Below are 111528 nucleotides of genomic sequence, written 5' to 3' on the forward strand. Positions count from 1 at the left end.
CACCAGCGCTGAAGCGCCCACGGCGTCGCGGTCGGCGCCGAACTCCTCGAGGCCGGGCCGGACCGGCGGATGCCGGCGGCACGGCTCTGTCGGGCCCTCTCGGTAGACTGACCCGGTGCCCGTGAACCCCGAATTGGTCGGCCGAGTCTTCCCGCCGACCGTGCCGTACCTCGTCGGTCGCGAGAAGGTGCGCGAGTTCGCCCGCGCCGTCTTCGCCGACGCCCCGCAGCATTCCGACCCGGACGCCGCGCGCGCCCTCGGCTACGACGACGTCGTGGCCCCGCCGACCTTCGCGATGGTGGTGCAGGACCTCACGCTGCAGCAGCTGCTGGGCGACCCCGATTCGGGCATCGAGCTCTCGCGCCTCGTCCACGCGGAGCAGCGCTTCCGCTACACGCGCCCGATCGTCGCCGGCGACGAGCTCGTCGCGACGCTGTCGGTCACCGGCATCCGGTCGATGGGCGGCAACGCGATGATCACGAGCGAAGCGGATATCGTGGATGCCACCGGCGCCCACGTCGTCACGACGACGAGCGTCCTGCTCGCGGGGGAGGCCGGCGCATGAGCGCATTCACCGTGGGCGAGGTCGTCGCCGAACGCTCCGTGCACCTGACCCGTGAGTCGCTCGTGCGCTACGCGGGGGCGTCGGGAGACTTCAACCCGATCCACTACCGCGACGATGTCGCGGCGGCCGTGGGGCTCCCGGGCGTCCTCGCGCACGGGATGCTCACGATGGGCATCGCCGTCGGCACGCTGGCCGAGGCCCTGGGCGACAGCGGACGCATCGCGGAGTACGGCGTGCGCTTCACGCGCCCCGTCGTCGTCGACCCCGAGACCGGGGCCGATCTGCACGTGAGCGCGAAGGTGGGCGCGGTCGACGACGACATCGCCCGCATCGACCTGACCGTGACGTTCGCCGAGACGACCGTGCTCGGCAAGGCCCAGGTGCGGGTGCGGCTGCGCTGATGCCCCAGGTCGCTCCGGTCCCGTTGGCGCAGCTCACCACGCTGCGCACCGGCGGTGAACCCGCTCGTCTCATCGAGGCGACGACGGTCGACGAACTCGTCGCCGCCCTCCGCGAGGCGTGGGCCGCCGGCGAGCCGTGGTTCGTGCTCGGCGGAGGATCCAACCTCTTCGTCGGCGACGAACCGTTCGAGGGCACCGTGATCCGCGTGCGCACCTCCGGTATCGACGAACTCCCCGGCTCCCGGCCCGACACCGTCCGCTTGCGGGTGCAGGCCGGACACGATTGGGACGCCCTCGTCGCCGAGACGGTCGAGCGCGGGTACGCCGGTGTCGAGGCGATGTCCGGCATCCCGGGCACCGTCGGCGCCGCTCCCGTGCAGAACGTCGGCGCCTACGGGCAGGAGATCGTGCAGACGCTCGTCGAGGTCGAGCTGATCGACGAGTCCACGGGTGACGTGTCGACGGTCCCGGCATCCGAGCTCGGTCTGGGCTTCCGTACCTCGGTGCTCAAGCACCACTACGGCTCGGTGCCTGAGCGGCCCGCCGTCATCCTGTCGGTCACGCTCGAGCTCGAGCGCGTCGGCACCGACGAGCGGCCGATCGCGGGCGATCAGCTGCGCGGCGCCCTCGGACTCGAGGCCGACCAGGCCGTATCGTTGCGGTGGATCCGCGACCACGTCCTCGCCACGCGTGCGCGCAAGGGAATGGTCCTCGACGCCGAAGACCCCGACACCTGGAGCGCCGGCTCGTTCTTCCAGAACGCGATCGTCTCGGAGGCGTTCGCGCGCACCCTTCCGGACGCGTGCCCGAAGTGGCCGATGGGCCCCGCCCTCGACCCAGTGACGGTGATCCCGCTCGCCGCGTTCGACGGCATCCTGCCTCCGCCGCCGGTCGAGAACCGCCAGGTGAAGGTGAGCGCCGCGTGGTTGATCGAGAACGCGGGGCTTTCGCGCGGGTTCCGGTTCCCGCGCTCGCGCGCCGGCCTCTCGACGAAGCACACGCTGGCCCTCACCAACCGCGGCGAGGCGACCGCGGCCGAGATCGCCCAGCTCGCGCGCTTCGTGCAGAGCCGCGTCGCCGCCGAGTTCGGTCTCGTCTTGCAGCCCGAGCCCGTCCTGGTGAACGTCGAGCTGTAGCCCCCGGTCCGGCTCTCGTTCCGCGCCGTCCCACCCTCCGGGTGAGGGGTCAGACCCCTCACCGCGAGGGTGGGAGCGCGAGAGCGCGAGGAGCTCAGGCGAACAGGCGCTGGAGGCGCTGGACGCCCTCGAGAAGCTGGTCGTCGCCGAGGGCGTACGACAGGCGCAGGTAGCCGCTCGGACCGAACGCCTCGCCCGGCACCACGGCGACCTCGGCCTGCTCGAGGATGAGGTCGGCGAGCTCGAGCGAGGTCGTCGGGGTCACGCCGCCCCACGAGCGGTTCAGCAGGCCCTGGACGTCGGGGTACACGTAGAACGCGCCGAGCGGGTTGGGCACCTGCACGCCGTCGATCTTCGACAGTTCCGACACGATCAGCTGACGGCGACGGTCGAAGGCGAGACGGAACTGCTCGGCCTCGTCCTGCGGGCCGTTGAGGGCCTCGGCGGCGGCGATCTGGGCGATGTTGTTGACGTTGCTCGACAGGTGCGACTGCAGGTTGCCGGCGAGCTTCATGGCATCCGCGGGTCCCACCATCCAGCCCACGCGCCACCCGGTCATGGCGTAGGTCTTCGCGACACCGTTGACGAGGATCGTCTGCTCGGCGAGCTCGGGCACGGCCTCGACGATCGAGACGGCACGCACGCCCTCGTAGGTGAGGTTCTGGTAGATCTCGTCGGTGATGACCCAGATGCCGTGCTCGAGGGCCCAGCGGCCGATCTCGGCGGTCTCTTCGGCGGTGTAGACCGAGCCGGTCGGGTTCGAGGGCGAGACGAACACCAGCACGGTGGTCTTGTCGGTGCGCGCGGCCTCGAGCTGGGCGACGGTGACCTTGTAGTCCTGGTCGGCACCGGCGAACACCTCGACGGGCGTGCCGTCGGCGAGCGCGATGGCCTCCGGGTACGTCGTCCAGTACGGCGCGGGCAGCAGCACCTCGTCGCCGGGGTTCACCACGGTCTGGAACGCCTGGTACACCGACTGCTTGCCGCCGTTGGTGACGATGACCTGCGACGGTGAGACCTCGAGGCCCGAGTCGCGCAGCGTCTTCGCGGCGATGGCCTCGCGCAGCACGGGGAGGCCGGCGGCGGGGGTGTAGCGGTAGTTCTTCGGGTCCTGCAGCGCCTTCGCCGCGGCATCCACGATGAACGACGGCGTGGCGAAGTCGGGCTCGCCGGCCGCGTACGAGATGACGGGGCGACCGGCGGCCTGGAGGGCCTTGGCCTTGGCGTCGACCTTGAGGGTCGCGGACTCGGCGATGGCGGACAGCTTGCGGGAGAGCGGGGCGCGGGAAGTCACGGTTCCGAGCCTAGTGTTCCCGCGCTTTCGCGCCGAGGGTCATGACGGCCAGGGCGCGAGGATCAGCAGCGCCGGAACGAGCATCAGGATGCCGAGCCCCAGCGCCACGACGGACCACGCCCGGCGACCGGATCGACGCGCGGCGACGACGAGACCGACGACCGCCAGGAGGACGACGACGATCCCACCGACGAAGAGCAGCGGCAGCAGGATGATTCCCATCCACCAGATCGCGTTCATCTCGGGGATGAGGCCCACGACGAAGACGAAGAGCGTCGGGACGAGGAGGACGGCGGAGAGGATCACCGCGACGAGTCCGAGCACGTCGAAGGGTCGGCGGGTCGTGACGGGCGGGGGCGTCATGCGGTCAGGCTACCGTCGGTCGGAACACGAAACATGGGTCGATTAGCGTGGCGGGGTGACAGCTCAGACCGCCACGCCCCTGCGCTCCCGTCGACGGGGATTCGCCTCCCTCATGCGGCTGGGGATCGCGACCCTCATCGTGGGCGTGACCACCGGTCTCGCCGTACTGCTGCTCGTGTGGATCGTGCACAGCCTCGAGCATCTCGTGTGGGGTCACGAGGAGGGGCCGTTCCTCGACGGCCTCGCGTATCCCGAGACCTGGTGGCTTCCGATCGTCACAGTGGGCGGGGCGGGAGTCGTGGCCGCCCTCGGCTGGTACCTGCTGCGCCGCTTCGGTCGCCGGATCGCCACCGTCGAGCAGGGCGTCGACGGAGCCCGGATGCCGTGGTGGGAGACGCTCGCCGACACCGTCATCCAGGTGGGGTCGGTGGCGATGGGCGCGTCCATCGGCAAGGAGGTCGCTCCGCGCGAGCTGTCGGCGATGGCGGGCTCGAAGGTCGTGAAGTGGTTCGGCCTCGACGCGCGGTGGTGTCGCATCCTCATCGCCTCGGCCGCGGGGGCGGGTCTCGCCGCCGTCTACAACGTGCCCCTCGCCGGCGCCCTCTTCGCCGTGGAGATCCTGCTCGCGCAATTCAGCGTGGGTGCAGCGGTGGTGGCGCTGACCGTCAGCACCATCGCCACCCTCGTCGCGCGTCCGCTCGTGGGGGACGGTTCGCTCTATTCGATCGGCTCGGTCGAGGTGAACGCGTCGCTCATCGTCGCCGCGATCCTCATCGGCCCGCTCATGGGGTGGGGAGCGACGAGTTTCGCCATGGTGACGAAGAAGCTCGCTCGTTTCCGTCCCGAGGGGTGGAAGCTGCTGGTGGCTCTGCCGCTGACGTTCACGGCCGTCGGCGCCGTCGGAGCGGCCTTCCCGCTCATCCTCGGCAATGGCCGCGCGCTGGCGACCGCGGGTTTCGACCTCTCGCAGCCCGCCCTGCTGCTCATCGCGCTCGCCGTGCTGAAGTACGTCGCGACCGCGATGTCGCTGGGGTCGGGCGCGATTGGGGGAACGCTACAGCCCTCGGTCGCCATCGGTGCCGCTCTCGGAGCCGCGGCGGCGGCCGGGTGGGCGTTCGTCTGGCCCGGGGCCGACGGAACGGCTCTCGCGATCGTCGCGGCGTCGGCGTTCCTGGCATCCAACATGCGGGCTCCGTTCACCGCGATCGCCCTCATCATCGAGTTCACCAACACCGGCTTCGACCTGCTGCTGCCGATCTTCCTCGCCGTCGCCGGGTCGCTCGCGGCGTCGAAGCTCACCTCGCGCGAGAGTTTGAGGCCCTTCGCCCCGATCGACCCGGCGCGTCCCTGACGCCCCCGGCACCGCACGAACGCTGCCGGAGGCGTGACCGAGGGGCCGAGGCTTCCGGCCCCGGCCCCTCGGCATCCGGTCAGTCCAGGTATCTCGCGTACGCGGGCAGGGTCAGGAAGGCCGGGAACTCCTCGCGCAGGGCGACCTCCTGGAACACCGCGGCGGCGTCGTCGAACCGGTCGGCGGTCGAGCGCGGCGCCTCGGCGAGCACGTCCCGCACGAGCGACTCGACGTAGTCGCGGGTGATCGGCGTGCCCTCGGCGGTGGCGTGGTCCTGGTGGATCCACTGCCAGATCTGCGAACGCGAGATCTCGGCGGTGGCGGCGTCCTCCATGAGGTCGTCGATCGCGACCGCGCCCAGGCCCCGCAGCCAGGCCTCGATGTACCGGATCGTCACCGACACATTGCCCCGCACGCCCGCGGCGGTCACGGGTCGTCCGATGCGCACGTCGAGCAGATCGGCCGGTGCGACCGACACCTCGTCGCGGGTGCGCCCGAGCTGGTTCGGCGCGTCACCCAGCACGGCGTCGAACTCGGCCCGCGCCACCGGGATGAGGTCGGGGTGGGCCACCCACGTGCCGTCGAAGCCGTCTCCGGCCTCGCGGCGCTTGTCGGCGGCGACCTTGTCGAACGCCGCCTGGGTCACCTCGGGCTTGCGGCGGTTGGGGATGAAGGCGCTCATGCCGCCGATCGCGTACGCGCCCCGCTTGTGGCAGGTCTGCACGAGCAGCTCGGTGTAGGCCCGCATGAACGGCACCGTCATCGTGACCTCGCTGCGGTCGGGGAGCACGAAACGCGCTCCGCGGCCCCGGTAGGTCTTGATGATCGAGAAGATGTAGTCCCAGCGACCCGCATTCAGGCCCGCGCAGTGGTCGCGCAGAGCGAAGAGGATCTCCTCCATCTCGAACGCCGCGGGCAGCGTCTCGATGAGCACCGTCGCCCGGATCGTGCCGTGCGCGAGGCCCAGACGCTCCTCGGTGAACGAGAACACGTCGTCCCACAGCCGCGCCTCTTCGGCCGACTCGATCTTCGGCAGGTAGAAGTAGGGCCCGCGACCCGCGGCGATCAGCGCGTGCGCGTTGTGGAACACGTACAGTCCGTAGTCCACGAGCGAACCGGATGCCGGCAGCTCGCGGCCGGCACGATCGATGAACGTCACGTGCTTCTCGGGCAGGTGCCAGCCGCGGGGGCGCATCACGATCGTCGGGGTGCGCTCGGCGGTGACCTCGTAGCGCTTGCCCTCGGGGCTCGTGAACGAGAGCTGCCCGCGGATCGCGTCGAACAGCGAGAGCTGACCGCCGATGACGTTGCGCCAGGTGGGGCTCGTGGCATCCTCCTGGTCGGCCAGCCATACGCGTGCCCCGGAGTTGAGCGCGTTGATGGTCATCTTCGGGTCGGTGGGCCCGGTGATCTCGACGCGGCGGTCTTCGAGGCCCGGTCCCGCGCCCGCCACGCGCCACGACGGGTCGTCGCGGATGTGCGCGGTGTCGGCGCGGAAGTGCGGGTCGTCACCCGTGCCGATCTCGAAACGCCGACGCAGGCGCGCGGCCAGCCGGTCGTGCCGGCGCCGGGCGAAGCGGTCGTGCAGCTCGGTGACGAAGGCGAGGGCGGCGGGGGTGAGGATCTCGGCGTCCCGTCCTTCGAGGGAGCGCTCGAGGCGCAGGTGCGGGATGGATGCCGGCGGGCTCGGCATCCGGGATCCTTCGGTGGTCGTGCGGGCACCGGTCGTCGTGGTCGGCGAGGTCGCGGTGGTGGGCGGGGGAGAGGTGATGAGGGTCATGGTCGTGGCTTTCTGCCTATGTCGCTCGCTCGCTCCCTCGCTCCCGCCGTCCGCCGCCCGCCGCAGGGTGCGGGACGTGTGTGTCCTGCTGAGTGTCCAAGACACCCGGACGGTTTTCGCCGGGTCCGGGTGTTCCGGACACTCAAGTGGGGGTTGGGGGCGCGGGTGGGACGGGGGGAGGAGCAGAGAGGGCGAGCGGGGACGGGGAGGGGGACGGGGAGGGGGAGGGTCAGTGGAACTGGGCCGTCTCGGTGGAGCCGGCCAGGGCGAGGGTCGCGCTGTCGGGGTTGAGCGCGGTCGAGACGACGTCGAAGTAGCCGGTGCCCGCTTCGCGCTGGTGGCGCGTGGCGGTGTACCCGTTGGCTTCGGCGGCGAACTCGGCCTCCTGCAGCTCGACGTACGCGCTCATGGCGCGCTCGGCGTAGCCGCGGGCGAGGTCGAACATCGAGTGGTTCACGGCGTGGAATCCGGCCAGCGTGATGAACTGGAAGGCGTAGCCGAGAGCGGCCAGGTCGGCTTGGAACATGGCGATCTGCTCGTCGTCGAGGTGGCGCTTCCAGTTGAAGCTCGGCGAGCAGTTGTAGGCGAGCTTCTTGCCCGGGTAGCGGGCGTGGATCGCCTCGGCGAAGGCGCGGGCGAGCTCGATGTCGGGCTCGCCGGTCTCCACCCACAGCAGATCGGCGTAGGGGGCGAAGGCGAGGCCGCGCGCGATGACCGAGTCCAGTCCCGGCCGCACGCGGTAGAAGCCCTCGGTCGTTCGCTCGCCGGTGAGGAACTCGGCATCCCGCGGATCGACGTCGCTGGTGAGCAGGTCGGCGGCGAGGGCATCGGTGCGGGCGATGATCACCGTCGGCACGCCCGCGACGTCGGCCGCGAGACGCGCGGCGTTGAGGGTGCGGATGTGCTGCTGGATCGGCACGAGCACCTTGCCGCCGAGGTGGCCGCACTTCTTCTCGCTCGCGAGCTGGTCCTCCCAGTGGATGCCGGCCGCCCCCGCCGCGATCAGCGACAGCGCGAGCTCGTACGCGTTGAGGGGACCGCCGAAGCCCGCTTCGGCGTCGGCGACGATCGGGGCGAGCCAGTCCTGCGTGATCTCGCCCTCGGCCCGCTCGATCTGGTCCTGACGCAGCAGCGCGTTGTTGATGCGGCGGACGACCGCGGGCACGCTGTTGGCGGGGTAGAGGCTCTGGTCGGGGTAGGTCTGGCCCGCGAGGTTGCCGTCGGCGGCGACCTGCCACCCGCTGAGATAGATGGCCTTGAGCCCCGCGCGCACCTGCTGCACGGCCTGGCCGCCGGTGTAGGCGCCGAGGGCCCGGACGTAGTCCTCGGTGTGGAGGAGGTTCCAGAGGTTCTCGGCCCCGCGGCGGGCGAGCGTCGACTCCTCCCGGACGCTGCCACGGAGGCGGACGACGTCTTCGGCGGTGTACGTGCGCTCGATGCCGTCCCAGCGGGGGTCGTCCTCCCACGAGGTGCGGATCTCATCGGCGGTCTCGGTCTGGTCGCCGGGGCGCAGGGGCTGCGGGGCGGGGGTGGCCTGGATCGTCATGTCGTCCTCCTTCGGGTGTCGGGGCGTCGGTGCCCCGTGGAGACCACTGTCCGCGAAGAACAACCCTCCGCAAGAAGATTCGATGTGTGAAGATCGCGCGATCTTCCGCTGCTGTGAGAACCTGCCGGTATGGACACCGGCGTCTCGATTCCCGCGGCATCCCTCCCGCCCGACCATGAAGAGGTGGACACCCTCACCATCGGTCGGCGCATCCGACAGCTGCGCACCGCGCGCGGTATGACCCTCGACGACCTCGCCGGAGCGGTCGGTCGTGCGCCCAGCCAGATGTCGATGATCGAGAACGGCCGCCGCGAGGCGAAGCTGACGTTGCTGCAGGCGATCGCCCGAGCGCTCGAGTGCACGCTCGATCAGCTGCTGGATGCCGAGCCCCTCGATCCCCGCGCCACCCTCGAGCTGTCCGTGGAGCGGGCGATGCGCGGGCAGACCTTCCAGGCGCTCGGGATCGCCCCTTTCCGTGTGGGGCGCGCGGTGCCCGACGAGGCGCTCGCCGCGATGCTCGCTCTCCAGGCCGAGATCGAACGGTTGCGCGAAGAGCGCTCCGCGACCCCGGAGGAGGCGCGCCGCGCCAATGTCGCCCTCCGCCGACTCATGCGCACGCAGGACAACCACTTTCCGGAGCTCGAGCGTGTGGCATCCGAGATGCTCGACGCGATCGCGCACCCCGGCGGACCGCTCACCCAGCGCGGGGCGAGCGACATCGCCGCCCACCTGGGCTTCTCGCTGCACTACGTGCCCGACCTGCCCTCGTCGACGCGGAGCATCGCCGACGTGAAGAACGGGCGGCTGTACCTGTCGACGAAGGTCGCGAAGGGCGACCCGCGCGCGGCGGTGCTGCAGGCGCTGTCGAGCCGGATTCTGAGCCACGGCGAGCCGACGAGCTACGACGAGTTCCTCCGCCAGCGCGTCGAGACCAACTACCTGACGGGCGCGCTGCTCATGCCCGAGGCGCATGTCGTCCCCGCGCTGCGCGAGGCGAAGCAGCGGCGCACGATCAGCATCGAAGACCTCCGCGACGCCTACTCGGTGTCGTACGAGACGGCCGCGCACCGTTTCACCAATCTCGCGACCGTGCACCTCGGCATCCCGGTGCACTTCCTCAAGGTGCACGAGTCGGGGACGATCACGAAGGCGTACGAGAACGACGACGTGAACTTCCCCACCGATCGGCTGGGTTCGATCGAGGGGCAGTTGTGCTGCCGTCGCTGGACGAGCCGCGTCGTGTTCGAGGAGGACGACCTCTTCAATCCGTATTACCAGTACACCGACACCGGCAATGGGACGTACTGGTGCACCGCGCGCGTGGAGCAGTCGAGCGAGGGGGCGCACTCGGTGAGCGTGGGGGTGCGGTTCGACGACACGAAGTGGTTCCGCGGGCGCGACACCCCCCACCGCGGCGTCTCGCGGCACGCGGTCGAGACGTGCTGCCGCCGGCCGCCGGCCTCGCTCGAGAACGCCTGGCGCGGGCAGGCATGGCCGAACGTGCGCACACCGCGGACCTTGCTCGCGACCCTGCCGACGGGGTCGTTCCCCGGGGTCGACACCACCGAGATGTACGAGTTCCTGGAGGCGCACGCGCCGGGGGAGTGAGACGCGCCCCGGCCGCCGTGCGGTGGGCGGGCGCGTCATGCGGGCCACCGACTCCCCGTCGCCGTCGCCGCGCCCCCGTCACCGCGCCTACCCTGCCAGCCGCAGCGCCGTCCACAGCTCCGCACGCGCGGCGAACGACGACAGGTCGCGCCCCAGCACGCGCTGCGCGAGGGCGATGCGCGCCCGCACGGTGTGGCGATGGATGCCGAGCGCCGCCGCGGTCGCCTCGTGCGAGCAGTCGTTGGCCAGCCACGCGTCGAGGGTGTCGACCAGCGCCGAGCCCTCGGTCTCGTCGTGCCGGCGCAGGGGAGCCAGTGCGCCCGCCGCGACCGTGCGCGCGGCCTCCGACTCCAGCGCCGAGAGCAGCCCGGCTCGTGCCGTGTCGGTGAAGTCGGCGAGGCCGGCGTCGTCCGAACGGTCGCGTGCGGTGCGGGCCTGGGTCAGGGCGCGCGAGAACGCGTCGTAGCCCGAGGGGGCCGAGCACCCCACCGTCAGCTCGAAGCGGTCGGCGATCTCGGCCAGGCTCTCGCGGGCGGACACGGGGACCACGAGCACGAGGCCGTCGTCGCCACGACCGAAGAACAGCTCGCCCCGGCCCTCCTGCGCACGCACCTCGAGCCACTCCGCCAGTGCCGTCGACTTCGCTGCGGCGGCGGGGGTGAGTGCGACGATGACCGGCGCCGCGGGCAGGGGACCGAACAGATCGCGGCCGGCGCGCCGTGCGAGGGTCGGATCGTCGGTCGCCAGCGTCTGCACCAGGCCCGCGCGGAAGGTGCCGATCGCCCGGCCCAGTCCGTCCTGCTGCTCGAGGGCGAGGGCCGCCATGGCGACGACGGCGGTCACGACGCTGCGGGCCTCGTGGTCCAGGTCGTCCGCGGCGATCGCGAGGGCTCCACGCAGGTGCCCTCCGCGTCCGAGCGTCTGCACGCTCACCGCGCGGTCGCCGGCGGTCAGCGTTCCCGCCGCGCGTGTGCCACGGCGCAGCATCGTCGTGACCTCGAGGGTGAGGGCGTCGGCGGTCAAAGCGGGCAGGGCGCCGGACGGGAAGGCGGTTCGCAGCGCACCGGCCGCGTCGTACAACCCCACCCAGCAGTCGAGCTGCCGCGAGAGTTCGGCGAGCGTCGCCGACAGACCGTCGGGCCGCAGCGCGGCGAGCGACACCGCGCGCTGCGCCGCGAGCGACCAACTGCGACGCGCATAGGCGTCGGCCGCGATCGCCTCGGCGCCCGCGCGCGCGACGGCGATGAAGGGGGTGCGGTACGGCACCTCGAACAGCGGCATCCCCGCCCGCCGGCACGCGTCGACGAGGGGAGCGGGGATGCCGTCGCGCACGACCTCCGTGCCGAAACCGAGCCCCTGCACGCCGCGCGCGAGCAGGCGGCCGATGTACGCCTCGTAGTCGGCGGCGGTCGCGTCGGCGAATTGGGTGCCGGTGGTCAGCAGCACGAGGCCCTCGCTGAGGAAGGGCGTCGGGTCGGCGAGGTCGCTTGAGTGCACCCATCGCACGGGGCGATCCAGGATGCCGGGGGACAGCTCGTCGTCGGCGACGAGCCGAAGGTGCAGGTCGCGGCGGGACAGGAGCGCTCGCAGGCTGGGTGGGGCGGGGGCGGTGTCGGCCATGACAACTCCTGTACGACTCGTATACGACGGCGCCTGTGACTGTACAGGCAGGAGAGTGCGGGGCGCCGCGCGGCGTCCGTAGCATCGCCGCCATGAGCCTCGACACCCTTCCTCTCGTCGGCGGTCCGTCCCTCGCCCAGGAGCGCCGCATCGTCACCGCCATCCCCGGCCCGCGTTCGCAGGAACTGCTGGAGCGAAAGGCCGCCGCCGTGGCATCCGGTGTCGGCCACACCGTCCCGATCCAGGCGGTCGCCGCCGGCGGCGGAGTCGTCGTCGACGCCGACGGCAACTCGCTCATCGACCTCGGCTCGGGCATCGCCGTCACGAGCGTCGGCAACGCCCACCCGGCGGTCGTGAAGGCCGTGCAGGAGCAGGTCGCCGCCTTCACCCACACGTGCTTCATGATCTCGCCGTACGACTCGTACGTGTCGGTGGCCGAGGCGCTCAACCGTCTCACCCCCGGCGACCACGCCAAGAAGAGCGCGCTGTTCAACTCGGGGGCCGAGGCCGTCGAGAACGCCGTCAAGATCGCCCGCAAGTACACCAAGCGTCAGGCGGTCGTCGCGTTCGACCACGGCTACCACGGTCGCACCAACCTGACCATGGCGCTCACGGCGAAGAACATGCCCTACAAGAGCGGGTTCGGACCCTTCGCCGCGGAGGTCTACCGCGCCCCGCTGTCGTACCCCTTCCGCGACGGACTGACCGGCCCCGAGGCCGCGGCGAAGGCGATCTCGGTCATCGAGAAGCAGGTCGGTGCAGAGAACCTCGCCGCCGTCATCATCGAGCCCATCCAGGGCGAGGGCGGCTTCATCGTCCCCGCCGACGGGTTTCTCAACGCGATCGTCGACTGGTGCCGAGACAACGGCGTCGTCTTCATCGCCGACGAGGTGCAGTCGGGCTTCGCGCGCACCGGCGCGATGTTCGCGAGCGAGCACTTCGGCATCGTCCCCGACCTCGTCACCACCGCCAAGGGCATCGCGGGCGGACTGCCGCTCGCGGCCGTCACGGGCCGTGCCGAGATCATGGATGCCACCCACGCGGGCGGGCTCGGCGGAACCTACGGCGGCAACCCGATCGCGTGCGCCGCGGCTCTGGCATCCATCGACGCCTTCGAGAACGAGGGCTTCGTCGAGCGCGCCCGCGAGATCGGCGTCCTGCTGAAGGACCGCCTGCACGCGCTGCAGCAGAACGACCCGCGCATCGGCGACGTCCGCGGACACGGCGCGATGATCGCCGTCGAGTTCGTCGATCCCCCCACCGGCGCACCCGACGCCGCGCTGACGTCCGCGGTGGCGAAAGCGGCGATCGCCGAGGGTGTGATCGTGCTCACGTGCGGAACGTACGGCAACGTCATCCGTTTCCTCCCGCCGCTGTCGATCGGCGACGACCTGCTGAACGAGGGCCTCGACGTGGTCGCGGCCGCCCTCGCCCGTAGCTGACACCCGTCCCGGCGGCGGCGGTCGACCCGAGAGCCCGCCGCCGTCGGGGCCATCCACGAAGACGTGAACGACACAACGAAGGAAGCTCCCATGGATGACATCACCCGCGACGTGGTCGTGATCGGGGCCGGCGCCGCCGGTCTCACCGCGGCCAACGACCTGCGCAAGGCCGGCCTGTCGGTCGTCGTGCTCGAGGCGCGCGATCGTGTGGGCGGACGCCTGTGGACCGACGTCATCGACGGCGCGATGCTCGAGCTCGGCGGCCAGTGGGTCTCGCCCGACCAGACCGCGCTGATCGACACCGTGGCCGACCTCGGCCTGTCGACATACAGCCGCTACCGCGAGGGCGACAGCGTCTACGTCGGTGCCGACGGCGAGGCGAAGCGCTTCACGGGCGAGATGTTCCCCGTGGCACCCGAGACCGAGAAGGTCATCGACGAGATCACCGCGCGCCTGGATGCCATGGTCGCCGAGATCGATCCCGACAAGCCGTGGGAGCACCCGCAGGCCGCCGAGTGGGACAAGATCTCGTGGGACGCGTGGCTGCGCGAGCAGACCGACGACGACGAAGCCGTGCGCAACCTCGCCTTCGCGACGGGCTCGGCGATGCTCACCAAGCCGACGCACACGTTCTCCCTGCTGCAGTCGCTGCTCATGGCGGCATCCGCCGGCTCGTACTCGCACCTCGTCGACGCCGACTTCATCCTTGACAAGCGCGTGACCGGCGGTCTCCAGCAGGTTCCCGAGCTGCTCGCCGAGCGCCTGGGCGACGACGTGCTCCTCAACCAGCCGGTCCGCCGCATCATCTGGGGCGACGAGTCGGCGCCGTCCGACCGCCCCGCCGCCGCGGACACGGGTCGACGGGTGGACGACCTGCGCGCCCTCACCGCGCGCGTCGAGGCCGCGGCCTCGTCCTCCTCGGGGGTCACGGTGATCGCCGACGGCGTCACCGTCCGAGCCCGCTTCGCCGTGCTCGCCCTCGCGCCGGTGCTGTACTCGCGCATCTCGTTCGAGCCGCCCCTGCCGCGTCTGCAGCACCAGATGCACCAGCACATCTCGATGGGCTTCGTCATCAAGGTGCACGCCGTCTACGACCGCCCGTTCTGGCGCGAGCAGGGCCTGTCGGGCACCGCGTTCAGCCCGTACGAGCTGTGCCACGAGGCGTACGACAACACCAACCACGGCGACGAGCGCGGCACCCTGGTCGGGTTCGTGTCGGACCAGAACGCCGACGACCTCTTCCGCCTGAGCCCCGAGGAACGCAAGGAGCGCATCCTCGACTCGCTCGCGCGCTACTACGGCCCCGAGGCCAAGAACCCCGAGGTCTACTACGAGAGTGACTGGGGTACCGAGGAGTGGACCCGCGGCGCGTACGCGGCGAGCTTCGACCTCGGCGGCCTGCAGCGCTACGGCGCCGACCTGCGCCGGCCCGTCGGGGCGATCCACCTCGCGTGCAGCGACATGGCGGGCGCCGGCTACCAGCACGTCGACGGAGCGATCCGCCAGGGTCACCGCGCCGCCGACGAGATCCTCGAGCGGACGCGCGGATGAGCGGCGACCGCGTCGTCGTCGGCTACACGGCGACCGACGCGGGTGCCGACGCCCTCGCGCTGGGCGCCCGCCTCGGCGCAGCCCTCGGCACCTCCGTCCACGTCGTCGTCGTGCTGCCGTCCCCGCAGGGCAACGTCTCCATCCCGACGGCCGCGTCCTACGACCGTCTGGTCGAGGACACGGCGCGCGGGTGGCTGCGCGACGCCCTCGCGCGCATCGGCGACCCGGCCGGCATTCGGGGACACGTGCGCTACGCGCACGACGTCTCCGACGGCCTGGTCGCGGCCGCGGAGGAGTTCGGTGCGGGCCTGATCGTCGTCGGCACCGGCGGGGGCGGTCCGCGCGGACGGCACCGACTCGGTACGACCGCCGAGGAGCTGGTGCACTCGGCTCCCGTCCCGGTGGCGCTCGCTCCCGAGGGCGCGCGCGACGTCGACCCGTCGGTGGGTCTGCCGCGCGTCACCGCCGCCATCGGCACCCGCCCCGGCGCTGACCTGCTGCTCGACACCGCGGTGGGCGTTTCCCGCCGGGCGAAAGCACCCGTGCGGCTCCTCTCGCTCGCCGGTGTCGATCTCCCCGATCGCGTCGACGCGTCGCTGACTCGTCTGACGGGACACGCCCACGCCGAGAGCGTGCTCGAGTCCGTCCGCGCGGATCTGCCCGCCGGGATCGCCGCCGAGGCGGTCGTCGGCACCGGCAGCGACATCGAAGACGCGGTGTCGCGCATCGAGTGGCAGCCGGGCGAGATCGCGCTCGTCGGCTCGAGCCGCCTCGCTCAGCCGCGGCGCCTGTTCCTCGGCTCCACCGCAGGACGCATCCTCCGCGCCCTGCCCGTCCCCATGATCGTGGTGCCCCGCACCTCGGAGGCCTCCTGATGACCACCTCTCGCAACGGAGCGAGCCCCGCACCCGACAGCGCCGTCACCACCGGCATCTCGAACAAGGGCCTGCGCGTCGGATCCATCGGCATGATCGGCGCCGTCGTCATCGGCATCTCGACCATTGCCCCCGCCTACACCCTCACCGGCGCCCTCGGCCCGACGGTCTCGGCCGTGGGCTTCCAGGTTCCGGCGATCATCCTCGTCGGCTTCATCCCGATGCTTCTGGTGGCGCTCGGCTACCGGGAGCTGAATTCCCGGATGCCGGATGCCGGCACCTCGTTCACCTGGGCGGCCCGCGCCTTCGGACCCTGGGTCGGCTGGATGGCCGGGTGGGGGCTGGTCGCGGCCACGGTCATCGTGCTGTCGAACCTCGCGGGTATCGCGGTCGACTTTCTCTTCCTGCTCATCGCGCAGATCAGCGGCAATCCGGAGATCGCCGAGATCACGCGCATCGTGCCCGTCAACGTGGCGGTGTGCCTGCTGTTCATGCTGCTCGCCACGATCGTGTCGTACCGCGATCTGCAGACCACCCAGCGCCTGCAGTACGGCCTGGTGGGGTTCCAGATCCTCGTGCTGCTCGTCTTCGCCGGAGCGGCCGTGGTCGAGATGATGAACGGCAACGCCTTCGACGCCAGCCCCGTTCAGGCGTCGTGGTTCAATCCGTTCGAGGTCGACTCGTTCAGCGCGTTCGCCGCCGGGCTCTCGCTGTCGATCTTCATCTTCTGGGGGTGGGACGTCATCCTCACTATGAACGAGGAGACCAAGGACCCCGACAAGACGCCGGGCCGCGCGGCCACCGTGACGGTGTTCCTCATCGTGGCGCTGTACCTGCTCATCGCGGTCGCTCTGCTGATGTTCGCCGGCAACGGCACGGGCGAGCTGGGCCTGGGCAACGAGGACATCCAGGAGAACGTCTTCTTCCACCTCTCGGGGCCCATCCTCGGCCCCCTCGCCTTCCTCGTGTCGCTCGCGGTGCTGACCAGCTCGGCATCCTCCCTCCAGGCGACCTTCGTCGGCCCCGCCCGTACGCTCCTCGCGATGGCGCACTATGACGCGCTGCCGCGCAAGTTCGCCAAGGTCAGCCCGCGGTTCTTCACCCCGGGCTACGCCACGATCGTGTCGGCGATCGTCGCCTCGGCGTTCTACGCGATCATGCGTGTGCTGAGCGAGAACGTGTTGACCGACACCATCACCGCCCTCGGCGCGATGATCTGCTTCTATTACGGCCTGACCGCGTTCGCGTGCGTCTGGTACTTCCGCAAGCAGTGGTTCGACTCGGTGCGCAACGTCTTCCTCACCCTCCTCGCGCCGCTGGTGGGCGGCGTCATCCTGGCCGTGCTGTTCGTCACGACCCTCGTCGACAGCGCGAGCCCCGATTACGGCTCGGGCTCGCAGATCGGCGGCGTCGGCCTCGTGTTCGTCATCACCGTCGTGATCATCGTCGTGGGGGTGGTGCTGATGATCGCCCAGCGCATCGCGAGCCCCGCCTTCTTCCGCGGTGAGACCCTGGGACGGGAAGCGCCCGCCAGCGCCCGCCGCCGGCGCGCGATCTGACCCCGGCATCCGACCGCACCATCTGACAACGAAACGAAAAGGAGCAGCCCGATGAGCGACTACGCCGTCGTCAATCCCGCCACCGGCGAGACCCTCGCCGAGTACGACACCCTGACCGACGACGCGGTGGAGGCCGCCATCGCCTCCGCCCACGACGGGTACGGCGTGTGGTCGCGCACCGCTCCGTCCGAACGCGCCGCTGCGATCCGCCGCGTGGCGGAGCTCCACCGCGAGCGCCGCGACGAGCTCGCCGCGATCATCGTGCGCGAGATGGGCAAGCCCCTGGCCGCCGCCGAGGGTGAGGTCGACTTCGCCGCCGACATCACCGAGTACTACGCCGACAACATCGACAAGATCACCGGCGACACCCTGCTCGACATCCTGGGCGAGGGCACCGCGGTCATCCGCCGCTCGCCGCTGGGCGTGCTGCTGGGCATCATGCCCTGGAACTTCCCGTACTACCAGGTGGCCCGGTTCGCGGCGCCCAACCTCGCGGTGGGCAACACCATCCTGCTCAAGCACGCTCCCCAGTGTCCCGAGTCCGCCGAGGCGCTGCAGGCGATCTACCGCGACGCGGGTCTGCCCGAGGGCGCCTACGTCAACATCCGCGCGACCAACGACCAGGCGGCGACCATCATCGCCGACCGCCGCGTGCAGGGCGTCTCGGTGACCGGATCGGAGCGCGCCGGCGCCGCCGTCGCCGAGATCGCCGGCCGCAACCTCAAGAAGGTCGCACTCGAGCTGGGCGGGTCCGACCCCTTCATCCTGCTCTCCACCGATGATCTGGATGCCGCCGTCCAGGCCGCCGTCGACGCCCGCCTCGACAACAACGGGCAGTCGTGCAACGCCGCGAAGCGCTTCATCGTCGCCGACGACCTCTACGACGGGTTCGTGTCGAAGTTCACCGCCGCCCTCGGCGAGGCCAAGGTCGGCGACCCGTTCGCCGACGACACGGTGCTGGGTCCGCTGTCATCGCTCACCGCGGCCGAACGCCTCGACGAGCAGGTGCAGCGCGCCGTGGCGCAGGGTGCCACCGTCGAGGTGGGCGGCACGCGCGACGGCGCCTTCTACCCCGGCACCGTCCTCACGGGCGTCACGAAGGACATGGACGCGTACGGCGAGGAGTTCTTCGGCCCCGTCGGTGTCGTCTACCGCGTCTCGAGCGAGGACGAGGCGGTCACCCTGGCCAACGACACCGGGTACGGTCTCGGCTCCTACGTCTTCACGACGGATGCCGCGCAGGCCGAGCGCATCGCCGACAAGATCGAGGCCGGGATGGTCTACGTCAACGTCGTGCTGGCCGACTCTCCCGAGCTGCCGTTCGGCGGTGTCAAGCGCAGCGGCACCTCGCGCGAGATGGGCCTGCTCGCGGCCGACGAGTTCGTGAACAAGAAGCTGATCCGCACGGTCTGATCCGGCCGCTCGCGAATCCCCCGGACCCGCTCGACGGGGTCCGGGGGATTCCGCGTTTCCGGGCGTTCGACAGCGGGGGCGGAGTCGGGGAACCGGGGCGACGGGCGTCGCGGGCCAGGGCGGACCGCAGGACGACTCCGCCCCGCCGGCACCGGCCCGGTTCGCCTCACCGGGGGACATGACATAGACTGGGGAGTGCAGTCGAAATCTGCAATCTTTCGCCGTGCCCTCGGGTACGCGGCATCCCTCCCCGAGAGATACCAGGCGGAAGCGCGCCGGTTTCGCATCCTGGATCCTTCGGGATCTTAGGGCGGTAGCTCAATTGGCAGAGCAGCGGTCTCCAAAACCGCAGGTTGCAGGTTCGATTCCTGTCCGCCCTGCGCACAGCGCACGCTGGCACAGACAGAGACCTGGGTGGTTCGATGACGCAAGACGAGGCGAAGGGCGAGGTCGTCGCAGACCGCGGCGCGCCCCGCGAGAAGAAGCTCAACTTCTTCGCGCGGATCGCTCTCTTCATTCGTCAGGTCTTCGCGGAACTCCGCAAGGTCGTCACTCCGACGCGGCAGGAACTGTTCAAGTTCACCGCCGTCGTCCTCGGGTTCGTCGTCGTCATGATGGCGATCGTCTACGGCCTCGACGTGTTGTTCGTGTGGATCACCACCGCCGTCTTCGGCGTCCCCGGTACCGCCGGCGCCTGACCGGCGTCTGGGCGGACGCGCGGCGCCGAGAGCGGCCGCCACTGAACGGAAGAGATCACAGTGTCTGAAAGATATGTCGACGACGCCGATTGGGCGACGGCCGCCGAGCAGTCGAGCGAGGATGACGAAGCCCAGGAGGGCAACGTGCTCGCGTCCCAGGAGCGCGCCTCCGACTCCGCCGAGCACACCGCCGTCCACATCGTCGACGACGAGACCGACACCGATGATGCCGACCTGGGCGACATCGACATCACCGACCCAGAGGCGGACGCGATCGTGAACGACGCTCTCGAGATCGACGAGACCAGCGAGGCCGAGGCCGCCGCCGAGGTGCTGACCGACTCCCTCGCGGAAGAGCAGGCCGAAGAGGCCGCCGAAGCCGCCGACGAGGTCGCCCCGTACGACGGCCCCGACGTCAATGGCGAGCCCGACGCTCCCGTCCTCGACGAGGACTTCGTCGACGAGGTCTCCGCCGCGGCATCCGTCGTCGACGAGGTCGAGGCGGAGGAGTCGCCGGCCGACGCCGCCGAGGCGCCGGAAGACCTGGACGCCGCCGATGACGAGGACGTCGACCCGTACGAGGCGTTCCGCACCGAGCTGCGCATGCTCCCGGGCAAGTGGTACGTCATCCACTCGTACGCGGGCTTCGAGCGCAAGGTGAAGGCCAACATCGAGCAGCGCAAGTCGACGCTCGAGGTCGAGGACGACATCTACCAGGTCGAGGTCCCGATGGAGGACGTCGTCGAGATCAAGAACGGCCAGCGCAAGATGGTCAACCGCGTGCGCATCCCCGGCTACGTGCTGGTGCGCATGGACCTCAACGAAGACACCTGGTCGGTCGTGCGTCACACCCCCGGTGTCACCGGCTTCGTGGGCAACGCCCACAACCCGACGCCGCTGCGCTTCGAGGAGGCCTTCAACATGCTGAAGAGCCTCGTCGAGGTCAAGGAGTCCGCTCCGGCCAAGGCCGGTGCCGCCAAGGGCGCCCCGACCGCCCAGCGCGTCATCCCCGCCGAGGTCGACTTCGAGGCCGGAGAGACGATCACGATCAAGGAGGGCTCGTTCGCGGGTCTGCCCGGAACGATCAGCGAGATCAAGCCCGAGAGCGGCAAGCTCACCGTGCTCGTCTCCCTCTTCGAGCGCGAGACCCCCGTCGAGCTGTCGTTCGACCAGGTCACCAAGATGGTCTGACGCGCGCCCTGCGCGTCTCGCGAACGCCCCGCCCGGTTCCGTCCGGCGGGGCGTTCGCCGTTCCGGCGCCCGCGTCTGCGTCGTTCCGGCGCCCGCGCCGCGCCGTGCTCCGTCCGGCGGGGCGTTCGTCGGCGTCGCGACGGGCGAAACCTCACGCATAAACGCCGTTCGTGTGCGGAAACACGTCGTCGGCGCGTTTCCGCACATGAATGCCGTTTATGCGGCGTCTCTATGTGGAGCGGGGGTTCCGGCCAGCGGTTCGAAGTGCAGCGGGCGCGCCACGGTGCGCCGGCGAGAGGCCGGCCGCCGACAGCGCAGCTCGGAGGCCGTCCACGCCGATCGCTCCTTTGTAGTCCCACCGAGCGACCGTCCACCCAGCGCGGCGGAGCGCGTCTTCGCGGCGCTTCTCCGCGCGCAAGGCCTCGGCCGCGGCGGACGGATCCGTGGCGCTGTACTTCAGCCAGCCGTCGGATTCACCGATGATGCGCTCCTCGGGCCAGCAGAAGTCGGAGCGGAATGTCCGACCCTCTATCAGGTGTTCGACCTGCAGTTCCGGGGTGGGGTAGCCGCACCATTCGATGACGGCGCGACTCACGGACTCACCCACCGACTCGGCGAGTCCCGTTCCGCGCCGAAGCGCCCATTCCACCCGACGGCGTCCGTGCGCGTTGCGCTGACGTCCGGCGAGATCCCAGAGGTCGTCTCGATCCAGGTGGTCATCCCGCATCGCGGCGTCGACGACGGCAAGTCCGAAGGCGGGCGGTAAGACCCTCAGCAGGTCCAAGACGGTGTCGCCGACGCTCGTGATCCGCATGCCGGCATCCTCGTGAATCCGGCGACCATCCGCGCTGGTGTGCACGGTGACGTCGCCGTAGCTGACGGACCGGGTTCTCCGCCCATCGAAGAGATGGATCTTGTGAGGGTGCCCGAAGGTGGGTAGGCCGGAGAGAGTCGCCGCTGACTCGTGTGAGAAGACGGCATCGGGGCGGATGAGCCGGTAAGCATGGACCCGGAGCAGGTAGCGATCCCACGGGAGAAGGGCCTCCCACGCGCTTCGCGGCGTGTAGACCCCCGCCCTCACCCGGATGAGCGTGCGGTCTCGCGAGGGGTGCACGGCAGAGACGACCGACTGCTCCTCGGCGGAGGCGAAGAGCGGCGCGGGGCAGATGCGGAGCGCGGCGTTCGTGGCGTCCATGCGCCGAGGGTCCCATCCGTCGGCCGTACTCGTCGGGCGCCTGTGGATAACCGTCAACCGCGGCGCAAACGCAATTCGTGCATGGAAACACGGCGCCCCGCCGTTTACGCGCATGGATGGCGTTTATGCGTGGGGTGGGACCCGGGGTAGCGCGGACGGCGCCCGGCACGGCGGCCCGCGCACGGGCTCGCGGAACGGGGGGCAGACGCCGCGGGATGCCGAAACGCCGGGCGTCGCGTACAATGGCAAGGTTGCGTGCGTCAGCGTGCGACGACCGCTGCCCGGAACCGCCGGGCGGGCGGGAGAGAGGGAACCGCGAGGGTCCCGCTCGAGAGAGGAAAAGGATATGGCACCCAAGAAAAAGGTGACCGGCCTGATCAAGCTCCAGATCAAGGCGGGCGCGGCCAACCCCGCGCCGCCGATCGGTCCGGCGCTCGGTCAGCACGGCGTCAACATCATGGAGTTCTGCAAGGCGTACAACGCGGCGACCGAGGCCCAGCGCGGCAACGTCATCCCCGTCGAGATCACCGTCTACGAGGACCGCAGCTTCACGTTCATCCTGAAGACGCCCCCGGCAGCAGAGCTCATCAAGAAGGCCGCCGGCCTCGCGAAGGGCTCGTCGACGCCCCACACGGTCAAGGTGGGCAAGCTCACCAAGGACCAGGTCCGCGAGATCGCCACCACGAAGCAGCCCGACCTGAACGCGAACGACATCGAGGCCGCCTCGAAGATCATCGCCGGCACCGCCCGTTCCATGGGCATCACGGTCGAGGACTGAGGGAGATAACAATGGCTACCAAGTCCAAGGCATTCCGCGCCGCTGCTGAGAAGATCGCGGCCGACACGTTCTACACCCCGACCGAGGCCGTCGCCCTCGCGAAGGAGACCGGCTCGAAGAAGTTCGACTCGACCGTCGAGGTCGCGCTGAAGCTCTCGGTCGACCCCCGTAAGGCCGACCAGATGGTCCGCGGCACGGTCATCCTGCCCCACGGCACGGGTAAGACCGCGCGCGTCATCGTCTTCGCCAACGGCCCCGCGGCCGAGGCGGCCCTCGCCGCCGGCGCCGACGAGGTCGGTGGCACCGAGCTCATCGAGAAGGTCGCCGGCGGTTACACCGCGTTCGACGCGGCCGTCGCCACGCCCGAGCTCATGGGCCAGGTCGGTCGCCTCGGTAAGGTCCTCGGACCCCGCGGCCTCATGCCGAACCCCAAGACCGGCACCGTGACCCCCAACCCGGCCAAGGCCGTCGAGGAGATCAAGGGCGGAAAGATCGAGTTCCGCGTCGACAAGCACGCCAACATCCACTTCGTGGTGGGCAAGGCGTCGTTCTCGGCCGAGCAGCTCGACGAGAACCTGAAGGCCGCGCTCGAGGAGATCGTCCGCCTCAAGCCGTCCAGCTCGAAGGGCCGTTACATTCAGAAGGGCGCCGTCTCGACCACCTTCGGTCCCGGCATCCCGCTGGACGTCAACGCCATCGTCTGACGTTCGTCTCACAGAAGCCCCGCCGCGCCCCGTGCCGGCGGGGCTTCTGCGTGCGAGCCGTGCACGGACGTGCAACACGGCGTCATCCGGGAAGAGGTTCGCGCCTCGACGTGTTGTGCTGGAGGGTCGCGGCCGTCCTGCACCGCGCCACACGAACGTCATTCCCACACCACACATGTCTGGAACAGCTATGCCCCGTCGTCGTCTGACCGTCCTCGCCGCCACCCTGGGCCTGAGCGCCCTCGCGCTGACCGCCTGCAGCGGGGGAGCCACCTCGAGCGCGTCGTCCGACGCGGGCTCCGAGTACGACCTCGTCTCGGGCGGCACGCTGACCGTCGCCACCGAGGGCACCTACCGTCCCTTCTCGTACCACGAGGGGGCGGGGGAGCTCACCGGCTTCGACGTCGAGATCGCCACGGCCGTCGCCGACAAGCTCGGCCTCCAGGTGAAGTTCCAGGAGACCCAGTGGGATGCCATCTTCGCGGGCTTGGATGCCGGACGATTCGACGTCATCGCGAACCAGGTGACGATCAACCCGGAGCGTCAGGAGAAGTACACCTTCAGTGCGCCCTACACCGTCTCGCGCGGCGTCGTGGTGACCAACGAGGACGACAACGCCATCTCGAGCTTCGCCGACCTGTCGGGGAAGACCACCGCGCAGTCGCTCACCAGCAACTGGTACGAGCTCGCCACCTCCAGCGGCGCCCAGGTCGAGGCCGTCGAAGGCTGGGCCCAGGCGGTCGCCCTCCTCAAGCAGGGCCGCGTGGATGCCACGGTCAACGACCAGCTCACCTACCTCGACTACGAGAAGACGAACAGCCCGACGGGCCTGAAGATCGCGGCCGAGACCGAGGACACCTCGGAGAGCGCGTTCGCCTTCAAGAAGGGTCAGGACGCGCTCGCGGAGGCCGTCGACACGGCGCTCGAGGAGCTGCGCGCCGACGGCACGCTGACGCAGATCAGCGAGAAGTACTTCGGCGCCGACGTCACCCAGTGAGCGCACGGCGCGTGCGCGCGCTGTAAACCCCGCGGATCATCCGCTTCTCACCCTCTAGCGTGAGAAGCGGATGATCCGTTCCCGCGTGTGACGCGGGTCCGAGAGAAGAAGGAGGCTCATGAACGACCTGTGGACGTTGCTGCTCGACTCGTTCTGGCCGATGCTGCTGGCCGGGATCACGGGCACGATCCCGCTGTCGTTGGCCTCCTTCGCGATCGGTCTCGTGATCGCGCTCCTGATGGCCCTGCTGCGCCTGTCGCCGAACGTCGTGTTGTCGGGTGTGGCCCGCTTCTACATCTCGATCATCCGCGGCACGCCGTTGCTGGTGCAGCTGTTCGTGATCTTCTACGGTCTGCCCGCGGTCGGCGTGGTGATCGATCCGTTCCCGGCCGCCGTGATCGCGTTCTCGCTGAACGTCGGCGGCTACGCGGCCGAGGTGATCCGCGCCGCGATCCTCTCCGTGCCGCGCGGGCAGTGGGAGGCTGCTCACACCGTCGGGCTGTCGCCGCGCAAGACGCTGACGCGCATCATCCTGCCGCAGGCCGCCCGCGTGTCGGTGCCGCCGCTGTCCAACACCTTCATCTCGCTCGTGAAGGACAGCTCGCTGGCATCCCTGATCCTCGTCACGGAGCTGTTCCGTCAGGCGCAGAACATCGCGGCGTTCTCGTACGAATTCATGGCCGTCTACCTCGAGGCGGCGCTCATCTACTGGCTGTTCTGCCTTGTGCTGTCGTTCGGGCAGAACGCCCTCGAGAAGAGGTTGGACCGCCATGTCGCCCACTGACACCCCGCTGTTGAGTGCGACGGGACTGCAGAAGAGCTTCGGCGCGAACCGCGTGCTCGACGGCGTCGACCTCGAGGTGCGCCGCGGCGACGTCCTCGTGCTGATCGGCCCGTCCGGCTCCGGCAAGACGACCGTGCTGCGCTGCCTCAACGGCCTCGAGACCCCCGATGCCGGTGTCGTGGCGTTCGACGGCGGGCCGTCGGTCGACTTCGCCCGGAAGGTGGCGAAAAGCGACCGGGCCGCGCTTCGCGACCGCTCGGCGATGGTCTTCCAGCACCACAACCTCTTCCCTCACCTGACCGTCATCCAGAACGTCATCGAGGGCCCCGTGCAGGCGCACGGGGTGCCGAAGGCGGAGGCCGTCGCGAACGCCGAGCGCCTGCTCGCGCGCGTCGGCCTCGCCGAGAAGCGCGACGCGTACCCCGCGGAGCTGTCGGGCGGCCAGCAGCAGCGCGTCGGGATCGTCCGCGCGCTCGCGCTGCAGCCCGACCTGCTGCTGTTCGACGAGCCCACCAGCGCCCTCGACCCCGAGCTGGTCGGCGAGGTGCTCACGGTGCTGCGGGAGCTCGCGAACGAGGGGTGGACGATGGTGATCGTCACGCACGAGCTGGGCTTCGCCCGCGAGGTGGCCGACGAGGTGCTGTTCTTCGACGACGGCGTCATCGTGGAGCGCGGGGCGCCCGCGACGCTCTTCACGCGGCCGGAGAAGGAGCGCACGCGGCGGTTCCTCGACCGTCTGCTCCGGCCGCTCGACGGGCCCGACCCCGCCTGAGCCGGCGGCATCCGTCCGCTGCGCGTGATCATGAGGCATGGCACGCTGAGAGGATGAACCGCCTGCAGCGCCTGCTCGGCATCGACGTGCCGATCGTCCTCGGTCCCTTCGGAGGACTCTCGTCGGTCGAACTGACGGCGGCGGTGAGCGACGGGGGAGGCCTCGGTTCGTTCGGGCTCTACGGCTACCCGCCCGCCCGCATCCGGGAGACGGTCTCGGCACTGCGCGCAGCGACCGCGCGACCCGTCGCGGTGAACCTGTGGATGCCACGGGGCGACGAGGTGACTCCGCTCGACGTGGACGTGCAGCCCTTCCTGGATGCCGCCCGGCCCCTGTTCGACGCGGCGGGAGTAGCCGTGCCCACCCCGCCCGACTCCTTCCTCCCGCCGATCGACGCGCAGATCGACGCGGTCCTCGACGCGCGGCCGGATGTCGTGAGCGTCGTCTTCGGGGTGCCGGATGCGAACACCCTCGACCGTGCCCGCGAGCGGGGCATCGTCGTGATCGGCACGGCCACCTCCGTCGCGGAGGCCCGCGCGCTCGAGGAGGCGGGGGTCGCGGCGATCGTGGCGACGGGCGCCGAGGCGGGAGGGCACCGGGTCTCGTTCCTCGCAGACCCGTCGGAGTCCCTCGTGGGGACCTTCGCCCTCGTGCCCCAGGTCGTCGATGCCGTGTCGGTCCCGGTCATCGCGGCCGGCGGGATCGCCGATCGCCGCGGCGTCGCGGCCGCGTTCGCCCTCGGCGCCGAGGGCGTGCAGGTCGGGACGAGCTTCCTGCGCACGCGTCAATCCGCCGCGACCGCCGGTCACCGCGCCGCGATCTCCACGGCTGCCGACACCGACACGCGACTGACCCGGGCGATGAGCGGACGCCCGGCGCGGGGGATCCCGAACCGCGCGATGCGCGAGATCGAGACGGCGGGCATGATCGCCCCCTTCCCGGCGCAGAACTGGCTCACGGGGGTCTTCCGGGCGGCGGCGACCGCGTCCGGCGATGCGGACCTGGTGTCGTTGTGGGCCGGTCAGGCCGCGGCCCTCAGCCGCTTCGACGACGCCCGTGACGTGCTCGCTGAGCTGCGGGCAGGGCTCCCCGACTGAGCGGCGGGGACGCCCGTGACGTGCTCGCCGAGCTGCGGGCAGGGCTCCCCGCCTAGACGGTGTCGCGGATCTTGAACGCGGCGGGGATCTCATCCGTGCCGCCGGTCTCGAGCACGTCGACATCGGCGACCCGGGCGGAGGGCGGGCCGTCGTTCGCCCACGCGATGACACCCTCGACCGCGTCGGGGTCGCCCGCGACGAGCGCCTCGACCGCGCCGTCACGGCGATTGCGCACCCATCCGCGCGTCCCGAGCCGCTCCGCCTCGGCGCGCAGGGCGTAGCGGAAGCCGACACCCTGGACGCGGCCGGTCACGGTGATGGTCACTGTTCGCATCCCCCCATTGTCCTCGCGTCGGAGGCGGGGATGCGGGAGGTCCGGGGCGCCGCTCCGGCTTCAGGGCGCGTGACCCGCCCCGAACGCGCGTCCGCGATCCGAGACCGTGGATCGCCCGGTCGTGAAGCCCGGGATGCCGCGCATCGACCCCGCGGCGGCGCCGCCACCGGTCAGTGCGTCAGCACGAGCGAGATCGCGATGGCGATCATGACCACCGCGATCAGCGCGTCGAGGATGCGCCAGGCCCGCGCGGTGTCGAGCCAGCGGCCGAGGTAGCGCGCACCGAACCCCAGCGCGGTGAACCACGCGAGGCTCGCCAGGCACGCGCCGGCGGCGAACGCCCAGCGGTCGTCCCCGTGCGTGGACGCGACCGAGCCGAGCAGGAACACGGTGTCCAGGTAGACGTGGGGGTTGAGCCATGTGAGCGCGAGGCACGTCAGCAGCGTCGCGGTGAGGGTCGTCCGCGTCCGCAGCGCTGTGCCGCCGGCATCCGGGATCGCCGGAGATGCCGCGGTGTCGACGCGCAGCGTCTCGCCGCTCGGGCGCAGCGCTCGGCGCGCGGCGAGCACGGCGTATCCGACCAGAAAGGCCGCGCCCGCCCATCGCACGACGGCGAGCAGCCAGGGCACCGCCTGCAGCACGAGGCCGATGCCCGACACGCCCAGCAGGATCAGCACGGCGTCGGAAGCGGCGCACACGGCGACCACCGCCGGCAGGTGCTCCCGCCGAACGCCCTGGCGCAGCACGAAGAGGTTCTGCGCTCCGATGGCGACGATGAGCGAGAAGCCGAGACCGAGGCCGGCGAGGAGGGAGGTGAACACGTTCCGACGCTAGGCCCGGCGTACTGACAACACCAGCTCAGGATTCTGGAAGAGCATTAGCATCTCTTCATGTCGATTCCGCTCGATCTCGCCCGGACGCTGGCCGTCGTCGTCGAGGAGGGCACCTTGGATGCCGCCGCCCGTCGTCTGCACATCACCCCGTCCGCCGTGAGTCAGCGCGTGCGGGCGCTCGAAGATCGCGTGGGACGGGTCGTGCTCGTGCGATCCAAGCCCGTCCGCACGACGGAAGCGGGCGACGCGATCGTGCGGCTGGCGCGCCAGCTGGCCCTGCTCGAACACGACGCCCTCGCCGCGATCGGGGCCGACGACGGAGCCACCGCCTCCCTGCCGCTCGCGGTCAACGCGGACTCGCTCGCGACGTGGTTCCTCCCGCCCCTGGCCCGCGTCGCGGCGCAGCACGCGGTCGTGTTCGACCTGCATCGCGACGATCAGGACTTCACCGCGGGGCTGCTCGAATCGGGCACGGTCATGGCGGCCGTGACGTCGCGCGAGGCGCCGGTGGCGGGCTGCCGCGTGCGCCCCCTCGGCATCCTGCGCTACGAACCCGTGGCGACGACCGCGTTCGCCGCGCGCTGGTTCCCGCGAGGTGCGGACGCCGACGCCTTGGCACAGGCACCGCTGGTCGACTTCGACCGCCGCGACGATCTGCAGACGCAGTGGCTCGCGCGGCGGGGCGTGGCCGCCGCAGACCCGCCGCGGCACCGCGTTCCGGCGTCGCAGGATTTCGCGACCGCCATCGAGCTCGGGCTGGGGTGGGGACTGCTGCCGGGGTTCCAGTCCGCCGCAGGGCTGGAGGACGGCTCCCTCGTGCGCCTCGCCGCCGACGCGATCGACGTGCCGCTGTTCTGGCAGCAGTGGAACCTGACCTCGTCGCTGCTCGACCTCGTCGCCGACGAGATCGTGGCGGAGGGCCGCCGCCGTCTCGCGAGCCCCTGACTCAGTCGTCGCTGACGCGCAGCACGACCTTGCCCCGCGTGTGGCCGCGCTCGACCGTCTCGTGCGCCTCGCCCGCCTCGGCGAGGTCGAACACGCGCTCGATGTAGACGCGGACGGCTCCGGAATCGAGCAGTCGGCCGATCGTGGCGAGAGCACCCCCGTCGGGGATGGTCTTGAAGTCGGTGGAACGGATGCCGCGCGCCGCCGCCGCTTCACGGAACTCGGGCCACGCGCCGGTCGGCACCTCGATCAGCAGCCCGCCGGGACGCAGCACCTCGAGCGATCGGGTTCCGGTGTCGTCCGACACGTTCCCGATCAGGTCGATGACCACGTCGACGGTGTCGACGACGTCCTCGAAACGGGTCGAGGTGTAGTCGACCACCTCCGCCGCCCCCAGCTCCCGCAGCCAGGGGAGGTTGCGCGGCGACCCGGTGGCGATGACATGGGCGCCGAAGTAGGCGGCGAACTGCACGGCGAAGTGCCCCACGCCCCCGCTGCCGGCATGGATGAGGATGCGCTGGCCCTGGTGCGCGAGCGCGGTCTCGACGACCAGCCCCCAGGCGGTGAGGGCGGCGAGCGGCACGCCCGCGGCCTCGACGTGGGAGAGGGACACGGGCTTGCGGGCGAGCGAGAGCGTGGGGACGACGACGTACTCCGCGTAGGTGCCCGGGGTGCGCGGCACCGCCGCCATCCCGTAGACCTCGGTCCCGACGGGGAACGGGTGGGCATCGAAGGGCGTGCGCACGACGACCCCGCTCACGTCGAAACCGAGCACGGCCGGCCACGACGAGATCGCCGACGACATCCCTCGCCCGGCTCGGGTCTTCGCATCGATCGGGTTCACCCCGGCCGCGACCACACGGATCAGCACCTCGCTCAACACGGGCGTGGGCACGGCGACCTGATCGACGCGCAGGGTCTGCGCCGATCCCGGTTCGTCGAGGACGACGGCATCCATCGTCTCGGGCACCGCGGGAACGGGCTGGAGGGCGGCCTCGGGACGCGTCGATCTGAATCTCATCGGGCGCTCTCTCTCGCGTGCGGCGGTGTCCGCAGCGGCTCCGCCGCGGTCACCACAGTCAAGCGCGCCATTGTCTCGACGGTGTTACACCTCGGTCACCGTGTCGCGAAGCCGCGGGTCTCCCGCGGTCGCGCACCTGGCCGGTCGCGGGGCGATCAGTCCCGCGCGGGGACCTCGCCGACGGCGAGGGCGTGCAGCAGCGTCGAGAGGTGGCGGATGTCGCCGATCGACCAGTCCGCGATGGCCTCGAACAGACGGCTCTCATGGGGAGCCCGCGCGTCGGCGAGACGGCTGTGCCCGAGCTCGGTCACCGCGATGAGGCGCGAGCGACGGTCGTTCGGGTCGGGCGTGCGGGTGACGAGCCCGAGCTCCTCGAGCTCGGTGATCGAGCGGCTGAGGAAGCCCTTGTCGGCCGCGAGGCGCTCCGCCAGGGCGGACAGCGTCAGTGGGCCGAAGCGGCTCACCACCGACAGCGCCTTGAACGTGGCCGGCAGCATCCCGGGGCTGACCCGTTCCGCCGCCTCGGAGACGAAGCGGCGGAACACGGTCATGAGCTCCGAGAACGACGATTCCAGGGCCTGCACGGCCTCTCGGCGGTCATCGTCCACGTCGCTCATCACGTCAGACATCCTCTCCCATCCCGGCGTCTCGCCGCGCGCGGCGCGAGGACGCGGCATCCTGGGTCGGCACGGTTCCGGTCGCGGCGAGGGTCGCCATGCCCTCGGGGACCGACACGGTGGCGAAGTCGGCTTCGCTTGCGGCGACCCGCTCCGTGGTCGTCATGCGGGTGAGCGGACGGTTCGGCAGGAACAGGATGGCGATGAGGCTGACCACGGCGACGGGCACCGCGATGAGGAACGAGTGGGCGATCGACTGGGCATAGATGTCCTCGACGATCACGCGCACGCTCTCGGGCAGGGTGGACACCTGGGGGATCGTCCCCGACTGCAGCGACTGGGCGACCGACGCGCCGTTCGCGCCCAGTCCCATGATCGCGGCCTTCAGGTCGTCGGCGCGGTCGGTGAACAGGCTCGTGGCCATGCTCGCCAGCGCCGCACCCATCACCGAGACGCCGATCGTGCCGCCGAGGCTGCGGAAGAACGTCACGCCCGAACTCGCAGCGCCCATCTGGGTGGGGTTGGCCGTGTTCTGCACGACCAGCACGAGGTTCTGCATCGTCATGCCGACGCCGGCCCCGAGCAGCGCCATGTACAGCGAGACGAGGGCGAAGTTGGTGTCGTAGTGGATGGTCGACAGCAGGAACGAACCCGCGATGAGCAGCACGCCACCGGCGATGAGGAACGGCTTCCAGTGCCCGAAGCGGGAGATGAGGGCACCGACCACGATGGAGGACACCAGCAACCCGCCGATCATGGGGATCGTCATGACGCCGGCCTCGGTCGGGGTGGCGCCGCGGGCCATCTGCATGTACTGGCTGAGGAAGACCGAGGTGCCGAACATCGCCAGGCCCGTCGCGATGGAGGCGATGGTGGCCAGGGTGAAGGTGGCGTCACGGAAGAGGGTGAGCGGCACGAGGGGCTCGGAGGAGCGCAGCTCGACGACCACGAAGAGGATCGCGGCGACGACGGCGCCGCCGACCATGAGCATCGTCTCGGTGCTGGCCCACTCGAAGGAGTTCCCCGCATTGGTGACCCAGATCAGCAGCAGGGAGACGGCGGTGGACAGCAGCACGATGCCGACGTAGTCGATCTTCACCTTCCGCTTGGCGCGCGCCGGGAGGTGCAGCGTGCGCTGCTGGATGAGCAGAGCGGCGACGGCGAAGGGGAGGGCGACGAAGAAGTTCCAGCGCCATCCGAAGGCGTCGGTGATGACGCCGCCGAGAAGCGGACCGCCGACGGTGGCGACGGCCATCACGGCGCCGAAGAGGCCCATGTACCGGCCGCGTTCGCGCGGGCTGATGATGTCGGCCATGATCACCTGGCTGAGGGCGGCGAGACCGCCGGCGCCGAGGCCCTGGACCGCGCGGAAGGCGATGAGCATCTCGGTGTTCTGCGAGAAGCCGGCGGCCGCGGTGGCGAGCACGAAGATCGCGATGGCGACCTGGATCAGCACCTTGCGGTTGAACAGGTCGGCGAGCTTGCCCCAGACGGGGGTCGAGATCGCGGTGGTGAGCAGGGTCGCGGTGATGACCCAGGTGTAGGCGTTCTGGTCGCCCGACAGGTCGTGCACGATGACGGGCAGCGACGTCGAGACGACGGTCGAGGCGAGCATCGACACGAAGGTGCCGAGCAGCAGGCCGATCAGTGCCGGCAGGACGCGCCGCTGTGCGGGCGCGTCCGAGGAAGTGGCTGTCATGCGGAGCTCCACGGAAAGGGGGACGGATGCCGCGACGACGATGGCGCGATTAGTTGACTGATGTCAACGATACGCCTATTGCTTGACTTGCGTCAACTATTAATCGAGGAGCGCGAGGGCGCGGTACCTGTCCGTGGGTTCCGGTCGCACGGGCTCGGGGCGCGGTTGGCGCGCCTGCATGGTGCGGCGGTACAGCTCGTCGATGAGCGAGGTGGCCAGGCCCACGAGCTTGGCGATCTCGCGCTCGTCGCGCTCGATCCACTGGCAGCGCGGCTCATCGTGCAGGGGTACGAAGCCGTCGTGCTGCTCCCAGGCCACGAGCGTGCGCTCGGCGCCGAGTACGTGCTGCTGCCACCAGATCTGGCGCATGTAGGTCTTGGGGATCGAGCGCCACGCCTTGTTCGTGGTCTTGATCTCGGCGAGGATCACGCGTCCTTCGCCGTCGACGACCACGCCGTCGGGGGTCGCGAGATGCCGCTTCTCGACGACCGCGTGATAGAGCGCCGAGGAGGGGCGGATGCCGTGCGTCGCGGCCACCCAGGCGGCGATCTCGGGTTCGCGGCGGCGGCCGTGCGCCGTGAAGGCGTTGCCCGAGAAGCTCGAGCCCATGAGCTTGGCATCCGCCGCTCGCGAGATCGCGTTGGCGCTCGTGAGGGCCGCGACGTCGGTGGCGGTGATGCCGCGGGAGCGGGCTCGGATCCACGAGACCCGATCGCGCGAGTCGGCGACGATCCGGGCGTCGAGGTCGGCGCTCCGGGAGGCGACGAGCTCGGGGGACATGCGTTCGACCCTAACCCCGCGCGGCCGTGGAGTGCATGCGAGCCCCGGCGCGTCGGCATCCGGGTCTTGCCTGCAAGGTAAGGGTGACCTAAGTTGATCGCATGAACGCGAAGCCCGAGACGCTGCGACGTCCCGACGGCGGCCTCTGGAGCGACCTCGGGGGTGCGGTGCTGCTCGGCGGAGACGCGCAGAACATCCCCGAGATGCGCCGGATCGCCGCCGCCCTCTCGCCCGCCGCTCACGTCACCGTGGTGGTCGAGGTGTGCGGCTCGGAGCAGGTCGGCGTCATCGACGCGGGGGAGGGGCGCGTGAGCTGGCTCGACCGCTCGCTCGAGGGGGAGCTGCGCCCGCGCGGCGAGCGTCTGGCGCAGGCCATCCACGCCTGGTGCGCCGAGTGGGCGTGCGGCGACGATGCGGTGTGCACGGTCTGGCTCGGCGCGCGCACCCCGTCGCGCATCGTGCGGATGACGCAGGCACTGCTGCCCGAGCCGCGGGTGTCGTAGGGCGGGCAGGTTCACGGGCCGAAAGCACACGTCCGTGTCGAACGCACAGGATGGGTCGGCGGTGCAGGGTGTGCGTTCGCGCGCTCCGTGTGATCTTCCGGTACTCAGGTCCCGTCGAGGTCAGGGGCTCGCGGGGAGCGACGGTGTTGGCCGCGCACCCGAAGCACACGTCCGTGCTGAACGCGCACGTTCGTGCGGTGGTGCAGCGTGTGCATTCACACGCTCGGTGTGATCTCGCCGTCCTGGCGACCGTTCTCCCCACACGGCCTGAGTCGACGGTTTTTCCACGGAAGGGTCCGCAAACGGCTCAGCCGTAGGCATCCGGCAAGATCCTGTTGCGATGGGTCGTGACGCGAGTGTGGACGAATTGCAGGCGTTGTTGCATACGCGTGCGGAGCTTCTTGATCGGGATGTTCCCACCGCCCGCCTTCGAGCTGGCAACGAGGGTGACTGGCACCGGGTGCAGCGTGGTGTCTACGTGCCGCGCGACGCCGTACGCGAGCTGTGGCCTCAGGCGGATCTACGGTTGCGGATCGTCGCGTCCCTCAGCCGGATGCGCGGGGGGAACGCGGTGGTTTCGCACGCGTCGGCCGCCGTCGTGCACGGCCTCTCCCTCTCTGGGATCGCGCACCGGCCGGTCGAGATGACAGTCGCCGGTGGTGGTCGGATGTCGAGTCGCCCGGGCCTGAAGCGTCATCTCGACGAGTTGACTCCGGATGACGTCGTCGAGGTCGACGGCATCCGATGCACGTCCTTGGAACGCACGGTATTCGACGTTGCGCGGACGGCCCCGCTTGAGACCGGTGTCTCTTGCGCCGATGCTGCGGCGAGGCGGGTCGCTGTTCAAGGGCGCACCCTTCTCGCCGACGCGCAGGAGGGCTGGCGCGACCGTCTCCGCCTCCGAGCGGCAGCCGCGGCGGGCCACCGGGGCGTCGCGCGGGCTCGGTGGGTCATCGAGTTCATGGACGGGCGTGCTGAATCGCCGGGAGAGAGCCTCAGCCGGCTCCAGCTGTTCCGGCTCGGCTTCCGCTCGTTCGAGCTCCAGATGGCGGTTGAGGGCCCTACGGGGGAGCCCTATGAGATCGACATCGGACTTCCTGACGAGAAGATCCTCTGGGAGTTCGACGGCGAGGGGAAGTACACGGATGCCGCTCTGCGGAGTGGGCGATCCCTCGAGGACATCCTCCTTCGGGAGAAGCGGCGCGAGGAGTGGATACGCGGCGTGACGCAGTGGCGTTTCCTTCGTGGTGGTTTCCGCGACGTGACGACGCCCGAAGCTCTCGCTACGCGGCTCGCGGCTTTCGGGGTGCCGCTGCCGAACTCGCGAGATCACACGAGGAGTTCGAGGTGACGCGCTCGGTGCGGGACCAAGCGTGTCACCTCGAACCGATCGTGTGCTTTCCTGCGGGGTGGGGTCGCCGGGGCGGGCGGATTCGCGGGGCGGGGAGGGATCGGGTACAGTAGGGGTCAAGCCAAAGACCGTCGGTCATCGGAGTGCTCGCATTCCGATCGAAGCGTCTGCTGAGAAGCAGGGGACCTACGCAGGTAACGAAACTCCTCTCGAGCTCCGTGCGCCTGCGCCGGAGCTCTTCTTTTTTGTCTGGACCCCGGTGTCTTCGGCCGGCGCCCCGCCTCCGCGGAGCGCCTCGTACACACAAGGAGTGGCCATGGCGCAGAAGGATGCATCGGTCGCCGAGCTCACGAAGAACTTCGAGAACTCGACCGCCGTTCTGCTGACCGAGTACCGCGGTCTGACGGTTGCCCAGCTCAAGCAGCTGCGCAACGACATCCGTCAGGACGCGGATTACGCCGTGGTGAAGAACACGCTGACCAAGATCGCCGCGTCCAACGCGGGGGTCACGGGACTGGACGACGAGCTCAAGGGCCCGTCTGCCATCGCGTTCGTGCACGGCGACCCCGTCGCCGTCGCGAAGAGCCTGCGTGCCTTCGCCAAGGCTAACCCTCAGCTCGTGGTGAAGGGCGGCTACTTCGATGGCGCCCCCCTGACCGCTGCTGAGGTCAACAAGCTCGCCGATCTCGAAAGCCGTGAAGTCCTGCTGGCGAAGCTCGCCGGCGCGATGAAGGCGACGATGACCAAGGCGGCATACGTCTTCCAGGCGCTTCCGTCGAAGGCCGTTCGCACGGTCGACGCGCTGCGCGAGAAGCAGGACACCGCGGCCTGACCCGGCCCGGCTGATTAACCCGATCAAGGAGATACAACATGGCTAAGCTCAGCACCGAAGAGCTGCTCGACGCGTTCAAGGAGCTCACGCTCATCGAGCTGTCCGAGTTCGTCAAGGCGTTCGAGGAGACCTTCGACGTCACCGCCGCCGCCCCCGTGGCCGTGGCCGGCCCCGCCGCCGGTGGCGCCGCCCCCGCCGAAGAGGTCGAGGAGAAGGACTCGTTCGACGTCGTCCTCGAGGCCGCCGGCGACAAGAAGATCCAGGTCATCAAGGTCGTCCGCGAGCTCACCTCGCTCGGCCTCGGCGAGGCCAAGGCCGTCGTCGACGGTGCTCCCAAGGCCGTGCTCGAGGGCGCGAACAAGGAGACCGCCGAGAAGGCCAAGGAGGCCCTCGAGGGCGCCGGCGCCACGGTGACCCTGAAGTAATTTCAGACACACCGTCGCTTTCGCGACAGACAGGACCCCGGATGCCGATCGGCATCCGGGGTTCTGTCGTTTCCGCGTCCTGATCGGGTGCGCACCTTCCGTGCACGAGCGGAGCGACAGGCTCCACCGCGCACGGGATGAGACGGGGTTCCGGTGGTCGGGGAACCGGAGTTCACCGGATCGAAACGAAAAGAGTCTGGGAAAACCGTATGGGCATCGTTTACGGTCGTTGAGAACACCCCCCGTCGATCCCCCCCCATCCGACGTCGTTCTCGTTCACACGTTCGTTCGTGCGTCGGTACCTGGAGACCCATGCCCATCGCTGCATCCGGCGTGCCCGCACGCCGCTTCACGACCGCTCTCAGCGCCGCCCTCGGTGCCGCTCTGCTCGGTTCCGCCCTCGTCCCCCTGCCCGCCTTCGCGGCCGACGGTGCGAGGGTGGTGATCAACGAGGCCTATCTCAAGGGCGGGAGCGCCGGCGCCCCTTATGCGCAGAAGTTCGTCGAGCTGTACAACGCCGGCGACACCGCGCAGGACCTGAGCGGCTGGTCACTGCAGTACCGTTCCGCCGCCAGCATCGACGCCCCCACCGGTGCGAACACGCAGGCCCTGAGCGGATCCATCTCCGCGGGCGGCTACTACCTCATCGCGCTCCCCGGCAACGGCAACGGCGACGTCGGAGCACCGCTGCCGGCCGCCGACGCCACCAGTACGGGGCTGAACCCGTCGGGGACGACCGGCCAGCTCTTCCTCGCGAACGTCGCGGAGCCGCTCGCCCTGCCCGCCGGGTCGGTCGACGACGACCGCGTGGTCGACTTCCTCGGGTACGGCGCCGGCGTCAGCTTCGAAACGGCCCCCGCCGTCGTTGACGGCCCGAACGGCACGCCGAATGCGCTCGTGCGCACCGACTTCGTCGACACCGACGACAACTCCGCCGACTTCGCCAACACCGCCACGGTGACGCCGCAGGGATCCGGGGGAGCAGCCCCCGAGCCGCAGCCGACCGAGGAGCCGTCGCCCGAGCCGAGCACGCCCGTCCCCGGTGAGGTCACGCCCATCCGCGACATCCAGGGGACCGGAGCGACCACGCCCCTCGCCGGCACCGTCGTCACCACCCGCGGCGTCGTGACCGCCGCCTACCCCACCGGCGGATACAACGGCTTCTTCCTGCAGACGGAGGGAACCGGGGGCGCCATCGACCAGGCCGCCCACACCGCCTCGGACGCGATCTTCGTCTACGGCACCGCCGCCGCGGCATCCGTCTCCCTCGGCGACCACGTCGAGGTGACCGGGACCGCGGACGAGTACTACGGACAGACGCAGCTCACCACGGACGCGGCGAGCGTGCGCATCCTCACCGAGCCCGCCGACGACGTCGCGCCCGCGGAGATCGCGTGGCCCAAGACCGACGAGGAGCGCGAGCGTTTCGAGGGCATGCTCCTCGCACCGCAGGGCGACTTCACCGTCACGAACACCTACTCCACCAATCAGTACGCCGAGGTCGGGCTCGCCGCCGGTACGACGCCGCTGCGCACGCCCACCGACGTCGCGCGTCCCGACACCCCGGAGTACGTCGCGGCCGTCGCCGACAACAAGGCCCGGGCGGTCGTGCTCGACGACGGGGCATCGCTGGACTTCCTCCGGACGGCGCAGGACGTGCCGCTTCCGTACGTCTCGCTCACCGACCCGGTCCGCGTCGGCGCCCCCGTCACCTTCACGCGACCGGTGATCCTGGACTACCGCAACAACGCCTGGAAATTCCAGCCGACGCAGCAGCTGACCGTCGACAACGCCGACACCGTGCAGCCCGCGACCTTCGCGAACACCCGCACGACCGCCCCGGAGGCGGTCGGCGGCTCGGTGAAGATCTCGAGCTTCAACGTGCTCAACTACTTCACCACCACGGCGGAGAGCGTCGGGTGCACCTCGACCTACGACGACCGCGACGGCAACCCGATCACGGCGGACACCTGCCCCGCCCCCGGCCCCCGCGGCGCGGCCGACGCGGCGAACCTCGGACGTCAGCAGGCCAAGATCGTCGCCGCCGTGAACGGCCTCGGCGCCGACGTCGTCTCGCTCGAGGAGATCGAGAACTCGGCCGTCTTCGGCAAGGACCGCGACGACGCCCTCTCGACCCTCGTCGACGCCCTGAACGACGCGCTCGGGTCGGACGCCTGGACCTTCGTGCCCTCGCCGGCGGACCTTCCGGCGTCGGAAGACGTCATCCGCACCGCGTTCATCTACAAGAAGGCCGTCGTGGCCCCGGTCGGCGACAGCGTCATCCTGGACGACCCGGCGTTCGCGAACGCCCGGCAGCCTCTCGCTCAGGCGTTCGCCCCCGTCGACGACGCGGATGCCAAGATCCTCGCGATCGTGAACCACTTCAAGTCCAAGGGCGACAGCCGCCCCGCGGCGACGGGCGACAACGCCAACGGCATCCAGGGCGCCTTCAACGGCGACCGCGTGCGTCAGGCGCAGGCCCTCGGTGCCTTCGCGGAGGAGCGGTCGGCCGCGGTGGGAACGGATGACGTCTTCCTGCTCGGCGACTTCAACGCCTACACGCAGGAGGACCCGATCCAGACGCTGCGCTCCTTCGGCTTCGAGCCGCTCGAGGGGGGCACGGGCAAATACTCGTACTCGTTCAGCGGGCAGTCGGGTTCACTCGACCACGTGCTCGCCTCGCCCTCGGCGCGAGAGCTGGTCACGGGCGTCGACATCTGGAACATCAACGCCGTCGAGGCCCTCGCCCTCGAGTACAGCCGCTACAACTACAACGCGCTGAACTTCTACGACGAGTCTCCCTACCGTTCGAGTGATCACGACCCGGTGGTCGTCGGGCTCGCCCTCGGCGCGCAGACGACCGATCTCACCCTGCTCGGCATCAACGACTTCCACGGTCGTATCGACGCGAACACGGTGAAGTTCGCGGGCACCATCGAGCAGCTGCGGGCGGAAGCCGGCGAGGACGGCACGCTCTTCCTCTCCAACGGCGACAACATCGGCGCCTCGTTGTTCGCGTCGGCGTACTTCGACGACGAGCCGACCATCGAGGTCCTGAACGCGCTCGAGCTCGCGGCATCCGCCACGGGCAACCACGAGTTCGACAAGGGCGCGGACGACCTGACCGGCCGCGTGTCGGATGCGGCCGACTTCCCGTACCTGGCGGCCAACGTGTACAAGGACGGGCAGCCGCTGCTCGACGAATACGCGGTCTTCGAGGTCGACGGGCTGCGCGTGGGTGTCATCGGCGCCGTGACGCAGGAGACGGCGCAGCTCGTCTCGCCCGGCGGAATCGAGGGCATCGAGTTCCGCGAGCCCGTCGCCGAGGTGAACCGGGTCGTCGGCGAGATCGAGGACCAGGTCGACGTGATCGTCGCCCAGTACCACGAGGGCGCGGCGGAGGGGGATGCGACGGGCGAGACCCTCGAGGAGGCCGTCGCGGCGGGCGGTGCGTTCGCGAAGATCGTGAATGAGACGGATGCCGCGGTGGACGCGATCTTCACCGGTCACACCCACCAGAAGTACGCGTGGAATGCACCGATCCCCGGCGAGGAGGGCACGCGCCCGATCGTCCAGACCGGGAGCTACGGCGAGAACATCGGCGAGATCGTGCTGACGGTCGATCGTGAGAGCGGGGATGTGCTCGCCTCCTCCGCGCGCAACGTCGCCCGCCTCGCGGCGGAGACGGTTCCGGACAAGCCGGACGAGACCGCGGAGAACAGTGCCGCGTTGGATGCTGAGCTGATCGCGACCTACCCGCGCGTCGCCGAGGTCGACCGGATCGTGACGCTCGCGCGCGCCGAGGCGGATCGCGTCGGCGCCCAGCCGGTCGGATCGGTGACGGCCGACATCACCACCGCCTTCCGCGGCGGGTCGTACGTCGACGGCGTCTACACCGGGGGTCAGCGCGACGACCGGTCGAAGCAGTCCGCCCTGGGTGGCCTCGTCGCCGACGCGCTGCGCGAGACCCTCGCCGACCCCGCTCGCGGGGGAGCCGAGATCGCGGTGGTGAACGCCGGTGGTCTGCGCGCCGACCTGCTCTTCGGCGACGACGGCGTCATCACGCTGGCCGAGGCCAACGCGGTGCTGCCGTTCGTGAACAATCTCTGGACCACCACGCTGACCGGTGAGCAGCTGCGGGTCGCTCTCGAGCAGCAGTGGGGCGACACGGCCGGCCGCGACCGGGATCTGGCGCTGGGTCTCTCGGACAACGTGCGCGTCACCTATGACGCGTCTCGGGGACCGGGGCAGCGCATCACCGGCATCTGGATCGACGGTGCCGCCGTCGACCCCGCGGCGTCGTACCGTGTCGGCTCGTTCAGCTTCCTCCTCCAGGGCGGCGACGCCTTCGACGCTCTGGGCGAGGGGGCGGACACGCGCGACTCGGGCCTGATCGACCGAGACGGGTGGATCGCCTACCTGCAGGCGCACCCGGGTCTCGTGCCGGACTTCACCGCCCGTGCGGTCCAGCTCGTCGGGGCACCCGCGGACGTCGCCGCCGGAGACGACATCACCGTGATCGTCTCGGACCTCGACCTCACCTCGCTCGGCGCTCCGGTGAACACCTCGGTGTCGGCGACGTGGAGCGCGCAGGCCGGAGCTCAGCCGACCGCGTTCCCGGTCGCGGACGGTTCAGCCGCGGTGAGCCTCGCGGTCCCGGCCGACGCGACGGGCGCGATCGCTCTGCAGCTGGTCGCGGAGCCGAGCGGGACCGACGTCACGGTTCCGTTCCAGGTCGGAGCCGCCGCGGGCGACGACGGTTCGGGTTCTGGTTCGGGCGGTGGCACCGACCAGGGCGAGGGCGACGGCCGGGGCGGGGCGCTCCCCGTCACGGGAGCCGACACGGGGTGGATGGGTGCCGGAGTGCTCGCGGCTCTCGCGCTGCTCGGACTCGGTGTCGTCGCGCGTCGACGGGCGGCCCGCCAGAGCGACTGACCCGCACCGACGACGCGGACCCCGGATGCCACCGCCTGGCATCCGGGGTCCGCGTCGTTCACACGGAGCGCGGGGGAGCGGTCGTGGAGCGCACGACCAGACGGGTGTCGGCCTCGGTGCGCCGCGGCACCTCGCCGGCGCCCTCGATCATGCGCACGAGCATGCGGGTGGCCTCGATGCCCTGGGCCTGGGGGAACTGCTCGATCGTGGTGAGCGAGAACATCTCGGCGTAATCGTGACCGTCGATGCCGACGACGCTGAGCTCGGTCGGTACCGAGATGCCCATGCGCCGCGCGGCGATGATGACTCCGATGGCGACCTCGTCGCAGGCGGCCACGACGCCGGTGGGGCGCGAGGCGGCGTCGGCGAGGAACGACGCGGCGGCGGCGTAGGCATCGGTGATGGTGAGGGTCGACGGCACGTTGCGGATGCGCACGGCGAGACCGTTGTCGTTCATCGCGTTGCGGTAGCCGATCGAGCGCTCGTCGACGTCTTTGGCCGGGGCGTCGGTGGGGGGAGTACTGCCGACGAAGGCGATGTCGGTGTGCCCGAGGGCGATCAGGTGCTGCGTGATGATGCGGGTGATGGCGATGTTGTCGAGGCCCAGAGTCGGGACGCCGGAGAGGGCGTTGCCGATGCTGACGACGGGCTTGCCGATGTTGGCGAGGCGTTCGAGATCGGCGTCGTCGGGCTCGAGCGCGACCGCGATGATGCCGTCGAAGCGCTTCCGCGCGAGGTACGTGGAGTACAGGCTCTCGCGGTCGCGCGAGCCGGGCTCGGCGACGTAGAGCGTGACGTCGTAGCCGAGCGGGATGAGCGTGCGCTCGACGCCCTCGACGATCGAGCCGAAGTACCAGCGGTTGACCTTCGGGACGATGAGCGCGATGGTCCGCGTGCGCCCGGTGGCCAGGCTCACGGCGCTCGTGGAGGGGACGTACCCCAGGGATGCCGCGGCGTCGGCGACGCGCCGCCGTGTGCCGTCGGAGACGTAGCCGCCGCCCGTGAGAGCGCGGCTCGCCGTCGACTTCGACACGCCGGCCAGGCGTGCCACATCGGCGATTCCGCTCATGCGCAGGGTCTTCCTCGTGACGTGTCGACGTCTGTGTCGACGTCGAAGAAGAGTATCCGATATTCCACGAATCTGGAACCGGTTCCGGCAGGGTGAAATGCCATCCTTCCGCGTCATTTCGCGTGTTATCGGTTCGTGACCTGACTCGTGTTGCAACTCTTGTGGATTGCCTCTACGGTTGCCTGGAATCGGTTCCCGACAGGGTCCGATGCACCACCGAACTCAAAGAGGAGAGACCACATGGGTATGTCACAGCGGTATCGCCTGCTGGCTCCCGTCGGGCTGCTGGCGGTCGGAGCGATCGCTCTCGCGGGCTGCGCCGAGGGTGACAGCAGCGGATCGGGCGGATCGGGCAGCGGAGAGACCACCGTGCGCATCGCCGGCGGCATCACCGGTACCGAGGCCGACGCGCTGAACCAGAGCTTCGAGCAGTTCACTCAGGACACCGGCATCAAGGTCGTGTACACCGGCGACAAGAGCTTCGAGGGCAACATCGTGACGAAGGTGTCCGGTGGCGACGCCCCCGACATCGCGATCGTGCCGCAGCCGGGTCTGCTCAAGACGCTCATCGGCACCGGCGAGGTGCAGAAGGCGTCCGACGCCGTCTCGTCGAACGTCGACGAGTACTGGGGCGAGGACTGGAAGTCCTACGGCACCGACGACGGCACCTTCTACGCCGCCCCGATGCTGGCCAACCTCAAGGGCTACGTCTGGTACTCGCCGGCGAAGTTCAAGGAGTGGGGCGTCGAGGTCCCCAAGACCTTCGACGAGCTGATGACGCTCACCCAGACCATCCAGCAGAAGACCGGCGCGGCCCCGTGGTGCGCCGGCTTCGCCTCCGACGCGGCATCCGGGTGGCCGGGAACGGACTGGATCGAGGACATGGTCCTCCGCCAGTCGGGCCCCGACGTGTACGACCAGTGGGTCGCCAACGAGGTCAAGTTCACCGACCCGCAGATCAAGCAGGCCTTCGACTCCGTGGGGGAGATCCTCCTCAACCCCTCGTACGTCAACGCCGGCTTCGGTGACGTCAAGAGCATCAACTCCACCGCCTTCGCCGATGTCGCGGCCAAGGTCGCCGACGGCAGCTGCCCGATGACGCACCAGGCGTCGTTCCTCTCGGCGAACTTCCTCACCGTGACGAACGCAGCGGGCCAGACGCCCACGATCGCCCCCGACGGCGACGTGTACGCGTTCCTGCTCCCGGGCGTCAAGGAAGGCGAGCTGGCGGTCGAGGGTGGCGGCGAGTTCGTCGCGGCCTTCTCCGAGGACGAGAGCGTGCAGAAGGTCGTCGAGTTCATGTCGACGCCCGAGTTCGCCGACGCCCGCGTCAAGCTCGGCGGTGTGATCTCCGCCAACAAGGGCGCCGACCCCTCGCTCGCGTCCAGCGAGTTCCTCACCGAGGCGATGAAGACGCTGCAGGACCCGAACACCACCCTGCGCTTCGACGCCTCCGACCTCATGCCGGCCACCGTCGGCGCCGGGTCGTTCTGGAAGGGCATGGTCAGCTGGATCGACGGCACCCCGACCGACGAGGTGCTCAGCAACATCCAGGCCGGTTACGACAACTGATCGAACCGATCGAAAAGGATGGGCCGCCCGCGACGCGGGCGGCCCATCCGGTCCATACTCATATTCCGCCCCAAGCACCACACGGGCACTCATCGATGAGCACGAAGGCGTGTTCGGGAGGGACGTCATGACCGATATCAAGAACGCGGAGACGACGCCGGCGGCGTCGCCCCCGCCGACCGGCCGGGGCAAGGCCGCGTCACGCGGCTCCGCGGCCGCGAATCGCACCACGCTGCTCGTGGTCGTCGTGGGGCTCATCCTCGTGGTGGCGCTCTTCCTTTTCATGGTGACGCGCGCCCCCGCCGACACCAAGCCGACCACACTCGGCTTCTCCCTCAACAGCTTCTTCATCTGGCTCGGCGGGCTCAGCCCGATCGTGCAGATCCCGCTCGTCCTCGTGGTCTTCGGAGCGGTCGTGGGCCTGCTCCTGCTCCTCATCGAATACGCGCCCCGCTCGGGCAAGGGCTACTTCTGGCTGCGGCTCGCGGCGTGCTTCGCCGTGCCGATCCTCGCCTTCATGCTGCTGCGTCCGTACCAGAACGCGGTCATCTACGTGCTCGGCATCGCGGTGCTCCTCGGCGCGATCCTCTTCTACGCCGACTACCGCTCCCGCCAGGGCGCGGGGTACCTGTTCCAGCTCATCCTCTTCGCCGCGCCCGCCGCGATCCTGCTGCTGATCGGCCTCGTCTACCCGGCCATCACGACCTTCTTCCAGTCGTTCTTCGACAAGACCGGCGACAACTTCGTCGGGTTCGAGAACTACATCTGGACCTTCACGAACCCCGAGGGCTTCTGGTCGGTCATCAACACCCTCATCTGGGTGCTGCTCGCCCCGACGATCGCGACCGCGATCGGTCTCGCCTACGCCGTCTTCATCGACCGCGCGGCGGGGGAGAAGTACCTCAAGGTGCTCATCTTCATGCCGTTCGCCATCTCGTTCGTGGGTGCGGGCATCATCTGGAAGTTCGTCTACGACTTCCGCCAGGGCGACCAGCTCGGCATCCTGAACGCGATCGTGACCGCTTTCGGCGGTCAGCCGATCTCCTGGCTGTCGGCCTCTCCGCTCATCAACACCCTCCTGCTCGTCGTCGTGTTCATCTGGAGCCAGACCGGTCTGGCCATGGTCATCCTCTCGGCCGCGATCAAGGCGGTCCCGCCGGAGCAGAACGAGGCGGCGGAGCTCGACGGGGCGAGCGCGTGGGAGCGGTTCATCAACGTGACCGTCCCCGGCATCCGCTCCTCGCTCATCGTGGTGCTGACCACGATCGCGATCGGCGCCCTGAAGATCTACGACATCGTCGCCGTCATGACCGGTGGCCGCAACGACTCGACCGTCCTCGCCTTCGAGATGGTCAACCAGCAGCAGCGCTTCCAGAGCTACGGCCACTCCGCCGCGCTGGCCGTGGTGCTGTTCATCTTCGTGCTGCCGCTGATCATCTTCAACGTGCGCCAGATCCGGAAGCAGAGGGAAGTGCGATGACCACCTCCACCGTGGTGCTCGAGCCCACCATCGACACCCGCTCGGCCCGTCAGGTCGCCCGCGACACCCGCAAGCACGAGGCGATGGCGCGCAAGCGCCTGACCTCGAAGGGGGCGACGATCGCGGCGATCGTCATCGCGTTCTTCTGGACGATCCCGACCTTCGGTCTGTTCATCACCTCGTTCCGACCGGGTTCGGACACGCAGTCGACCGGGTGGTGGACCGTCTTCACCGACCCGTCGTTCACGCTGGAGAACTACCGTCTGGCCCTGACGTCGGGCGGCACCGCCCTGACGCTCGCGCAGTCGTTCCTCAACTCGCTCGCCATCACCATCCCGGTGGTGCTGTTCGCGCTGGCGATCGCCTCGCTCATCGCCTACGCGTTCGCGTGGATCGACTTCAAGGGTCGCAACTTCTTCTTCATCTTCATCTTCGCGCTGCAGATCGTGCCGCTGCAGATGGCCCTGGTGCCCCTGCTGAGCCTGTTCTCGCGCGGACTGACGATCAACGAGGTGACGATCTTCCCGGGCTTCGACCTGCGCGGGGTGGAGCACAGCTTCGCCACCGTGTGGATCGCGCACGTGATCTTCGCGATGCCGCTGGCGATCTTCCTGCTGCACAACTTCATCGCCGAGATCCCCGCCGAGGTCATCGAGGCGGCGCGCGTCGACGGCGCGGGACACGGGCAGATCTTCTTCCGCCTGATCCTTCCGCTCGCCGCTCCCGCCCTGGCATCCTTCGCGGTGCTGGAGTTCATCTGGGTGTGGAACGACCTGCTGGTGGCGACGATCTTCGCGCCGTCGTCATCGTTGCCGTTGACGCAATCGTTGAACTCCCTGTCGGGCACGTGGGGCGACCAGTGGTTCCTGCAGTCCGCGGGAACGTTCATCTCGATCCTCGTGCCGCTGATCGTGTTCTTCCTGCTGCAGCGCTTCTTCGTGCGCGGCCTGCTGGCAGGTGCCACGAAGGGCTGAGATCCGCCCCGACGCGAAGGGCACGGCATCCGGGATGCCGTGCCCTTCTGCGTGTCCGCGGCACGCCGTCGGCCGCTCGGCGCGGGCGGCGTCGGCGGGGACGCGCGGCGGCGCGGGGCGGGACGCGCGGCGGCGCGGGGCGGGGCGCGCGGGGCGCGGGCGGGGCGCGCGGGGCGGGACGCGCGTAAACGGCATTCCTGCGGAGAAACGGTGCGAGGGCGCGTTTTCGCGCACGAACGGCGTTTATGCGTGGGGAGGGACCGGCAAGGCGCAACGCGGGAGGCGGGCGGGCGCGGAGCGAGGCTGAGCGGGCCGAGTGCGGACCGGGCGGGCGCGGACCGGGCGGGCGCGGACCGGGCGGGCGAGGGCCGGACAGGCGCGGGCCGGGCGGGCGCGGACCGGGTCGGGCGCGGGTCAGCCGGCGCAGGACAGACGGGACTGGATGTCGCGCATGGCGTCGAGCTCGGCCGACTGCCCGGTGACGATCGCGCCCGCGACCTCTTTCACGCGCGCATCGTCGCCGAGCTCGATGACGGCCTGGGCCATCGGGATCGCGCCCTCGTGATGGCGGGTCATCAGCTCGAGGAAGAGGCAGTCCGCGGGCTGGCCCTGGGCGCTGCGCAGCTCGTCGAGCTGGGCATCGGTGGCCATTCCCATCTCGGACAGCAGCTCCTCCTGCGTCTTGGCGGCGGTGTCGCCGTGGCTGTGCGCGCCGGACTTCTCCATCCACGTCATGAGCGGCTGACTCGAGGCCTGCGGCAGGCCCCACTCGACCAGCCATCCGAACATCTCGCCGCGCTGGCCCGACTGCGTCGTGGCGATGTCGTACGAGAGGGTGCGCAGCTCGTCATCCGCGGTCTTGCGGTAGATCTCCATCGCCATGAGGACCGCCTGCGTGTGATGCACCTGCATGTCGCGCGCGAAGCCGGCCTCGGCCGAGGTGTCGGAGGGGTGGGCCGGCGCCGCCGTCGCGCCGAACGCCGTGAAGCGTCCGATCGCGAAGGCGACGGCCATGACGGCGACGGCGACCAGCGCGACGACGGCCCACCGGACCGCGGGACGCGCGACCGGGGTGTCGTCGCTCACGTTCAGGCCTTGCCCGGTCCGTCGATCGCGCCGGAGCACGACGCGTTCGGCTCGGGGGCGTTCTGGCTGCGCCAGTACTCGGTGAAGAACTCGGAGATGCGCGGGTCGCTCGGGTCGTCGACCTTGAGCTGGTGGTTCCACGCGCTCACGGCGACGGGCGTGTCGAGGCCGGGGTAGGGCGAGAGCAGCGCGTAGCTGGAGGGCATGACGGCCTTCAGCGCGTCGATGCCGGCCTCGTCGATCTCGTCCGGGTTGTAGGTGATCCAGATGGCGCCGTGCTCGAGGGAGTGCACGGCGTTCTCGTTCTGCTGAGGCTCGGTGTAGACGCCGCAGTTCAGCCAGTACGGGTTGTGGGGGCCGCCCGCGGGGGGCGTCTGCTCGTAGGTGACCGCGCCCTGCACGTGGTCGGAGCGGTTCTCGAACGTCTGCACGCCGTCGATCTCGCGCCCGGTGCTGTTGCCCGCCTGGTAGCTGGTGGGGGGTGCCGGGGCGAAGGCGAAGGATGCCACGACAAGACCGATCACCGCGAGAGCCGCCGTGGAGCCCACGACCCACCACACGAGCTTGCCGCGCTTACGCTTCGCGACCTGCTTCTGGTATTCGGCGAGCTTCTCCTGGCGCTTCTGCTCGCGCTGCTGCTTGACGGTGAGGTCGATCTGGGCCTGCTTCGCGGGGTTGCCGCTCGCTCGCTTGTCGGAGGGGGAGGTCATGCGCTGTGTTCAGTCTCTCTTCGGGGCGGGACACATCGGCATCCGCCGACCTGTCCAGACTATTCGGATGAATGGGCCGTTGGCCTGGGAGGAAACCCCGAGCCGGGATGGTGGCCGACGGGGGAGTCACGGTAGTATGACGATGTCGAATCGATTCGAGGTTCGACGATCCCCCCTTTTTCTCAGCCCGGCTCGCGCCGGGCTGTCCGTGTTGCGAAACGAAACCAGACGCGTGCTCGATACTGCCTCCCACCCCGTCATCCCGACGTCGTCCCACCCGGTGCCGACGACCACCGGCGCGATCCGCTCGCTGGGCAAGAACCCCGCGACCGCGCCCATCGTGCTGCACCCCGGCGATTCGATCCCCGCCTCGCGCCGGGTGCTGTACATCATCGTCCTCGGCGCGCTGACCGCTCTCGGCCCGTTCACGATCGACCTCTACCTGCCCGCCTTCCCGGTGCTCGAGGCCGACTTCCAGACCACCGCCGCTGCGATCCAGCTCACCCTCACCGGCACGATGATCGGATTCGCCCTGGGGCAGTTGATCGTCGGACCGCTCAGCGACAAGGTCGGTCGTCGTATCCCGCTGCTGTCGGTGACGGCGCTGCACGTGGCGGCGAGCATCTTCGCCGCCCTGGCCCCGACCCTCGGCACCCTCTCGATCGCGCGCGTGCTCATGGGGGCCGGCGCGGCCGCGGGCGGCGTGGTGGCGGCCGCGATCATCCGCGACCTGTTCGGCGGCAAGCGGCTCGTCGTGATGCTCTCGCGCATGGCGATGGTCTCGGGGGTCGCGCCCGTGCTCGCCCCTCTCGCCGGATCCGCCCTGCTGCTGGTGATGAACTGGCGCGGCATCTTCGTCGTGCTGGCCGTCTACGGCGCGGTCATGCTCGTTTCGGCGATCCTCTTCGTCCCCGAGACGCTGCCCCCGGCACGTCGCGGGGGACCGGGCTCGAGCACGGTGTGGCAGCGCTACGGCAGCGTCTTCCGCGACCGCGTCTTCATCGGCGTGCTCATCATCGGCGCGATGGCGTTCAGCGGACTGTTCTCCTACCTGTCGGCATCCTCCTTCCTCTTCCAGGTGACCTACGGCTTCAACCCGCAGCAGTACGGCGTCCTCTTCGCGGTCAACTCCGTGGGCGTCGTCGTGGGCGTGCAGATCGCCTCGCGTCTCGCCGCGCGCTTCGGCCCGCAGTGGGTCCTGGCGGTGTCGACGGCGGTGCTGGTGATCGCGGGCGGCGCCATCGTGCTCACCGATCAGTTGGGCCTGGGGCTGTGGGGGACCGTCATCCCGCTGTTCTTCTTCATGACCGCGTGCGGGTTCACCTTCCCCTGCGCGCAGGTGCTCGCGCTCGACCGGCACGGCAAGGCCGCCGGGACCGCGCAGTCGATCATCGGCGCGGCGAACTTCGGTGTCGCGGGGATCATCTCCCCCGTCGTGGGCCTGCTCGCGACGGGCTCGGGCATCACCGCCACGACGATGGCCGCGGTCATGGTCGGGTGCGCGGTGATCGGGGTGCTGGCTCTGTGGCTGCTGGTGCGCCCGAAGACGGTGGAGCGCCTCGCGCCGTGACACCCGCGCGCAGTCGCGAACAGTAGCAGGGCGGACGGTCTGCGCATCGACCGTTCCGCCCGCGCCCGCGACGCGGCATCATGAGTCGATGGATGCCACCGCGATCGAGGACGTGCTCGACACGCGTCCGCAGCGTTTCCGCGCCGTCGTCGGGGTGGTGCTGATCGCCCTGGCCTGCGGGCTGGGGGCGTGGGTGTTCTTCCGGGGGCCGAGTCCCTTCGCGATCGACGTGTGGTGGAACCAGCTGTTCGCCGCCGCGCCCTCGCAGCCGGTATACGTCTTCGCCCTGGTCATGGACACCGTCGGGGGACACCTGACGGCGGTGCTGATCGTGCCGGTGCTGGGCGCTCTCGCCTTGTTCCTGTCGCGACGGCGGTGGTCGGCGCTGTACTTCCTGAGCGCCTCCGTCGGCAGCGCGCTGCTCGTGCAGGTGCTCAAGCACACGTTCGGGCGGGCGCGCCCCGAGGACATCCTCATCCTGAGCGACTACGGCTCCTTCCCCTCCGGTCACACCGCCAACGCCGCGACGATCGCCGTCGTGGCCGCCGTGCTGTTCCCGCGCGCCTGGGTGCGCATCGTCGGTGTGGCGTGGGTCGTGCTGATGGCGTTCAGCCGCACCTACCTCCACGCCCACTGGCTCTCCGACACCGCCGGCGGGGCCCTCGTGGGCGCGGGGGCCGCCTTCGTCCTCGCCGCCGCGTTCTCGCGTCTGCGTGCCCGCGACGAGGACCGCTTGACGATCCGACGCCTGCGCAAGACGGATGCCGGACCGGCGGTGTCGTCGTAGGCTGACGCGCATGAGCGAGCCCGACGACGCGCCCTCCGTCCCCGCCGCGGCCGAGGCCGAGGTCGCGCGGCTCAGAGCGGAGGCCGAGGCGGCCGAAGCGGAGCTCCGACTCGCCCGTGCCCGCGCCGACCTCGCCGCGGCGGAGGCCGCTGCCGCGGCGGCACGGGTCCGCGCCGCGGGAGGCGGTGAGACGACGGCCGCGGGAGGTGCGCCGTCGGAACCGGCTGCGGAGACGCCCGGGGCGTCGGTATCCGTCCCCGCACCGGCGGGGCCCGCACCGTCGACACCCGACGCGCCGCTGACCGACGCGCAGGTCGCGAAGATCGCCGCCGGCTACGCGGCCGACGGCGCGGCGCTGGACCTGGGCGTGCTCATGAACGGCGGGCCGGTGGCATCCGTTCCGGTGCGCATCCCCCTCGCGATGATGAACCGGCACGGGCTCGTGGCGGGCGCGACGGGTACGGGCAAGACGCGCACGCTGCAACTGCTGGCCGAGCAGCTCTCGCAGAACGGCGTCCCGGTGTTCGCCGCCGACATCAAGGGCGACCTCTCCGGGCTGGCGGCCGCGGGCACGCCGAGCGACAAGCTCTCTGCCCGCACCGCCGCGCTCGGACAGCAGTGGTCGGCGCGGGCCTTCCCGACCGAGTTCTACGCGCTCGGCGACGACGTGGGCTCCGGCATCCCAGTGCGGGCCACCGTGTCGGGCTTCGGGCCGCTCCTGCTCAGCCGCGTGCTGGGCTTGAACGCCACGCAGGAGTCGAGCCTGGGACTGGTGTTCCACTACGCCGACGAGAAGGGCCTGGCGCTGGTCGACCTTGCCGACCTGCGAGCGGTGCTGACGTACCTCACGGGGGACGAGGGCAAGGCCGAGCTGAAGGGCATCGGCGGGCTGTCTGCGGCGACGGCGGGGGTGATCCTGCGCGAACTCGTGGCGTTCTCGGCCGCGGGTGCCGACACCTTCTTCGGCGAGCCCGAGCTCGACGTGTCGGTCTTCCTGCGAACGGGCGCGGAGGGCGCCGGCATCGTGAGCCTGCTCGAGGTGCCGAACGTCGCCGCGCGCCCGGAGCTGTACTCCACGTTCCTCATGTACCTGCTCGCCGAGCTGTACGAGGTGCTCCCGGAGGTGGGTGACCTCGACAAGCCCAAGCTCGTGTTCTTCTTCGACGAGGCGCACCTGCTCTTCCGCGATGCCTCGAAGGCCTTCCTCGAGGCGATCACGCAGACCGTGCGCCTCATCCGGTCGAAGGGCGTCGGGGTGTTCTTCGTGACCCAGACGCCGAAGGACGTGCCCGGCGACGTGCTCGCCCAGCTCGGCTCGCGCGTGCAGCACGCCCTGCGGGCCTTCACCCCCGACGACGCCACGGCGTTGCGCGCGTCGGTGCGCACCTACCCCGACTCGGGCTACGACCTCGAGCGCGTGCTGCAGGAGCTCGGCACGGGTGAGGCGATCATCACCGTGATGAGTGAGCGCGGCGCCCCCACCCCGGTCGCGTGGACGCGCCTGTTCGCGCCGCGGGCGTCGATGTCGCCGATCACCGCGGACGCCATGGCCTCGGCCGTGTCGGCATCCGCCCTGTTCCCGATGTACGCGACGCCGATCGACCGGGAGTCGGCGCGCGAGATCCTCGGTGCCCGCATGCAGGCGGCCGCCGACGCCCGCGAGGCCGAGGAGCGGGCGAAGAAGGCCGCGGCCGACCAGGCCGAGTACGCGAAGCAGAAGGCGGCGATCGACAAGGCCAACGCCGAGGCGCAGAAGAAGGCGCAGCGCGAGTACGAGCGGATCCTCAAGAGCACCGCCGCCCCTCGCAGCCGCTCGAGCGCGCCGACCCCGGGCCTCGACGGGCTGCTCGGGCGCGGGGCCACGAAGAGCATCGTGAACGGTGTCATCCGCGGATTGTTCGGCAACAGCCGTCGGCGCTGAGCGGGACGGGGTCGGCTGTCGGCCCGGTGGCTGCGGCGCGCGCTGAGCTGGTGAGGTGCGCAGGGCCGGGGGGTTCGCGGCTCTCGGGCCGAGGGTGGGCGGATCGCTGAGCGCAGAAGCGCGCGAGGAGTACGGCGAGGGGATGCGCGGAGCGCGGAGGGGGCGGAGGCCGGTGGTCCCGGCATCCGCCCCCTCCGCGTCACGTCACGAGCGGCGGATCGCCAGCGGCATCGTCGAGGTGTCGATGAGCGGGTCGTCGTCCTGGCGCTCCACCAGGGCCTCGGCCTCGGCGGGGGTCTCGACCGTGGGCACGGATCCCAGCAGCGGGCGCTTCGCCGTCTCGCGCATCGACAGCAGCGCGACGAGTCCGAGAGCGGCGAAGAACATGATGTAGAACGCGGGCATGAGCGTGTTGCCGGTGAGATCGATGAGCGCCTGGCTGAACAGCGGGGTGGTCCCGCCGAAGAGCGACACGGCGACGTTGTAGGCGACGGCCATGGCGCCGAAGCGCGACGCCGTGGGGAACAGGGCGGGCAGGGCGGATGCCGAGATGGCGACGTAGAACGCCACCGGGACCGCCGCCATGAACAGCGCGATGATGACCGCCCACAGCTCGCCGATCTGCATGATGAGGAAGGCCGGGACGAGCAGGACCAGGGCCGACCCCGCGGCGATCGCGTACACGGGCTTGCGGCCGATGCGGTCGCTGAGGCGGCCGATGAGCGGGAGTGTGGCCGACATGATCAGCAGGACCGGCACGGTCGCGATCGCGGCGGAGAGGTTGGAGACGCCCACCTCCTTCTCGAGGTAGGTCGGCATGTAGCTCGTGAGGGCGTAGCCGGCGGTGTTCGTCGCGGCCACCAGGGCGATGCCGATGAGCAGCGCCTTCCAATGGTGGCGCACGATGCCCACGAGCCCCTGCCGGGCCATCGGGTCGTCGGCGTCGGCCTCGACCGCCCCGGCCTGCTCGAAAGCGGGCGTCTCGGGGATGCGGAGGCGGAAGTAGATGGCGACGATGCCGAGCGGGACGGCGAGGAGGAACGGGATGCGCCATCCGTACTCGGTCATGGCGTTCTCGCCCGAGACGGAGGTGGTGATCGCGGTCGTGATCGCCACCGCCGAGGCGCCCGCGGCGAAGCCGACGTACGAGCCGACGTCGAGCCACGACGACCAGAAGCCGCGGCGCTTGTCGGGGGAGAACTCCGACACGTAGGTCGTGGCGCCGGCGTACTCGCCGCCGGTGGAGAAGCCCTGCACCATCTTCAACAGATACAGCGGGATGATCGCCCACAGGCCGATCTGCGCGGAGGTGGGCAGGATGCCGATGAGCGCGGTGGCCGTGGCCATCATCGCCATCGTGAGGAACAGCACCTTCTGCCGGCCGATGCGGTCGCCCAGGGGCCCGAGCACGAAGCCGCCGAAGGGGCGGACGAGGAAGGAGATCGCGAAGCCGAGGAGCGTGACCAGCAGACCCCACGGGGCGGGGACGTCGGAGGCGAAGACAGCGGTGAGCGTCACGGCCAGGTAGCCGTAGATGCCGAAGTCGAACCACTCCATGAAGTTGCCGACGACGGTGCCGCCGATCGCGGTGCGCACGCGCTTCTTGTCGACGACGATGACGTCGTCGACCTCGAGCCGGGGTGCTCCGGATGCCGAGGGGGATTTCTCGTTCATCCCTCTACCGTTACCCCCATCGCGTCCGCGTTTCCAGTCCGCGCGCTGCGCGAGGGGTGGTGCTACCGGCCGTGGCCGCCGACCGCACGGTGCCTCTCGTCAAGCCCCCGGAGATGTCGGAGGCCCGGCGTACCGTGTCGGGCATGACCGAGCTCTCCGCCCCCACCGGCCGCGAACCCGCCCTCGTCGCGCAGCCCCGACCCGACGGGTCGGCCCCCCGCGCCCTCGTCCTGGGGGCGACCGGCTACTTGGGCGGACGGCTCGTTCCCCGACTGCTGTCGGCGGGCTACCGCGTGCGCGTCCTCGCGCGGGATCCGCGCCGTGTCGAAGCGTTCCCGTGGGGCGATGAGGTCGAGATCGCGGCCGGTGACGCCACCGACCGCGAGGCCGTGCGCGCCGCCGTCGAGGGCGTCGACGTGCTCTACTACCTCATCCACTCGATGGGCAGCGCGCGCGACTTCGAGGCGACCGACCGCGTCGCCGCGCAGACCGTCGCCGACGCCGCCGCCGCGGCATCCGTGTCGCGCATCATCTACCTGGGCGGCCTGCACCCCGACGACGCCACCCTGTCGGCGCACCTGCGTTCGCGGGTGGAGGTGGGCGACATCCTGCTGCACAGCGGGGTGCCGACCCTCGTGCTGCAGGCCGGCGTGGTGATCGGGTCGGGCTCGGCGTCGTTCGAGATGGTGCGCCACCTCACCGACGTGCTGCCGTACATGCCGGCGCCCAAATGGGTGCGCAACCATATCCAGCCGATCGCGGTGCGCGACGTGCTGCACTACCTGCTCGGAGCCGCCCGCGTCGCGCCGAACGTCAACCGCGCCGTCGACATCGGCGGGCCCGACGTTCTGCGGTACGGGCAGATGATGAACGGCTACGCCATGGAGGCCGGTCTCCCGCAGCGGGCCATCGCCTCTCTTCCCGTGCTCACCCCGCGCCTGGCCTCGCACTGGGTCAACCTCGTCACCCCGATTCCGAAGTCGATCGCGCGCCCGCTGGTGGAGTCGCTGCAGAACGACTGCATCGTGAAGGACCGCGCGATCGACGATCTCGTCCCGCGCCCCGAGGGTGGCCTGCTGCCGTATCGCGAGGCCGTGCGTCGGGCGCTCGGCCGCGTGAACGACGACGCCATCGAGACCAGCTGGCAGGATGCCGAGGTGTCGGGCGCTCCGAGCGACCCGCTGCCGAGCGACCCCGAGTGGGCGGGGCGGCTCGTCTACACCGATGTCCGCACGATGACCACGAAGGCCAGCGCCGCGCAGCTCTGGTCGGTGATCGAGGGCATCGGCGGCGAGAACGGGTGGTACTCGTCGCCACTACTGTGGGCGATCCGCGGCTGGATGGACCGGCTGGTCGGCGGGGTCGGCCTCGCCCGCGGTCGGCGCAGCCGCTCGGTCGTCACCGTCGGCGATGCGCTCGATTTCTGGCGGGTCGAGGCCATCGAGCCGGGCCACCTGCTGCGTCTGCGGGCGGAGATGAAGGTGCCCGGGGGAGCGTGGCTCGAACTGCGCGCCACGCCGGAGGGCGAGGGGGCGCGCTTCGACCAGCGCGCACTGTTCTTCCCCACGGGCCTCGCCGGTCGCCTCTACTGGCTCTCGGTGCTGCCGTTTCACGGCCTGATCTTCAGCGGCATGGCGCGACGCATCACCGCGGCCGCCGAGCACGTGCAGCGGGAGGACCTCGCGCCGAAGGCGAAAGCGGGACGCATCGCCCCGGAGATCGCCGAGGTCGAGACCACCGCGGCCCCCTCGGCGTGAGGCGGGGCCGGTGAGCGCGGACGACGGTCAGGCCGCGACGGGGGCGCGATGCAGCCGCCGGGGCGGCGCGGCCGGAGAGCCCATCCCCACGATGGCGGCCTAGGCTGAACCGCGTGCCTCATCACGCCCGCGTCCTGACCGTCTCCGATCGCTCCGCCGCGGGACTGCGCGAAGACCGCGGGGGTCCGCTCGCGGTGTCGTTGCTGCAAGAGGCCGGCTTCTCCTGCGACGAGCCCCTCGTCGTGCCCGACGGGGCCGACAGCGTCGAGTCCGCTCTTCGCGACCTCGTCGACCAGGGGCCGGGGCTCATCGTCACCACCGGCGGCACCGGGATCGCCCCGACCGACCGCACGCCCGAGGGCACCGGCCGCGTCCTGGACCGCGAGCTTCCCGGGATCGCCGAGGAGCTGCGCCGTCGAGGACTCGCCGACACCCCTCTGTCGGTGATCTCGCGCGGGCTGGCCGGGATCGTCGACCCCGGTGTCCTCGTCGTCAATCTCCCCGGATCGACGCGTGCCGTGGCATCCGGGATCGCCGTCGTCGCGGAGCTCGCCCCGCACGTCCTCGACCAGCTCGCCGGAGGAGACCACTCATGAGCGCCGTCCGCATCGCCCGCCTGTCGGAGCAGCCCCTCGACCTCGACCTGCACCTCGACGCCGTCGAGGACTCCTCGTCGGGGGCCGTGACCACCTTCGTCGGTCGCGTGCGCGACACCGATCCCGACGCCTCCGATGCCGTCGTCGCCCTGGAGTACAGCGCGCACCCCGACGCCGAGCAGACCCTGCACCGCATCGCCGCCGACGCCGCCGCCGGCACCGACGCCATCGTCGCCGTCAGTCACCGTGTCGGGCGTCTCGAGGTGGGCGAGGCCGCGGTCGTCATCGCCGTGGCGTCCGGTCACCGGGCTGCCGCGTTCGAGGTGTGCCGCACGGTCATCGAGACGATCAAGACCGACTTGCCCGTGTGGAAGCGGCAGGTCGAGGCCGACGGCACGACGGAGTGGAAGGGCCTGGGCGGCTAGAGACGGCCGGGCGCCGGGGCCGGTTGCGCGCCTCGAGCCGAGGTGAGGCGAGGCGGGCTCAGCCCCCGGCGAAGGGCGGCAGAACGTCGACGTGCGTGACGCCGTCGAGCGCGGCGTCGTCGTCATGACGGGTGCCGTCGACGAGCACGGCGCAGCGGTCGAGGATCCCGCCGAGAGCGGGGTGGTCCGCGACGACCCCGGAGCGCAGTGCCGCGAGGGTCGGCTCGGCGCGGTCCTCGGCGTCGGTCCCCGCGGCGTCGGCGGCCGCGGCGAAGTAGCGCACCCGCACGCTCATGCGGTCACCGCCGTGCCGGGCTCGCCGGGACGATGCCAGTCGCCCGATTTGCCGCCGGTCTTCGACACGATGCGCACGTTCTCGATCGAGGTGCCCTTGTCCAGACCCTTCACCATGTCGACCACCGCGAGGGCTGCCACCGAGACGCTCGTGAGCGCCTCCATCTCGACGCCGGTGCGGTCGGCCGTGCCGACGGTGGCCTCGATCTCGACGCCGGCGTCGGTGATCCGGAGGTCGACCGAGGCGCGGTGCACCCCGATGACGTGAGCGAGGGGGAGCAGTGCGGGGGTGGATTTGGCGGCCTGGATGCCGGAGATCCGCGCCACGGCGAGCACGTCGCCCTTGGGGGTGGTGCCGTCGCGGAGCGCCGCGACGACCTCGGGCGCGCAGCGCACGAACCCGCGTGCGGTGGCGGTGCGGACGGTGGGCTGTTTCTGCGTGACATCGACCATGCGGGCGTGGCCCGCGGCATCCAGGTGGGTGAAGGTCATGGGATCAGCATGACATCGACGACGTCGCCCACCGACACGGTGGACACCTCGGCCGGGACGATCGCGAACGCCTCGGCACGGGCGAGAGAGGCCGCGAGGTGCGAGCCGGAGCCGCCGGCGGTGGCCGGGCGGACGGTGCCCGCGACGAGGTCGACCGCCGCGGGGAGGTACTGCCGTCGGCCGGGCGGTGTCGTCCAGGTCTCGGATGCCGTGAGCCGGGCGAGGCGTCGATCGATGACCGCGCGGCCCTGCAGCGCCAGCAGCGCCGGGCGGACGAAGACCTCGAACGAGACGGCGACGCTCACGGGGTTGCCGGGCAGCCCGAACACCAGCCGTCCGTCGGGGAGTGCCCCGAACGCCTGCGGCTTGCCGGGCTGCATCGACACCTTCTCGAACGCGATGCGGTCGCTGAGGGCGAGGCGTACCGGTTCGTAGGCGCCGGCGCTGACGCCGCCGGTGAACACGACGACGTCGGCGCGCGACGCTCGGTCGAGCACGGTCTCGATGCCGGCGGGATCGTCGCCGACGCGGTCGACGAGTTCGAGGTCGGCATCGGCGCCGTCGACGAGCGCCGCGAGCAGAGTGGCGTTGGAGTCGGGGGTCTGCCCTCTGCCGGGCGCGGTGCCCGGCGCCACGAGCTCGCTGCCGGTCGACACCACGGCGACGCGCGGGCGGCGGGTGACGCTCACGGCATCCACCCCGGCGGCGGCCGCGGCGGCGAGGGCGAAGGGGCCGAGACGCTCCCCGGCTGAGAGCACCGTGTCACCGGCGCGCGTGTCGCCGCCCCGGCGGCGGATGAACGCCCCCTCTCCGGCGGGGGAGCGACGCACGGTCACGGTTCCCAGCGAGTCGGCGAGGCCGCCCGCGGTGTCTTCGAACGGCACGATCGCGTCGGACATGGCGGGGACCGGCGCTCCCGTCATGATGCGGGCGGCCTCACCGGGCGCGAGCGCGGGGTCGTCGGTCGTGCCGGCGGGCAGATCGGCGACCACTCGAAGGGTCGCCGGGTTCTCGGCATCCGCTCCCGCGACGTCGGAGAAACGCACGGCGAAACCGTCCATCGACGAGTTGTCGAAGCCGGGCAGATCGTGCGCCGCGAGAACGGGTTCGGCGAGCGTGCGTCCGGCCGCGTCGGCGAGGGCGACCCTCTCGGCGGGCAGGAGCGACACGGCGGCGAGCACGCGGTCGCGGTGCTGTTCGACGGTGCGCAGCTCGGTCATCGGGGCCTCCGTGGTCAGGATCCGGCCGCGGGGCGGGCGGCCGGGGTGAGCGGGATCACGTCGTGGCGGGCGCGCAGCGCGTCGATCACGACGAGGCGGCCCAGCAGCGGTTCTCCGGCGCCGGTCACGAGCTTGATCGCCTCGGTGGCGAGCAGGCCGCCGACCTGCACGCACAGCGATCCCAGCACGCCCACCTGGGCGCACGTCGGCGGTTCGCCGGCGGACCCCGTCGGGAACAGATCGCCGAGCACGACGGGGGAGTGCCCCTCGGGCGGGGCCGACCAGAACACCGTCACCTGCGCGGCCCACTCCTGCACCGCACCCCAGACGAGGGGGATGCCGAGATGCTCGGCGGCGGCGGCGACGGCCTCGCGCGTGTCGAAGGTGTCGCTGCCGTCGATCACGAGGTGAGCGCCGTCGAGCAGCGCGACGGCGTTGTCGGAGGTCAGCCGTACCGTTCGCTCATGGACGACGGTCAGCGGCGAGAGATCACGCACGGCGCGCGCGGCGGAGGCGGTCTTCGTGGTGCCGATGTCGTCGACGCGGTGCGCGAGCTGCCGCTGCAGGTTGGTGCGCTCGACCGTGTCGTCGTCGATGATCACGAGTTCGCCCACCCCGGCGGCGGCGAGGGCGAGCAGCACGGGGGACCCGAGCCCGCCGGCGCCGATCACGGCGATGCGGGCGGCCGCGATCCTCCGCTGTCCCTCTTCGCCGATGGCCGCGAGGACGGCATGGCGAGCGGTGCGGATCAGCTCTTCCGGGGCGAGGGATGCCACCGGCTCGACGAGCGGCCTCATCCGCCGATCGCGCTCATGGTGCGCTCGGGCTGGACGAAGTCGGCACGCGCGAGACCGACGCGGTCGGAGCCGTGCGCACGGGGCTTGGCCCACATGGCATCCCGCCAGATCTGGGCGATGCCCTCGTCGTCGGCGCCGTCGCGGACGGCCGTGAGCAGATCTGTCTCCTCGTGCGAGAACAGGCACGAGCGCACCTTGCCGTCGGCTGTCACGCGCGTGCGCGTGCAGGCGGCGCAGAAGGGTTCGGTGACCGAGGAGATGATGCCGACGTGCCCGGCCACGGCGGTCTCGCCGGGGCGGCGGACCTCCCAGCGCTCGGCGGGAGCGGCTCCGCGGCCGCGCGGGTCGGCGGTGAGCGTGAAGGCCTCTTCGATGGCGGCGCGGATGTCGCGAGCGGGGATGACGTTCGTGGCGCTCCACGAGCGGTCGCCGTCGAGGGGCATGTCTTCGATGAAGCGCATCTCGAAGCCGTTCGACACGGCCCAGTCGACGAGGGGCACGATCTCGGTGTCGTTGACGCCCGCGAGCAGGACCGCGTTGATCTTGATCGGCCCGAGGCCTGCTGCGCGAGCGGCCTGCAGACCCGCGAGCACCTTGTCGAGGTGCGGGCGCCGGGTGAGCTCGGCGAACGTCTCGGGGTGGAGGGTGTCGAGCGAGACGTTCAGGCGGGTCAGGCCCGCATCCTTGAGCGCCTGGGCGCGCCGGTCGAGGCCGACGGCGTTCGTGGTCATCGAGATGGGCAGATCGGGGGCGTCGGCGCGGATGCCGGCGATGATGTGCTCGAGATCCTTGCGCACGAGGGGCTCGCCGCCGGTGATGCGCAGCTCCTCGGCGCCGAGCGAGCGGACGGCGACCCGCACGATGCGGCGGATCTCGTCGGCGCTCATGAGCTGCGTCTGCGGGAGCCACGGCATCCCGTCGGCCGGCATGCAGTACGTGCAGCGCAGGTTGCACTTGTCGATGACCGAGACGCGCAGGTCGGTCGCGACGCGGCCGAAGCGGTCGAGCAGGCCGCCCTCGCGCGGGGCGCCTTCGTGCGAGGCTTTTCCGCGCGGGGTGCCGGTGGCGGGGAGCGCGGTCGCGTGGGACGTGCGCCCCGCGCTCGGGCCTGCGGGGGCGCCGGTGGCGGGCAGCGCCGTCGCGCCCGAGGCGGTCACGGTCGCGCCGAGGGGCACGGCGACCGGTCGTCGCGTCGTGCTCGCGTCCTCGGCATCCATGGGTCGAGCCTAGGCGAGCGCGGAGGGGTGAGGGCGGTCCGGCGCGTGGGTGTGCGGATCTCACCGCGGGCGGACGCCGCCGGGACCGCGACCTGCATCGGGGTGCCGCCGCGGGCGCGGGTGGCGCGTAGCGCTGTTCCGGCGTCACCGGCGGTGCGGAGCCGGTGACGCCTGCCGCCGTGAGACGGCATGCTGCTGACGACTCGGTTGCAGGGTGTCGCCGACTTGTCAGCAGGATGCTGTCTCGGCGCTCGGCGCCGACGGGTACGGTCGTCGCATGCCGAACACCTTCCGTATCGCCACCGCCGCCCGTCTGCTCGGGGTCAGCGACGACACGGTGCGGCGCTGGATCGATCAGGGGACGCTGCCCACGACGGGGGCGTCGCCGGTCGAGATCCCCGGCGCCGCCCTCGCCGAACGCGCGGTCGCGCTCGCCGACGAGCCGGACGACCCCACGGGGGTCTCCTCGAGCGCACGGAACCGTTTCACCGGCATCGTCACGCGCGTGCAGATCGACGGCCTCATGGCGCAGGTCGATCTGCAGTGCGGCCCGCACCGGGTGGTTTCGCTCATGTCGGCCGAGGCCGCGCGGGACCTCGCGGTGGAGCCCGGCTCGCTCGCGGTCGCCTCGGTCAAGGCGACGGTCGTGACGGTGGAGGCGCCCCGGGGCTGAGACCGGGCGCCCCGGTCATCACGGTGTGAAGCGCGGCCCGATGGCCTCGTGCGTCAGTGCCCACACCCGCCGGGCGTCGTCGGCGGAGCGGAAGGGCTCCCACGGTTCGCTCGCCCGCGCGGGGCCGCCGATGAGGCGCGACGGGCCGAAGAACGTGCCGTCCGAAAGCGGCGCCGTCGCCGCGAGCACGGCGGGTTCGGCGGCGGATGCCACGGTGCCGGTGATGCGCAGGTGGGTCAGCAGCCGGATGACACGGCGCGCTCCGAGTTCGCGCTCGCGGCCCACGCCGGGCTGCGCCGCGAGGAGGTTGGTCGGCGAGACGCCCGGGTGAGCGAGCGTGCTGGTGAGACCCCAGCCCTCGGCCCGGCTGCGCGCGTGGAGCTCGCGGGCGAAGAGTCCGATCGCGATCTTCGACTGCACGTACGACGCCATGGCGTCGTAGGGGGTGGCGGAGATGACGTCGGGGTCGAAGCGTCCGCGCCGCGCGGCGATGCTCGTCTGGTGCACCACGCGCGCTGTGCCCGCGCGCAGCACCGGGAGCAGGGCGAGGGTGAGCGCCGCGTGACCCAGGTGGTTCGTGCCCCACTGCAGCTCGAACCCGTCGGCGGTCTCCTGCCTGCGGGGAGGGGTCATGACGCCGGCATTGTTGACGAGCAGGTGGATCGGGCGACCTTCCTCGCGGAGGCCTGCGGCCAGAGCGTCCACCGAGTCGAGGCTGGCGAGGTCCAGCGCGCGCGTCGAGGCGACGGCATCCGGGACCTCCCTGCGCAGGGCGTCGAGCGCACGGCGGCCCTTGTCGGGGGAGCGGACGGGCAGCACCACCTCGGCGCCGAGCGAAGCGAGCCGCGTCGCGATGACGGTGCCGATGCCGTCGCTGGCGCCGGTGACGACGGCCAGCCGACCGCGGAGGGGGCGGGGGGAATCGGGAGACATGGGCGGTCCTTTCGTGGAGTGCCTCGATGCTCGCGCCCCCGGGTGCCGGGCGGCCAGTGCCCGCTCAGCCGCTGATCGACGATCCACCCCTCGGCGACCGGCGGTGCCCGGGCGCAGCGGGCTCACCGTCTGCGCGGCCCGCCCGCGGTGCTCGCCCGCCGGGGATCCACCCCTCAGCGGCCGCCGGGGGCTCCGATCACCGCGAGCAGCCGCAGTTTCTCGGCGCTCTCGCTCCCCGGCTGCGCCGTGTACACGAGCAGGCGGTGCGCATGGTCGGGGTCGACCAGGGTCTGGCATGACAGCTCCAGGCGGCCGACCTCGGGGTGGAGGAAGCGCTTGATCGCGGGCGGTCGCGCGCCGACTTCGTGAGCGAGCCAGAGAGCGGCGAACTCGTCGCTGCGCACGCGCAGGTCGTCGGCCAGGGCGGCGACCTGCGAGTCGGGTCCGCGAGCGGCGACGAGCTCGCGGAGACCCGCCGCGTAGACGCGCGACAGCGTCGCCTGTTCCTCGGGCGGGTAGGCGGCACGCGCCGACGAATCGGTGAACCAGCGGTATCCGATGCTGCGGGCGGGCCCCGATCGCAGCGTGGCATCCCCCAGCAGCGCGACACCCAGGCGGCTCTGGCGAAGGGTCTCGCCCAGCTCCGTGACGATCTCGGCGGGGGTGTCGTCGAGGCGGTCGAGGACGCGCAGCATGCCGGGGCTGATGTGCTCGGTGCCCGCGTGGCGCAGGGGAGGCCGGTGGCCCGCGAGGTGGAACAGGTGATCGCGTTCGGCGAGGCTCAGGTGCAGCCCCTGGGCGAGAGCGGTCAGCATCTGCTCCGACGGGGTGGGGCCGGTGCCCCGTTCGAGGCGCGCGTAGTAGTCGGTCGACATGTGGCTCAGCAGCGCGACTTCCTCCCGGCGCAGCCCCGCCGTACGACGGCGCACGCCTCGTGCGAGCCCCACGTCCTCCGGCTGAAGGGCTTCGCGTCGGCGCTGCAGGAAATCGCCCAGGCTGGTCAGGTCGCTCACGTCGTTCCTCGCACCCCCCGTTCCTACCCGGTGGGCGGTCGCCATGCCAGGACCCGCTGATCCACCCCTCGCTTTCTCCGCACATTCGGTATTCACGCGGCCATGAGTCCGCTTATACGGAATACTGGAGCGGCGGCCCGCCGGCGTCGCCGAAAGGATGCCATGTCCCGCCCCCTCCGTCTGCTCACCGTCGTCGTCGCCGCCGCCCTCCTGGCCGGGTGCGCGGGCACGTCGCCCGCCCCCGCGGCATCCGCCGACGGCCCGTCCGGAACCGTGGAGGTCTACGCCGCGGCCTCGCTTCAGCGGTCGTTCGACGAGATCGCGCGGGCGTTCGAGGAGCAGAACCCCGGCATCACGGTCACCCCGGTCTACGACGGCTCGAGCACGCTCGCCACGCAGATCGGCGAGGGGGCGCCCGCCGACGTCTTCGCCTCGGCGGACGAGAAGAACATGGCGAAGGTCGCCGCGCAGGCGCCCGATCCGCGGATCTTCGCGGGCAACACCCTCGTCATCGCCGTGCCGACGGGCAACCCCGGGAGCGTGCAGGGCCTCGCCGACCTCGCGCGGGTCACGACGGTGCTCTGCGCCCCCGAGGTGCCGTGCGGAGCTGCTTCGCAGACGCTGCTGTCGAACGCCGGGGTCGCCGTGACCCCCGCGAGCGCCGAGCAGAACGTCACCGCGGTGCTCACGAAGGTCGCCGCCGGCGAGGCCGACGCGGGCCTGGTCTACGCCACCGACGTGGTCGGTCGCGACGACGTCGAGGCGATCGTGCCCGCGGGGGCGGATGCCGTGGTCAACCGCTACCCGATCGCCGCTCTGTCCGAGGCCCCGAACCCTGACGCCGCCGCCGCTTTCGTCGCGTTCGTGCTCTCGGACGAGGGGCAGAGGATCCTCGGCGACGCGGGTTTCCGAGCGCCGTGACGGGCGGTTTCGTCCCGCGTTGGCTCGTCGTGCCGGCCGTCGCGGGGCTCCTCTTCCTCCTCGTTCCGCTGACGGCGCTCGTCGCCCGGGTGGAGTGGGGGACGCTCTGGAGCGATGTCACGTCTCCCGCGGCCCTGTCGGCTCTCGGCCTGTCGCTGAGCACCGGCGCTCTGGCGACCGTGGTGTGCGCGGTCGTCGGCATCCCCCTCGCCCTCGTGATCGCCCGCAGCCCCGCGCGGCTCGCGGCGGTGCTGCGCGCGCTCGTGACCGTTCCCCTCGTGCTCCCGCCGATGGTGGGGGGCGTGGCCCTGCTCTACCTGTTCGGGCGCAACGGGGCGCTCGGCGTCCTCGGTCTGCCGTTCACCACCGCGGCGGTCGTGCTGGCGCAGGTGTTCGTGGCGCTGCCGTTCCTCGTGCTCGCGGTCGAGGGCGCCCTGCGCAGCACCGGCGTGGAGTTCGAGCGCACGGCCGCCTCGCTGGGCGCGTCGCGCGCGACGATCCTGCGGCGCGTCACGCTGCCGCTGGCGGCGCCGGGCATCGTCGCAGGAGTCGTGCTGTGCTTCGCGCGCGCGATCGGGGAGTTCGGAGCGACGGCGCTCTTCGCGGGCAACCGCCCCGGCGTCACGCAGACCATGCCGCTCGCGATCTACACCGCCTTCAACGGGGCGGGCGTCTCGCAGGGCACCGCTGTCGCGCTGTCGCTGCTGCTGCTGGTGACCGCCGTCGCGGTGCTGCTGCTGGTGCGGGGCTGGCGCCCGGGGGTGGGGCGATGACGATTCCGGATGCCGGCAAGCCCGGACGTGATCGGCGCGACGCCGACGAAGCGGGTGGGCGCCGAGGGAGCCCCGGACCGCGCGATGCCGGCACCACCGCGTCGCGCGACGGGCGCATGCCGCTGCCGGATGCCGCCGCCCTGCGCGCCCGCGTCGTCGTGCGCCGTCGCGACTTCACCGTCGACGTCGCCCTCGATGCGACCCCGGGGGAGACCATCGCCGTGATGGGCCGCAGCGGCGCGGGCAAGTCGACGCTGCTCACCGCCCTCGCGGGACTCACTCCGCTGGACGAGGGTGAGATCGCCGTCGACGCGCGCGTGCTCGATCGTGCGCCGCGTCTGCGCACCGCCCCCATGCACCGCGGCATCGTGCTCCTGAGTCAGGACGCCCGACTCTTCCCGCACCTCACGGCGCGCGAGAACGTCGCCTTCGGTCCGCGCTCCGCCGGGGTGCCGGCATCCATCGCCCGTGCGGATGCCGACGACTGGCTCCGCCGCGTGGGGCTGCCCGACACGGGGGAGCGTCGGCCCGCCCAGCTGTCGGGCGGGGAGCAGCAGCGCGTCGCCGTGGCGCGGGCTCTCGCCGCGCAACCGCGGGTGGTGCTGCTCGACGAGCCGCTCGTCGCGCTCGACGCCGTGACGGCGTCCGAGATCCGCTCGATGCTGCGCGATCGGCTGGCCGGGGTGACCACGATCGCCGTGACGCACGACGCGGTGGATGCCGCGGCCCTCGCCGACCGGCTGCTCATCGTCGAGCGGGGCCGGGTGACGCAGGACGGGCCGGTGCCCGAGGTGCTCGCGGCCCCGGCGACCGAGGTCGCGGCGAAGATCGCGGGTGTGGAGCGGCTCGTGGGCGCGGCGCAGCGCGGGGACTTCGTGCGGGAGGGGCTGCGGCTGACCTCGACGGATGCCGCCTCCCTCGCCCTCGCGTCGACCGAGGGGCGTGCGCTGGCCGCGGTCTTCCGCGCAGCCGACGCGCGGCTCGGCGAGGGGGCCACGGCGACGGTGTCGCACCTCGAGCCCACGCCGACGGGGGTGCGCGTCGTGATGGACTCCGGCGTCGCCGAGGTGCCGGCGGCCGAGGCCGCGGCGCTCCGCCCCGGCGACACGGTGCGATGGAGCGTTCCTCCGGACCGCGTGCGCTTCGTCGCGGCATCCTGAGCGGGTTCCTCTCCGTCGAGTGTCCAGGACGCGCCGCTGGACTTCGCGTTTCCCGGCGTGTCCGGGACACTCGGCCGGGTCGATCGCGGCGCGAGGCGGGGGCCTGCGGTGGCTCAGTCCGCGACGACGCGCCCGCCCTCCAGCCGCACCTCGCGATCGACCAGCCCCGCGGGGACGTCGACGTGCGACACGAGCACCACCGCCTGATCGCGATGGACGGCCCCCAGCAGATCGGCGAGCAGGGCATCGGATGCCGCGGGGTCGACGCCCGCCGTGGGCTCGTCGAGCACGAGCACGGGGAAGCCGCGCAGCAACGCCCGGGCGAGGGCGAGGCGCTGGGCCTGCCCGCCGGAGACGAGCCCGCCGCGATCGCCCACGCGGGCGTCGAGACCACCGCGCTCCCGGGCCCAATCGGCCAGGCCCACGCGCGACAGCACCACCCACAGGTCGGCGTCGGTGGCGGTGTCGCGGGCGAAGAGGAGGTTCTGCCGGATCGATTCGTCGAACAGGTACGGCGACTGCTCGATCAGACCGATCGTGCGGCGCAGGTCGTCTCCCGAGAGTCCGCGCGCGTCGACGCCGCCGATGCGGAACGATCCCTCGTAGTCGAGGAAGCGCACCAGCACGTGCGCCAGCGTCGTCTTGCCCGCTCCGCTCGGGCCGGTGACGAGCACGCGCTCGCCGGGGCCGACCTGCAGGTCGACGTCTTCCAGCCGTCCGGCGTCTGCGTCGGAGTCCGATCGTGCCGGCCACCGCGCCCCGACACCGTGGAGCTCGATCCCCTCGCCGAGCGCGGGCGCCCGGCCCGTCGGTGCGGGCTCGTCGCGGGGGAGGCCGTCGGGAATGCGCTCGGGCACGGCATCCGCGATCCGCTCTGCGGCTGCGCGCACCTGCCGCCAGGACGCGAGCGCGAGGGGGACAGGTCCGAACACCTCGAACACGGCCATCGGCAGCAGCACGACGACGGCGAGCCCCGGACCCGTCAGGTCGTTCCCGGTCACGGCCGGGGCGGCGACCAGCAGCGCCGCGAGAGAGGCGACGCCGGCGAGCACCGAGACGGCGCCCGAGGTCAGTCCCTGGGCGCCTCCGCGGCGCACCAGCGCCCGGCGCAGGGCGGCATCGGCGGAGCGGACGCGAGCGTGGGCGGCATCCACCGCTGCGTACGCGGTCAGCACGTCGAGATTCGTGAGCAGGTCGTGCACGGCGTCGGCGACGGCGGTGCGCAGCGGCGCGATCGAACGCTCCGCGCGAGCGCCCGCGGCCCAGCCGACCGCCACCGATACGGCGAAGGCCGCGAGCAGGCAGACCAGCACCGCGAGCGCGGCGGGCCACGAGACGAACGCCGTGAACACGACGGCGGCCAGCGCGGTGGTCGCCGCCGTCACGAGCGGGAGCACCACGCGCAGCGGGAGGTTCTGAAGCTCCTCGACGTCGTCGACGACGCTTGAGAGCAGCCCGCCGCGGCGAGAGCGCGCGAGGCCGTCGGGGGCCAGCGGCACGAGGTCGCGCACCAGGTCGGCGCGGACCCCCGCGAGCTGATGCAGCGCCGCATCGTGGCCGCTGAGACGTTCGAGGTAACGGAACACCCCGCGCGACAGCGCGAACGCGCGCACCCCGACCACGGCGACCGACAGGTACATCACCAGCGGCTGCTCCGCCGCGCGGGCGATGAGCCACGCGCTCGCCGCGAGCAGAGCCACGGCACTGGCCGCCGTACCGAAGCCGGCGAGCAGCGCTGGGGCGAACCGCCGCCGCGACGGCATCGCCGAGCGCAGGATGCCGCGCACGCGCCCGTTCACGGGTGACTCCTCTCGGGAACGAAGCTCCCGGTCCCTTCGACAGGCTCAGGGACCTCGGTTGCGGGGTCGGGACGGAGGAGGCTGAGCCTGTCGAAGCCTCCGGACCCGCGCCGCAGCTCGACCACGCGGTCCGCGATCGCCCGCGCGGAAAGACGGTGCGACACCAGCAGCACGCCGCGGCCGGCGTCGGCCTCGCGGCGGAGGGTCGTCCACAGGTGCGCCTCGGTCGTGGCATCCAGGGCGCTCGACGGCTCGTCGAGCAGGAGGAGCGGCGCCCCCGTGACGCGGACCCGGTACAGGGCGCGGGCGACGGCGACGCGCTGGGCCTCGCCGCCCGAGAGCCCGGCGCCGGCGGCCCCGAGCACCGTTCCGGGGTCGAGATCCGCCGCCCCCGCGTCGGCCAGCGCCGCGGTGACGCGCCGGGGATCGGGCGCGCAGCCGAGAGCGACGTTGTCGGCGACCGAGCCGGTCACGAGCCCCGGTCGCTGGCCCGCCCAGGCGACCGCGCCGCGCGCGTGCGAAACTGGGGCGCCGTCGATGCGCACCGAGCCGTCGTACTCCGCGAAACCCAGCACCGCCGCGATCAGCGACGACTTGCCGACACCGCTCGGGCCGGTCACCAGCACGATCTCGCCCGGCTCGACCGACAGCGACACCTCCGGCAGCACGTGCCCCTCCCGCCGCACGCGCACGCGGTCGAGCGTGAGGACGGATCCGCGCGCCGGGGTCTCGGCATCCGCGTCGGGGGTCGTGCGGGCAGCGTCCAGGGCGTCGAAGATCTCCTCCGTCGCGGCGACTCCCTCGCTCGCGGCGTGGAACTGCACCCCCACCTGCCGCAGCGGCAGGTACGCCTCCGGCGCGAGCAGGAGCACGAACAGCCCCACCAGCAGCGAGAGGTCGCCGGCGAGCAGGCGGAACCCGATCGTCACGGCGATGATGGCGACCGAGATGGATGCCAGGAACTCCAGCGCGAAGCCCGAGAGGAACGACACGCGCAGGACGGTCATCGTCTCGCGCTTGTAGTCGCGCGTCACCGCTTCGATGGAGTCGGCGGCACGGTGCTGGCGACCGAAGGCCTTCAGCGTCCCGAGTCCGTCGACGGTGTCGGCGAAGCGCGCCGCGAGCCGGCCCAGCGTGCGGTACTGCTTCTGCTGCACCCCGCGTGTGGCCAGGCCGATCAGCACCATGAACAGCGGGATGAGCGGGATCGTCAGCACCACGGTCAGACCGGAGAGCGGGTCGGCGAGGGTCATCGCACCGATCAGGATCGGCATCGTGATCGCGGTGGCGACCAGCTGAGGCAGGTAGCGGCCGAAGTACGCGTCGAGCGCCTCGAGACCGTGTCCGGCCGTCACCGCGAGGGCGGCGGTGTTGCGCGCACCGAGCCAGCGCGGTCCGAGCCGCGTCACCGCGGCGATGAGCGCCTCACGCAGCTGCGCCGACGCCGCCGCCGCCCCGCGGGCCGAGGTGCGCTCGGAGGCGGCGATCAGCAGCCCCCGGAGCGCGGCGAGGGATGCCGCGATGCCCACGTATCCCCACAGCTCGGCGAGCGGCCGCCCCTCGATCGCCCCCACCAGCGCGTGCGTGAGCGCCCCGGCGAAGCCGACGATCACGCCCGCCTGCGCGAGCACGATCGCCGCGGTGACGACGAAGTAGCCGCGCGAGGCGCTCGCGTACCGCAGGAGGCGGGGGTCGACGGGTTTCATGGGTGGGTCCGGGGATCAGTGCGCGACGAGCGCGGCCTTCTCGATCCGGGCGCGGGTGACGCGCTTGCGGAACACCCAGTACGTCCAGCCCTGGTAGGCCAGGATCAGCGGCAAGAAGATGAGCGCCGCCCAGCTCATGATGGTGAGCGTGTAGTCGGTGCTCGAGGCGTTGTCGATCGTGAGGCTCGCGCCCCCGTCGAGGGTCGAGGGCATCACGTTGGGGAACAGCGCGAAGAACAGCGCGGCCACGGCCGACACGATCGTCACGGCCCCGAGGGCGAACGCGGTTCCCTCGCGGTCGCGGGAGTTGGCGACCCACGAGCCGATGAGGGCGAGTGCGGCGACACCCGACAGCGCCACGACGCCGAGGAACAGGGGCGCCTGCGTGGACCGGGCGACGGTCCACCCCAGGAAGACGGCCGCGAGGGCGATCGTGACCAGACCGGCCCGACCCGCCAGGCGCCGGGCGTCGGCGCGCACCTGGCCGTCGGTCTTGAGAGCGACGAAGTACACGCCGTGCGTGAAGAACAGCAGCAGGGTCGTGAGCCCGCCCAGGATGCCGTAGGGGTTCAGCAGCGTCAGCACGGTGCCGGCGTATTCGTGGTCGGCATCCAGGGGCACGCCCTGCACGATGTTCGCGAAGGCGACGCCCCACAGGAACGCGGGGAGGGCGGACCCTGCCACGATCATGCGGTCGAACGAGCGCTTCCACCGCAGCGAGTCGCGCTGATGGCGGTACTCGAACGACACCCCGCGAGCGATGAGCGCGAGCAGGATCACCAGCAGCGGGAGGTAGAACCCGCTGAAGAGCGTGGCGTACCACTCGGGGAACGAGGCGAACAGCGCCGCGCCGGCGACGATCACCCACGTCTCGTTGAGGTCCCACACGGGCCCGATGGTGTTGATGATCTGGCGGCGGGCGATGTCGTCCTTGCCGAGGAAGGGGATCGACATGCCGACGCCGAAATCGAACCCGTCGAGCACGAAGTAGCCGACGAAGAGGAAGGCGACGATCCAGAACCAGAGGTGTGCGAGGTCCATGATGTTCTCCTGCGTTCTCAGTAGACCGTGGTCGGCGTGTTCTCGACGGAGTCGTCGCGCTCGGCATCCGGGTCGGGCAGGGGGTCGGGGCCCTTCTGCGCGAACTTCACGATGAGACCGAACTCGACGATCGCAAGGCTCAGGTAGACGAGCGTGAAGGCGACGAGCGAGACGAGCACGCTCCACCCCGGGACGCTGGGCGAGACGCCGTCCTGCGTGAGCATGAGACCGAAGACGATCCACGGCTGGCGGCCCATCTCGGTGAACACCCAGCCCACGAGGCTCGCGAGCATGGGCAGCGGAGCCGTCCAGATCGCGATCCGCCACATCCAGCCGGCGACGGGGCGCTTCGCGTTCTTGCGCGTGACCCACAGGCCGACGACGCTGACGAGCGCCGCGATGCCGCCGAGCGCGATCATCCAGCGGAAGGCCCAGTACGTGACCCACAGCACGGGGGCGAAGTTGCCGTCGACCTGGTCGGCGAACTGCGGGAACATCTCCTGGCTGTACAGCGTGTTCAGGTCGTTGATCCCCTCGACGCAGCCGTCGAGCGAGTGCGTCGACAGGATGCTGAGCAGGAACGGAACGCGGATCGAGAACAGTTCGCTCGTCCCGTCGGGGGTGCCGAGGGTGAAGATCGAGAACGACGCGTCCTGTCCGCAGACCGTGTTGAACGTCGCCTCGGCGGCGGCCATCTTCATCGGCTGGGTTGCGACCATGACCAGGCTCAGCTGGTCGCCGACGATCGCGACGAGCACGAACGACACCACGGTCGCCCACAGGCCGAACCGCAGGGTCTTGCGCATCATGTCGGTGTTGCGGCCGCGGGCCATGTGCCAGGCCGACACCGCGACCACGACCATGGCGGCGAACATCCAGCCGGCGAAGATCGTGTGCGGGAAGGCGGCGAGGGCGACGGGGTTGGTCAGCAGCGCCCAGAAGTCGACGAGCTCGGCGCGGTGACCCTCGGCCGACATCTGATACCCGACGGGATTCTGCATGAACGCGTTCGCCGCGATGATGAAGTACGCCGACAGTGTCGCGCCGATGGAGGCCATCCAGATGCTCGCGAGGTGGGCGAGGCGGGGGAGCTTGTCCCACCCGAAGATCCACAGGCCGATGAACGTCGCCTCGAGGAAGAAGGCGAGAAGGCCCTCGAACGCGAGCGGGGCGCCGAAGACGTCGCCGACGAAGCGGGAGTAGGCCGACCAGTTCATGCCGAACTGGAATTCCTGCACGATGCCGGTCACCACGCCCATGGCGAAGTTGATGAGGAAGATCTTCCCGAAGAAGCGGGTGAGGTGCAGCCATCGCACGTCACCGGTGCGGTACCAGACGGTCTGGAAGACCGCCACGATCAGCGACATCCCCAGCGTCAGCGGAACGAAGAGGAAGTGGTACAGGGTCGTCAACCCGAACTGCCAGCGGGCGAGAGCCAGGGGGTCGAGCCACTCCATCGGGAGCCTCCGATCGAACCGGATTATGTGGTCAGACCACATGCTACGCCGGGCCCTCCCGCGCCGCCCGGCGATGATTCGGCGTCGAACCACCTCGTCGGTCTACGCTGAGACTTACCGGGAAAGTCTTTTCCCTGCGAACCGGTCCGGAGGCCGCATGTCGGTGCGTCAGAGCCTGCTCGCGATCCTCGATCGCGGCGTCTGCTACGGCTCCCAGCTGCGCGCCGAGTACGAGAGGCGCACCGGGGCGAGCGTGAACGTCGGCCAGGTGTACACGACCCTCGAGCGACTCGAGCGCGACGGGCTCGTCGAGGGGGCGGGCATCGACGACGAGGCGCGGGTGCTGTGGCGGCCCACCGCCGCGGGCCGCGCCGAGGCGCGCGCCTGGCTGACCACCGCCTCCCTCGCAGAGGGCCGCGACGACGTCGCCCTCAAGATCGCGCTCGCCGTGACCCTCCCGGGTGCCGACGTCGATGCCATCCTCTCGGTGCAGCGTGGCGCGGTCCGAGCGGCGTTGGACGCGAGCGACGCAGAGGTCGCCGACGCGGATGCCGTTCCCGCGGCGATCGTCCGAGCGGCCCGGAAGGCGCGGCTCGAGGCCGACCTGCGATGGCTCGACGAGGTCGCCCGCCTCACCGCCGCAGCCGTGCCCTTCGGTCTGTCCGAGGAGCGCCCGCGTCGCGGTCGGCCCGCCCGCTCTACGGTGTAAGGCTCGCGTAGCCCCGGCGGAGGGTTTCGTCAAGGGAGGCACGAGGCATCGGGAGAGCGTGCACGCTGAGAGCACCCCGGACGAGCCAAGGAGTTCTCACATGGTCATGGAAGCACCGCTCAGCCGCCGGGGTCCGCTCATCGGCGCGGCGCCCGCGGCGGCCCCCATCGACACCGTCGTCGCCCCACCGGCGCCCACCGAGATCCCCTGGACGCGAATCGACCTCGACCTCTACGAGGTCGCCCGCGGCGGCTACATCGTCGGATACGTCGAGGTCGTCGGTGCGGTGTTCGTGGCCCTCGGCGGCGCACGGTACGACCGCGCGGTCGAGGTGTCGCAGCACCTCACGTTCCACTCCGCCGTCGACGCCCTCGTGCGTCGCGTGCTCTGAGCCTCGGCGGTCTCTCGCGCTCGCGGCGTCAGGGGGCCAGCGAGTAACCCGCTTCGTCGATCGCGGCGGCGAGGTCGTCGTCGGTGACGTCTTCCGTGCGCGTGATGCGCACCACCGACGTACCACCCGCTTGCAGGGCGATGTCGATGACGCCGACGCCCGCGAGCGAGGAGAGCTCCTCGGTGACGGCGCGCACGCAGTGCTCGCAGGTCATGCCCTCGACGCGCAACTCGTCCGTCGCCGCCGCGGCGGCGGGAGCGGATGCCGCTGCCGAGTGGCCGCAGCCGCAGGCGTCGCCGCAGCCCCCACCGGCGGGGGCGGCGGCCGTGAGGCCGAGCTCGATGCGCTGTTCCGACATGGTGTCCTCCTCAGGAACGGACCAGGCGCGCGATGGCCTGGTTTGCTTCTTTCAGCTTCTCTTCGGCGACCGGCCCGCCCTGCGCGGCCGCCTCGGCGACGCAGTGCGAGAGATGATCGTCGAGGAGTGAGAGGGCGACGTTCTCGAGGGCCTTCGTGACCGCCGACACCTGCGTGAGGATGTCGATGCAGTACTGGTCGTCGTCGACCATGCGGGCGATGCCGCGCACCTGCCCCTCCGCCCGGCGCAGGCGCTTGAGGAGGTCGTCCTTGTTGCCCTCGTATCCGTGCATGCCTCGATGATACCCCCGTGGGGTATGCCTAGCACCGTCTCGTGCGGTGTCAACCCCCTCGGCGCACGGCTCCCATTGGCGGACAGTCGAAGCATCAGGAGGTCGACATGCTTTTTCGTCAGACCGGTGGTGGTCGGCGATGACCACCGAACCTTTCCCCACCGGACCCCACCGCCCCGTGCGCATCCCGCACCTGCCCCCGCTGCGCTCGCAGCGGCGAGAATCGAAGGATGACGCGAACACTGGCAGCGCTCCCGGGCGCCGCCCGGAGGCTGTGCCTCAGCCGACGAAACGGCGAGATCTGCACTCGTGAGGACGGGCACCGGGGCCTTCACCACCGCACCGGTGGGCGTCTGCTCTGGAGCGACCTGCAGGCCGATCCGCCCGAGTGCCCCGGTGCCGGCTCACCGGCCGAACCCGCAGCGATGCTCGACGACGGGTTCCCTGACGGACGCGCGGTCTGCCCGGTCTGCTGGGCTTTCGTGGCTCTGACCGACGACCGGACACTCGAACAGCACGATTCGTGGCGCGGTGACGAGTCGCGCGCGGAGGCCGGTCGTCGTCGCGAATGGTTCAACGCCTTCGGTTGGTGACTCCCGCTCCTGTGGCCCACGGCGGCCGATGGGGAGGCGGCACTCACATCGAGGCCCGGTCGCGGCGACGTGGGTCCGTCACGCTCGGGTGACGGCAGAACCCCGCTTTACCTCGGCCCGAAAGTGCGCGCGGGGACGCTCGGCGACGTTCGGGTGAAGGGTCGATACGACCGGGCGTGCTCCCTCGTGAGATAGCCCCCCATCCGAGCGGATGGGGGCCGCGCGTGGCTTCATCATTGCCCTCGAGGGGCTGCGCTGACGCGCTCCGCGGCACCTCTGCGTGATCCTCGGTCTGCTCCTCCGCGCCATCGAGGAGACCATGCCCGCCACGTACACCCGTGCGATCCGCCGGTTCGTCGCATCCGTCGTCGTCGTCGCGTTCGCCGTGATCGGACCGGTCGCGGCGACCGTCGTCGACGCGCCCCCCGCGGCCGCGGCGACGTGGAAGCCGTTCCAGTGCCTTCCCCGCTACGAGTACGCCGTGTCGTCATCCGGGGAGATCACCCAGATCGCGCCCGACGGGTCGACGTCGTCGATGGGCTCGTGGAAGGTGCCCTTCGCCAACGGCTTGGGAATCACCGCCAGTGGCGACCGTGCGTACTCCTACGACAGAAGCTGGGGGAACGGGGGCAACAACAAGGCCCGCATCCTGACGTACGACGCCCGAGGTCAGACGTTCACCACCACGTCGGACTCTTACATCGCCGCATTTGCGGGCGACCTCGTCGGTGGAGCGCTCGACCTCGACACCGGCGACTTCTACTTCGGTGGGTTCGAGAAGGCGGACCATGCCGGCGTCCAGGAATATCGCTTCCGCATCTTCGAGTATGCGCCGAATGCGCGCTCCTTCTCCGACCGCGGGTTCGCCTGGACGGGTATCACCGATTCGGGTCAGCCGAACGGCGACATCGCCTTCGACGCCGACGGGAATCTCTACATCGTCCGCGGTTCGTGGGACTCGACCAACCTCATCATCGTCTCCGCGGCCAGTTTGGCGGCCAGCACGGGAGGCGAAGTCCCGGCGTCGACGTCGAAGACCATCGCCGGTGGCCTGCCGGGCACCAACGGTCTGGACTTCGACAATCTCGGAAACGCCTACCTCAGCAACGGGACGACCGTCGCACGCTTCGACCCCACCACCTGGACGAAGTTGGACACGGTGACGACCTCCCTCTCCTCCAACACGGACCTCGGGAGTTGTCTGGCCCCGCCGACGATGACGGGCACCGTGAGCGTCGACGCCCGCAATGCTCCGAGCGACCAGTTCACGCTCTCCATCCGCAGCGGCACGGTCACGTCCATGACGAACACGACCACGGGCAGCGCGACGGGAGTGCAACCGGCCGTCGTCGGTCCTTTGCCCGTGCTCGCGGAGTCCACGTACGACGTCGTCCAAGACCCCGCCGGGACGACGGATCCGAACGACTACCGAACGACCTGGTCGTGCCGCTCGGCTTCCGGCGTCATCTCCTCGGGGAGCGGCTCCAAAGCGACGGTGACGGTTCCGACCAACCCGGCAGCGACGGATCGGGGGGTGCGTGTCAGCTGTGCCTTCGTCAATGTGCTGAAGCCGAAGCTCACCCTCGTGAAAGCGTTCGACATCCGGCATGGTGCGCCCTCCGACGCCTCGATCTGGCAACTCTCCGCGACGGCCGGGACCACGGCTCTCGCCTTCACTTCGGGGCAGACACGCGTGGTGGAGCCGGCGACGTACACGTTGGCCGAGACGGCGCGGCCGGGGTACACGCTCCAAGCGGTGTCGTGCGTCGACGCGTCGGGGACCACCGTCGCCGTGGGCAGCAGCTCGACGATCGCGATCGCCGACGGCCAGCGCGTCTCGTGCACCCTCACCAATGCCGACCAAGCCGGATCGGTGACGTGGAGGAAGACCGACGAGGTGAGCGGGAAGCTGGTCGGGGGTGCGACCTTCACGCTGACGGCTCCGGGCGCGACCGCTGTCGACGTCGGTGACAACACCGGTCAGACCGGGTACTCCGGGGCCGACACCGACGCGCGTCCCGGCGTGTTCCGCGTCACGGGTCTGTCCTGGGGCACGTACACGCTCACTGAGAAGTCGCCGCCCGACGGCTACCACCTCGCCACCGCGTCGACCTCGTTCACGATCGGTGCCTCCAGCCTCGACGTCACGACGGCCGACGTGACCGACGAGCGCATCCTGACGTTCGACATCGAGAAGCACTCCTACAGCGACCGCGGACAGACAGCGCCCGCACTCCTCGACGGCGCGGCGTTCGACCTCCGCGCGGACGATCACGGGCATCCCGGAGCCGCCGTCTCGGGAGTGCTGCAGACGGGAGCCCAGCCCGGCCGGTTCGCCCTCGTCGACATCGCGCCGGGGTCCTACTGGCTCGTCGAGACGGCGGCACCGAGCGGGTACGCGCCCCTGGTCGCCCCCATCGCCTTCGCCGTGCGCCACGACGCCGCCCACCCCGACGGCGCGATCGACCTCGGCTCCACCACCGACCCGCTCGTCTCCTACGACACCGCCTCGCGCACGCTGCGCATCTGGGACGCCCGCGTCGTGGCCCTGCCGTCGGCGGGAGGCCCGGGCACGATCGCCTTCACGAGCGCCGGGGTCGCCCTAATGGCGTCGGCCGCCCTCTTGTGGGTGCGCGCGCGGCGTCGCCGCGGGGCGGCATCCGCTTCCGAATCCTCTCCTCCGACACCGACATCCATCGATACTCAGAAAGCAGAAGGACTATGACCACCACCCGGTTCTCGCGCCGGCTCCGACTCCTCGCCTCGGCGGGGGTGGCGGCCGCACTCCTGGCCGCGGCCGCACCGGCTCACGCCTCGTCGGCCGATATCGACACCTCCGCCTCGGTCTCGCTGACGATCCACAAGTTCGAGCAGCCCGCGACCGGCACCCTCGGCACGAACGACGGAACGAAGATCGCCAACCCCGGTGGTACCCCCCTCGCGGATGTCGAGTTCACCGTGCAGAAGGTCACCGACGTCGACCTCACGACCGACACGGGCTGGGCGACCGCGAGCGCGCTGACCGTCGCCGACGTGTACGGCTCGACGGCCACGCACACGCTCGGCACGGGTATCGTCCGCACCACCGACAGCGCGGGTGAGATCACGCTGACGTCCCCCGCCGTGGGGATCGGCCTGTACCTCGTGCGCGAGACCGCCCCCGGAACGTCGTCGGTGGTCTCGCCCGCCGTCCCCTTCCTGGTCGCGCTCCCGCAGCCGGCCAACGGCGCGTGGAACTACGACGTGCACGTCTACCCGAAGAACGCGGTCTCGCGCCTCACGAAGACCGTCGACGAGAGCAAAGCGCACGTGATCGGCGACACGCTCCCGTGGACCATCACCAACGACGTCTCCAAGGCGCCGGCGGGCACCTCGATCTCGTCCTACGAGATCAGCGACACGCTCGAGAGTCGTCTCGGCTATTCGAGCACCACCGTCTCGCTCGTCGACGGGTCGACGACCTCGACGCTCGCGACGCCGCGCGACTACACGCTGACGGCGCCCACCGTCGGAACCTCCGGCGATGTCGTCGTCTCGCTCACCGCCTCGGGGCTCGCCAAGCTCAACGGCGTGGCGAGCACGGCGAAAGTGATCGTCGAGATCGACACCACCGTGCTCTCGATCGGTGACGGCACCATCAGCAACACGGCCACCGCGTACATCAACGATCCTCAGCACGCGCACGGGACCAGCTCCACGCCGACTCCCTCCACGTGGGGTGCCCTGCGCGTCGTCAAGCACGTGACCGGCGACAGCACCAAGACGCTGGCCGGCGCCGTCTTCGACGTCTACGCCGTCGACCCGAGCACGGCGGGCGCGACGGCCGTCGTGACGGGCGCGACCACCGGCGCGAACGGTTCCGCCCAGGTCGCCGGGCTGCGCACGGGAGACTACTGGCTCGTCGAGACCACGGCCCCCACCGGGTATCAGAAGCTCGCTCAGCCGGTGAAGATCACCGTGGCCGTCGGATCGACCACGTCGCCGAACGTCGCCGACATCGCGGACTCGCCCATCCCGCCGTTCACCCTCCCGCTCACCGGTGGATCGACGGGCGCGGCGTTCACCGCGGCCGGAGGTGCACTGGTGGTGCTCGCCCTCGGTGTCGTGCTGGTGCGCCGGGCGCGTCGCCGGGCCTGAGCGGCCCTCGCATGAAGACCGGGAGGGTCTCGGACGCCGGTCGGCGGCCGGGCCCCTCCTCGGTGCCGTCTCGGACGGCGCGCACCCTGCGCACCCGCGCGCGACGCGCCCGCCACGATCTGCTGCTCGCCACAGCCGCCCTCATCGGGGTGGCGGTGATGATGTATCCCCCCACCGCGAGCTGGTTCGACCTCATCCGCACCAATACGGTCGTCGAGGGATACGCCCAGGTGGTCGATGCCGCCGATCGACAGGTCGTGGACCAGTCGCTCTCCGCGGCGCGGGAGTACAACCTCCGCGAGGCCACGGGCCTGCTCATCGACCCCTTCGGCGACGACGCCGGGAAGCCGGGCGTCGACGCCGCCGCCGCGCGCTACCTCTCGCAGCTCTCCCTCGACCCGAACGGCGTGATCGCCCGCGTGCGCATCCCCGCCATCGCCGTGGATCTGCCCGTCTTCCATGGATCGACTCCCGACGTCCTCGACCGCGGGCTCGGTCACCTCTACGGCTCGTCGTTGCCGGTCGGCGGGCCGGGGACGCACGCGGTCCTGACCGGCCACTCGGGCCTCCCCGACGCCACGCTCCTCTCCGACCTCGACAAGCTCCACCCGGGTGACGAGGTCGACGTTGACGTCCTCGGGCGCACCCTGCGGTATCGGGTGACAGATTCCGACGTGGTGCTGCCGACCGACATCTCGCGCCTCGCGGTGCAGGACGGTCGCGACCTCGTCTCCCTCGTGACCTGCACGCCCATCGGCATCAACACCCATCGCCTCGTCGTGCACGCGGAGCGCATCGCCGACGAGGACGCTCCGGAGCCGGGGGCTCCGGAGCGGACCACCCTGCCTCCGCCCTGGTGGCTCGCCGTCCTCGCCCCGGCGGCGGTGGGTTGGCTCGTGGTCGCGGCGCGCGCGATGCGGTGGGCCCGCCGCGCCCGACGTTCCCGCGCGGGCCGGGGGTCACACGGCGACGACGCGGGTCGCTCGGCCGTCGACGACCTCGACCTTCTCATCCAGGGCACCCGCGTGCACGAGGTCGTGCGTCACGAGGAGGGTGGCGGTACCGCGGTCGTGCGTGAGCCGTGAGAGCAGCGCCATGATCTCCGCGCCGCGGGCGCTGTCGAGCGCGCTCGTCGGCTCGTCCACCAGCAGCACGCGGGGCTCGTGCACGAGCGCGCGGGCGATCGCGACCCTCTGGCGCTGACCGCCCGACAGCTGAGCGGGGCGGCGATCGGCGTGGTCGCCGAGGCCCACGGCATCCAGCAGCCCGTCGACGCGACCCCGCACGGCGGCGCGCCGCTCCCGGCGGCCCCGTCCTCCGAGCTCGGCCATCACGCGCAGCTGCTCGCGCGCGGTGAGGGCGGGCAGAAGCTGCGGCTGCTGGAACACGATGCCGATCCGCTCCCGCCGGAGCGCGGTGCGACCCGCGGCGTCGAGCCGAGTGGCATCCACTCCGTCGACGACGACGCGACCGTAGTCGGGACGGACGAGGGTGGCCGCCAGAGCCAGCAGGCTCGATTTGCCCGACCCCGACGGTCCGGTGATGCCCGTGACGAGGCCGGGGCGGCCCTCGAGCGCGACGCGGTCGACGGCGGTGACGCGGGCGTCACCGTCGGGGTAGGTGAGGGTGACGTCGTCGAGAAGGATCATCGGGTGCTCCCCAGGGCGGTGAGAGGGTCGGACTTCGTGACGGTGCGCAGTGACACGGCGGCTCCCAGCACGCCCAGGGCGATCATGACGAGCGCCGGGGCGAGGGTGGTGAGGGGGCTCAGCACAAACGGCAGGGCGCCGCCGGCGAGCGCGCCCAGGGCGGCCGTCAAGGCGATGCCGACCCCCACTCCGACGATGAGCACGACGAGGGCCTGGCCCAGGGCGTCGCGCACGAGGGCGGGGGTGCTGGCGCCGAGGGCCTTGAGCACGGCGACGTCTCCGGCTCGTTGCATGGTCCACACGGTGAAGAACGCGCCGACGACCAGCGCCGAGACACCGAAGAGCATCGCGATCATGAGACCGAGCGATCCGATCTCGGAGCGGAACGTCGGCAGCGCCGACAGGCTCGCCAGGGGAGTGGATGCCGTGGTCCCGGTGTCGGTGGCCACCGCGTCCCACGCGGGGTCGCCGGAGACGGCGAGCACGGTCGCCGCGCCCGTCCCGCCCAGGCGCTGGGCGAGCGTCTTCCACGCCGTCGAGGTGAGGGCGACGACGGGGGTGTGGCTGTAGGAGAGGTCGTCGCCGACGGAGGCGACGCGGAAGCCCTCACCGGCGATCGTCACCTCGCTCCCCACGGACGCGCCCAGGGTCTTCGCCGCGCCCGCGGACAGCGCGGCGTCGGTGTCGGACGAGACGTTCAGCGCGAAGGCGGGGGAGTCGAGACCGAAGAGGGCCACAGCCCCCGACGCGGAGGGGCCCTCGGCGCGGGACTGCAGGATGCCGATCGGCACGACGACGGTGACACCCGCAGCGTCGCGCCACGCGGCGACGGTGGCGTCGTCGATCGCCGACTCTCCGAAGGTCGCCGCCGCGTCTCCGACCGGCTGCAGCACGAGCCGGTCGCCGGGGAGGGCCAGTACGGCCGAGACGTTCTGGGCGGCGAGGCCGCCGGTCAGGCCCGCGAGGAAACCCACGAGCAGGGTGATGAGGGCGACGACCGCCCCGATGAGGGCGAATCGCCCGCGGGCGAACCGCAGATCGCGCCATGCGACGTACACGTCGCCTCCTTCCGCCGGCGGATCTCACCGGCACCCCTCCAGCGTCGTCACCCGGCCCTCCGCGGTCATCGGCGCAAGGGGCGTTCCTGCTCTCCACCTTTCGGATGATCCGCCGCGGGCCCCGCATCCGTAGCCTGGAGATCGTCATGCCGCATCGCACCCTCGCTCCCGTCTTCGCGGGCCTGCGCGTCGGGCTCCACGTCTTGTTCGGGTCCCTCCTCGCGCTTGTCGTGGTGCGCGTGCTGGTGACCGACGGCTCCGTGACGGCTCTCGTGCTCGCGGGGCTGCTCGGCGGGGTCTACCTCGGCGGGCTGGCGGTCGCCCGCGCACGCCGCCGGGCGGCGGCCGTGGTGTGGGTGGCGGTGCTGACCCTCGTCTGGGCGGCGCTGGTCTGGCTGGTGCCGGAGGCCGCCTACCTCGTCTTCCCGCTGTTCTTCCTCTACCTGCACGTGCTGCCCGGGGCCGCCGGGCCCCTCGTCGTGCTCGGGACGACAGCGCTCACGATCGCCGCCTTCGCGGTGCACGGGGGCCTGACGGTGGGCGGCGTCGTGGGCCCCCTCGTCGGCGCGGGCGTCGCACTGCTCATCGGCCTCGGCTATGCCGCGCTCGACCGGCGGGCGGCCGAGCGCGAGGCGCTCGTGGCCGAGCTGCTGGCCACGCGCGACCGTCTCGCGGCCGCCGAGCGCGAGCAGGGCATCCTCGCCGAGCGGGCGCGGCTCGCGCGCGAGATCCACGACACCGTCGCGCAGGGGCTCTCGAGCATCCAGATGCTGCTGCACGCGGCGGAGCGGGCGGATGCCACGAGCCCGGGCCTCGCGCACGTGCGTCTGGCCCGGGAGACCGCCGCCGACGGACTCGCCGAGACCCGGCGCTTCATCCGGGAACTGTCCCCGCCCCGCCTCGACAGCGGTCTCGGCCCCGCACTCGAGCGCCTCGCGCGCGACTGGGGAGCACGCGAGGGGGTCGCGATCGACGTCGAGGTGGACGACGACGCGTCGCTGCCGATGGACGCGCAGACGGCGCTGCTGCGCATCGCCCAGGGAGCCCTCGCCAACGTCGCCCAGCACGCCGGCGCGGCGCGCGTCGGCATCCGTCTCACCCGGCTCGACGACGCGGTGCAGCTGCGGATCGCCGACGACGGCGTCGGGTTCGATCCCGAGCGGGCGGAGGCGGTGGCGGCCGAGACCGATTCGTTCGGGTTGCGGGCCATGCGGGAGCGGGTCGGCCAGCTCGACGGCGCCCTCGAGGTCGACAGCGCACCGGGGCGGGGCACCGCCATCACGGTGACGCTCCCGGGGGGTGCGTCGTGATCCGCGTCGTCATCGCCGACGACCACCCCGTCGTCCGCGCGGGGGTGCGCGCCCTGCTCGATGCGGAGGCCGACATCGAGGTGGCGGGCGAGGCCGCGACCCCCGACGAGGCGGTCGCCCTGTCCGAGCGTCTCGCGCCCGAGCTCGTGCTGATGGACCTGCAGTTCGGCGACCGTGCCGCCGGTGCCGAGGCGACCAGGCGCGTCCGCGCGCTCGCCGCCCCGCCCTACGTGCTCGTGCTCACGAACTACGACACCGACGGCGACATCCTCGGTGCCGTCGAGGCGGGGGCCAGCGGGTACCTGCTGAAGGATGCGCCTCCCCACGAGCTGCTGGCCGGTGTCCGCGCCGCTGCGGCGGGGCAGAGCGCGCTCGCACCGGCGATCGCGGGTCGACTGCTCGCGCGGATGCGCGAACCCCGCGTCACCCTGTCGGCGCGCGAGATCGAGGTGCTGCATCTCGTCGCCCGCGGCGCGTCGAACGCCGACGTCGCGGCGCTCCTGCACATCACCGACGCGACGGTGAAGTCGCACCTCGCACACGTCTTCTCGAAGCTCGGCGTCACCTCGCGCACCGGCGCCGTCTCCGCGGCGCGGGCCCTCGGCATCCTGCGCTGACGGTTCGGACGCCGAGGCGGACGGCGCAGGCGACGACGTACGATGGGCGTCATGATCCGGGTGCGAGTGGTCGGCGTGGCCCTCGACCCGGCCCAGCAGCACGTCATCCTGCTCTCGCCGTTCGACGCCGAGGCCGACGGCGAGCGCGTGCTCCCGGTGTGGATCGGTCCGCAGGAGGCGATGTCGATCCTCGTCGCGATCGAGGGCACCGCCTCGCCCCGCCCGCTCGCGCACGACCTCATGACGGCGATGCTGGGGGAGTTGTCGGCGACCGTCGACCGGGTCGAGATCACCCATCTCGAGGACGGCACGTTCTACGCCCGCCTCGTGGTCGACACCCCGCGAGGACAGCGCTCCTTCGACGCCCGCCCCTCCGACGCGATCGCCCTGGGAGCCCGTGTCGATGCGCCGATCTGGGTCGCCGACAGCGTCTTCGCCGAGGCGGGAGTGCCCGACGACGCGGTCGAGCTCGACCCGTCGCCCGAGGAGGAGCGGGTGGAGGAGTTCCGCCGGTTCCTCGACGACGTCGACCCCGAGGACTTCCAGGGCTGACGGTCCGCCGCCCCCTCGACGCTCCTAGACTCGCGGAGGGGCCGCGCGCCGCGGCCTCATCACGACGAACGGGGTACGAATGCAACTCGCCATGGTCGGACTCGGACGGATGGGCGCCAACATCGTGCGCCGACTCATGAGGGACGGTCACGATTGCGTCGTCTTCGACGTGAATCAGGATGCCGTGGCCTCCCTCGTCGAGGAGGGGGCGACCGGGGCGACGAGCATCGCCGACCTCGCTTCGAAGCTGCAGAAGCCCCGCGCCGTGTGGCTCATGATCCCCGCCGGACTCACCGGGTCGGTGGTCGACCAGGTCGCCGAGGTGCTCGAGCCGGGCGACATCATCATCGACGGCGGCAACTCGAACTACCGTGACGACGTGCGTCGCGCGAAGAAGCTCGACGACAGCGGCATCCACTACGTCGACGTGGGGACCAGCGGCGGCGTGTTCGGCCTCGAGCGCGGTTACTGCCTGATGGTCGGCGGTCACGACGAAGCCGTCGCGCACCTCGAGCCCGTGCTGCGCACGATCGCGCCGGGACCGGGAGAGGTCGAGCGCACGCCCGGACGCACGGGCGACTACACGACCGAGGAGCGCGGGTACCTGCACTGCGGTCCCTCGGGGGCCGGGCACTTCGTGAAGATGGTGCACAACGGCATCGAGTACGGCATCATGGCCGCGCTCGCCGAGGGGCTCAACGTCTTGAACAACGCCGACGCGGGCCTGCACCAGGGCGAGCACTCGGCCGAGGTCGCCCCGCTGGAGGAGCCCGAGTACTACCAGTTCGACATCGACACGGCGCGGGTGACGGAGCTGTGGCGCCGGGGATCAGTCATCTCGTCATGGCTGCTCGACCTGACCGCGGCGGCTCTCGCGCAGAACCCCACGCTCGACGGACTCGCCGGTCGCGTCTCGGACTCGGGCGAGGGGCGCTGGACCGTCAAGGCCGCCGTGGACACCGGGGTGCCCGTGCCGGTGCTGGCCGCCTCGCTGTTCGAGCGCTTCGCCTCGCGGGGCGAGGACCACTTCGCCAACCAGGTGCTGTCGGCGATGCGTCTGCAGTTCGGCGGTCACCAGGAGCTGCCCGCCGGCGACGTGCTGGAAGCCGGTCAGAAGAAGGCCGAGAGCGGCCGGAGCTGACGGCCCGCGCGCGCGTTCAGCGCGTCAGCAGGATCTGACAGATGAAGAGGCCCCCGCCGTCGTTCCACACCTCGACGGCGGGGGTTTCGCATGCGCCGTCCTCGGCGGTGAGCAGTCGGACTCCGGCGTCGTCGTAGAGCGCGTAGGGGCCTACGGTGCCGCGGACGGCGGCCGAGACGCCCTGCGGGAGCTCGCCCACCGAGGCGAGCGCCTCGCGCAGCGGAGCACCGGCCTCTTCGGTGTAGTACGTCGCCGCGGCGTAGTCGCGGCAGTTGGCCGTCCCCCCTGATCCGAGAGGGAAGCCCGTGCCCAGGCAGTAGCCGCCCGCGGGCATGTCGGGGAGCGTGCCGTGAGCGCTGCGGTACTTCTCGAAGATCTCCTGCCACTGCACGAGCTTCTGGGTGGCCTGCTGATTCGGGGTGGACTGCGTCGAGGTGAGCAGCCAGGCGAGGAATCCGAGAGCCCCGAGGATGACGACCCCGCCGACGATGAGGGCGGTGAGAGCGGCGGGGTGGAGGCGGGCGCGAGACGTGGACGACATGGCGGGCTTTCTCGAGGGGGCGGGACGCGGGCGACGCGATGACGGATCGCGCCAGACTCGCATCCGCGGTGTCGGTCTCCGCGCGCGCTCACCGTCCCTCCCGCGGGGAAGCGTCGCAGGTTCACCCGCGTGCTCGCCCGCCCGGGGCCCCGCGTCGGATCGCGCCGGGCGGGCGGGGGAGACTAGGGGGATGAGCAGTTCGGCATCCACCCCCTCCGACCGTTACGTCGTCGCCACCGACGGCGCCTGCAAGGGCAACCCCGGCCCCGCGGGCTGGGCGTGGGTCGGCGAAGACGGCCACTGGGCCGCGGGCTCGATCCCCTCGGGGACGAACAACATCGGAGAGCTGCTCGGGCTCCTGCACGCGATCACCGACCACGCCGACGTGCGCGAGCTCGTCGTGCAGGCCGACTCGAAGTACGCGATCGACACGTACTCGTCGTGGATGGACGGCCACCGCCGTCGCGGGTGGGTGACGAGCGCCAAGAAGCCGGTGGCCAACCGCGGGATCCTCGAGGCGCTCATCGCCGCTCGCGATGCGCGACGCGAGGCGGGGCTCCCCGACGTCGTGCTCGAGCACGTGCGCGGACACTCCGGCCACGTGCTGAACTCGTGGGCCGACGAACGCGCGGTGCGCGCCTCGCAGCATGCGGCGAAGGGCGAGGAACTCATCTGGACCTCGCTGCGCGGTCTCGATCGCCTCGAGGTGCAGAAGGCACCGCCCCGTTCCGCGGCGGACCGCAACGGCCGCTGAGACCGCCCGGTCAGCCGGCCAGCACCTCGGCCTCCTCCGCCGGGGCGAGTCCGGCGCGACGGGGCCGGTCGATCCCGCGCGCCCGTTCGTCGTCGAGGACGCGTCGCATCGTCTCGGCCAGAGGGCGGCGCCGACCATCGGATGACAGGAACGCGGCGTCGCTGCGACGAGAGAAGCCCCGCGCCTCGGCGGGCAACCAGAGCGGGAGCGACCGCGGGCCCATCCAGTACTGCACACCGCGGGACAGGAGGGTCTCGTCGTCGAGCGGGACGGTCTCGACGCTCGCACCGGCGGCCTCACGGGCGGCCGCGAAGACCGCGGCGAGCGGGAACTCCTCACCGACGGCGTTGACCGGACCGGTCACCCCTGCCGACCCCGCGCGCACGATCCATTCCGCGAGATCGTCGACGTCGATGCCCTGCGCGTGCCGGCCGCTCGGCTCGGGCACGACCGCCCGGCCTCCCCGCGCGAAACGGGCCGGCCAGTAGCCGAAGCGATCGGTCGGGTCGCCCGGTCCCACGATGAGCCCGGCGCGAGCGCGCAGCGCCCGCTCGCCCACGCGTGCGGTGGTCAGTCGCTCGGCGTGCACCTTGGCATCCGCGTACTGCTCGAGGTCGACGGGCTCGACGAGGTCCGCGGACTCGTCGGCGAACGGCGCGGCGGAGTCCGCGTACACCGACACGCTCGACACGAGCGTCCAGTGCGCCGCCCGGTGGGCGAGGGCGTCGAGACCGGATGCCACGAAGCCGGGGTCCCACGAGAGCTCGACGACGTCGTCCCACTCGCCGTCGAGGTCGGCGTAGGCGTCGGGGTCGTTCCGGTCGGCGCGCACCAGCCGTGCTCCGGCGGGGACGGCTCCCGACTCTCCCCGGGCGAGACAGGTGACATCGGCGCCGGTGGCCAGCGCCGCCGTGACGAGGGCCCGGCCGAGCCAGGCGGTTCCGCCGAGGATGAGGATGCGTCGCATGCGGCCAGCCAAGCAGCCGCCGGCCCGCGCGGCGAGCGGGTTCGCGCTCGGCGGACGCAACCCTCGCGGGAGCCACCGGCCGTCGGCGGCTGAGTCGGCTCAGTTCCCGCTGTCCGACGGCGCAGGCGTCCCCTGGTGAAACGTCAGGCGCGGGGGCGAGCCCTGCCACACCGACGAACGGCGACTGACGCGCTCCTCGACCGTGAGCAGGTAGTCCAGGAGCACCGTGTCGGGGGCGATGACGCGGCTCGACCGCTCAGCGATCTCGGCCGTCGACGTGCCGGGCTCGGCCCGCAGGGCGGCGACGATGGCCTCCCGTGTGAAGCGGCGCCCCGATTGCCCGATCTCCACGAAGTCGTCGTCCAGCAGTGGCTCGACCCGGGCGGGGTCCTGGCGCACCCGCGGGTCCAGCAGTCGCTCCTCGGCCGCCCACGCCGCGGCGACGAGGGTCGCGGCATCCCGGTCTCGTCCGCGGATCTCATACCGGCGCTCGATGCCGACGGTCGCTGCGCCCCACGCGCTCGCCGCGACGCGGCGCTGATGGGCGTCGAACGCGGCCTCATCGACGAAACGCTCCTCGACGCGCCACACGAGGGGGTCGTCGGTGGGGTCGACGTCGAAGGAGACGCAGCCCGGTTCGGCCCGGGTGAGGGCGAGGTGCGCAGGGAGGTGTGCGCGCACCCGCGCGGCTTCGGTCTCGTCGGCGCAGCGGAGCGAGCCCGACAGCGTGACCTCGCGGCCGCGGTGGGGAGTCGAGGCAGACGTCATCCGCTCACGCTACGGGGTCAGGTGGCGGGGGATGCCAGCGACGGGGTCTTCGCGATGGCATCCCTCAGCACCTTCTCGCCCGGGAAGAGGGCGTCGTGGTACACGTCGCCGAAGGCGAAGGGGGCGCGCATGTGCCAGATCGAGACGCCCGTGCACCACGACGACCGCAGCGGGGCCTTCAGGACTGAGCGGTAGAGCAGCGCTTGCACGTCGTGGTTCGGGGCGCCCGTGGGCGGGGTACTGCCCTCCTGCTGGGCGAGACCGTCGACCCGCGGCTGCACGCCGACCTCGGTGATGAGGAAGGGGATGCGCAGCTGCGCGCACACGTCCTCGAGCTTTCCGAGGTGGTCGTCGGTGCGACCGTCGGCTCCGCGCCAGCCGCCGGCGAGCTCGTCGACGGTGATGTTGGGCGCGGACGGGGTGTAGACCTTGTCGGTCAGGCGGATCCACGAGTTGATGCCGAACACGTCGAGCAGCTGGGCCATGTGCGGGGTGCCCTGCGGCAGCCAGTACGTGTGCAGCAGATACAGCTCCAGCGTGGTGAAGGCGGCGGTGAGCTTCACCCCGGGCTCGGCCGTTCGCACCGTCTTCACAAGGTCGACCCATTTCGCGTACTGCGCCGCGTCCGTCTGGCCCGGCTGCTCGCACGCGAGGGAGAGGTACTCGATCCCGTTGTCGGCGCAGAGGCCCGCGAAATGCACCATCTGCTCGGTCCACCGCGAGAAGAAGCCGTCGACGGATGCCGGGGCGTAGTTCGCGCGATAGAAGCCGTCGCCGTCCTTCTCGGTGGCGATGTGGGGCTTCAGCAGAGTGATGCGGACGCCGCGATCCTTCGCGAGGGCGAACACCTTGCGGATGCGATCGTCGGACACGCGGGTGAACGTCGTCGAGGTGGCATCCGGGATGTAGCAGAGCACGACGAGGGTCGCGTGCGCGCCGAGGAGGGCGATGCGGTCGAGTTCGCGCGCCGTCGCGGAGAGGGGGGTCTTCTCGTCGAGGCTGAGCGAGATGCTCAGGTCGCGCCTGATGTCGCCGACCGTGCCGGCGAATCGGCGCCGCCGACGGTCGTCGTCCCGGCGCACCTCGATCGTGAAGGCGTACGGGCCCTGGGTCGTCGGTCGTCCGGCGAGGGCCGCACCGACGATCGCGAGGCCCGCGGGGAGTTCGCCGTCGACGAGCGCCAGCGTCGCGTCGTCGGCTTTCGACAGCGGGCGGCGGACGGTGTCCCACACGTGGAGGTCGAGGTCGGCGGGCGTGCTCGCGCTCGGAGAGGGGGATGCGCCGGAGGCGCTGTTCGACGCAGACATGACGGGCTCTGCCGGAGCGCCGTTGGTGATGACCGTTGCCGCCGCGGCGCTGGCGGCGCCCAGGGCCACCACTCCGAGACCGCCCAGGAGAAGGCCGCGTCGTGAGACGTCCATGTCGGCCCCTTCCCGATGCGATGGCGTGAGATGCGCGATTCCGTGTGATGCGCGGTGTCGACGTCGACCGGTGAGGGCCTCGGGGCCCGCCGTCCCAGGCTAGGGCGCGCCGCGGGCGGCGCGACGCGTCACCGAGGGGATCTGCGGCGATTCTGGGTCTTCTCCCGGGCGGACGGCGCCCGGACCACGCCGGTTACGCTGGAAGACCCGTCACCCGAGGAGTCACCGTGTCATCCGACGAGCGCGCCCGGCGCATCCGCATCCTCCGCACCGCATCGCTCGCCGTCGCGGGTGTCGGAGCGTCGATCGCGATGGCGGTCCTGGGGTCGTGGTGGGCGCCGCTCATCCTGCTCCTCGCCACGGCCGGCGCCGTCCTGGTGATCTGGAAGTCCGACAGCGCGCTCGCCGCCCCTCGCGCCGTCATCCCCGTGCTGGTCGTCGTCAGTGCTCTCACCGTGGCGGGTCTCCTCGGCATCGCCGGTGTGCTGCCGACGGGATGGGCGTGGGCGGCGCTGGGCGCGTACGCGGTGGCCTGGGGCGAATACCTGCTGTCGCAGACGGTCGCCCGCTCGCGCGGCGTCACGGCCTGGCGCTGACCGGCGCCGGCCGCTCCAGACAGATGAGGTCGGGGCGGTCGTCCCACGAGGCGACGACCGTGAAGCCCCGCCGTCGGTAGAGGCGGACGGCGTCATCCCGCCAGCGCCAGACCGAGAGGCGCACGGGTGTGACGGCATCCGCGAGGGCCGTGTCGAGGAGCGCGGACCCGACCCCTCGACCCCGTGCCGGCGGAGTGGTCCACAATCGCGAGAGCTCCACGGCGACGGGCGAGATGCGCACGACGACGATGCCGCAGTCGACGCCGTCGACCGTGGCGACGAGCACGCGATTCCCTGCGAAGGCCGCCGCGGGGTCGTCGATCTCACGGGCGTAGCGAGCGGCCAGCGCCGCCCCCGGCGTCGCGAGCCCGCGCTCGGCCTTCTCCGACTCTGTCCGGCGCAGGTAGTCGCCGAGCAGTTCCGAGACCGCGGCGGCGTCTCGGGGAAAGACGGCGGTCCGAACGACGGTCATTCCTCCACCGTACGACTGCTTCCGAGACGACGAATGGACCCGGATGCCGAGGGGCGGCATCCGGGTCCATCCGGGGTGGTCAGACCGTCGCGAGCGTAGGCTGCCAGTCGAGAACTTCGCGACGTGCGTCGCGAAGTTCTCGACGAGGCGGAGGTTGAACTCCACGCCCATCTGCGACGGGATCCATTGCGTCGTGTGGTGCTCGTCATCACAGTGAGCTTGAACGATAAGCATCGGGCCAGGAATGCAGACGTGAGCACGCAAGCAAGAGTGAATCGCTACGCGGGCGGCACGGCCGGTGTCAGCTGAGCACGCAGAATCCTCTGGACCGCTAAGCGAGCAGCCGCTGACACCACTCGTGTGCCCGTGGGCGTGGAGGGTATCTACGAACAGTGCTCGATTTGCATCGATGACCGCGACGACAAAGAGTGCGACGGCCAACAGGGGCTCAGCTCATCTCTGCCGACATCGCACCGGCCATTTACCTTCGCGGCGTCGCCAATCACTACGCCAGCCGCAATCCTCGAACGATCATCGTCGTGACCTTGGACTCAGTCAGATTGAGGCTGGTCGAGGGTGCCCGCGAGGTCGCGACGTTTTCCGACATTGACCCCGAGGGTCATCCCGAGACCGAGGGATCTGCCATCGCCACCCATCACGCGATTGAGGACAAACTTGCTCGGTATCGAGTTGATGACCTTATCCTCGAGGGTGAATGGGTTTTGAGCCCGTGATGCGAAGATCCTTGTGGTGTCCAAAGCGCGGAAGCTATCGATGGAAATAATGGACTCGTCGACTTTGCCCCACAAGAGCCGATCGAATGCCTTGTTCGTGTTCCAATGCTGACGTATCCGTGACTTTATTCCGCCGTCGCTGACGTTGACGCCAACATAAGCCTGCTTGAACTCATCGAGAACCATGATGTACAAACCTTGCCTGCCATCCCAGTCGTTCAAGTCAGTGACCTCAATCATGCCCCGACGAGCTTTGACGGCTTGGTTGATGGCATCGTCGAACTCTGCCCCATCCAGCGAGGCGAAGTAAGCCATGTTCAAATCAAAGTTCTCAAGCGCTCGTGCCTGGTGGGCCCGACACCACTCGTCCGTCATGAACCGGTGGTCTTCGTCTTCGTAGACATCGCTTAACGAATCCCAGAGTTCGGGAGCTCGCTCCCTTGGGAAGTACGTGGACGAGCGCTTGTTGATTGTCGCGTAGGTGGCACGGTCAATTTTCAGGCCGTACTTGCTACCGGCACGAACGCTAAGGCCGAAGTGGACAGCATTTCGAGGCGTTGGCGCATCCATCAGATCTCGCCTTGCTGCGACTCAACTTGGAAGAAAGAGCGGACTTCATCTTTGGTCTTGTCGTCGTATGCCACCAGTTCCCCCTAAGCTCGTGCGGCTCAGCGTAGCGGACGACCAGCGAGCGCCCCTCAAGCGTCTACCGTCAGAAGTCGCGTTCAAGGCCACGCTTCTTGGGTTGTGACTTATTCGTGCGTTTGGGTCACCACATGTGGGGCACCACGCATAAACCACCACGCCATTCGATTGGGAACTGTGACTCGAACCACATCTCCCGAAAACTGACGTCGAAGCGTCTTCAAGGCGCGACTGAAACGACTGCGAAGAAGCGAGTCGTAGGAGAGTCAGGATCAGAACGCGAGGTATAGGCGCATCGCGTCATCGCGAGACAGGCAGCGACCACGCGGACGGCGCAGTCCAGAACCGCGAGAATTGAACGGCGTCGGGGCGAGATGCGCACGACGACGATGCCGCAGTCGACGTCGTCGACCGTGGCGACGAGCACGCGATTCCCCGCGAAGGCCGCCGCGGGGTCGTCGATCTCACGGGCGTAGCGAGCGGCCAGCGCCGCCCCCGGCGTCGCGAGCCCGCGCTCGGCCTTCTCCGACTCTGTCCGGCGCAGGTAGTCGCCGAGCAGTTCCGAGACCGCGGCGGCGACTCGGGGAAAGACGGCGGTCCGAACGACGGTCATTCCTCCACCGTACGACTGCTTCCGAGACGACGAATGGACCCGGATGCCGAGGGGCGGCATCCGGGTCCATCCGGGGTGGTCAGACCGTCGCGAGCGTAGGCTGCCAGCCGAGGGCGGGCGCGACGTGCTTCGCGAAGTTCTCGACGAGGCGGAGGTTGAACTCCACGCCCATCTGGCTCGGGATGGTCAGCATGAGGGTGTCGGCGCTCATGACGGCCGCGTCGTTCTGCAGCTGCTCCACGAGCACCTCGGGCGGCGCGGCGTAGGTCTTGCCGAACGTCGAGCGCATGCCGTCAATCACGCCGATCTGGTCGCTGCCCGCGGACCCGCCGAAGTACATCTCGTCTTCGGCGGTGACGATCGGGAAGATGCTGCGGCTGACCGAGGTGCGCGGCTCACCGGCGTGCCCCGCCTCGCGCCACGCGGCGCGGAAGGCGTCGAGCTGCTGGGCCTGCAGGATGTCGAACGGCGTGCCGTCGGCCTCGGTGAGCAGCGTCGACGACATGAGGTTCACCCCCGTGCGCCCCGCCCACTCCGCGGTTGCGGTGGTGCCGGCGCCCCACCAGATGCGCTTCTTCAGGCCGGGGGAGTGGGGCTCGATGCGCTGCAGACCCGTTCCGCCGCCGAAGGGGCTCATCGGGTCGCGCTCGGCGAGACCCTCGCCCTCGATCGCGCGCAGGAAGAGGTCGAAGTGGTCGCGGGCGATGTCGGCGCCGCGCGGGTCCTGCGACCCCGTGTACCCGAACGCCTCGTAGCCGCGCTGCACGGTCTCGGGTGACCCGCGGCTCACGCCGAGGGCAAGGCGGTTGCCGCTGATGAGGTCGAGGGATGCCGCTTCCTCCGCGAGCATGAGCGGGTTCTCGTACCGCATGTCGATGACGCCGGTGCCGACCTCGATGCGGGAGGTGCGCGCGGCGATCGCCGCGAGCAGCGGCATGGGCGCCGCCTGCTGACGGGCGAAGTGGTGCACCCGGAACGAGATGCCGTTCACGCCGAGGTCGTCCATGCCCTGGGCGAGGTCGATCGCCTGGAGCATCGAGTCGCCCGCGGAGAGATGGTGTCCCCCGCCGAGGGGGCCGTAGTGGCCGAAGGAGAGTGTGCCGAAGGAGCGCATACGCGGTGCAACGCACGGCATCCTGATCTATTCCCACGCATGTAACGCGAGATGGCCCGGACGCCCGCGAGGTGTGGAAGCATTTCGAGGATGGACGATGGCGTGCGGGAGGAGCTGCGGCGACTGCGCGCGCGGGCGTACGGACCGAGCGCCGACATCTCCGCCGACCCGGCCGCGTACGAGCGGCTGCTCGCGCTGGAAGACCTCGAGCGGTCCGAGCGGGCAGCTCCGGCAGCCGCGACGGCCCCGGTTCCGTCAGCCTCGGCTCCGACGGTCCCGCCTCCCTCGGCCCCGGCGGTCGGCGCCGCGGCGCCCGTCGACGGCGACGAAGAACCCGAGCCCGAGGAGGAGGTCGAGCGCGAGCGCGCCCCGCTCCTGCGCTCCAAGCGCACCGTGTGGGCGTGGGCACTGTCCCTCGCGCTCGTCGCGGCGCTCGCGAGCGCGGCGACCACCGTGGGGGTCGGGTTCGTGCCGGTCGCCGCGTCCGTGGGAGCGCCGCAGGTGGCGACCCTCGTCGAGGATCCGGGCGCGCAGAGCCCCACCATCTTCGGACAGCGCACGGGGGACGAACGGGGTTTCGCGGACTTCTACGGAGTGAGCGCCTTCGTCGGCACGGCCCAGGTCGATGCGAGCGAGAATCGCAGCTCGTGCCTGTATCTGCTCGACACCGACGAGGTCGGGCAGGACGGCACCACCGGCTTCCGCGGCAACTTCGTCTACGGCGGATGCGGGGCGGGGATCTTCCCCGCCACCGTGCAGTTCGTCGTCGCCGACGGCATGCCGGACGCCTTCATCGAGCGCTTCCCGGTCGGCACGAGCGTGCAGTTCGTGTACGACGGCGAGAACGTGGGCGTCTTCAGCGACGCGGGGTGAGGCACGGGGGCGCCAGGCGCGAGCGGTGGGGCCGGTGGCTTCGACGGGCTCAGCCACCTCGGGTGCGGGCTCAGCCGCCTCGGTTCGGCGCAGCCGCCCTGGTCGGGTCCGGGCGCCTCGGTTCGGGCTCCGCCCTGGCGGCCCCGAGCCTGTCGAAGGGTCCGCCCGCCCGGCGGATGAGAGGGTGGGGGAGTGACCCCCCTCCTCGAGCACGTGCCGACCGGCAGCGAACCGGATGCCGTGTACCTCGGCTTCGTCGAGTGGGCGGCCTCGCGCGGGCTGACGCTGTACCCGGCGCAGGACGAAGCGATCATCGAGATCGTGTCGGGGGCGAACGTGATCCTGTCGACCCCGACCGGCACGGGGAAGTCCCTGGTCGCGGTCGCCGCGCACGCGGCATCCCTCTCCCGAGGCGGTCGCACCTATTACACGGCGCCCATCAAGGCGCTCGTGAGCGAGAAGTTCTTCGCGCTCGTCGACATCTTCGGGGCGGAGAACGTCGGGATGGTCACGGGCGACTCGTCGGTGAACTCCGACGCCCCGATCATCTGCTGCACCGCGGAGATCCTCGCGAACCTGGCCCTCCGCCAGGGCGCCGACGCGGACGTCGACCAGGTCGTGATGGACGAGTTCCACTACTACGGCGAGGCCGACCGCGGCTGGGCGTGGCAGGTGCCGTTGCTGCTGCTGAATCGCGCGCAGTTCATCCTCATGTCGGCCACTCTCGGTGACGTCGAGGACATCGCCGACGACCTCTCGCGCCGCACCGGTCGGCCCACGGCGAGAGTCACCGGCGTCGAGCGCCCAGTGCCGCTGCACTTCGAGTACGCCCGCACGCCCGTGCACGAGACCGTGCAGGAACTGCTCGACACGAAGCAGGCGCCGATCTACGTCGTGCACTTCTCGCAGGCCGCGGCCATGGAGCGCGCGCAGGCGCTGTCGTCGATCCGCATCATCGGCCGCGAGCAGCGCGACGAGATCGCCGAGGCGATCGGCGGCTTCCGCTTCACCACCGGCTTCGGCAAGACGCTCTCGCGCTACGTGCGCGCCGGCATCGGCGTGCACCACGCCGGCATGCTGCCGAGGTATCGCCGGCTCGTCGAGACCCTCGCGCAGCGGGGGCTGCTGCGTGTCATCTGCGGCACCGACACCCTCGGCGTCGGCATCAACGTGCCGATCCGCACCGTGCTCATGACGGCACTGACCAAGTACGACGGCACCCGTATGCGCCAGCTCTCGGCGCGCGAGTTCCATCAGATTGCGGGGCGCGCGGGCCGGGCCGGCTACGACACCGCGGGCACCGTCGTCGTCATGGCGCCCGATCACGAGATCGAGAACGCCGCGCAGATCCTCAAGGCCGGCGACGACCTCAAGAAGCAGAAGAAGATCGTGCGCAAGAAGGCGCCGCAGGGCTTCGTCAACTGGACCGAGCAGAGCTACGACCGTCTCGTCGCGGCCGAGCCCGAGCCGCTCCAGCCGCAGATGAAGCTGTCGGCCGCCATGTTGATCAACGTCATCGCGCGCGGCGGCGACGTGTTCGGCAACGTCCGCGCGCTCGTGTTCGACAACCACGAGCCCCGCCCCCGCCGGTACGAGCTCGCGCGGCGGGCGATCGCGATCTTCCGCACGCTCGTGCAGGCGGGGGTGGTGGAGGTGGGGGCCGACGGCATCCGGCTCACCGTCGATCTGCAGCCGAACTTCGCACTCAACCAGCCGCTGTCGCCGTTCGCGCTCGCCGCGATCGAGATGCTCGACCCCGAGGTCGAGCTCGGTCGGGGGCCGGATGCCGTCGCCCCGGCGTCATCGGTCGGCACGGGGCACTACGCGCTCGACGTCGTCAGCGTCATCGAGGCGACGCTCGACGACCCGCGCCCGATCCTGTCGCAGCAGCAGTTCCGGGCGCGGGGCGAGGCGGTCGCCGCGATGAAGCGCGAGGGCATCGAGTACGACGAGCGGATGGAGCTGCTCGAGGAGATCACCTGGCCGAAGCCCCTGGAGGAACTGCTCGCGCAGGCGTACGAGGTGTTCGCGTCGAGTCAGCCGTGGATCCGCGACTTCGAGCTGTCGCCCAAGTCGGTCGTGCGCGACATGTTCGAGCGGGCCTGCTCCTTCGGCGAGTACGTCTCGCTGTATCAGCTCGCGCGCAGCGAGGGTCTGGTGCTGCGCTACCTCAGTGACGCGTATCGCGCGATCCGGCAGACGGTGCCGGTCGACGCGCAGACGCCCGACCTGCTCGACCTCATCGCGTGGCTCGGCGAACTGGTGCGGCAGGTGGACTCCAGCCTCGTCGACGAGTGGGAGCAGCTCATCAACCCGGCCGACGATCCGGACGCCCCCGTGGTGCCTCCGGCGCCGCCGTCGATCCTCACCAACCGCCGCGCGTTCGTCGTGCTCGTGCGCAACGAGATGTTCCGGCGCGTGCAACTCGCTGCTCTGCAGCGCGACGAGGAGCTCGTCGAGCTGGATCCGGATGCCGGTTGGCCCGACGTTCTCGATCGCTACTTCGACGAGCACGACGCGATCGGCACGGGCGGAGCGGCACGCTCGTCCGCTCTGGTCGACATCGACGAGTCGTCGACCTCCGACGGAGTGTGGCGCGTCGAGCAGACCATCGACGACCCCGCGGGCGACCACGACTGGCGCATCCGCGCGGAAGTCGACCTCGCGGCATCCGAGGAGGAGGGCACCGCGGTCGTCCGGGTCACCGAGGTGCTGCGGCTCTGACGCCTCCTCCCCGATCCTGCGATGGGTGAAGTTCTCCACCGATCGCACGTGCGCATGTGATTCCCGGTGAGCGGCGTCGTACAGTGAACGCACGCCGCGCACAGGAAGGATCGGCCGTGACTCTCGACATCGCACAGGTGTTCATCGCCCTCGCCGCGTTGTTCCTCACCTTCTCTGCGGCGATCCTGGGCGGCGTGAAATGGATGCTCGATCGGGTCGAGCGTCGGACCGACCGCAACTTCGCGCAGGTCGATCAGCGTTTCGCGCAGATCGATCAGCGTTTCGCGCAGGTCGACCGGAGGTTCGAACAGGTCGATCAGCGGTTCGAACAGATCGATCACCGGTTCGACCGCCTCGAGGCCCGCATGGAGCGGGCGGATGCCCGCATGGACCGCGCTGACGCACGGTTCGACGAGCGCATGACGCGTATCGACGCCCGCGAACGGCAGATCGACGACCGGCTGCTCAAGATCGACGCGAACATCCTCGACATCACCGCGAGAATCGCCGGCATGAGCGACAGCATCGTCGAGATGAAGGCCTCGCTTGCGCGGCTCGAGGGCCCGCACCCGCCCCTGCTGATCGCGCGCGGCTGACGCTTCCTGTCCGCGCCGACCGTCGGTGCGGCGCCCGGGCCCTCGCACGAACGCCGGATGCCGAGGCCCTGAGGCCCCGGCATCCGTCGTGATCGATTCCGCTCAGGACTTGCGGGCGACGCGGTTCTCGGCGCTGACCATCCACGACAGCTGCTCGAGGCGCTCGAGCACACCGTGCAGGATGTCGGCGCTCGTGGGGTCTTCCTCGTCGACGTCGTCGTGCACGTCGCGGACGGTGCCGACGACGGCATCCAGACGCTCGGTGATGAGGTCGATGACCTCGGCCGTGTCGACCTCGCCCTGCGGGAACTCGGGGAGGGTGGTGGTCTCGGCGACGGTGTCGCTGCGTCCGTCGGGGAGGGCGTGCAGCGCGCGCATGCGCTCGGCGATCTCGTCACCGAACTCGCGGGCGGCGTCGATGATCTCGTCGAGCTGCAGGTGGGTGTCGCGGAAGTTCTTGCCGACGACGTTCCAGTGGGCCTGCTTGCCCTGGATCGACAGCTCGATGAGGTCGACCAGCACGGCCTGGAGGGCGTCGGTCAACTGCTCCGACGCCTGGAAGCCCTTCTCGGCGTTCTGCTCGTCGGTTGTCTCCGGACCGCTGCCTCCGCGCGCGGGGCGGCGACGGTTCTTGGTGGGGGCGGCGTCCTTGGTGGTGGTGGCGGACATGCGCGTTCCTTTCGCTCACGGTCGGTAGCGACGTTAGGCCGCAGGCTCGAGCGGGCGGCGGGGGTTGCGAGCGCGTCGGAGGAGAGGTACCGGAGCCGCGTCCGTAGCCGCTCGGACGCCATACGACAACCCCGGGGGAGCCTCGGCACGCGATTCCTAGCGTGAAGACGTGCCTCCCACTCCTCCCGCACCGTCTCGGCCGCTTCGCGACTACGCCGCGATCGGCGACGGCCGAACGGTCGCGCTCATCGGCCTCGACGGCTCGGTGGACTGGCTTCCGCTGCCCAATATCCATTCCCGCCCGGTCTTCGCGCGTCTCGTCGACGAGTCGGCGGGAGGCTGCATCGAACTGGCACCCGTGGAGGAGTACGAGGTCTCTCGGCGGTACATCCCGCGCACGAACGTCCTCGAGACCACGTTCACGACCGCCTCCGGGGTGGCCACCCTCACCGACGCCATGGTCACGGGCATCGCCGGGCGCCTGCCGTGGGCCGAGCTCGCCCGCCGCGTCGACGGGGTGAAGGGCGAAGTGGAGTTCGCGTGGTGCGTGCAACCGGGCACCATGCTCCGCTCCGCGGCGCCGTGGACCGAGCGCATCGACGGCTTCTCGATCATGCGCATCGGCCATGTCTCGCTCGCGGTGACGGGCCACGAGCACGGAGTCCACGGAGACCCGGATGCCGGCGACGAGAGCATCGACGGAGGGTTCACGACCACGAAGGGATCGCGGCACCTCCTCGTCATCGCCGCCACCGAGGGCGAGCCGCTGCGCATCCCCGACGCGAAGAACGTGGACCGGGGCATCGACCGCACGATCGGCGGCTGGCAGATGTGGTCGGACGAGTTCTCGTACGAGGGTCCGTGGGCCGACAACGTGCAACGCAGTGCCCTCTCGTTGAAGCTGCTGCTGTTCAGCCCGACCGGGGCGATCGCCGCGGCGGCGACCACATCGCTGCCCGAGAACCCCCGCGGCGGCAAGAACTGGGACTACCGCTTCGCATGGGTCCGCGACCTCGCTTACACCGCGCACGCGTGGGTGGGGTTCGGTCTGCGCGAGGAGACGCACGCGGCGATCTCGTGGCTGCTGCGGACGATCCGCAAGAACGGTCCCGAGGTCCAGGTGATGTACACGCTCGACGGGGACGCCGAGATCGGGCTCGAGAAGCACGAGGTCCCGGGGTGGAACGGCAATCAGCCGGTCGTCACGGGCAACCCCGCGCAGGGGCAGCTGCAACTCGGCGTCTACGGCGACCTCATCGCGCTGTGCCGCACCTACGTCGAGGCCGGCAACCGCCTCGACACCCAGACCGGGCGGCTCCTCGCCGACGTCGCCGATCGCACGTGCGACCTCTGGCGCCGCGAGGACTCGGGCATGTGGGAACTCCCGGAGCTCCGCCATTACACCTCGTCGAAGATGGGGTGCTGGAAGGCCCTCGACGACGCCCAGTGGCTGGCGGACGGCGGTCACATCCCCGACAACGGCGACCGCTGGCGCGCCGAGCGCGACCGCATCCACCGCTGGGTCGAGGAGCGCTGCTGGTCGGACGAGTTGCAGGCCTACACGATCGCGCCCGGCAGCGAAGACCTCGACGCCTCCGTGCTGCTGCACGCGCCGACGGGATTCGACCGGGGCGAGCGCATGTCGAAGACCCTGGATGCCATCACGGAGCGTCTCACGACCGAGAACCACCTCGTCTATCGCTACACCGGCATGGACCAGGAGGAGCAGACGTTCGTCGCCTGCGCCTTCTGGCGAGCCACCGCCCTGGCCTGCGTCGGTCGGCACGACGAGGCCCTCGAGGCGATGGACGCCCTCGTCGCCCAGGGCAACGACGTCGGGATCTACTCCGAGATGATCGCGGAGTCCGACGGGGCGTTCTGGGGCAACCTGCCGCAGGCGCTCAGCCATCTCGCCCTCATCAACGCCGCCCTCGTCATCCGCGACCTCGTGGACGACGTCGCGCTGAAGAACCGCTGACCCTCCCCGTCGAGGCGGCCCCGCCCCGGCATCCCCCATGAAAGGACTCGCCATGAGCACGCAGTACACCTTCACCGACCCGGCGAAGCTCTACGCCGACATCGACCCGCAGTCGCAGGACCAGAAGGAGCCCGGCCTCGATGCCGAGCTGACGCCGAAGGCCGCCCTCGGCGAGGACACCTACGTCGGCAGCGACCGACTCACGGGGCGCAAGGCGCTCATCACCGGCGCCGACTCCGGCATCGGCGCGGCCACCGCCATCGCGTTCGCCCGCGAGGGGGCCTCGGTCGCGATGTCGTACCTGCCGCAGGAGCAGGTGGATGCCGATCGCATCGCCGGCATCCTGCGCGAGGCCGGCGCGACCGTGGTGCAGATCCCCGGCGATCTGCGCGAGCGCGAGTACGCGCGCACGCTCGTGAAGGAAGCGGTCGAGGGCCTCGGCGGGCTCGACATCGTCGTCAACAACGGCGGCAAGCAGATCTTCAACGAGGACGTCACCACGCTGACCGACGAGCAGTTCGACGACACCTTCAAGACGAACGTCTATGCGATGTTCTGGATCTGCAAGGAGGCCGTGCCGCACCTGCAGCCCGGCTCGACGATCATCAACACGACGTCGATCCAGGCGTACTCGCCGGCGCCGATCCTCGTCGACTACGCCTCGACGAAGGCGACGATCAACACCTTCACCAAGGCTCTCGGCCAGCAGCTGGCGCCCAAGGGCATCCGCGTCAACGCGGTGGCACCGGGACCCATCTGGACGCCGCTGCAGGTCACCGACGGACAGCCCGACGAGAAGGTCGACGAGTTCGGCGAGGAGACGCCGCTCGGACGAATGGGTCAGCCCGCCGAGCTCGCCCCGGCGTACGTGTACCTCGCGTCGGCCGAGTCGAGCTACGTCATCGGCGAGACGCTCAACGTCAACGGCGGCATGCCCACGCCGTAAGCGCTGCGCCGCGAGGGGCCGTCGTCCGGGTTCGGACGGCGGCCCTTCGGCGTGTGCGGGGTTGCGGTCCCTTCGACAGTCTCAGGGACCTCGCGTGCGGCTCGCGGGCCTTGCGGGCGGCTCGCGCGCGGCACGCAGGCGAAAGGTGGCTGAGCCTGTCGAAGCCACCCGAAGCGGGTCAGGCGTCGAGGCGTTTGCGGTAGAAGATCTCGCCGTCGGCGGTGGTCTCGGACCGGTGATAGCCCTCGCGCTCGTACAGGCGCTGGTTCGCCTCGCTCAGCCCGCCCGTGAACAGCTCGGCCTCGGTCGCCCCGGCCTCTCGTCCGCGCTCCTCTACCGCCGCGAGCAGGAGCGTTCCCAGGCCCTCGCCCTGCTGGTCCGGCGCGATCGCCAGCCGGCCGATCAACAGCAGATCCCCGTCGCGGCGGGCCCTCACGGCGCCGACGATGCGGGTCCCGCTCACCGCGACGCAGCCGAGGTTCTCGACGAGCTCGGCGGCGAGCTCCTCGAGGGTCTGGGTGAGCGGCGGCATGTCGGGGTCGCCGTAGATGAGCGCCTCGCTGGCGAAGGCGGCGCGCTGGATCGTCAGCACCTCGCCGGCGTCGTCGGGGTGGATGGAGCGGATGACGGGCTCATCGGTCATGGGGTTCTCTCCCGGCGGTTTCGAAGCGGAGGTTAACTATCATGGGGCGTGCTGCGACGTCTTTCAGGGGTCTCGCGCATCTCGTTATGAACGACTTCTTCGACTCGCGCGTCCGCACCGACGGCGTCGCCGACACGCAGGCCTGGCTCCAGGCGCAGTATGGGCGCGTCGACGTCTTGGCCGACCACGCGTCGATCTCCGAGCACGCCGTCGGCGACGAGTCCTTCGCACTGCGACGCCTCGCCTGGGAGTGCCGAGCCGAGATCGTCTACGAGGCCGACCGCTTCTTCTTCGCCACCTCGGGCCCCGGATACGCGTGGAGCATCGGATCGCGCGAGGGTGACTACAGCGTGGAGCCGGGCATCGTCGAGCCCGGGCACGAGCTGATCGGCCGCCCGGACGAGACCGAGGTGCAGCTGCTGTCGTTCGATGCGCAGTGGCTCCGCGAGGCGGCTCGGACGATCTACGGCGACGAGGCGCTGGAGATCCGCTTCGGCGACACCGGTCCCGTGTCGAGGCGGCTGCGCGATTACTGGCTGGCGACGGTGCGCTGGTCGCTCACACAGACGCCGCTGCTCGCCGAGCCGCTCGTTCGCGCCCACGTGCGCCGTGCGCTCGTCGCTGCGACGCTCGAAGCGTTCCCCCTCCTCGGCGATCCGCGCGAGCGGCGGGCATCGGCGATCGAGCAGGCGGCGGTTTACGCCGCGGCGGTCTCGTGGATCGACGATCACGCGTCGCTGCCCGTCACGATCGACGACGCCGCCCGGGCGGTCGGGACCTCGACGCAGGGCCTGCGTCGGGCATTCCTGGCCAATGGGCATCTGGCATCCACTCCCGAAGGCCACTTGGCGCACGCGCGGCTGAGCGCCGCGCATGCGGACCTGCTCGCTGCCGACCCGACGGCGACCAACGTGGCCGACATCGCGGCGCGCTGGGGCTTCGTCGATCTCGCGGCCTTCGTCCAGGCCTACCGCGACGCGTATCGCACGACGCCGCGGCGGACGCTGGATCGCTGACTCAGCGATCGCGGTCGGTGTACTCGCCCGGGTCGTCGAGGTCCTCGCGCGACTCGTGGCCGCTCGGCTGCTCGACGTCGGTGTAGGCGCCGGCCTCGTCGGCGCGCGGGCGGCTCTCGCTGCCGTCGGCGTTCTCGCGGTCGACGTACTCCCCGGGCTGGTCCGCGCTACCGCGGTCCATCTCGCCGTCGGGCAGTTGGACGTCGGTGTACTCGCCCTCGCCGGGTCCGGTGCCGTGTCCGCCTGCGTGTTCGGTGACGTCGCGATCGGCCATAGCCGCCTCCTCGGGGTCGTGGTGTGCTCGACGCTAGCCGCCGGATGCCGAGTCGGCGACCGTCTTGACACGTCCTTGTCGGCCGGCTCGGCGCGTGTCAAGGCCGCGGCGCGGGCCCGCCCGGAGGTGCAGGGTGGAGGTTATGCCAGCTCTCGCCATCATCCTCGTCATCGTGGGCCTCGTGCTCCTGTTCCTCGGCGTCTTCGTCGAGGCCGTGAAGTTCCTGCTGTGGATCGGGATCATCATCCTGATCATCGGCATCATCGCCGCGCTCATGCGCTTCATCCGTCGACAGGTCTGACCACCGGTCTCACCGACGCCGCTCCGCGCGTGCCGCCCCCGGGAGGCCGCGCCGGGGCGGCGTCGTCGTTCAGGCGGCGAGAATATCGCGCGCTCGGGGCCGACGCGATGCAGCGACGTCGTCGAGGGCGCCGCCGAGCTCGGCGAACCGGAAGGCGAACCCCGCCTCGGTCAGTCGGCGGGGGAGCGCCCACCGGCTCTTGAGCACCAGCTCGGGCTCGTTGCGCAAGACCGCCATCGCCGGGTCGAGCATCCATCTCCACGCGGGCAGGCCCCACGGCATCCGGGCCACCCTCCGAAGCTCCCGCATGAGGGTGCGGTTGTCGCTGACGCCCGGAGCGGAGAGGTTGACCGGCCCCGAGAGCGTGTCGTGGTCGCGCAAAAAGCGGACGGATGCCACGACGTCGTCGATGTGGATCCAGCTGAAGCGCTGGTGTCCGCTCGTCCGGTGCCACGACGACCACACGGGTCCGGTCGGACGGGCGCCGATGCCGCGGTAGCGCCGGTGCGGGAACCACCAGCTGTCGATCTGGGGCCCGCCGACTCCGAGTTTCGCGAGGGCGAACAGCATGCGCGTGGCGGGGCCGTCGCCGAGGACGATCGCCATACGCAGCGCGACGCGGCGCGTCGCGGGCAGCTCGCCGGCGAAGAACGCACGCTCCCACCTCGTGGCGACGTCGACCGAGAACCCCTCACCGAGCACGCCCTCGACCTCGTCGTTGCCGCGCTCGGTCTCGTGCCGGTAGATCGTGGCGGTGGAGGCGTTCATCCAAACGCGTGGCGGCGTGTCGGCCGCAGCGACGGCGGTGTGCAGCGCACGCGTGGTCTCGACGCGGGAGCGGAGGATCTCGTCGCGATTCGCGTCGGTGTACCGGCACGACACGATCTTCCCGGCGAGGTTGATCAGCACATCGGCGCCGTCGACCAGGCGCGCGATCGCCGGTGCATCCCCCCATACCGCGGACCCCGTGCGGCCGACCGTGTAGACGTCGTAGTCGTCGTCCTCGAACGCGCGAGTCAGTGCCCGCCCGACGAAGCCGCTCGCGCCGGCGATGACGGCGCGCGGGCGCGAAGCGGGTCGCGGGTCGCCGTCGCGGTCTGCGGGGAGATCGGTCACGGGGGCTCCTGTCGTCGGTCGATGCTACCGACCGAGTCGTGCGAACCGCCGATCCTCGTCGCACAGCTCGTCCGTCGGGCGCGGAGGGGGTCCTCGCGTGCTGCCACAATGAGTCCATGCGACGACAGAGCCGGGCCCCGCGCGTCGCGCGCGGCGCGGTGGCGGCATCCGTCGCCACCTTCGTCGCCCTGCTCTCCCACGTCTCCGGCGGCGGGGAGGTGCCCGGGCTCTTCGGGGTCGTCGTGCCCCTCGCCCTGTCGTTCGTCGTGTGCACCGTCCTCGCCGGACGACGGCTCTCGCCGGCGCGTCTCGGGCTCGCGGTCGCCCTCAGCCAGCTGCTCTTCCACACGCTCTTCGTGCTGGGCAGCTTCCAGCCCGGGGTCGCGGGTCACGTCCACGGCGCGCCGCTCCTGCTGACGGGTGACGCCGCGGCACCGGTCGTCTCGGTGGATGCCACGATGTGGGCCGGTCACCTCGTCGCGGCCGTCGCGACCACGGCGATGCTGCATCGCGGTGAGCGCACGGTCGCCGTCCTCGGGGCGCTCGCCGGTCGCTGCGTCGCGTGGGTTCGCGCGCGGGCGCGCGTCGCCGCCGTCTCCGTCGGCCCGGCGCCGACTCGTCGCGTGCACGCGATGGTCGTCGCCGATGTCGTGCCGATTTCGACCGTCATCGTCGCGTCGGCTCGCCGTCGCGGTCCGCCGCTCGCGGCATCCTGAGCTTCTCCCCGCCCTCTTCCGGGTGGGGATCCGGCCGCGCGCGATACGCGCGCCGGTTCCTCCCGCATCCCTCCCGGATGCGCCCCCTTCCTCTCCGCGCTCCTCCGCACGCGCCGGCCCGCGGGCCGCCCGTCGGAGGGCGCGGCACCGGTGCCGCTGTGCGCGCCGGATGACGGGCGTTCGCGCCCGGAAAGCGACATCCCCATGCCCTCTTCCCGTCTTCGTCCGGTGGTCGTCGCATGACCGCCACCGACTCCCCTCCTGCGGCCGCGGCCCCCTCCCCAGCCGTCCGCCCGCCCGGCAGCGCAGGGTGGTTCACCCCGCTGCTGCGGCGCCTGCACTTCTTCGCCGGTCTCCTCGTGGGGCCGTTCATCCTCGTCGCGGCGGTGAGTGGGGCCCTGTACGCGGTCGCACCGACCCTCGAGAAGGTCATGTACGCGCACGAGCTGACCGCGGCCTCGGACGCCCCGGGGGTCTCTCTCGCCGCCCAGATCGAGGCGGCGCGGGCCCACCTCGGCGACGGATCGACGCCCGTCGCGGTGCGCCCCGCGCCCGAGGCCGGCGCGACGACGCGCGTCATGTTCGCCGACGAGACGCTGCCCGAGAGCACGACGCGAGCGATCTTCGTCGATCCGGCCACGACCGAGATCCGCGGCGATCTCCCCGCTTACGGCACGAGCGGAGCGCTGCCGCTGCGGCACTGGATCAGCGACCTGCACCGGTCGCTGCACCTCGGGGATGCGGGGCGCTGGTACAGCGAGCTCGCGGCATCCTGGCTCGGGATCGTCGCCCTTGCGGGGCTCGGACTGTGGATCGGACGCTTCGTGCGCTCGCGCCGGGGCCGCCGCGACCTCGTGCGTCCGAACCGCCGTCACACCGGTTACCGCCGGTTGTCGGGGTGGCACTCCGCCGTCGGGATCTGGGTCGTGCTCGGCGCGGTCTTCCTCTCGGCGACCGGCATCACGTGGTCGACGTTCGCCGGAGCCCACGTGTCCGACCTCCGAGCCGCGGTGGGGGAGGGCACTCCGACGCTGACGACCTCGCTCGACGGCGGGGCAGCGGGTGGAGAGCATGCCGGGCACGCGGGGCACAGCGCCGCGGCAGCGACCGGCCCCGCCGACTCCGCGACCTTCGACGCGGTCCTCGCGATCGCGCAGCGCATCAACGTCGACAGCGGCGACGTCGAGATCAAGCCGCCCGCCGCCGCCGGGAAGGCGTGGGTGGTGCAGGAGATCCACCGCAGCTTCCCGACCCAGGTGGATGCCGTCGCGATCGATGGATCGCGGATGCAGGTGGCCGATCGCGTCGACTTCGCCGACTACCCCCTGCTCGCGAAACTCTCGCGGTGGGGCATCGATCTGCACTCGGGGACGATGTTCGGCCTCGCCAACCAGCTCGTGCTGTTCGCGCTCGCCCTCGGCATCGCCGCTCTCGTCGTGCTCGGGTACGCGATGTGGTGGAGGCGTCGACCGACCCGCGGTCTCGCGGCCGCACCGGCCCGAGGGGCTCTGGGGCGCGCGCCGTGGTGGGGGATCGCGGCGGTGCTCGTCGTCGCGATCGCGATCGGGCTGTTCCTGCCGCTCGTGGGCTACACGCTCGCCGCGTTCGTCGTGATCGACGTGCTCGTCGGGTGGCGGGCGCGGCGCGCTGCCCCGTCGGGGACGCGCGGCACGGCAGCGCGCTGAGGCCCGGGGGACGGTATGCCGCGGACGGGGGTCCGGCGGATGTCGTCCCGCGCCCCGGCCGCTTCGCGCACCTCCGTCGAGAGGGGGAGGTGCGCGAAGCCGCCCGCTCGTAGCGTGGGAGGACCCCACCGGAAGGAACCTCGTGACCCTCGCCCGTCGCCTGACCGCCCTCGTCTCGCTCGTCGCCGTCGCCGCCCTCACCGCATGCACGAGCGCGAAACCCGTCCCGACCGCGAGCGCCGCGGCATCCGTCGAGGTCCCCTCCACTCCCGTCGGGGATCGGTTGACGTGGGTCCTCGACCTGTTCGAGGCCGAAAACGACACCACGGCCGGGGAGTGGGCTCGGGTGCTGGACGAGAACTTCCAGAAGCAGGTGCCGGCGGAGCAGGTCGCCGAGATGGTGAACCGCCAGATCCGCCCGGCGGCGCCGTTCACCGTCACCGCCTACACCGGCACCGAGACGCAGGCGCGCGCCACGGTCGCCGGCGCCCTCGGCGACCCCTTCGACCTCACCCTCGCGATCGACTCCGCGGGGCGGATCACCACGATGCTGCTGAGCCCCGTCGCCCCGGCCTGGGAGCCGTCGACCTCGCTCGACGAGGTCGAGCAGCGGCTGCGCGAACTGCCCGGCGAGGTGAGCGCCCTCGTCCAGCGGGGCGACGAGACCGTGGTCTCCCTCGACGCCGACCGCTCCGCCCCGCTGGCGTCGGTGTTCAAGCTGTACGTGCTGCTCGCGACGGCGGAGGCCGTGGCATCCGGGGAGGTGTCGTGGGGCGACACCCTCGTGCTCGCCGACACCGACCGTAGTCTGCCCTCGGGCGAGTTGCAGGATGCCCCCGCGGGCACCGAGGTGTCGGTGCGGGATGCCGCGTCGGCCATGATCCGCATCAGCGACAACACGGCGACCGATCTGCTGATCGCGCGGCTCGGTCGGGAGCGCGTCGAAGCGGCGGTCGCGCGCAGCGGCCACGCCGACCCCGCGGCGCTGACGCCCTTCCCCTCCACGAAGGAGATCTTCACCCTCGGGTGGGGAGACCCCGCGTTGCGGGCGGAATGGCAAGCCGCCGACGAGGCGGGCAGGCGCGCGGTGCTCGACCGCATCGCCGCGGCGCCCCTCGCCGTGGAGGGCGAGGCGGTGACCACGTCGCAGTGGCAGAACGGGTTCGACTGGTTCGCGTCGGCGGCCGACGTCGCCGCCGTGCACCACGCGCTGCAGCGGACTCAGGATGCCGAGGTGCTCGACATCCTGAGCGAGAACCCGGGCCAGGGACTCGATGTCGGAACCTGGCCGTACGTGGCGTTCAAGGGCGGTTCGAGCCGCGGTGTGCTGACCGGCAGCTGGTTCGTGCGCGACGACGCGGGGGACGCGACGGTGGTGCTGCTGATGGCCGACACCGACGTCGCCGCGGTGTCGGAGGCGGTGCCGAGCTTCTTCCACCTCGCCGAGGACGCCCTGCGCCTGACGCACTGACGATCGGGACCGGCCCGGGTCGCGGGTTGCGGAGGCTCCGACGGGGTCAGCCTTCTACGTGGGGAGGTCCCTGAGCCTGTCGAGGGGACCGGGCGCGGGAGGTCCGGACGACCGAACCTCCCGCGTCGGCCGGTCAGGCCTCGTCGGGGTCGGGGAGGCCCTGGGCGATCTTGCTGGATGCCGCGGAGTCGCGACCGACGCCCGGCTGGAAGGCCGCGATGGGGTCGTCGGCGTCGACGTGCGGTTCGCCGCCGTCGTCGCTGCGCGGGGGAGAGGCCGGAGTCCGCACGTCCTCGCTCTTCTCCGTGGGGAGGTCGTCGTGGTCGGCGCCCCCGGTGTCCTCGGTGTGGCGCGACGTCGACCCGCCCTCGCCGCGGGCGTCGTCCGTGCCGCGCTCGGTGAGTCCGTCGGCGGCGCGCGTGCCGACGCCGGGCAGGTCGTTCTGGCTCGAGATGCCCTGCAGGCGCGCTTCGTCGTCGGGGTCGATGCGAGCCGTGCCGACGGCTCCCGAATCGGCGCCCGCGGCGCCCGCGGGCACATCGGCGGCGAGACCGTCGGAGTCGGGGACGATGTTCTCTTCGTCGGCTCCGGGGAGCCGCTCGGCGGGGGTGTCCATGCTGTTCCTTCCGTGGGTGTGTCGCCACGCTAGGCGTCGGGTGCGCGAGCGCATCCGGGGTTGCGCTCGCCGGGTCACCGGCATCCGTCGTCGATCGGCCCCGGTGTCGGAGGGGCTGGATAGGCTCGGAGAAGCTTCGAAAGGAACCGCAATGCAGCAGCGTCCCCTCTCCCGTACCGGCCGTGAGGTCTCGGCGATCGGCCTCGGCACCTGGCAGCTCGGCGCCGACTGGGGTGATGTCAGCGAGGGCGATGCCCGTGCCGTGCTCGAGGCCTCGGCCGATTCCGGCGTCACCCTCTTCGACACCGCCGACGTCTACGGAGACGGCCGGTCCGAGCAGATCATCGGGGCGTTCCTGAAGAGCAGGCCGGATGCCGGCATCACCGTCGCCACCAAGATGGGGCGACGGGAAGACCAGGTGCCCGAGAACTACGTGATGGAGAACTTCCGCGGCTGGCTCGATCGCTCGCGTCGTCTGCTCGACACCGAGACGCTCGATCTCGTGCAGCTGCACTGCCCGCCGTCAGCCGTCATTGACGGCGACGCCACGTGGGACGCCCTCGACCAGCTCGTGTCGGAGGGCGTGATCGCCGCCTACGGGGCGTCGGTCGAGACCATGGATCAGGCGCTGTCGGCGCTGCGGCGGCCCAACCTGACCAACCTGCAGATCATCTTCAACCCGTTCCGCCTCAAGCCCCTCGACGAGGTGCTGCCCCTCGCGGCCGAGAAGAACGTCGCGGTCTTCGCGCGTGTGCCGCTCGCGAGCGGCCTGCTGTCGGGGAAGTACACGACGAACACCACTTTCGACGAGAACGATCACCGCACCTACAACCGCAACGGCGAAGCCTTCGACAAGGGCGAGACGTTCTCGGGAGTGCCGTTCGAGGAGGGCGTGGCCGCGGCCGACGAACTCAAGGCCTCGCTCCCCGAGGGCGTGACGCTGCCGGCCGCGACGCTCGCGTGGATCGCGTCGCGCGAGGGTGTCACGGCGGTCATCCCGGGAGCGCGTTCGGTGCAGCAGGCCCGCGCGAACGCCGAGGCGGGCGGCCTGCTCGACGGCGGCTTCGACCTCGACGCGTTCGACGCCCTCGTGCGCGACGTGTACGACCGTCGTCTGCGCGCGGAGATCCACCCGCAGTGGTGACGCCGCCATGACGAGAAGCCGGGCCCGCCTTGAAGGCGGGCCCGGCTTCTCATCGAAGGGGGAGACGTCAGCTGACGTCGCCGCGCCAGGCGCCGGACTCGGCGCCGCGCGACTCGATGTACTCCTTGAAGTTCGCCAGGTCCTTCTTCACCGAGTGGTCGTCGGCGCCGAAGACGGCGCCGAGCTTCTCGAGGGCGCCCGCGGGCTCCCAGTCGATCTGCACGGTCACGCGCGTCTCGGTGTCGGACAGGCGGTGGAAGGTCACGACACCCGCGTGGTTCTCGTCGCCGCCGACGCTGTTCCACGCGACGCGCTCATCGGGGTGCTGCTCGGTGATCTCGGCGTCGAACTCGCGCTCGGCACCGGCGATCTTCACCTTCCAGTGCGTGAGCGTGTCGGACTTCTGCGTGATGGACTCCACGAAGCTCATGAAGTGCGGGAACTCCTCGAACTGGGTCCACTGGTTGTAGGCGACGCGGACGGGAACGTCGACGTCGATGGTTTCGATGACCTGTGCCATGGTGCATGTCCTCTTCTCGTGGGTTTCCGGGGTGCCCCCAGTCTTCGCGCGATCCCGACGGCCCGCCCCCGGGGTTGAGGGATCGGCGTTCGTGCCCTATAGGCGCGAGCGGGTCCCGTCGCTCGCTTCCCACCGGCATAAACGCCATCCGTGCGCGGAAACGCGGTGTCAGGGCGTTTCTGCGCACGAATGGCGTTTATCGCGACCTGACGCCGGGCGCGAGCGACCGGGCGCGCGCCCCGTGGCCGCGGGCCGGCGCCGTCAGGCGCGCCCGCGCAGGATCAGGTGCCAGTACACCCACGGCAGCACACGGCGATCGGCGATCCACGACAGGCGGCGCTCGCGGTAGAGCGACCGCCAGAAGGGGATGGTGGGCTGCAACCGACCCGCGCGGTCGAACTCGGCGAAGACGACCGTGCCCCGCGACACCGTGAACGGAACGACGCTGTAGCCGTTGTACCTCGCGGTCGAGGTGCGGCCGGCCAGGACCGCCGTCATGTTCTTCACGAGCGCTTTCGCCTGCTGCCGGATCGCCCCGCCCGAGCGGCGCGTGGCGACGGTCGCGGCGTCTCCGAGGGCCCAGATCTCGGGGTGGCGCACGTGCTGGAACGTCTCGGGGTCGACGTCGACGAACCCGTGCGGATCATCGGATGCCGACAGCCCGCTGCCGGCGATCCACTCCGGTGCTCGCTGGGG

The 111528-nt window shown here is 71.0% G+C and carries 106 protein-coding genes, 1 tRNA gene and 1 pseudogene (2 of these 108 cut by a window edge); 62 read left to right on the top strand and 46 right to left on the bottom strand.

The window, feature by feature from the left end:
• From AB0N80_RS07465 to AB0N80_RS07480, 4 genes are all read left to right on the top strand, one after another.
• Positions 1–12: the 3' end of a sulfite exporter TauE/SafE family protein gene (locus AB0N80_RS07465; RefSeq protein WP_315995035.1), read on the top strand. Its footprint begins 786 nt before the window's first position; the window shows 12 of its 798 coding nt (coding positions 787–798); its start codon lies off the left edge, out of view; it ends in the stop codon at positions 10–12.
• Positions 13–115: 103 nt separating this feature from the next.
• Positions 116–565, top strand: a complete 450-nt coding sequence (locus AB0N80_RS07470; protein WP_315995034.1) for a MaoC family dehydratase N-terminal domain-containing protein — start codon at positions 116–118, stop codon at positions 563–565.
• Positions 562–966, top strand: a complete 405-nt coding sequence (locus tag AB0N80_RS07475; protein ID WP_363390374.1) for a MaoC/PaaZ C-terminal domain-containing protein — start codon at positions 562–564, stop codon at positions 964–966. Before AB0N80_RS07470 ends, AB0N80_RS07475 begins: the two co-directional genes overlap by 4 nt.
• Positions 966–2102, top strand: a complete 1137-nt coding sequence (locus tag AB0N80_RS07480; RefSeq protein ID WP_315995032.1) for a UDP-N-acetylmuramate dehydrogenase — start codon at positions 966–968, stop codon at positions 2100–2102. Before AB0N80_RS07475 ends, AB0N80_RS07480 begins: the two co-directional genes overlap by 1 nt.
• A gap of 94 nt (positions 2103–2196) precedes the next feature.
• Here AB0N80_RS07480 and AB0N80_RS07485 read toward each other — a convergent pair whose 3' ends face one another.
• Complete coding sequence (locus AB0N80_RS07485; protein ID WP_315995031.1) at positions 2197–3396, bottom strand: pyridoxal phosphate-dependent aminotransferase; 1200 nt, start codon at positions 3394–3396, stop codon at positions 2197–2199.
• Positions 3397–3435: 39 nt separating this feature from the next.
• Positions 3436–3759, bottom strand: coding sequence for a hypothetical protein (locus tag AB0N80_RS07490; protein WP_363390365.1), 324 nt, complete (start codon positions 3757–3759; stop codon positions 3436–3438).
• Between the two features lie 55 nt (positions 3760–3814).
• On the opposite strand from AB0N80_RS07490, the gene AB0N80_RS07495 reads away from it, so the two are divergent.
• On the top strand, positions 3815–5110 hold the full coding sequence (locus AB0N80_RS07495; protein ID WP_363578356.1) for a chloride channel protein: 1296 nt from the start codon (positions 3815–3817) through the stop codon (positions 5108–5110).
• 79 nt (positions 5111–5189) lie between these two features.
• On the opposite strand, the gene aceB is transcribed toward AB0N80_RS07495, so the two are convergent.
• A complete protein-coding gene (aceB, locus tag AB0N80_RS07500) occupies positions 5190–6890 on the bottom strand; it encodes a malate synthase A (RefSeq protein ID WP_363578357.1) in 1701 nt (566 codons plus the stop codon).
• 229 nt (positions 6891–7119) lie between these two features.
• Positions 7120–8436: an isocitrate lyase gene (aceA, locus tag AB0N80_RS07505; protein WP_363578358.1), complete on the bottom strand. Its 1317-nt coding sequence runs from the start codon at positions 8434–8436 to the stop codon at positions 7120–7122.
• Positions 8437–8565: 129 nt separating this feature from the next.
• Here aceA and AB0N80_RS07510 point away from each other — a divergent pair, with 129 nt between their 5' ends.
• Entirely contained in the window at positions 8566–10044 is a 1479-nt protein-coding gene (locus tag AB0N80_RS07510; RefSeq protein ID WP_363578359.1) for a helix-turn-helix domain-containing protein, read from the top strand.
• A gap of 87 nt (positions 10045–10131) precedes the next feature.
• On the opposite strand, the gene AB0N80_RS07515 is transcribed toward AB0N80_RS07510, so the two are convergent.
• Positions 10132–11664: a PucR family transcriptional regulator gene (locus AB0N80_RS07515; protein ID WP_363578360.1), complete on the bottom strand. Its 1533-nt coding sequence runs from the start codon at positions 11662–11664 to the stop codon at positions 10132–10134.
• Positions 11665–11756: 92 nt separating this feature from the next.
• Here AB0N80_RS07515 and gabT point away from each other — a divergent pair, with 92 nt between their 5' ends.
• The 8 genes from gabT (at position 11757) to nusG (ending at position 20393) form a co-directional block, all read left to right on the top strand.
• Positions 11757–13106, top strand: a complete 1350-nt coding sequence (gene gabT / locus AB0N80_RS07520) for a 4-aminobutyrate--2-oxoglutarate transaminase (protein ID WP_363578361.1) — start codon at positions 11757–11759, stop codon at positions 13104–13106.
• Between the two features lie 90 nt (positions 13107–13196).
• Positions 13197–14657: an NAD(P)/FAD-dependent oxidoreductase gene (locus tag AB0N80_RS07525; protein ID WP_315995023.1), complete on the top strand. Its 1461-nt coding sequence runs from the start codon at positions 13197–13199 to the stop codon at positions 14655–14657.
• Positions 14654–15532, top strand: a complete 879-nt coding sequence (locus tag AB0N80_RS07530) for a universal stress protein (protein ID WP_315995022.1) — start codon at positions 14654–14656, stop codon at positions 15530–15532. Before AB0N80_RS07525 ends, AB0N80_RS07530 begins: the two co-directional genes overlap by 4 nt.
• Positions 15532–17091: an APC family permease gene (locus AB0N80_RS07535; protein ID WP_363578362.1), complete on the top strand. Its 1560-nt coding sequence runs from the start codon at positions 15532–15534 to the stop codon at positions 17089–17091. Before AB0N80_RS07530 ends, AB0N80_RS07535 begins: the two co-directional genes overlap by 1 nt.
• A 51-nt stretch (positions 17092–17142) precedes the next feature.
• Entirely contained in the window at positions 17143–18504 is a 1362-nt protein-coding gene (locus tag AB0N80_RS07540) for an NAD-dependent succinate-semialdehyde dehydrogenase (protein WP_363578363.1), read from the top strand.
• 307 nt (positions 18505–18811) lie between these two features.
• Positions 18812–18884 (top strand) — tRNA-Trp (locus AB0N80_RS07545).
• Between the two features lie 42 nt (positions 18885–18926).
• Complete coding sequence (secE, locus tag AB0N80_RS07550; RefSeq protein WP_076677209.1) at positions 18927–19202, top strand: preprotein translocase subunit SecE; 276 nt, start codon at positions 18927–18929, stop codon at positions 19200–19202.
• Positions 19203–19262: 60 nt separating this feature from the next.
• Entirely contained in the window at positions 19263–20393 is a 1131-nt protein-coding gene (gene nusG / locus AB0N80_RS07555; protein WP_315995019.1) for a transcription termination/antitermination protein NusG, read from the top strand.
• A gap of 229 nt (positions 20394–20622) precedes the next feature.
• On the opposite strand, the gene AB0N80_RS07560 is transcribed toward nusG, so the two are convergent.
• The gene (locus AB0N80_RS07560) at positions 20623–21588 is read right to left on the bottom strand and encodes a hypothetical protein (protein WP_363578364.1); all 966 of its coding nucleotides are present in this window, start codon (positions 21586–21588) and stop codon (positions 20623–20625) included.
• 346 nt (positions 21589–21934) lie between these two features.
• Between AB0N80_RS07560 and rplK the strand changes: the two genes are divergently transcribed.
• The 6 genes from rplK to AB0N80_RS07590 all read left to right on the top strand — a co-directional run bounded on the left by rplK (position 21935) and on the right by AB0N80_RS07590 (position 26720).
• Positions 21935–22366: a 50S ribosomal protein L11 gene (rplK, locus tag AB0N80_RS07565; protein WP_013585556.1), complete on the top strand. Its 432-nt coding sequence runs from the start codon at positions 21935–21937 to the stop codon at positions 22364–22366.
• Positions 22367–22377: 11 nt separating this feature from the next.
• On the top strand, positions 22378–23070 hold the full coding sequence (gene rplA / locus AB0N80_RS07570; RefSeq protein WP_315995017.1) for a 50S ribosomal protein L1: 693 nt from the start codon (positions 22378–22380) through the stop codon (positions 23068–23070).
• Positions 23071–23260: 190 nt separating this feature from the next.
• Entirely contained in the window at positions 23261–24067 is an 807-nt protein-coding gene (locus AB0N80_RS07575) for an amino acid ABC transporter substrate-binding protein (RefSeq protein ID WP_363578365.1), read from the top strand.
• Positions 24068–24185: 118 nt separating this feature from the next.
• Entirely contained in the window at positions 24186–24851 is a 666-nt protein-coding gene (locus tag AB0N80_RS07580) for an amino acid ABC transporter permease (RefSeq protein ID WP_363578366.1), read from the top strand.
• Positions 24838–25623, top strand: a complete 786-nt coding sequence (locus AB0N80_RS07585; RefSeq protein WP_315995014.1) for an amino acid ABC transporter ATP-binding protein — start codon at positions 24838–24840, stop codon at positions 25621–25623. The genes AB0N80_RS07580 and AB0N80_RS07585 overlap by 14 nt, the downstream gene beginning before the upstream one ends.
• 53 nt (positions 25624–25676) lie before the next feature.
• The gene (locus AB0N80_RS07590; protein ID WP_363578367.1) at positions 25677–26720 is read left to right on the top strand and encodes a nitronate monooxygenase; all 1044 of its coding nucleotides are present in this window, start codon (positions 25677–25679) and stop codon (positions 26718–26720) included.
• 52 nt (positions 26721–26772) lie between these two features.
• Here AB0N80_RS07590 and AB0N80_RS07595 read toward each other — a convergent pair whose 3' ends face one another.
• Together AB0N80_RS07595 and AB0N80_RS07600 are read right to left on the bottom strand one after the other, a co-directional pair.
• On the bottom strand, positions 26773–27054 hold the full coding sequence (locus AB0N80_RS07595; protein ID WP_363578368.1) for an acylphosphatase: 282 nt from the start codon (positions 27052–27054) through the stop codon (positions 26773–26775).
• A 170-nt stretch (positions 27055–27224) separates the two neighbouring features.
• Positions 27225–27875, bottom strand: a complete 651-nt coding sequence (locus AB0N80_RS07600) for a LysE/ArgO family amino acid transporter (RefSeq protein WP_363578369.1) — start codon at positions 27873–27875, stop codon at positions 27225–27227.
• 69 nt (positions 27876–27944) lie between these two features.
• Here AB0N80_RS07600 and AB0N80_RS07605 point away from each other — a divergent pair, with 69 nt between their 5' ends.
• Complete coding sequence (locus AB0N80_RS07605; RefSeq protein WP_315995010.1) at positions 27945–28832, top strand: LysR family transcriptional regulator ArgP; 888 nt, start codon at positions 27945–27947, stop codon at positions 28830–28832.
• A gap of 1 nt (position 28833) precedes the next feature.
• On the opposite strand, the gene AB0N80_RS07610 is transcribed toward AB0N80_RS07605, so the two are convergent.
• From AB0N80_RS07610 to AB0N80_RS07625, 4 genes are all read right to left on the bottom strand, one after another.
• The gene (locus AB0N80_RS07610; protein ID WP_363390289.1) at positions 28834–29853 is read right to left on the bottom strand and encodes an NADP-dependent oxidoreductase; all 1020 of its coding nucleotides are present in this window, start codon (positions 29851–29853) and stop codon (positions 28834–28836) included.
• Between the two features lie 155 nt (positions 29854–30008).
• Positions 30009–30470: a MarR family transcriptional regulator gene (locus AB0N80_RS07615; RefSeq protein ID WP_315995009.1), complete on the bottom strand. Its 462-nt coding sequence runs from the start codon at positions 30468–30470 to the stop codon at positions 30009–30011.
• 4 nt (positions 30471–30474) lie between these two features.
• A complete protein-coding gene (locus AB0N80_RS07620) occupies positions 30475–32169 on the bottom strand; it encodes an MDR family MFS transporter (RefSeq protein WP_363390284.1) in 1695 nt (564 codons plus the stop codon).
• A gap of 99 nt (positions 32170–32268) precedes the next feature.
• Positions 32269–32949, bottom strand: coding sequence for a YqaJ viral recombinase family protein (locus AB0N80_RS07625; protein ID WP_315995007.1), 681 nt, complete (start codon positions 32947–32949; stop codon positions 32269–32271).
• Positions 32950–33050: 101 nt separating this feature from the next.
• Here AB0N80_RS07625 and AB0N80_RS07630 point away from each other — a divergent pair, with 101 nt between their 5' ends.
• The 5 genes from AB0N80_RS07630 to AB0N80_RS07650 all read left to right on the top strand — a co-directional run bounded on the left by AB0N80_RS07630 (position 33051) and on the right by AB0N80_RS07650 (position 40995).
• On the top strand, positions 33051–33452 hold the full coding sequence (locus AB0N80_RS07630; protein WP_315995006.1) for a hypothetical protein: 402 nt from the start codon (positions 33051–33053) through the stop codon (positions 33450–33452).
• A gap of 358 nt (positions 33453–33810) precedes the next feature.
• On the top strand, positions 33811–34803 hold the full coding sequence (locus tag AB0N80_RS07635) for a hypothetical protein (RefSeq protein ID WP_363578370.1): 993 nt from the start codon (positions 33811–33813) through the stop codon (positions 34801–34803).
• A 316-nt stretch (positions 34804–35119) separates the two neighbouring features.
• Positions 35120–35635, top strand: a complete 516-nt coding sequence (gene rplJ, locus AB0N80_RS07640; RefSeq protein WP_058232707.1) for a 50S ribosomal protein L10 — start codon at positions 35120–35122, stop codon at positions 35633–35635.
• Between the two features lie 38 nt (positions 35636–35673).
• A complete protein-coding gene (gene rplL, locus AB0N80_RS07645; RefSeq protein WP_055956082.1) occupies positions 35674–36060 on the top strand; it encodes a 50S ribosomal protein L7/L12 in 387 nt (128 codons plus the stop codon).
• Positions 36061–36372: 312 nt separating this feature from the next.
• A complete protein-coding gene (locus AB0N80_RS07650; protein ID WP_363578371.1) occupies positions 36373–40995 on the top strand; it encodes an ExeM/NucH family extracellular endonuclease in 4623 nt (1540 codons plus the stop codon).
• Between the two features lie 58 nt (positions 40996–41053).
• Here the strand turns inward: AB0N80_RS07650 and AB0N80_RS07655 are convergent, their stop codons facing one another.
• Positions 41054–42064, bottom strand: a complete 1011-nt coding sequence (locus AB0N80_RS07655; protein WP_363578372.1) for a LacI family DNA-binding transcriptional regulator — start codon at positions 42062–42064, stop codon at positions 41054–41056.
• A 240-nt stretch (positions 42065–42304) separates the two neighbouring features.
• Here AB0N80_RS07655 and AB0N80_RS07660 point away from each other — a divergent pair, with 240 nt between their 5' ends.
• The 3 genes from AB0N80_RS07660 to AB0N80_RS07670 all read left to right on the top strand — a co-directional run bounded on the left by AB0N80_RS07660 (position 42305) and on the right by AB0N80_RS07670 (position 46090).
• Positions 42305–43636 (top strand): extracellular solute-binding protein, encoded by a 1332-nt coding sequence (locus AB0N80_RS07660; RefSeq protein ID WP_315995002.1) that lies wholly within the window; start codon positions 42305–42307, stop codon positions 43634–43636.
• Between the two features lie 283 nt (positions 43637–43919).
• Positions 43920–45116, top strand: coding sequence for a sugar ABC transporter permease (locus AB0N80_RS07665; protein ID WP_363578640.1), 1197 nt, complete (start codon positions 43920–43922; stop codon positions 45114–45116).
• The gene (locus tag AB0N80_RS07670; protein ID WP_363578373.1) at positions 45113–46090 is read left to right on the top strand and encodes a carbohydrate ABC transporter permease; all 978 of its coding nucleotides are present in this window, start codon (positions 45113–45115) and stop codon (positions 46088–46090) included. Before AB0N80_RS07665 ends, AB0N80_RS07670 begins: the two co-directional genes overlap by 4 nt.
• 414 nt (positions 46091–46504) lie before the next feature.
• Here the strand turns inward: AB0N80_RS07670 and AB0N80_RS07675 are convergent, their stop codons facing one another.
• Positions 46505–47176, bottom strand: coding sequence for a DUF305 domain-containing protein (locus AB0N80_RS07675; protein WP_363578374.1), 672 nt, complete (start codon positions 47174–47176; stop codon positions 46505–46507).
• Positions 47177–47178: 2 nt separating this feature from the next.
• Entirely contained in the window at positions 47179–47886 is a 708-nt protein-coding gene (locus AB0N80_RS07680; RefSeq protein ID WP_363390267.1) for a DUF3105 domain-containing protein, read from the bottom strand.
• A gap of 232 nt (positions 47887–48118) precedes the next feature.
• Here AB0N80_RS07680 and AB0N80_RS07685 point away from each other — a divergent pair, with 232 nt between their 5' ends.
• From AB0N80_RS07685 to AB0N80_RS07695, 3 genes are all read left to right on the top strand, one after another.
• Positions 48119–49456 (top strand): multidrug effflux MFS transporter, encoded by a 1338-nt coding sequence (locus tag AB0N80_RS07685; RefSeq protein ID WP_315994999.1) that lies wholly within the window; start codon positions 48119–48121, stop codon positions 49454–49456.
• An 88-nt stretch (positions 49457–49544) separates the two neighbouring features.
• Positions 49545–50243: a phosphatase PAP2 family protein gene (locus AB0N80_RS07690; protein ID WP_315994998.1), complete on the top strand. Its 699-nt coding sequence runs from the start codon at positions 49545–49547 to the stop codon at positions 50241–50243.
• A 10-nt stretch (positions 50244–50253) separates the two neighbouring features.
• Complete coding sequence (locus AB0N80_RS07695; protein ID WP_315994997.1) at positions 50254–52164, top strand: helicase HerA-like domain-containing protein; 1911 nt, start codon at positions 50254–50256, stop codon at positions 52162–52164.
• Positions 52165–52368: 204 nt separating this feature from the next.
• On the opposite strand, the gene AB0N80_RS07700 is transcribed toward AB0N80_RS07695, so the two are convergent.
• Positions 52369–53838: an MFS transporter gene (locus AB0N80_RS07700; protein ID WP_315994996.1), complete on the bottom strand. Its 1470-nt coding sequence runs from the start codon at positions 53836–53838 to the stop codon at positions 52369–52371.
• 143 nt (positions 53839–53981) lie between these two features.
• Between AB0N80_RS07700 and AB0N80_RS07705 the strand changes: the two genes are divergently transcribed.
• The 3 genes from AB0N80_RS07705 (at position 53982) to AB0N80_RS07715 (ending at position 56616) form a co-directional block, all read left to right on the top strand.
• Entirely contained in the window at positions 53982–55595 is a 1614-nt protein-coding gene (locus AB0N80_RS07705; protein WP_363578375.1) for an SDR family oxidoreductase, read from the top strand.
• Between the two features lie 113 nt (positions 55596–55708).
• Positions 55709–56191: a MogA/MoaB family molybdenum cofactor biosynthesis protein gene (locus tag AB0N80_RS07710; protein ID WP_363578376.1), complete on the top strand. Its 483-nt coding sequence runs from the start codon at positions 55709–55711 to the stop codon at positions 56189–56191.
• Positions 56188–56616 carry a molybdenum cofactor biosynthesis protein MoaE gene (locus AB0N80_RS07715; protein WP_315994993.1) on the top strand — a complete coding sequence of 143 codons (429 nt, stop codon included), beginning with the start codon at positions 56188–56190 and terminating at the stop codon, positions 56614–56616. Before AB0N80_RS07710 ends, AB0N80_RS07715 begins: the two co-directional genes overlap by 4 nt.
• Positions 56617–56674: 58 nt before the next feature.
• Here the strand turns inward: AB0N80_RS07715 and AB0N80_RS07720 are convergent, their stop codons facing one another.
• Genes AB0N80_RS07720 through moaA form a run of 5 tightly spaced genes read right to left on the bottom strand, consistent with a single transcriptional unit; the run spans position 56675 to position 60636 of the window.
• Positions 56675–56911, bottom strand: coding sequence for a MoaD/ThiS family protein (locus tag AB0N80_RS07720; protein WP_315994992.1), 237 nt, complete (start codon positions 56909–56911; stop codon positions 56675–56677).
• Positions 56908–57402 carry a cyclic pyranopterin monophosphate synthase MoaC gene (gene moaC, locus AB0N80_RS07725; protein WP_315994991.1) on the bottom strand — a complete coding sequence of 165 codons (495 nt, stop codon included), beginning with the start codon at positions 57400–57402 and terminating at the stop codon, positions 56908–56910. The genes AB0N80_RS07720 and moaC overlap by 4 nt, the downstream gene beginning before the upstream one ends.
• Positions 57399–58622, bottom strand: a complete 1224-nt coding sequence (gene glp / locus AB0N80_RS07730; RefSeq protein ID WP_363578377.1) for a gephyrin-like molybdotransferase Glp — start codon at positions 58620–58622, stop codon at positions 57399–57401. Before glp ends, moaC begins: the two co-directional genes overlap by 4 nt.
• Positions 58623–58636: 14 nt before the next feature.
• A complete protein-coding gene (locus tag AB0N80_RS07735) occupies positions 58637–59419 on the bottom strand; it encodes a HesA/MoeB/ThiF family protein (RefSeq protein WP_363578378.1) in 783 nt (260 codons plus the stop codon).
• Entirely contained in the window at positions 59416–60636 is a 1221-nt protein-coding gene (gene moaA, locus AB0N80_RS07740) for a GTP 3',8-cyclase MoaA (RefSeq protein WP_315994988.1), read from the bottom strand. Before moaA ends, AB0N80_RS07735 begins: the two co-directional genes overlap by 4 nt.
• A 277-nt stretch (positions 60637–60913) precedes the next feature.
• Between moaA and AB0N80_RS07745 the strand changes: the two genes are divergently transcribed.
• Positions 60914–61309: a TOBE domain-containing protein gene (locus tag AB0N80_RS07745; RefSeq protein ID WP_315994987.1), complete on the top strand. Its 396-nt coding sequence runs from the start codon at positions 60914–60916 to the stop codon at positions 61307–61309.
• Between the two features lie 18 nt (positions 61310–61327).
• On the opposite strand, the gene AB0N80_RS07750 is transcribed toward AB0N80_RS07745, so the two are convergent.
• Positions 61328–62242 (bottom strand): SDR family oxidoreductase, encoded by a 915-nt coding sequence (locus AB0N80_RS07750; protein WP_363578379.1) that lies wholly within the window; start codon positions 62240–62242, stop codon positions 61328–61330.
• A 173-nt stretch (positions 62243–62415) separates the two neighbouring features.
• Positions 62416–63255: a helix-turn-helix transcriptional regulator gene (locus tag AB0N80_RS07755; RefSeq protein WP_363390240.1), complete on the bottom strand. Its 840-nt coding sequence runs from the start codon at positions 63253–63255 to the stop codon at positions 62416–62418.
• Between the two features lie 162 nt (positions 63256–63417).
• On the opposite strand from AB0N80_RS07755, the gene modA reads away from it, so the two are divergent.
• Genes modA through AB0N80_RS07770 form a run of 3 tightly spaced genes read left to right on the top strand, consistent with a single transcriptional unit; the run spans position 63418 to position 66109 of the window.
• On the top strand, positions 63418–64176 hold the full coding sequence (modA, locus tag AB0N80_RS07760) for a molybdate ABC transporter substrate-binding protein (protein ID WP_363578380.1): 759 nt from the start codon (positions 63418–63420) through the stop codon (positions 64174–64176).
• Entirely contained in the window at positions 64173–64949 is a 777-nt protein-coding gene (gene modB / locus AB0N80_RS07765; protein WP_363390236.1) for a molybdate ABC transporter permease subunit, read from the top strand. Before modA ends, modB begins: the two co-directional genes overlap by 4 nt.
• Positions 64946–66109, top strand: a complete 1164-nt coding sequence (locus AB0N80_RS07770; protein ID WP_363578381.1) for an ATP-binding cassette domain-containing protein — start codon at positions 64946–64948, stop codon at positions 66107–66109. Before modB ends, AB0N80_RS07770 begins: the two co-directional genes overlap by 4 nt.
• Positions 66110–66222: 113 nt before the next feature.
• On the opposite strand, the gene cydC is transcribed toward AB0N80_RS07770, so the two are convergent.
• The 4 genes from cydC to AB0N80_RS07790 are packed head-to-tail and all read right to left on the bottom strand — an operon-like array spanning position 66223 to position 72112.
• On the bottom strand, positions 66223–67908 hold the full coding sequence (gene cydC / locus AB0N80_RS07775) for a thiol reductant ABC exporter subunit CydC (RefSeq protein ID WP_363578382.1): 1686 nt from the start codon (positions 67906–67908) through the stop codon (positions 66223–66225).
• Positions 67905–69614 carry a thiol reductant ABC exporter subunit CydD gene (cydD, locus tag AB0N80_RS07780; protein ID WP_315994980.1) on the bottom strand — a complete coding sequence of 570 codons (1710 nt, stop codon included), beginning with the start codon at positions 69612–69614 and terminating at the stop codon, positions 67905–67907. The genes cydC and cydD overlap by 4 nt, the downstream gene beginning before the upstream one ends.
• Before the next feature lie 15 nt (positions 69615–69629).
• A complete protein-coding gene (cydB, locus tag AB0N80_RS07785) occupies positions 69630–70655 on the bottom strand; it encodes a cytochrome d ubiquinol oxidase subunit II (RefSeq protein WP_315994979.1) in 1026 nt (341 codons plus the stop codon).
• 17 nt (positions 70656–70672) lie between these two features.
• Complete coding sequence (locus AB0N80_RS07790; RefSeq protein WP_315994978.1) at positions 70673–72112, bottom strand: cytochrome ubiquinol oxidase subunit I; 1440 nt, start codon at positions 72110–72112, stop codon at positions 70673–70675.
• A 157-nt stretch (positions 72113–72269) separates the two neighbouring features.
• On the opposite strand from AB0N80_RS07790, the gene AB0N80_RS07795 reads away from it, so the two are divergent.
• Together AB0N80_RS07795 and AB0N80_RS07800 are read left to right on the top strand one after the other, a co-directional pair.
• The gene (locus AB0N80_RS07795; protein WP_363578383.1) at positions 72270–72821 is read left to right on the top strand and encodes a helix-turn-helix transcriptional regulator; all 552 of its coding nucleotides are present in this window, start codon (positions 72270–72272) and stop codon (positions 72819–72821) included.
• Positions 72822–72921: 100 nt separating this feature from the next.
• Entirely contained in the window at positions 72922–73212 is a 291-nt protein-coding gene (locus AB0N80_RS07800; RefSeq protein WP_363578384.1) for a hypothetical protein, read from the top strand.
• A 28-nt stretch (positions 73213–73240) separates the two neighbouring features.
• On the opposite strand, the gene AB0N80_RS07805 is transcribed toward AB0N80_RS07800, so the two are convergent.
• Together AB0N80_RS07805 and AB0N80_RS07810 are read right to left on the bottom strand one after the other, a co-directional pair.
• Positions 73241–73570, bottom strand: coding sequence for a heavy-metal-associated domain-containing protein (locus AB0N80_RS07805; protein WP_363578385.1), 330 nt, complete (start codon positions 73568–73570; stop codon positions 73241–73243).
• Between the two features lie 10 nt (positions 73571–73580).
• Positions 73581–73862 carry a metal-sensitive transcriptional regulator gene (locus AB0N80_RS07810; protein ID WP_055956168.1) on the bottom strand — a complete coding sequence of 94 codons (282 nt, stop codon included), beginning with the start codon at positions 73860–73862 and terminating at the stop codon, positions 73581–73583.
• A 230-nt stretch (positions 73863–74092) separates the two neighbouring features.
• Here AB0N80_RS07810 and AB0N80_RS07815 point away from each other — a divergent pair, with 230 nt between their 5' ends.
• From AB0N80_RS07815 to AB0N80_RS07830, 4 genes and pseudogenes are all read left to right on the top strand, one after another.
• Complete coding sequence (locus AB0N80_RS07815) at positions 74093–74455, top strand: hypothetical protein (protein WP_315994974.1); 363 nt, start codon at positions 74093–74095, stop codon at positions 74453–74455.
• Between the two features lie 280 nt (positions 74456–74735).
• The gene (locus AB0N80_RS07820; RefSeq protein WP_363578386.1) at positions 74736–77180 is read left to right on the top strand and encodes a SpaA isopeptide-forming pilin-related protein; all 2445 of its coding nucleotides are present in this window, start codon (positions 74736–74738) and stop codon (positions 77178–77180) included.
• Positions 77177–78592, top strand: a complete 1416-nt coding sequence (locus AB0N80_RS07825; protein ID WP_363578387.1) for a SpaH/EbpB family LPXTG-anchored major pilin — start codon at positions 77177–77179, stop codon at positions 78590–78592. Before AB0N80_RS07820 ends, AB0N80_RS07825 begins: the two co-directional genes overlap by 4 nt.
• Before the next feature lie 11 nt (positions 78593–78603).
• Positions 78604–79380: pseudogene (locus tag AB0N80_RS07830) on the top strand (class C sortase); the annotation flags it as partial.
• A gap of 171 nt (positions 79381–79551) precedes the next feature.
• Here AB0N80_RS07830 and AB0N80_RS07835 read toward each other — a convergent pair.
• Complete coding sequence (locus AB0N80_RS07835) at positions 79552–80241, bottom strand: ABC transporter ATP-binding protein (protein ID WP_363578388.1); 690 nt, start codon at positions 80239–80241, stop codon at positions 79552–79554.
• Positions 80238–81299, bottom strand: a complete 1062-nt coding sequence (locus tag AB0N80_RS07840; protein WP_363578389.1) for an ABC transporter permease — start codon at positions 81297–81299, stop codon at positions 80238–80240. The genes AB0N80_RS07835 and AB0N80_RS07840 overlap by 4 nt, the downstream gene beginning before the upstream one ends.
• Positions 81300–81445: 146 nt before the next feature.
• On the opposite strand from AB0N80_RS07840, the gene AB0N80_RS07845 reads away from it, so the two are divergent.
• The 4 genes from AB0N80_RS07845 (at position 81446) to gnd (ending at position 84919) form a co-directional block, all read left to right on the top strand.
• Complete coding sequence (locus tag AB0N80_RS07845; protein ID WP_363578390.1) at positions 81446–82609, top strand: sensor histidine kinase; 1164 nt, start codon at positions 81446–81448, stop codon at positions 82607–82609.
• On the top strand, positions 82606–83226 hold the full coding sequence (locus tag AB0N80_RS07850; protein ID WP_363390199.1) for a response regulator transcription factor: 621 nt from the start codon (positions 82606–82608) through the stop codon (positions 83224–83226). Before AB0N80_RS07845 ends, AB0N80_RS07850 begins: the two co-directional genes overlap by 4 nt.
• Positions 83227–83277: 51 nt before the next feature.
• Complete coding sequence (locus AB0N80_RS07855; RefSeq protein ID WP_363390196.1) at positions 83278–83778, top strand: bifunctional nuclease family protein; 501 nt, start codon at positions 83278–83280, stop codon at positions 83776–83778.
• Between the two features lie 79 nt (positions 83779–83857).
• Positions 83858–84919, top strand: a complete 1062-nt coding sequence (gene gnd, locus AB0N80_RS07860; RefSeq protein WP_315994965.1) for a phosphogluconate dehydrogenase (NAD(+)-dependent, decarboxylating) — start codon at positions 83858–83860, stop codon at positions 84917–84919.
• A gap of 16 nt (positions 84920–84935) precedes the next feature.
• Here the strand turns inward: gnd and AB0N80_RS07865 are convergent, their stop codons facing one another.
• Positions 84936–85460: a hypothetical protein gene (locus AB0N80_RS07865; protein ID WP_315994964.1), complete on the bottom strand. Its 525-nt coding sequence runs from the start codon at positions 85458–85460 to the stop codon at positions 84936–84938.
• A 190-nt stretch (positions 85461–85650) separates the two neighbouring features.
• On the opposite strand from AB0N80_RS07865, the gene AB0N80_RS07870 reads away from it, so the two are divergent.
• Positions 85651–86214: a ribonuclease H gene (locus AB0N80_RS07870; protein WP_136586766.1), complete on the top strand. Its 564-nt coding sequence runs from the start codon at positions 85651–85653 to the stop codon at positions 86212–86214.
• A gap of 10 nt (positions 86215–86224) precedes the next feature.
• Here the strand turns inward: AB0N80_RS07870 and AB0N80_RS07875 are convergent, their stop codons facing one another.
• From AB0N80_RS07875 to AB0N80_RS07885, 3 genes are all read right to left on the bottom strand, one after another.
• The gene (locus AB0N80_RS07875) at positions 86225–87181 is read right to left on the bottom strand and encodes an NAD-dependent epimerase/dehydratase family protein (RefSeq protein WP_363578391.1); all 957 of its coding nucleotides are present in this window, start codon (positions 87179–87181) and stop codon (positions 86225–86227) included.
• Between the two features lie 99 nt (positions 87182–87280).
• Complete coding sequence (locus AB0N80_RS07880) at positions 87281–87949, bottom strand: DUF4440 domain-containing protein (protein WP_363578392.1); 669 nt, start codon at positions 87947–87949, stop codon at positions 87281–87283.
• Positions 87950–87966: 17 nt separating this feature from the next.
• Positions 87967–89370 (bottom strand): hypothetical protein, encoded by a 1404-nt coding sequence (locus AB0N80_RS07885; protein ID WP_363578393.1) that lies wholly within the window; start codon positions 89368–89370, stop codon positions 87967–87969.
• Positions 89371–89597: 227 nt separating this feature from the next.
• Here AB0N80_RS07885 and AB0N80_RS07890 point away from each other — a divergent pair, with 227 nt between their 5' ends.
• Positions 89598–89966 (top strand): hypothetical protein, encoded by a 369-nt coding sequence (locus AB0N80_RS07890; protein WP_315994959.1) that lies wholly within the window; start codon positions 89598–89600, stop codon positions 89964–89966.
• On the opposite strand, the gene AB0N80_RS07895 is transcribed toward AB0N80_RS07890, so the two are convergent.
• From AB0N80_RS07895 to AB0N80_RS07910, 4 genes are all read right to left on the bottom strand, one after another.
• On the bottom strand, positions 89950–90438 hold the full coding sequence (locus tag AB0N80_RS07895) for a GNAT family N-acetyltransferase (RefSeq protein WP_363578394.1): 489 nt from the start codon (positions 90436–90438) through the stop codon (positions 89950–89952). The genes AB0N80_RS07890 and AB0N80_RS07895 overlap by 17 nt on opposite strands.
• Before the next feature lie 551 nt (positions 90439–90989).
• Positions 90990–91742 (bottom strand): hypothetical protein, encoded by a 753-nt coding sequence (locus tag AB0N80_RS07900; RefSeq protein WP_363578395.1) that lies wholly within the window; start codon positions 91740–91742, stop codon positions 90990–90992.
• Positions 91743–92037: 295 nt separating this feature from the next.
• The gene (locus AB0N80_RS07905; RefSeq protein ID WP_363578396.1) at positions 92038–92430 is read right to left on the bottom strand and encodes a hypothetical protein; all 393 of its coding nucleotides are present in this window, start codon (positions 92428–92430) and stop codon (positions 92038–92040) included.
• A gap of 79 nt (positions 92431–92509) precedes the next feature.
• Complete coding sequence (locus AB0N80_RS07910; RefSeq protein WP_363390179.1) at positions 92510–93544, bottom strand: LLM class flavin-dependent oxidoreductase; 1035 nt, start codon at positions 93542–93544, stop codon at positions 92510–92512.
• 90 nt (positions 93545–93634) lie between these two features.
• Here AB0N80_RS07910 and AB0N80_RS07915 point away from each other — a divergent pair, with 90 nt between their 5' ends.
• The 3 genes from AB0N80_RS07915 to AB0N80_RS07925 all read left to right on the top strand — a co-directional run bounded on the left by AB0N80_RS07915 (position 93635) and on the right by AB0N80_RS07925 (position 97737).
• Positions 93635–94417, top strand: a complete 783-nt coding sequence (locus AB0N80_RS07915; RefSeq protein ID WP_315994956.1) for a hypothetical protein — start codon at positions 93635–93637, stop codon at positions 94415–94417.
• 192 nt (positions 94418–94609) lie between these two features.
• A complete protein-coding gene (locus AB0N80_RS07920) occupies positions 94610–97141 on the top strand; it encodes a DUF3516 domain-containing protein (RefSeq protein ID WP_363578397.1) in 2532 nt (843 codons plus the stop codon).
• 116 nt (positions 97142–97257) lie between these two features.
• On the top strand, positions 97258–97737 hold the full coding sequence (locus AB0N80_RS07925; protein ID WP_363578398.1) for a hypothetical protein: 480 nt from the start codon (positions 97258–97260) through the stop codon (positions 97735–97737).
• A gap of 102 nt (positions 97738–97839) precedes the next feature.
• On the opposite strand, the gene AB0N80_RS07930 is transcribed toward AB0N80_RS07925, so the two are convergent.
• Positions 97840–98406, bottom strand: coding sequence for a DNA starvation/stationary phase protection protein (locus AB0N80_RS07930; protein WP_315994953.1), 567 nt, complete (start codon positions 98404–98406; stop codon positions 97840–97842).
• Between the two features lie 169 nt (positions 98407–98575).
• Here AB0N80_RS07930 and AB0N80_RS07935 point away from each other — a divergent pair, with 169 nt between their 5' ends.
• Positions 98576–100384 (top strand): glycoside hydrolase family 15 protein, encoded by a 1809-nt coding sequence (locus AB0N80_RS07935; RefSeq protein WP_363578399.1) that lies wholly within the window; start codon positions 98576–98578, stop codon positions 100382–100384.
• Positions 100385–100436: 52 nt separating this feature from the next.
• Entirely contained in the window at positions 100437–101330 is an 894-nt protein-coding gene (locus AB0N80_RS07940; RefSeq protein WP_363390170.1) for an SDR family oxidoreductase, read from the top strand.
• A gap of 178 nt (positions 101331–101508) precedes the next feature.
• Here the strand turns inward: AB0N80_RS07940 and AB0N80_RS07945 are convergent, their stop codons facing one another.
• Positions 101509–101973 (bottom strand): GNAT family N-acetyltransferase, encoded by a 465-nt coding sequence (locus tag AB0N80_RS07945; protein WP_315994950.1) that lies wholly within the window; start codon positions 101971–101973, stop codon positions 101509–101511.
• Between the two features lie 86 nt (positions 101974–102059).
• Between AB0N80_RS07945 and AB0N80_RS07950 the strand changes: the two genes are divergently transcribed.
• Positions 102060–102989: an AraC family transcriptional regulator gene (locus AB0N80_RS07950; RefSeq protein WP_315994949.1), complete on the top strand. Its 930-nt coding sequence runs from the start codon at positions 102060–102062 to the stop codon at positions 102987–102989.
• A gap of 1 nt (position 102990) precedes the next feature.
• On the opposite strand, the gene AB0N80_RS07955 is transcribed toward AB0N80_RS07950, so the two are convergent.
• Complete coding sequence (locus AB0N80_RS07955; RefSeq protein ID WP_315994948.1) at positions 102991–103263, bottom strand: hypothetical protein; 273 nt, start codon at positions 103261–103263, stop codon at positions 102991–102993.
• A gap of 142 nt (positions 103264–103405) precedes the next feature.
• Between AB0N80_RS07955 and AB0N80_RS07960 the strand changes: the two genes are divergently transcribed.
• Positions 103406–103564, top strand: coding sequence for a hypothetical protein (locus AB0N80_RS07960; RefSeq protein ID WP_298873663.1), 159 nt, complete (start codon positions 103406–103408; stop codon positions 103562–103564).
• 69 nt (positions 103565–103633) lie between these two features.
• Here the strand turns inward: AB0N80_RS07960 and AB0N80_RS07965 are convergent, their stop codons facing one another.
• Positions 103634–104680: a DUF1731 domain-containing protein gene (locus AB0N80_RS07965; protein ID WP_363578400.1), complete on the bottom strand. Its 1047-nt coding sequence runs from the start codon at positions 104678–104680 to the stop codon at positions 103634–103636.
• Between the two features lie 116 nt (positions 104681–104796).
• Between AB0N80_RS07965 and AB0N80_RS07970 the strand changes: the two genes are divergently transcribed.
• The 3 genes from AB0N80_RS07970 to AB0N80_RS07980 all read left to right on the top strand — a co-directional run bounded on the left by AB0N80_RS07970 (position 104797) and on the right by AB0N80_RS07980 (position 108552).
• Positions 104797–105396, top strand: a complete 600-nt coding sequence (locus AB0N80_RS07970; protein ID WP_363578401.1) for a hypothetical protein — start codon at positions 104797–104799, stop codon at positions 105394–105396.
• Between the two features lie 239 nt (positions 105397–105635).
• Entirely contained in the window at positions 105636–107081 is a 1446-nt protein-coding gene (locus tag AB0N80_RS07975) for a PepSY-associated TM helix domain-containing protein (RefSeq protein WP_363578402.1), read from the top strand.
• Positions 107082–107223: 142 nt separating this feature from the next.
• The gene (locus tag AB0N80_RS07980) at positions 107224–108552 is read left to right on the top strand and encodes a serine hydrolase (RefSeq protein ID WP_363578403.1); all 1329 of its coding nucleotides are present in this window, start codon (positions 107224–107226) and stop codon (positions 108550–108552) included.
• Positions 108553–108685: 133 nt separating this feature from the next.
• On the opposite strand, the gene AB0N80_RS07985 is transcribed toward AB0N80_RS07980, so the two are convergent.
• On the bottom strand, positions 108686–109168 hold the full coding sequence (locus AB0N80_RS07985; RefSeq protein WP_315994943.1) for a hypothetical protein: 483 nt from the start codon (positions 109166–109168) through the stop codon (positions 108686–108688).
• Between the two features lie 151 nt (positions 109169–109319).
• Between AB0N80_RS07985 and AB0N80_RS07990 the strand changes: the two genes are divergently transcribed.
• The gene (locus AB0N80_RS07990; protein WP_363578404.1) at positions 109320–110312 is read left to right on the top strand and encodes an aldo/keto reductase; all 993 of its coding nucleotides are present in this window, start codon (positions 109320–109322) and stop codon (positions 110310–110312) included.
• A gap of 67 nt (positions 110313–110379) precedes the next feature.
• Here the strand turns inward: AB0N80_RS07990 and AB0N80_RS07995 are convergent, their stop codons facing one another.
• Entirely contained in the window at positions 110380–110832 is a 453-nt protein-coding gene (locus AB0N80_RS07995; RefSeq protein ID WP_076677050.1) for an SRPBCC family protein, read from the bottom strand.
• A 261-nt stretch (positions 110833–111093) separates the two neighbouring features.
• A protein-coding gene (locus AB0N80_RS08000; protein ID WP_363578405.1) for an FAD/NAD(P)-binding oxidoreductase crosses the window boundary here: on the bottom strand, positions 111094–111528 show its 3' portion. It continues 774 nt past the right edge of the window; the window shows 435 of its 1209 coding nt (coding positions 775–1209); its start codon lies beyond the right edge, outside the window; its stop codon occupies positions 111094–111096.

This window comes from Microbacterium sp. NPDC089188 (genome assembly GCF_040685155.1).
GTDB lineage: Bacteria > Actinomycetota > Actinomycetes > Actinomycetales > Microbacteriaceae > Microbacterium > Microbacterium galbum.

Bases quoted from the DNA above. Each gene is read 5' to 3' on its own strand.
- AB0N80_RS07895 (WP_363578394.1), bottom strand. From the start codon at position 90,438: ATGACCGTCGTTCGGACCGCCGTCTTTCCCCGAGACGCCGCCGCGGTC.
- AB0N80_RS07575 (WP_363578365.1), top strand. From the start codon at position 23,261: ATGCCCCGTCGTCGTCTGACCGTCCTCGCCGCCACCCTGGGCCTGAGC.
- AB0N80_RS07655 (WP_363578372.1), bottom strand. From the start codon at position 42,064: ATGAGCGGAATCGCCGATGTGGCACGCCTGGCCGGCGTGTCGAAGTCG.
- AB0N80_RS07800 (WP_363578384.1), top strand. From the start codon at position 72,922: ATGGTCATGGAAGCACCGCTCAGCCGCCGGGGTCCGCTCATCGGCGCG.
- AB0N80_RS07720 (WP_315994992.1), bottom strand. From the start codon at position 56,911: ATGAGCGTGCGGGTGCGCTACTTCGCCGCGGCCGCCGACGCCGCGGGG.
- cydD (WP_315994980.1), bottom strand. From the start codon at position 69,614: ATGAAACCCGTCGACCCCCGCCTCCTGCGGTACGCGAGCGCCTCGCGC.
- AB0N80_RS07705 (WP_363578375.1), top strand. From the start codon at position 53,982: ATGACCGAGCTCTCCGCCCCCACCGGCCGCGAACCCGCCCTCGTCGCG.
- AB0N80_RS07680 (WP_363390267.1), bottom strand. From the start codon at position 47,886: ATGACCTCCCCCTCCGACAAGCGAGCGAGCGGCAACCCCGCGAAGCAG.
- AB0N80_RS07510 (WP_363578359.1), top strand. From the start codon at position 8,566: ATGGACACCGGCGTCTCGATTCCCGCGGCATCCCTCCCGCCCGACCAT.
- AB0N80_RS07715 (WP_315994993.1), top strand. From the start codon at position 56,188: ATGAGCGCCGTCCGCATCGCCCGCCTGTCGGAGCAGCCCCTCGACCTC.
- AB0N80_RS07660 (WP_315995002.1), top strand. From the start codon at position 42,305: ATGGGTATGTCACAGCGGTATCGCCTGCTGGCTCCCGTCGGGCTGCTG.
- AB0N80_RS07490 (WP_363390365.1), bottom strand. From the start codon at position 3,759: ATGACGCCCCCGCCCGTCACGACCCGCCGACCCTTCGACGTGCTCGGA.
- AB0N80_RS07940 (WP_363390170.1), top strand. From the start codon at position 100,437: ATGAGCACGCAGTACACCTTCACCGACCCGGCGAAGCTCTACGCCGAC.
- AB0N80_RS07580 (WP_363578366.1), top strand. From the start codon at position 24,186: ATGAACGACCTGTGGACGTTGCTGCTCGACTCGTTCTGGCCGATGCTG.
- modA (WP_363578380.1), top strand. From the start codon at position 63,418: ATGTCCCGCCCCCTCCGTCTGCTCACCGTCGTCGTCGCCGCCGCCCTC.
- gabT (WP_363578361.1), top strand. From the start codon at position 11,757: ATGAGCCTCGACACCCTTCCTCTCGTCGGCGGTCCGTCCCTCGCCCAG.
- AB0N80_RS07620 (WP_363390284.1), bottom strand. From the start codon at position 32,169: ATGACAGCCACTTCCTCGGACGCGCCCGCACAGCGGCGCGTCCTGCCG.
- AB0N80_RS07585 (WP_315995014.1), top strand. From the start codon at position 24,838: ATGTCGCCCACTGACACCCCGCTGTTGAGTGCGACGGGACTGCAGAAG.
- gnd (WP_315994965.1), top strand. From the start codon at position 83,858: ATGCAACTCGCCATGGTCGGACTCGGACGGATGGGCGCCAACATCGTG.
- AB0N80_RS07955 (WP_315994948.1), bottom strand. From the start codon at position 103,263: ATGGCCGATCGCGACGTCACCGAACACGCAGGCGGACACGGCACCGGA.
- AB0N80_RS07970 (WP_363578401.1), top strand. From the start codon at position 104,797: ATGCGACGACAGAGCCGGGCCCCGCGCGTCGCGCGCGGCGCGGTGGCG.
- rplK (WP_013585556.1), top strand. From the start codon at position 21,935: ATGGCACCCAAGAAAAAGGTGACCGGCCTGATCAAGCTCCAGATCAAG.
- AB0N80_RS07945 (WP_315994950.1), bottom strand. From the start codon at position 101,973: ATGACCGATGAGCCCGTCATCCGCTCCATCCACCCCGACGACGCCGGC.
- AB0N80_RS07985 (WP_315994943.1), bottom strand. From the start codon at position 109,168: ATGGACACCCCCGCCGAGCGGCTCCCCGGAGCCGACGAAGAGAACATC.
- AB0N80_RS07535 (WP_363578362.1), top strand. From the start codon at position 15,532: ATGACCACCTCTCGCAACGGAGCGAGCCCCGCACCCGACAGCGCCGTC.
- moaA (WP_315994988.1), bottom strand. From the start codon at position 60,636: ATGGATGCCGAGGACGCGAGCACGACGCGACGACCGGTCGCCGTGCCC.
- AB0N80_RS07975 (WP_363578402.1), top strand. From the start codon at position 105,636: ATGACCGCCACCGACTCCCCTCCTGCGGCCGCGGCCCCCTCCCCAGCC.
- AB0N80_RS07700 (WP_315994996.1), bottom strand. From the start codon at position 53,838: ATGAACGAGAAATCCCCCTCGGCATCCGGAGCACCCCGGCTCGAGGTC.
- rplJ (WP_058232707.1), top strand. From the start codon at position 35,120: ATGGCGCAGAAGGATGCATCGGTCGCCGAGCTCACGAAGAACTTCGAG.
- AB0N80_RS07835 (WP_363578388.1), bottom strand. From the start codon at position 80,241: ATGATCCTTCTCGACGACGTCACCCTCACCTACCCCGACGGTGACGCC.
- AB0N80_RS07845 (WP_363578390.1), top strand. From the start codon at position 81,446: ATGCCGCATCGCACCCTCGCTCCCGTCTTCGCGGGCCTGCGCGTCGGG.
- AB0N80_RS07870 (WP_136586766.1), top strand. From the start codon at position 85,651: ATGAGCAGTTCGGCATCCACCCCCTCCGACCGTTACGTCGTCGCCACC.
- AB0N80_RS07900 (WP_363578395.1), bottom strand. From the start codon at position 91,742: ATGGATGCGCCAACGCCTCGAAATGCTGTCCACTTCGGCCTTAGCGTT.
- AB0N80_RS07610 (WP_363390289.1), bottom strand. From the start codon at position 29,853: ATGAGATTCAGATCGACGCGTCCCGAGGCCGCCCTCCAGCCCGTTCCC.
- cydB (WP_315994979.1), bottom strand. From the start codon at position 70,655: ATGGACCTCGCACACCTCTGGTTCTGGATCGTCGCCTTCCTCTTCGTC.
- AB0N80_RS07475 (WP_363390374.1), top strand. From the start codon at position 562: ATGAGCGCATTCACCGTGGGCGAGGTCGTCGCCGAACGCTCCGTGCAC.
- secE (WP_076677209.1), top strand. From the start codon at position 18,927: ATGACGCAAGACGAGGCGAAGGGCGAGGTCGTCGCAGACCGCGGCGCG.
- AB0N80_RS07990 (WP_363578404.1), top strand. From the start codon at position 109,320: ATGCAGCAGCGTCCCCTCTCCCGTACCGGCCGTGAGGTCTCGGCGATC.
- AB0N80_RS07795 (WP_363578383.1), top strand. From the start codon at position 72,270: ATGTCGGTGCGTCAGAGCCTGCTCGCGATCCTCGATCGCGGCGTCTGC.
- AB0N80_RS07595 (WP_363578368.1), bottom strand. From the start codon at position 27,054: ATGCGAACAGTGACCATCACCGTGACCGGCCGCGTCCAGGGTGTCGGC.
- AB0N80_RS07695 (WP_315994997.1), top strand. From the start codon at position 50,254: ATGAGCGAGCCCGACGACGCGCCCTCCGTCCCCGCCGCGGCCGAGGCC.
- AB0N80_RS07750 (WP_363578379.1), bottom strand. From the start codon at position 62,242: ATGTCTCCCGATTCCCCCCGCCCCCTCCGCGGTCGGCTGGCCGTCGTC.
- AB0N80_RS07915 (WP_315994956.1), top strand. From the start codon at position 93,635: ATGGACGATGGCGTGCGGGAGGAGCTGCGGCGACTGCGCGCGCGGGCG.
- rplL (WP_055956082.1), top strand. From the start codon at position 35,674: ATGGCTAAGCTCAGCACCGAAGAGCTGCTCGACGCGTTCAAGGAGCTC.
- AB0N80_RS07815 (WP_315994974.1), top strand. From the start codon at position 74,093: ATGACGCGAACACTGGCAGCGCTCCCGGGCGCCGCCCGGAGGCTGTGC.
- AB0N80_RS07615 (WP_315995009.1), bottom strand. From the start codon at position 30,470: ATGAGCGACGTGGACGATGACCGCCGAGAGGCCGTGCAGGCCCTGGAA.
- AB0N80_RS07515 (WP_363578360.1), bottom strand. From the start codon at position 11,664: ATGGCCGACACCGCCCCCGCCCCACCCAGCCTGCGAGCGCTCCTGTCC.
- AB0N80_RS07770 (WP_363578381.1), top strand. From the start codon at position 64,946: ATGACGATTCCGGATGCCGGCAAGCCCGGACGTGATCGGCGCGACGCC.
- AB0N80_RS07525 (WP_315995023.1), top strand. From the start codon at position 13,197: ATGGATGACATCACCCGCGACGTGGTCGTGATCGGGGCCGGCGCCGCC.
- AB0N80_RS07735 (WP_363578378.1), bottom strand. From the start codon at position 59,419: ATGAGGCCGCTCGTCGAGCCGGTGGCATCCCTCGCCCCGGAAGAGCTG.
- AB0N80_RS07960 (WP_298873663.1), top strand. From the start codon at position 103,406: ATGCCAGCTCTCGCCATCATCCTCGTCATCGTGGGCCTCGTGCTCCTG.
- AB0N80_RS07665 (WP_363578640.1), top strand. From the start codon at position 43,920: ATGGTGACGCGCGCCCCCGCCGACACCAAGCCGACCACACTCGGCTTC.
- moaC (WP_315994991.1), bottom strand. From the start codon at position 57,402: ATGACCTTCACCCACCTGGATGCCGCGGGCCACGCCCGCATGGTCGAT.
- aceB (WP_363578357.1), bottom strand. From the start codon at position 6,890: ATGACCCTCATCACCTCTCCCCCGCCCACCACCGCGACCTCGCCGACC.
- AB0N80_RS07910 (WP_363390179.1), bottom strand. From the start codon at position 93,544: ATGCGCTCCTTCGGCACACTCTCCTTCGGCCACTACGGCCCCCTCGGC.
- AB0N80_RS07855 (WP_363390196.1), top strand. From the start codon at position 83,278: ATGATCCGGGTGCGAGTGGTCGGCGTGGCCCTCGACCCGGCCCAGCAG.
- AB0N80_RS07625 (WP_315995007.1), bottom strand. From the start codon at position 32,949: ATGTCCCCCGAGCTCGTCGCCTCCCGGAGCGCCGACCTCGACGCCCGG.
- AB0N80_RS07530 (WP_315995022.1), top strand. From the start codon at position 14,654: ATGAGCGGCGACCGCGTCGTCGTCGGCTACACGGCGACCGACGCGGGT.
- AB0N80_RS07875 (WP_363578391.1), bottom strand. From the start codon at position 87,181: ATGCGACGCATCCTCATCCTCGGCGGAACCGCCTGGCTCGGCCGGGCC.
- AB0N80_RS07880 (WP_363578392.1), bottom strand. From the start codon at position 87,949: ATGACGTCTGCCTCGACTCCCCACCGCGGCCGCGAGGTCACGCTGTCG.
- AB0N80_RS07995 (WP_076677050.1), bottom strand. From the start codon at position 110,832: ATGGCACAGGTCATCGAAACCATCGACGTCGACGTTCCCGTCCGCGTC.
- AB0N80_RS07630 (WP_315995006.1), top strand. From the start codon at position 33,051: ATGAACGCGAAGCCCGAGACGCTGCGACGTCCCGACGGCGGCCTCTGG.
- AB0N80_RS07885 (WP_363578393.1), bottom strand. From the start codon at position 89,370: ATGGACGTCTCACGACGCGGCCTTCTCCTGGGCGGTCTCGGAGTGGTG.
- AB0N80_RS07905 (WP_363578396.1), bottom strand. From the start codon at position 92,430: ATGACCGTCGTTCGGACCGCCGTCTTTCCCCGAGTCGCCGCCGCGGTC.
- AB0N80_RS07540 (WP_363578363.1), top strand. From the start codon at position 17,143: ATGAGCGACTACGCCGTCGTCAATCCCGCCACCGGCGAGACCCTCGCC.
- AB0N80_RS07950 (WP_315994949.1), top strand. From the start codon at position 102,060: ATGAACGACTTCTTCGACTCGCGCGTCCGCACCGACGGCGTCGCCGAC.
- AB0N80_RS07865 (WP_315994964.1), bottom strand. From the start codon at position 85,460: ATGTCGTCCACGTCTCGCGCCCGCCTCCACCCCGCCGCTCTCACCGCC.
- AB0N80_RS07590 (WP_363578367.1), top strand. From the start codon at position 25,677: ATGAACCGCCTGCAGCGCCTGCTCGGCATCGACGTGCCGATCGTCCTC.
- AB0N80_RS07805 (WP_363578385.1), bottom strand. From the start codon at position 73,570: ATGTCGGAACAGCGCATCGAGCTCGGCCTCACGGCCGCCGCCCCCGCC.
- AB0N80_RS07930 (WP_315994953.1), bottom strand. From the start codon at position 98,406: ATGTCCGCCACCACCACCAAGGACGCCGCCCCCACCAAGAACCGTCGC.
- glp (WP_363578377.1), bottom strand. From the start codon at position 58,622: ATGACCGAGCTGCGCACCGTCGAACAGCACCGCGACCGCGTGCTCGCC.
- AB0N80_RS07670 (WP_363578373.1), top strand. From the start codon at position 45,113: ATGACCACCTCCACCGTGGTGCTCGAGCCCACCATCGACACCCGCTCG.
- AB0N80_RS07605 (WP_315995010.1), top strand. From the start codon at position 27,945: ATGTCGATTCCGCTCGATCTCGCCCGGACGCTGGCCGTCGTCGTCGAG.
- AB0N80_RS07810 (WP_055956168.1), bottom strand. From the start codon at position 73,862: ATGCACGGATACGAGGGCAACAAGGACGACCTCCTCAAGCGCCTGCGC.
- AB0N80_RS07790 (WP_315994978.1), bottom strand. From the start codon at position 72,112: ATGGAGTGGCTCGACCCCCTGGCTCTCGCCCGCTGGCAGTTCGGGTTG.
- rplA (WP_315995017.1), top strand. From the start codon at position 22,378: ATGGCTACCAAGTCCAAGGCATTCCGCGCCGCTGCTGAGAAGATCGCG.
- AB0N80_RS07745 (WP_315994987.1), top strand. From the start codon at position 60,914: ATGCCGAACACCTTCCGTATCGCCACCGCCGCCCGTCTGCTCGGGGTC.
- AB0N80_RS07650 (WP_363578371.1), top strand. From the start codon at position 36,373: ATGCCCATCGCTGCATCCGGCGTGCCCGCACGCCGCTTCACGACCGCT.
- AB0N80_RS07690 (WP_315994998.1), top strand. From the start codon at position 49,545: ATGGATGCCACCGCGATCGAGGACGTGCTCGACACGCGTCCGCAGCGT.
- aceA (WP_363578358.1), bottom strand. From the start codon at position 8,436: ATGACGATCCAGGCCACCCCCGCCCCGCAGCCCCTGCGCCCCGGCGAC.
- AB0N80_RS07480 (WP_315995032.1), top strand. From the start codon at position 966: ATGCCCCAGGTCGCTCCGGTCCCGTTGGCGCAGCTCACCACGCTGCGC.
- AB0N80_RS07560 (WP_363578364.1), bottom strand. From the start codon at position 21,588: ATGGACGCCACGAACGCCGCGCTCCGCATCTGCCCCGCGCCGCTCTTC.
- AB0N80_RS07825 (WP_363578387.1), top strand. From the start codon at position 77,177: ATGACCACCACCCGGTTCTCGCGCCGGCTCCGACTCCTCGCCTCGGCG.